At 68.7% G+C, this 109,418-nt stretch carries 112 protein-coding genes and 1 tRNA gene (2 of these 113 cut by a window edge); 49 read left to right on the forward strand and 64 right to left on the reverse strand.

Features of this window, described 5'->3' with window-relative positions; genetic code table 11:
- Positions 1–339, forward strand: the end of a protein-coding gene (locus LHP98_RS11250) for an aldehyde dehydrogenase family protein (RefSeq protein WP_227252634.1). 1,035 nt of this gene lie to the left of the window's left edge; only the last 339 of its 1,374 coding nucleotides appear in the window; its start codon lies off the left edge, out of view; it ends in the stop codon at positions 337–339.
- 92 nt (positions 340–431) lie between these two features.
- On the opposite strand, the gene ilvC is transcribed toward LHP98_RS11250, so the two are convergent.
- Positions 432–1,454, reverse strand: a complete 1,023-nt coding sequence (gene ilvC / locus LHP98_RS11255) for a ketol-acid reductoisomerase (RefSeq protein WP_227252635.1) — start codon at positions 1,452–1,454, stop codon at positions 432–434.
- A gap of 128 nt (positions 1,455–1,582) precedes the next feature.
- Between ilvC and LHP98_RS11260 the strand changes: the two genes are divergently transcribed.
- From LHP98_RS11260 to LHP98_RS11275, 4 genes are all read left to right on the forward strand, one after another.
- Positions 1,583–2,041, forward strand: coding sequence for an Lrp/AsnC family transcriptional regulator (locus LHP98_RS11260; RefSeq protein WP_227252636.1), 459 nt, complete (start codon positions 1,583–1,585; stop codon positions 2,039–2,041).
- An 8-nt stretch (positions 2,042–2,049) separates the two neighbouring features.
- Positions 2,050–2,514: an Lrp/AsnC family transcriptional regulator gene (locus tag LHP98_RS11265; RefSeq protein WP_227252933.1), complete on the forward strand. Its 465-nt coding sequence runs from the start codon at positions 2,050–2,052 to the stop codon at positions 2,512–2,514.
- Between the two features lie 60 nt (positions 2,515–2,574).
- A complete protein-coding gene (locus tag LHP98_RS11270) occupies positions 2,575–3,678 on the forward strand; it encodes a mandelate racemase/muconate lactonizing enzyme family protein (RefSeq protein WP_227252637.1) in 1,104 nt (367 codons plus the stop codon).
- Between the two features lie 81 nt (positions 3,679–3,759).
- Positions 3,760–4,884 carry an aminotransferase class V-fold PLP-dependent enzyme gene (locus LHP98_RS11275; RefSeq protein WP_227252638.1) on the forward strand — a complete coding sequence of 375 codons (1,125 nt, stop codon included), beginning with the start codon at positions 3,760–3,762 and terminating at the stop codon, positions 4,882–4,884.
- An 84-nt stretch (positions 4,885–4,968) separates the two neighbouring features.
- Here LHP98_RS11275 and glmM read toward each other — a convergent pair whose 3' ends face one another.
- The 8 genes from glmM to LHP98_RS11315 all read right to left on the reverse strand — a co-directional run bounded on the left by glmM (position 4,969) and on the right by LHP98_RS11315 (position 15,704).
- Positions 4,969–6,312, reverse strand: coding sequence for a phosphoglucosamine mutase (gene glmM, locus LHP98_RS11280; protein WP_227252639.1), 1,344 nt, complete (start codon positions 6,310–6,312; stop codon positions 4,969–4,971).
- Positions 6,309–7,313, reverse strand: a complete 1,005-nt coding sequence (gene folP / locus LHP98_RS11285; RefSeq protein ID WP_227252640.1) for a dihydropteroate synthase — start codon at positions 7,311–7,313, stop codon at positions 6,309–6,311. Before folP ends, glmM begins: the two co-directional genes overlap by 4 nt.
- Positions 7,314–7,359: 46 nt before the next feature.
- On the reverse strand, positions 7,360–8,253 hold the full coding sequence (locus tag LHP98_RS11290; RefSeq protein WP_227252641.1) for a dihydroneopterin aldolase: 894 nt from the start codon (positions 8,251–8,253) through the stop codon (positions 7,360–7,362).
- Between the two features lie 143 nt (positions 8,254–8,396).
- Positions 8,397–9,134 carry a cell wall hydrolase gene (locus tag LHP98_RS11295; protein WP_227252642.1) on the reverse strand — a complete coding sequence of 246 codons (738 nt, stop codon included), beginning with the start codon at positions 9,132–9,134 and terminating at the stop codon, positions 8,397–8,399.
- A gap of 204 nt (positions 9,135–9,338) precedes the next feature.
- On the reverse strand, positions 9,339–11,888 hold the full coding sequence (locus tag LHP98_RS11300) for a putative PEP-binding protein (RefSeq protein ID WP_227252643.1): 2,550 nt from the start codon (positions 11,886–11,888) through the stop codon (positions 9,339–9,341).
- A 120-nt stretch (positions 11,889–12,008) separates the two neighbouring features.
- Positions 12,009–14,273, reverse strand: a complete 2,265-nt coding sequence (gene glyS / locus LHP98_RS11305; protein WP_227252644.1) for a glycine--tRNA ligase subunit beta — start codon at positions 14,271–14,273, stop codon at positions 12,009–12,011.
- Between the two features lie 4 nt (positions 14,274–14,277).
- Entirely contained in the window at positions 14,278–14,754 is a 477-nt protein-coding gene (locus LHP98_RS11310; protein WP_227252645.1) for a DUF6446 family protein, read from the reverse strand.
- On the reverse strand, positions 14,751–15,704 hold the full coding sequence (locus LHP98_RS11315) for a glycine--tRNA ligase subunit alpha (RefSeq protein ID WP_227252646.1): 954 nt from the start codon (positions 15,702–15,704) through the stop codon (positions 14,751–14,753). The genes LHP98_RS11310 and LHP98_RS11315 overlap by 4 nt, the downstream gene beginning before the upstream one ends.
- 165 nt (positions 15,705–15,869) lie before the next feature.
- Here LHP98_RS11315 and LHP98_RS11320 point away from each other — a divergent pair, with 165 nt between their 5' ends.
- A complete protein-coding gene (locus LHP98_RS11320) occupies positions 15,870–17,630 on the forward strand; it encodes a serine protease (RefSeq protein ID WP_227252647.1) in 1,761 nt (586 codons plus the stop codon).
- 58 nt (positions 17,631–17,688) lie between these two features.
- On the opposite strand, the gene cobT is transcribed toward LHP98_RS11320, so the two are convergent.
- A complete protein-coding gene (cobT, locus tag LHP98_RS11325) occupies positions 17,689–18,696 on the reverse strand; it encodes a nicotinate-nucleotide--dimethylbenzimidazole phosphoribosyltransferase (RefSeq protein WP_227252648.1) in 1,008 nt (335 codons plus the stop codon).
- Positions 18,697–18,778: 82 nt separating this feature from the next.
- On the opposite strand from cobT, the gene cobS reads away from it, so the two are divergent.
- The 5 genes from cobS to LHP98_RS11350 all read left to right on the forward strand — a co-directional run bounded on the left by cobS (position 18,779) and on the right by LHP98_RS11350 (position 22,191).
- Positions 18,779–19,522 carry an adenosylcobinamide-GDP ribazoletransferase gene (gene cobS, locus LHP98_RS11330; RefSeq protein ID WP_227252649.1) on the forward strand — a complete coding sequence of 248 codons (744 nt, stop codon included), beginning with the start codon at positions 18,779–18,781 and terminating at the stop codon, positions 19,520–19,522.
- A gap of 131 nt (positions 19,523–19,653) precedes the next feature.
- Entirely contained in the window at positions 19,654–20,751 is a 1,098-nt protein-coding gene (ribB, locus tag LHP98_RS11335; RefSeq protein WP_227252650.1) for a 3,4-dihydroxy-2-butanone-4-phosphate synthase, read from the forward strand.
- Positions 20,752–20,754: 3 nt separating this feature from the next.
- Positions 20,755–21,255, forward strand: coding sequence for a 6,7-dimethyl-8-ribityllumazine synthase (locus LHP98_RS11340; RefSeq protein ID WP_227252651.1), 501 nt, complete (start codon positions 20,755–20,757; stop codon positions 21,253–21,255).
- The gene (gene nusB, locus LHP98_RS11345) at positions 21,252–21,716 is read left to right on the forward strand and encodes a transcription antitermination factor NusB (protein WP_227252652.1); all 465 of its coding nucleotides are present in this window, start codon (positions 21,252–21,254) and stop codon (positions 21,714–21,716) included. Before LHP98_RS11340 ends, nusB begins: the two co-directional genes overlap by 4 nt.
- A 43-nt stretch (positions 21,717–21,759) precedes the next feature.
- The gene (locus LHP98_RS11350; protein ID WP_227252653.1) at positions 21,760–22,191 is read left to right on the forward strand and encodes an META domain-containing protein; all 432 of its coding nucleotides are present in this window, start codon (positions 21,760–21,762) and stop codon (positions 22,189–22,191) included.
- 73 nt (positions 22,192–22,264) lie between these two features.
- On the opposite strand, the gene LHP98_RS11355 is transcribed toward LHP98_RS11350, so the two are convergent.
- Both LHP98_RS11355 and LHP98_RS11360 read right to left on the reverse strand, forming a co-directional pair.
- Complete coding sequence (locus LHP98_RS11355) at positions 22,265–23,203, reverse strand: alpha/beta hydrolase (RefSeq protein WP_227252654.1); 939 nt, start codon at positions 23,201–23,203, stop codon at positions 22,265–22,267.
- Positions 23,200–23,487 carry an SCP2 sterol-binding domain-containing protein gene (locus LHP98_RS11360; RefSeq protein WP_227252655.1) on the reverse strand — a complete coding sequence of 96 codons (288 nt, stop codon included), beginning with the start codon at positions 23,485–23,487 and terminating at the stop codon, positions 23,200–23,202. The genes LHP98_RS11355 and LHP98_RS11360 overlap by 4 nt, the downstream gene beginning before the upstream one ends.
- Positions 23,488–23,557: 70 nt before the next feature.
- Between LHP98_RS11360 and LHP98_RS11365 the strand changes: the two genes are divergently transcribed.
- The 5 genes from LHP98_RS11365 to LHP98_RS11385 all read left to right on the forward strand — a co-directional run bounded on the left by LHP98_RS11365 (position 23,558) and on the right by LHP98_RS11385 (position 28,672).
- Positions 23,558–24,121 carry a tetratricopeptide repeat protein gene (locus LHP98_RS11365; protein WP_227252656.1) on the forward strand — a complete coding sequence of 188 codons (564 nt, stop codon included), beginning with the start codon at positions 23,558–23,560 and terminating at the stop codon, positions 24,119–24,121.
- 3 nt (positions 24,122–24,124) lie between these two features.
- On the forward strand, positions 24,125–27,106 hold the full coding sequence (locus LHP98_RS11370; protein WP_227252657.1) for a helicase-related protein: 2,982 nt from the start codon (positions 24,125–24,127) through the stop codon (positions 27,104–27,106).
- 3 nt (positions 27,107–27,109) lie between these two features.
- Positions 27,110–27,439, forward strand: a complete 330-nt coding sequence (locus LHP98_RS11375) for an RNA-binding S4 domain-containing protein (protein ID WP_227252658.1) — start codon at positions 27,110–27,112, stop codon at positions 27,437–27,439.
- A gap of 56 nt (positions 27,440–27,495) precedes the next feature.
- Positions 27,496–27,834 (forward strand): ferredoxin FdxA, encoded by a 339-nt coding sequence (gene fdxA / locus LHP98_RS11380; RefSeq protein WP_227252659.1) that lies wholly within the window; start codon positions 27,496–27,498, stop codon positions 27,832–27,834.
- A gap of 328 nt (positions 27,835–28,162) precedes the next feature.
- Positions 28,163–28,672: a CarD family transcriptional regulator gene (locus tag LHP98_RS11385; RefSeq protein ID WP_227252660.1), complete on the forward strand. Its 510-nt coding sequence runs from the start codon at positions 28,163–28,165 to the stop codon at positions 28,670–28,672.
- Positions 28,673–28,762: 90 nt separating this feature from the next.
- Here the strand turns inward: LHP98_RS11385 and LHP98_RS11390 are convergent, their stop codons facing one another.
- Positions 28,763–29,314, reverse strand: coding sequence for a hypothetical protein (locus tag LHP98_RS11390; protein ID WP_227252661.1), 552 nt, complete (start codon positions 29,312–29,314; stop codon positions 28,763–28,765).
- Positions 29,305–29,913, reverse strand: coding sequence for a riboflavin synthase (locus LHP98_RS11395; protein ID WP_227252662.1), 609 nt, complete (start codon positions 29,911–29,913; stop codon positions 29,305–29,307). The genes LHP98_RS11390 and LHP98_RS11395 overlap by 10 nt, the downstream gene beginning before the upstream one ends.
- 140 nt (positions 29,914–30,053) lie before the next feature.
- On the opposite strand from LHP98_RS11395, the gene LHP98_RS11400 reads away from it, so the two are divergent.
- From LHP98_RS11400 to LHP98_RS11410, 3 genes are all read left to right on the forward strand, one after another.
- Positions 30,054–31,343 carry a capsule biosynthesis protein gene (locus LHP98_RS11400; protein WP_227252663.1) on the forward strand — a complete coding sequence of 430 codons (1,290 nt, stop codon included), beginning with the start codon at positions 30,054–30,056 and terminating at the stop codon, positions 31,341–31,343.
- Positions 31,344–31,433: 90 nt separating this feature from the next.
- A complete protein-coding gene (locus LHP98_RS11405) occupies positions 31,434–32,585 on the forward strand; it encodes a polysaccharide biosynthesis/export family protein (RefSeq protein ID WP_413687706.1) in 1,152 nt (383 codons plus the stop codon).
- 13 nt (positions 32,586–32,598) lie between these two features.
- On the forward strand, positions 32,599–34,656 hold the full coding sequence (locus tag LHP98_RS11410) for a capsular polysaccharide biosynthesis protein (protein WP_413687707.1): 2,058 nt from the start codon (positions 32,599–32,601) through the stop codon (positions 34,654–34,656).
- Here LHP98_RS11410 and LHP98_RS11415 read toward each other — a convergent pair.
- The 5 genes from LHP98_RS11415 to LHP98_RS11435 all read right to left on the reverse strand — a co-directional run bounded on the left by LHP98_RS11415 (position 34,612) and on the right by LHP98_RS11435 (position 40,826).
- Positions 34,612–35,976 carry an MATE family efflux transporter gene (locus LHP98_RS11415; RefSeq protein ID WP_227252664.1) on the reverse strand — a complete coding sequence of 455 codons (1,365 nt, stop codon included), beginning with the start codon at positions 35,974–35,976 and terminating at the stop codon, positions 34,612–34,614. The genes LHP98_RS11410 and LHP98_RS11415 overlap by 45 nt on opposite strands.
- Positions 35,977–36,049: 73 nt before the next feature.
- A complete protein-coding gene (locus LHP98_RS11420; protein WP_227252665.1) occupies positions 36,050–36,994 on the reverse strand; it encodes a nickel/cobalt transporter in 945 nt (314 codons plus the stop codon).
- Positions 36,979–37,686: a DUF1007 family protein gene (locus tag LHP98_RS11425; protein WP_227252666.1), complete on the reverse strand. Its 708-nt coding sequence runs from the start codon at positions 37,684–37,686 to the stop codon at positions 36,979–36,981. Before LHP98_RS11425 ends, LHP98_RS11420 begins: the two co-directional genes overlap by 16 nt.
- A gap of 68 nt (positions 37,687–37,754) precedes the next feature.
- Positions 37,755–38,789, reverse strand: a complete 1,035-nt coding sequence (gene ppk2 / locus LHP98_RS11430; RefSeq protein ID WP_227252667.1) for a polyphosphate kinase 2 — start codon at positions 38,787–38,789, stop codon at positions 37,755–37,757.
- Positions 38,790–39,065: 276 nt separating this feature from the next.
- Entirely contained in the window at positions 39,066–40,826 is a 1,761-nt protein-coding gene (locus LHP98_RS11435; protein WP_227252668.1) for a LuxR C-terminal-related transcriptional regulator, read from the reverse strand.
- A gap of 123 nt (positions 40,827–40,949) precedes the next feature.
- On the opposite strand from LHP98_RS11435, the gene LHP98_RS11440 reads away from it, so the two are divergent.
- The 5 genes from LHP98_RS11440 (at position 40,950) to LHP98_RS11455 (ending at position 46,300) form a co-directional block, all read left to right on the forward strand.
- Entirely contained in the window at positions 40,950–41,609 is a 660-nt protein-coding gene (locus LHP98_RS11440; protein WP_227252669.1) for a glutathione S-transferase family protein, read from the forward strand.
- Positions 41,610–41,692: 83 nt separating this feature from the next.
- On the forward strand, positions 41,693–43,648 hold the full coding sequence (gene parE, locus LHP98_RS11445) for a DNA topoisomerase IV subunit B (protein ID WP_227252670.1): 1,956 nt from the start codon (positions 41,693–41,695) through the stop codon (positions 43,646–43,648).
- Between the two features lie 50 nt (positions 43,649–43,698).
- Complete coding sequence (locus tag LHP98_RS11450; RefSeq protein ID WP_227252671.1) at positions 43,699–45,033, forward strand: DUF262 domain-containing protein; 1,335 nt, start codon at positions 43,699–43,701, stop codon at positions 45,031–45,033.
- 364 nt (positions 45,034–45,397) lie between these two features.
- Entirely contained in the window at positions 45,398–45,529 is a 132-nt protein-coding gene (locus tag LHP98_RS19485) for a hypothetical protein (RefSeq protein WP_264473755.1), read from the forward strand.
- 441 nt (positions 45,530–45,970) lie between these two features.
- The gene (locus LHP98_RS11455) at positions 45,971–46,300 is read left to right on the forward strand and encodes a GYD domain-containing protein (protein ID WP_227252672.1); all 330 of its coding nucleotides are present in this window, start codon (positions 45,971–45,973) and stop codon (positions 46,298–46,300) included.
- A gap of 131 nt (positions 46,301–46,431) precedes the next feature.
- Here LHP98_RS11455 and LHP98_RS11460 read toward each other — a convergent pair whose 3' ends face one another.
- From LHP98_RS11460 to LHP98_RS11470, 3 genes are read right to left on the reverse strand one after another with little or no spacing between them, the layout of a single operon-like run.
- The gene (locus tag LHP98_RS11460; protein WP_227252673.1) at positions 46,432–46,824 is read right to left on the reverse strand and encodes a c-type cytochrome; all 393 of its coding nucleotides are present in this window, start codon (positions 46,822–46,824) and stop codon (positions 46,432–46,434) included.
- Positions 46,821–47,507 (reverse strand): ABC transporter ATP-binding protein, encoded by a 687-nt coding sequence (locus LHP98_RS11465; protein ID WP_227252674.1) that lies wholly within the window; start codon positions 47,505–47,507, stop codon positions 46,821–46,823. Before LHP98_RS11465 ends, LHP98_RS11460 begins: the two co-directional genes overlap by 4 nt.
- Positions 47,500–48,786 (reverse strand): lipoprotein-releasing ABC transporter permease subunit, encoded by a 1,287-nt coding sequence (locus tag LHP98_RS11470; protein ID WP_227252675.1) that lies wholly within the window; start codon positions 48,784–48,786, stop codon positions 47,500–47,502. The genes LHP98_RS11465 and LHP98_RS11470 overlap by 8 nt, the downstream gene beginning before the upstream one ends.
- A 191-nt stretch (positions 48,787–48,977) precedes the next feature.
- Here LHP98_RS11470 and LHP98_RS11475 point away from each other — a divergent pair, with 191 nt between their 5' ends.
- The 4 genes from LHP98_RS11475 to LHP98_RS11490 all read left to right on the forward strand — a co-directional run bounded on the left by LHP98_RS11475 (position 48,978) and on the right by LHP98_RS11490 (position 51,013).
- Positions 48,978–49,247: a hypothetical protein gene (locus tag LHP98_RS11475; protein WP_227252676.1), complete on the forward strand. Its 270-nt coding sequence runs from the start codon at positions 48,978–48,980 to the stop codon at positions 49,245–49,247.
- Between the two features lie 121 nt (positions 49,248–49,368).
- Positions 49,369–49,818 carry a hypothetical protein gene (locus tag LHP98_RS11480; protein ID WP_227252677.1) on the forward strand — a complete coding sequence of 150 codons (450 nt, stop codon included), beginning with the start codon at positions 49,369–49,371 and terminating at the stop codon, positions 49,816–49,818.
- A gap of 3 nt (positions 49,819–49,821) precedes the next feature.
- Positions 49,822–50,031: a helix-turn-helix transcriptional regulator gene (locus LHP98_RS11485; RefSeq protein WP_227252678.1), complete on the forward strand. Its 210-nt coding sequence runs from the start codon at positions 49,822–49,824 to the stop codon at positions 50,029–50,031.
- A 1-nt stretch (position 50,032) separates the two neighbouring features.
- Positions 50,033–51,013, forward strand: a complete 981-nt coding sequence (locus LHP98_RS11490) for an NAD(P)-dependent alcohol dehydrogenase (RefSeq protein WP_227252679.1) — start codon at positions 50,033–50,035, stop codon at positions 51,011–51,013.
- On the opposite strand, the gene trhA is transcribed toward LHP98_RS11490, so the two are convergent.
- From trhA to LHP98_RS11525, 7 genes are all read right to left on the reverse strand, one after another.
- Positions 50,980–51,642 (reverse strand): PAQR family membrane homeostasis protein TrhA, encoded by a 663-nt coding sequence (gene trhA / locus LHP98_RS11495; RefSeq protein ID WP_227252680.1) that lies wholly within the window; start codon positions 51,640–51,642, stop codon positions 50,980–50,982. The genes LHP98_RS11490 and trhA overlap by 34 nt on opposite strands.
- 101 nt (positions 51,643–51,743) lie before the next feature.
- A complete protein-coding gene (gene proS / locus LHP98_RS11500) occupies positions 51,744–53,084 on the reverse strand; it encodes a proline--tRNA ligase (RefSeq protein WP_227252681.1) in 1,341 nt (446 codons plus the stop codon).
- Positions 53,085–53,279: 195 nt separating this feature from the next.
- Positions 53,280–54,065: a DNA methyltransferase gene (locus LHP98_RS11505; protein ID WP_319638937.1), complete on the reverse strand. Its 786-nt coding sequence runs from the start codon at positions 54,063–54,065 to the stop codon at positions 53,280–53,282.
- A gap of 390 nt (positions 54,066–54,455) precedes the next feature.
- Positions 54,456–54,857, reverse strand: a complete 402-nt coding sequence (locus LHP98_RS11510; RefSeq protein WP_227252683.1) for a DNA methyltransferase — start codon at positions 54,855–54,857, stop codon at positions 54,456–54,458.
- A gap of 137 nt (positions 54,858–54,994) precedes the next feature.
- Positions 54,995–55,513: a helix-turn-helix transcriptional regulator gene (locus LHP98_RS11515; protein WP_227252684.1), complete on the reverse strand. Its 519-nt coding sequence runs from the start codon at positions 55,511–55,513 to the stop codon at positions 54,995–54,997.
- Complete coding sequence (locus tag LHP98_RS11520) at positions 55,513–56,181, reverse strand: cytochrome b/b6 domain-containing protein (RefSeq protein ID WP_227252685.1); 669 nt, start codon at positions 56,179–56,181, stop codon at positions 55,513–55,515. Before LHP98_RS11520 ends, LHP98_RS11515 begins: the two co-directional genes overlap by 1 nt.
- Positions 56,182–56,185: 4 nt before the next feature.
- Entirely contained in the window at positions 56,186–56,452 is a 267-nt protein-coding gene (locus LHP98_RS11525) for a PepSY domain-containing protein (protein ID WP_227252686.1), read from the reverse strand.
- A 213-nt stretch (positions 56,453–56,665) separates the two neighbouring features.
- Between LHP98_RS11525 and LHP98_RS11530 the strand changes: the two genes are divergently transcribed.
- From LHP98_RS11530 to LHP98_RS11570, 9 genes are all read left to right on the forward strand, one after another.
- A complete protein-coding gene (locus LHP98_RS11530) occupies positions 56,666–57,859 on the forward strand; it encodes an AI-2E family transporter (protein ID WP_227252687.1) in 1,194 nt (397 codons plus the stop codon).
- A gap of 38 nt (positions 57,860–57,897) precedes the next feature.
- On the forward strand, positions 57,898–58,533 hold the full coding sequence (locus LHP98_RS11535; RefSeq protein WP_264473768.1) for a chromosomal replication initiator DnaA: 636 nt from the start codon (positions 57,898–57,900) through the stop codon (positions 58,531–58,533).
- A 44-nt stretch (positions 58,534–58,577) separates the two neighbouring features.
- A complete protein-coding gene (locus LHP98_RS11540; protein ID WP_227252936.1) occupies positions 58,578–60,782 on the forward strand; it encodes an RNA degradosome polyphosphate kinase in 2,205 nt (734 codons plus the stop codon).
- A 143-nt stretch (positions 60,783–60,925) separates the two neighbouring features.
- Positions 60,926–62,482, forward strand: coding sequence for a Ppx/GppA family phosphatase (locus tag LHP98_RS11545; RefSeq protein WP_227252689.1), 1,557 nt, complete (start codon positions 60,926–60,928; stop codon positions 62,480–62,482).
- On the forward strand, positions 62,479–63,090 hold the full coding sequence (locus LHP98_RS11550; RefSeq protein WP_227252937.1) for a VOC family protein: 612 nt from the start codon (positions 62,479–62,481) through the stop codon (positions 63,088–63,090). The genes LHP98_RS11545 and LHP98_RS11550 overlap by 4 nt, the downstream gene beginning before the upstream one ends.
- Positions 63,087–63,572: a GNAT family N-acetyltransferase gene (locus tag LHP98_RS11555; protein WP_227252690.1), complete on the forward strand. Its 486-nt coding sequence runs from the start codon at positions 63,087–63,089 to the stop codon at positions 63,570–63,572. Before LHP98_RS11550 ends, LHP98_RS11555 begins: the two co-directional genes overlap by 4 nt.
- A gap of 32 nt (positions 63,573–63,604) precedes the next feature.
- Positions 63,605–64,318, forward strand: coding sequence for a molecular chaperone DjiA (locus tag LHP98_RS11560; RefSeq protein WP_227252691.1), 714 nt, complete (start codon positions 63,605–63,607; stop codon positions 64,316–64,318).
- Positions 64,318–65,424: an endonuclease/exonuclease/phosphatase family protein gene (locus tag LHP98_RS11565; RefSeq protein WP_227252692.1), complete on the forward strand. Its 1,107-nt coding sequence runs from the start codon at positions 64,318–64,320 to the stop codon at positions 65,422–65,424. The genes LHP98_RS11560 and LHP98_RS11565 overlap by 1 nt, the downstream gene beginning before the upstream one ends.
- Positions 65,425–65,482: 58 nt before the next feature.
- Positions 65,483–65,875, forward strand: coding sequence for a hypothetical protein (locus LHP98_RS11570; RefSeq protein WP_227252693.1), 393 nt, complete (start codon positions 65,483–65,485; stop codon positions 65,873–65,875).
- Between the two features lie 84 nt (positions 65,876–65,959).
- On the opposite strand, the gene LHP98_RS11575 is transcribed toward LHP98_RS11570, so the two are convergent.
- The 7 genes from LHP98_RS11575 to LHP98_RS11605 all read right to left on the reverse strand — a co-directional run bounded on the left by LHP98_RS11575 (position 65,960) and on the right by LHP98_RS11605 (position 73,847).
- Positions 65,960–66,412 (reverse strand): PaaI family thioesterase, encoded by a 453-nt coding sequence (locus tag LHP98_RS11575; protein ID WP_227252694.1) that lies wholly within the window; start codon positions 66,410–66,412, stop codon positions 65,960–65,962.
- Between the two features lie 222 nt (positions 66,413–66,634).
- A complete protein-coding gene (locus LHP98_RS11580; protein WP_227252695.1) occupies positions 66,635–67,159 on the reverse strand; it encodes a DUF2478 domain-containing protein in 525 nt (174 codons plus the stop codon).
- A 58-nt stretch (positions 67,160–67,217) separates the two neighbouring features.
- The gene (locus LHP98_RS11585; protein WP_227252696.1) at positions 67,218–69,677 is read right to left on the reverse strand and encodes an arsenate reductase (azurin) large subunit; all 2,460 of its coding nucleotides are present in this window, start codon (positions 69,675–69,677) and stop codon (positions 67,218–67,220) included.
- Positions 69,678–69,689: 12 nt separating this feature from the next.
- Entirely contained in the window at positions 69,690–70,217 is a 528-nt protein-coding gene (locus LHP98_RS11590) for an arsenate reductase (azurin) small subunit (protein WP_227252697.1), read from the reverse strand.
- 149 nt (positions 70,218–70,366) lie between these two features.
- Positions 70,367–71,587 carry a sigma-54-dependent transcriptional regulator gene (locus LHP98_RS11595; protein ID WP_227252698.1) on the reverse strand — a complete coding sequence of 407 codons (1,221 nt, stop codon included), beginning with the start codon at positions 71,585–71,587 and terminating at the stop codon, positions 70,367–70,369.
- The gene (locus LHP98_RS11600) at positions 71,581–72,999 is read right to left on the reverse strand and encodes an ATP-binding protein (protein WP_227252699.1); all 1,419 of its coding nucleotides are present in this window, start codon (positions 72,997–72,999) and stop codon (positions 71,581–71,583) included. The genes LHP98_RS11595 and LHP98_RS11600 overlap by 7 nt, the downstream gene beginning before the upstream one ends.
- Entirely contained in the window at positions 72,996–73,847 is an 852-nt protein-coding gene (locus tag LHP98_RS11605) for a PhnD/SsuA/transferrin family substrate-binding protein (RefSeq protein ID WP_227252700.1), read from the reverse strand. The genes LHP98_RS11600 and LHP98_RS11605 overlap by 4 nt, the downstream gene beginning before the upstream one ends.
- A 117-nt stretch (positions 73,848–73,964) precedes the next feature.
- Here LHP98_RS11605 and LHP98_RS11610 point away from each other — a divergent pair, with 117 nt between their 5' ends.
- Both LHP98_RS11610 and arsB read left to right on the forward strand, forming a co-directional pair.
- Positions 73,965–74,297: an ArsR/SmtB family transcription factor gene (locus LHP98_RS11610; RefSeq protein WP_227252701.1), complete on the forward strand. Its 333-nt coding sequence runs from the start codon at positions 73,965–73,967 to the stop codon at positions 74,295–74,297.
- Positions 74,294–75,313, forward strand: a complete 1,020-nt coding sequence (gene arsB, locus LHP98_RS11615) for an ACR3 family arsenite efflux transporter (RefSeq protein WP_227252702.1) — start codon at positions 74,294–74,296, stop codon at positions 75,311–75,313. Before LHP98_RS11610 ends, arsB begins: the two co-directional genes overlap by 4 nt.
- Here arsB and LHP98_RS11620 read toward each other — a convergent pair.
- The 4 genes from LHP98_RS11620 to LHP98_RS11635 are packed head-to-tail and all read right to left on the reverse strand — an operon-like array spanning position 75,310 to position 77,220.
- The gene (locus LHP98_RS11620) at positions 75,310–75,711 is read right to left on the reverse strand and encodes an OsmC family protein (protein ID WP_227252703.1); all 402 of its coding nucleotides are present in this window, start codon (positions 75,709–75,711) and stop codon (positions 75,310–75,312) included. The two genes, arsB and LHP98_RS11620, sit on opposite strands and share 4 nt — an antisense overlap.
- Entirely contained in the window at positions 75,711–75,938 is a 228-nt protein-coding gene (locus LHP98_RS11625; RefSeq protein ID WP_227252704.1) for a thioredoxin family protein, read from the reverse strand. The genes LHP98_RS11620 and LHP98_RS11625 overlap by 1 nt, the downstream gene beginning before the upstream one ends.
- Positions 75,939–75,949: 11 nt before the next feature.
- Entirely contained in the window at positions 75,950–76,948 is a 999-nt protein-coding gene (locus LHP98_RS11630; RefSeq protein WP_227252705.1) for a permease, read from the reverse strand.
- Positions 76,945–77,220 (reverse strand): ArsR/SmtB family transcription factor, encoded by a 276-nt coding sequence (locus LHP98_RS11635; protein ID WP_227252706.1) that lies wholly within the window; start codon positions 77,218–77,220, stop codon positions 76,945–76,947. Before LHP98_RS11635 ends, LHP98_RS11630 begins: the two co-directional genes overlap by 4 nt.
- A gap of 119 nt (positions 77,221–77,339) precedes the next feature.
- Here LHP98_RS11635 and LHP98_RS11640 point away from each other — a divergent pair, with 119 nt between their 5' ends.
- From LHP98_RS11640 to arsJ, 3 genes are read left to right on the forward strand one after another with little or no spacing between them, the layout of a single operon-like run.
- Positions 77,340–78,188 carry a metalloregulator ArsR/SmtB family transcription factor gene (locus tag LHP98_RS11640; RefSeq protein ID WP_227252707.1) on the forward strand — a complete coding sequence of 283 codons (849 nt, stop codon included), beginning with the start codon at positions 77,340–77,342 and terminating at the stop codon, positions 78,186–78,188.
- Between the two features lie 3 nt (positions 78,189–78,191).
- On the forward strand, positions 78,192–79,199 hold the full coding sequence (locus tag LHP98_RS11645) for an ArsJ-associated glyceraldehyde-3-phosphate dehydrogenase (protein WP_227252708.1): 1,008 nt from the start codon (positions 78,192–78,194) through the stop codon (positions 79,197–79,199).
- On the forward strand, positions 79,196–80,443 hold the full coding sequence (arsJ, locus tag LHP98_RS11650) for an organoarsenical effux MFS transporter ArsJ (protein ID WP_227252709.1): 1,248 nt from the start codon (positions 79,196–79,198) through the stop codon (positions 80,441–80,443). The genes LHP98_RS11645 and arsJ overlap by 4 nt, the downstream gene beginning before the upstream one ends.
- Positions 80,444–80,465: 22 nt before the next feature.
- On the opposite strand, the gene LHP98_RS11655 is transcribed toward arsJ, so the two are convergent.
- Genes LHP98_RS11655 through coxB form a run of 12 tightly spaced genes read right to left on the reverse strand, consistent with a single transcriptional unit; the run spans position 80,466 to position 90,817 of the window.
- Positions 80,466–81,887 carry an FAD-binding oxidoreductase gene (locus LHP98_RS11655; protein ID WP_227252710.1) on the reverse strand — a complete coding sequence of 474 codons (1,422 nt, stop codon included), beginning with the start codon at positions 81,885–81,887 and terminating at the stop codon, positions 80,466–80,468.
- Positions 81,888–81,935: 48 nt separating this feature from the next.
- Positions 81,936–82,742, reverse strand: coding sequence for an MBL fold metallo-hydrolase (locus LHP98_RS11660; protein ID WP_227252711.1), 807 nt, complete (start codon positions 82,740–82,742; stop codon positions 81,936–81,938).
- A 40-nt stretch (positions 82,743–82,782) separates the two neighbouring features.
- A complete protein-coding gene (locus tag LHP98_RS11665) occupies positions 82,783–83,337 on the reverse strand; it encodes a DUF1697 domain-containing protein (protein WP_227252712.1) in 555 nt (184 codons plus the stop codon).
- On the reverse strand, positions 83,334–83,924 hold the full coding sequence (locus LHP98_RS11670) for a GNAT family N-acetyltransferase (RefSeq protein ID WP_227252938.1): 591 nt from the start codon (positions 83,922–83,924) through the stop codon (positions 83,334–83,336). The genes LHP98_RS11665 and LHP98_RS11670 overlap by 4 nt, the downstream gene beginning before the upstream one ends.
- On the reverse strand, positions 83,924–85,183 hold the full coding sequence (locus LHP98_RS11675) for a M16 family metallopeptidase (RefSeq protein WP_227252713.1): 1,260 nt from the start codon (positions 85,181–85,183) through the stop codon (positions 83,924–83,926). The genes LHP98_RS11670 and LHP98_RS11675 overlap by 1 nt, the downstream gene beginning before the upstream one ends.
- Positions 85,180–86,568, reverse strand: a complete 1,389-nt coding sequence (gene thrC / locus LHP98_RS11680) for a threonine synthase (protein ID WP_227252714.1) — start codon at positions 86,566–86,568, stop codon at positions 85,180–85,182. Before thrC ends, LHP98_RS11675 begins: the two co-directional genes overlap by 4 nt.
- Positions 86,569–86,579: 11 nt before the next feature.
- Positions 86,580–87,245, reverse strand: coding sequence for an SURF1 family protein (locus tag LHP98_RS11685; RefSeq protein ID WP_227252715.1), 666 nt, complete (start codon positions 87,243–87,245; stop codon positions 86,580–86,582).
- 37 nt (positions 87,246–87,282) lie between these two features.
- Positions 87,283–88,122, reverse strand: coding sequence for a cytochrome c oxidase subunit 3 (locus tag LHP98_RS11690; RefSeq protein WP_227252716.1), 840 nt, complete (start codon positions 88,120–88,122; stop codon positions 87,283–87,285).
- A gap of 24 nt (positions 88,123–88,146) precedes the next feature.
- Positions 88,147–88,707, reverse strand: a complete 561-nt coding sequence (locus LHP98_RS11695) for a cytochrome c oxidase assembly protein (protein WP_413687708.1) — start codon at positions 88,705–88,707, stop codon at positions 88,147–88,149.
- On the reverse strand, positions 88,707–88,907 hold the full coding sequence (locus tag LHP98_RS11700; protein ID WP_227252717.1) for a hypothetical protein: 201 nt from the start codon (positions 88,905–88,907) through the stop codon (positions 88,707–88,709). The genes LHP98_RS11695 and LHP98_RS11700 overlap by 1 nt, the downstream gene beginning before the upstream one ends.
- A gap of 1 nt (position 88,908) precedes the next feature.
- Positions 88,909–89,850, reverse strand: a complete 942-nt coding sequence (gene cyoE, locus LHP98_RS11705) for a heme o synthase (protein ID WP_227252718.1) — start codon at positions 89,848–89,850, stop codon at positions 88,909–88,911.
- A gap of 52 nt (positions 89,851–89,902) precedes the next feature.
- Positions 89,903–90,817: a cytochrome c oxidase subunit II gene (gene coxB, locus LHP98_RS11710; protein ID WP_227252719.1), complete on the reverse strand. Its 915-nt coding sequence runs from the start codon at positions 90,815–90,817 to the stop codon at positions 89,903–89,905.
- A 359-nt stretch (positions 90,818–91,176) separates the two neighbouring features.
- Between coxB and tldD the strand changes: the two genes are divergently transcribed.
- Positions 91,177–92,601 (forward strand): metalloprotease TldD, encoded by a 1,425-nt coding sequence (gene tldD / locus LHP98_RS11715; RefSeq protein ID WP_227252720.1) that lies wholly within the window; start codon positions 91,177–91,179, stop codon positions 92,599–92,601.
- Complete coding sequence (locus tag LHP98_RS11720; RefSeq protein ID WP_227252721.1) at positions 92,598–93,014, forward strand: hypothetical protein; 417 nt, start codon at positions 92,598–92,600, stop codon at positions 93,012–93,014. The genes tldD and LHP98_RS11720 overlap by 4 nt, the downstream gene beginning before the upstream one ends.
- 112 nt (positions 93,015–93,126) lie before the next feature.
- On the opposite strand, the gene LHP98_RS11725 is transcribed toward LHP98_RS11720, so the two are convergent.
- The 4 genes from LHP98_RS11725 to LHP98_RS19600 all read right to left on the reverse strand — a co-directional run bounded on the left by LHP98_RS11725 (position 93,127) and on the right by LHP98_RS19600 (position 98,199).
- Positions 93,127–95,421 carry a Tex family protein gene (locus tag LHP98_RS11725; protein ID WP_319638944.1) on the reverse strand — a complete coding sequence of 765 codons (2,295 nt, stop codon included), beginning with the start codon at positions 95,419–95,421 and terminating at the stop codon, positions 93,127–93,129.
- Between the two features lie 43 nt (positions 95,422–95,464).
- Entirely contained in the window at positions 95,465–97,060 is a 1,596-nt protein-coding gene (locus tag LHP98_RS11730; RefSeq protein WP_227252722.1) for a T6SS phospholipase effector Tle1-like catalytic domain-containing protein, read from the reverse strand.
- 123 nt (positions 97,061–97,183) lie between these two features.
- A tRNA-His gene (locus tag LHP98_RS11735) sits at positions 97,184–97,260 on the reverse strand.
- A gap of 42 nt (positions 97,261–97,302) precedes the next feature.
- Positions 97,303–98,199 carry a helix-turn-helix domain-containing GNAT family N-acetyltransferase gene (locus tag LHP98_RS19600; RefSeq protein ID WP_319638945.1) on the reverse strand — a complete coding sequence of 299 codons (897 nt, stop codon included), beginning with the start codon at positions 98,197–98,199 and terminating at the stop codon, positions 97,303–97,305.
- An 80-nt stretch (positions 98,200–98,279) separates the two neighbouring features.
- Here LHP98_RS19600 and LHP98_RS11750 point away from each other — a divergent pair, with 80 nt between their 5' ends.
- Entirely contained in the window at positions 98,280–98,489 is a 210-nt protein-coding gene (locus LHP98_RS11750; RefSeq protein ID WP_227252723.1) for a DUF6324 family protein, read from the forward strand.
- A gap of 33 nt (positions 98,490–98,522) precedes the next feature.
- Here LHP98_RS11750 and LHP98_RS11755 read toward each other — a convergent pair whose 3' ends face one another.
- The 3 genes from LHP98_RS11755 to LHP98_RS11765 all read right to left on the reverse strand — a co-directional run bounded on the left by LHP98_RS11755 (position 98,523) and on the right by LHP98_RS11765 (position 100,030).
- Entirely contained in the window at positions 98,523–98,978 is a 456-nt protein-coding gene (locus LHP98_RS11755; protein WP_227252724.1) for an MmcB family DNA repair protein, read from the reverse strand.
- Positions 98,979–99,251: 273 nt separating this feature from the next.
- A complete protein-coding gene (locus LHP98_RS11760; protein WP_227252725.1) occupies positions 99,252–99,569 on the reverse strand; it encodes a hypothetical protein in 318 nt (105 codons plus the stop codon).
- Entirely contained in the window at positions 99,557–100,030 is a 474-nt protein-coding gene (locus tag LHP98_RS11765; protein WP_227252726.1) for a hypothetical protein, read from the reverse strand. The genes LHP98_RS11760 and LHP98_RS11765 overlap by 13 nt, the downstream gene beginning before the upstream one ends.
- A gap of 405 nt (positions 100,031–100,435) precedes the next feature.
- Between LHP98_RS11765 and LHP98_RS11770 the strand changes: the two genes are divergently transcribed.
- The 3 genes from LHP98_RS11770 (at position 100,436) to LHP98_RS11780 (ending at position 104,978) form a co-directional block, all read left to right on the forward strand.
- Positions 100,436–101,440, forward strand: a complete 1,005-nt coding sequence (locus LHP98_RS11770; RefSeq protein ID WP_227252727.1) for a ligase-associated DNA damage response exonuclease — start codon at positions 100,436–100,438, stop codon at positions 101,438–101,440.
- Entirely contained in the window at positions 101,437–103,068 is a 1,632-nt protein-coding gene (locus LHP98_RS11775) for an ATP-dependent DNA ligase (protein ID WP_227252728.1), read from the forward strand. Before LHP98_RS11770 ends, LHP98_RS11775 begins: the two co-directional genes overlap by 4 nt.
- A gap of 83 nt (positions 103,069–103,151) precedes the next feature.
- The gene (locus LHP98_RS11780; protein WP_227252729.1) at positions 103,152–104,978 is read left to right on the forward strand and encodes a M3 family oligoendopeptidase; all 1,827 of its coding nucleotides are present in this window, start codon (positions 103,152–103,154) and stop codon (positions 104,976–104,978) included.
- Positions 104,979–105,010: 32 nt separating this feature from the next.
- On the opposite strand, the gene LHP98_RS11785 is transcribed toward LHP98_RS11780, so the two are convergent.
- From LHP98_RS11785 to LHP98_RS11805, 5 genes are all read right to left on the reverse strand, one after another.
- A complete protein-coding gene (locus LHP98_RS11785; RefSeq protein WP_227252730.1) occupies positions 105,011–105,841 on the reverse strand; it encodes a B12-binding domain-containing protein in 831 nt (276 codons plus the stop codon).
- 98 nt (positions 105,842–105,939) lie between these two features.
- Positions 105,940–106,929: a Gfo/Idh/MocA family protein gene (locus tag LHP98_RS11790; protein WP_227252731.1), complete on the reverse strand. Its 990-nt coding sequence runs from the start codon at positions 106,927–106,929 to the stop codon at positions 105,940–105,942.
- A 49-nt stretch (positions 106,930–106,978) separates the two neighbouring features.
- The gene (locus LHP98_RS11795) at positions 106,979–107,596 is read right to left on the reverse strand and encodes a class I SAM-dependent methyltransferase (RefSeq protein ID WP_227252732.1); all 618 of its coding nucleotides are present in this window, start codon (positions 107,594–107,596) and stop codon (positions 106,979–106,981) included.
- A gap of 80 nt (positions 107,597–107,676) precedes the next feature.
- The gene (pssA, locus tag LHP98_RS11800) at positions 107,677–108,417 is read right to left on the reverse strand and encodes a CDP-diacylglycerol--serine O-phosphatidyltransferase (RefSeq protein WP_227252733.1); all 741 of its coding nucleotides are present in this window, start codon (positions 108,415–108,417) and stop codon (positions 107,677–107,679) included.
- A 4-nt stretch (positions 108,418–108,421) separates the two neighbouring features.
- Complete coding sequence (locus LHP98_RS11805) at positions 108,422–109,114, reverse strand: phosphatidylserine decarboxylase (protein WP_227252734.1); 693 nt, start codon at positions 109,112–109,114, stop codon at positions 108,422–108,424.
- Positions 109,115–109,281: 167 nt separating this feature from the next.
- Between LHP98_RS11805 and LHP98_RS11810 the strand changes: the two genes are divergently transcribed.
- On the forward strand, positions 109,282–109,418 hold the 5' end (the start) of the coding sequence (locus LHP98_RS11810) for an alpha/beta fold hydrolase (protein WP_227252735.1). It continues 829 nt past the right edge of the window; only the first 137 of its 966 coding nucleotides appear in the window; its start codon is at positions 109,282–109,284; its stop codon lies off the right edge, out of view.

A 109,418-nucleotide genomic window follows, 5' to 3' on the forward strand; every position in this document is an offset into this window, starting at 1 on the left:
AACCCGGTCATCGCCACCCTCAACGCCGGGCCGAAACCGCTGACACTCTATGTCTTCGACCGCGATCCGGCCTTCATCGACCGCATCCGCAGGGAAACCCGCTCCGGCTCGGTCGCGGTCAATCTGACCATGGCGCATTTTGCCCATCCGAACCTGCCCTTCGGCGGCATCGGCGCCAGCGGCCAGGGCGCCGCGCACGGCCATGCGGGCTTTCTCGCCTTCAGTCACGACAAGCCGGTGGTGGTGAACCGCTTCTCGGCGCTGCCGCTGCTGATGCCCCCGGTCACCGGACGGGTGCGCTGGATGGCGGGCGCGCTGCTGGCCTGGATACGGCGCTGAGGCGAAGACCCCGCGCAGTTTCGGCAAGCCAAAGGGCCGGACGGTTTTCCCCCCGGCCCCGATTTTTCGTCGAAAAATCGGTCGCTTCGCGATCAGTTGCGCGACTTGTCGACCATCTTGCCCTTGGAAATCCAGGGCATCATGGCGCGCAGCTTCTCGCCCACCTTCTCGATCTGGTGTTCGTCGTTGATGCGGCGGGTGGCCTTGAAGAACGGCTGGCCGACGGCGTTTTCGGTCATGAAGTCGCGCACGAACTTGCCGGTCTGGATGTCGCGCAGCACCGCCTTCATGCGGGCCTTGGTTTCATCGTAGGGCAGGATGCGCGGGCCGCTGACGTATTCGCCGTACTCGGCGGTGTTCGAGATCGAGTAGTTCATGTTGGCGATGCCGCCTTCGTAGATCAGGTCGACGATCAGCTTCACTTCGTGCAGGCACTCGAAATAGGCCATTTCCGGCTCGTATCCGGCCTCGACCAGCGTCTCGAACCCCATGCGGATCAGTTCCACGAGGCCGCCGCACAGCACCGCCTGTTCGCCGAACAGGTCGGTTTCGCATTCCTGGCGGAAGTTGGTCTCGATGATGCCGGAGCGGCCGCCACCGATGCCCGAGCAGTAGGACAGCGCCAGTTCCATCGCCTTGCCGCTGGCGTCCTGGTGCACGGCCACCAGACAGGGCACGCCGCCGCCCTTGACGTATTCGCCGCGGACGGTGTGGCCGGGGCCCTTCGGCGCCATCATGATCACGTCGACGCCTTTCTTCGGCTCGATCAGGCCGAAGTGCACGTTCAGGCCGTGGGCGAAGGCGATGGCGGCGCCTTCACGCAGGTTGTCGTGCACGTATTTGCGATAGGTCTCGGCCTGCAATTCGTCGGGCATGGTGAACATGATCAGGTCGGCCCACTTGGCCGCCTCGGCGATGCCCATGACCTTGAGGCCTTCGGCTTCGGCCTTCTTGGCGGAAGGCGAGCCTTCGCGCAGGGCGATGACCAGGTTCTTGGCGCCGCTGTCGCGTAGGTTCAGCGCGTGGGCGTGGCCCTGGCTGCCGTAGCCCAGGATGGCCACCCGTCTGTCCTTGACCAGGTTCACGTCGCAGTCGCGGTCATAGTAAACGCGCATTTCGCGTCTCCTTTGCTGATGGATGGCGGGACCCTAAGCCCTTTCCGCAGGCGAACCGTGCAATATTTGACGGGATGCGAGTTTTCGACGAAAATTCGTTCTCTCTTGCAGCCGAAAGTGAAAAATTCATGCAGATGGACGAGACGGACCGCCGCATCCTGCGATACTGGCTGGCCGAGCCCGCGATGGACCGTGCGGCACTTGCGCTGCGCGCAGGCGTCACGCCGGCAACGCTCTGGCGCCGGATCGAACGCCTGCGCGAGAGCGGGGTCCTGCGCGCCGAGACCGCCGCAATCGACTGGCGCGCGCTGGGCTATGCGGTCGAGGTTTCGCTCCGCTTCACGCTGGACAAGACCGACCCGCGCGCCTTTGACCAGTTCATCGCCGCCGCGCGGGAGGTGCCCGAGGTGATCGGCATCGAGACCTTCCTGGGGCGTGTCGATGTGCGGCTGAATGTGATCGCCCGCGACATGGGCCACTGGGCGCAGGTCTACCGCGAGCGCATCCTGGCGCTGCCGCACATCGCCGAGGTCGAGGCGCTGATGCTGGTCTCGACCATCAAGGACAGCGGGGGGCTGCCGCTGTGACCGCCGGCGTGATCGACCTCGACGACATCGACCGCGGCCTCCTCAGGGCGCTGGCGCAGGATGGCACCCTGTCGGCGGGAGAGTTGGGCCGGCGGCTGGGCCTGTCGCAGCCCGCCGCCTGGCGCAGGGTGCGGCGGCTGGAGGAGGCCGGCATCCTGGCCGGGCGCCGGCTGGAGGTGGACCGCGAAAAGCTGGGCTTCGGCGTCACCGTGTTTCTGGGGGTGAAGCTGGCCACCAAGGGCCGGGTCAGCCTTGAGGATTTCGAGCGCGCCGCCACCGCCATCCCCGAGGTGCAGGTGGTGCAGCATGTGCTGGGTCTGTTCGACTATCGCCTGCGGGTCGTGGCCCGCGACCTGGTCGATTTCGAGCGTGTGTTGCGCCGGCGGATCATGACCCTGCCCGGGGTGGGGAACGTCGAGGCCAACGTGCTCTTGACCGAAGAGCGGCGACCGGGTCCCTTGGGGCAGCCGTAAGGGCGGGGGCCAGCCCCCGCACCCCCGGGATATTTGTGGACAGATGAAAGCAGGCGCGGAATGAAGATCGCAAAGCTGGAAACCTTCGGCACCGAGTTCGTGTGTTTCGTGAAGGCCACCGCCGATACCGGTGATACCGGCTGGGGGCAGCTTTCCACCTACAATGCCGACATTACGGCGCAGGTCTTCCACCGCCAGATCGCGCCACATGCCCTGGGCACCGATGCGCTGGACTTCGACGATACCCTGCGCCTGATCCAGGAGCGCGAGCACAAGTTCCCCGGCAGCTATCTGCGCCGGGCCATGACCGGGCTGGACACCGCGTTGTGGGACCTGCGCGGTCGGCTGGAAGGCAAGCCGGTTGTCGAGCTTTTGGGCGGCAGACCTGGACCGTTGCGCGCCTATGCGTCCTCGATGAAGCGCGACATCACGCCCGAAGACGAGGCGGCGCGGTTCTGCCGGCTGCGCGACGAGCAGGGCTTCACCGCCTTCAAGTGGCGCGTGGGCGCCGAATGCGGCCGCGACCGCGATGAATGGCCAGGGCGGACCGAGGCGGTGGTGCCGGTGGTCTCACGCGCGCTGGGCGAGGGCATCGACAAGCTGGTCGACGGCAATTCCTGCTATTCCCCCGCCCGCGCCATCGAAGTGGGGCGGATGCTGCAAGACCACGGCATCGGCCATTTCGAGGAGCCCTGCCCCTATTGGGAGGTCGAGCAGACCGCCGAGGTGCGCCGGGCGCTGTCGCTGGACGTGGCGGGGGGCGAGCAGGATTGCGAGCTGTCCAGCTGGCAGCTGATGATTCAGCACAAGGCGGTGGACATCCTGCAGCCCGACGTCATGTACATGGGCGGCCTCCACCGCACGCTGCAGGTGGCGCGGATGGGCCATGCCGCCGGGTTGCCGGTCACGCCGCATGCCGCCAACCTGTCGCTGGTGACCATGTGCACCATGCACCTGCTGAAGGCCCTGCCGAACGCCGGCAAATACCTCGAGCTGTCGATCGAGGGGCCGGACTACTACCCTTGGCAGGACGGGCTGTTCCTGGGCGATCCCTACCGGGTGGAGGGCGGCCACGTCACCGTGCCCGACGCGCCCGGCTGGGGGGTGGAGATCAACCCCGGCTGGCTGGAGCGCAGCACGCATCAGGTCAGCGAACGGGCCTGAGCCGCAGCGATCTTCGCGGCATCGCGGCCCTTGCGCATCCGCCGCAAGGGCCTAGGTTCACCGGCAACGAAGGAGATGCCCATGCCCGGACTGCACGCCCACATCGACCCCGACGGCCTTGAGGAATTCTCGGTCGTCTTCACCGACCGCTCGCTGAACCACATGTCGGCGCGGTTCCAAGGGGTGATGCGCGACGTGTCGGGGATGCTGCGCGAGGTCTACAAGGGCAGCGCCGTGGCGCTGGTGCCGGGCGGCGGCACCTATGCGATGGAGGCGGTAGCGCGGCAGTTCGGCCAGGGGCGCGCGCTGATCGTGCGCAATGGCTGGTTCTCCTACCGCTGGACGCAGATCTTCGAGGCCGGCGGGTTTGCCACCGAAACCCATGTCGCCATGGCTCGGCAGACCGGCAACGAGCCCCGCGCGCCCTTTGCCCCTGCCCCCATCGAGGAAGTGGTGGCGAAGATTCGCGAGACCCGTCCCGATGCCGTCTTTGCCCCGCATGTGGAAACCAGCGCCGGGATCATCCTGCCCGACGATTATATCGCCCAGCTTGCCGCCGCCGCGCATGAGGTGGGCGCCCTGATGGTGCTGGACTGCATCGCCTCGGGCTGCATCTGGGTCGACATGCAGACGACCGGCGTCGACGTGCTGATCAGCGCGCCGCAGAAGGGCTGGAGCGCCTCGCCCTCGGCCGGGGTGGTGGTCTTCAGCCCGCGTGCCGAGGCGCGGCTGGCCGAGACCACCTCGAACAGCTTTGCGCTGGACCTGAAGAAATGGCGCGCGATCATGGAGGCCTATGAAAAGGGCGGCCATGCCTATCACGCCACCATGCCGACCGATGCCATCGTCGGCTTCCGCGATGCCATGCTGGAAACGCAGGCGATGGGCTTCCAGGCCGCAAAGGAGGCGCAATGGGCGCTGGGGCGGGCGGTGCGGGCGATGCTGGCCGACAAGGGGGTGCAATCCGTTGCGGCCCCGGGCTTCCAGGCGCCGGGCGTGGTGGTCAGCTACACCGACGACACGGACGTGCAGTCGGGGGCGAAGTTCCGCGCCGAAGGCATGCAGATCGCCGCCGGGGTGCCCTTGCAGGTGGGCGAAGGCCCGGCGTTCAAGACCTTCCGGCTGGGGCTGTTCGGGCTGGACAAGATCGCCGATGTCGAGGCTACCGTGGCACGGCTGCGCCGCGCTGTCGACGCGGTGCTTTAGGATTTCGATCGGGCAACGATTTCCGACTGCGGAAATCGTGGACGGAATTCGACTTCGAATTCCGGTTCCCCCGGCCGCCGCCTGTCACACCGCGGCCAGAACCGCGCTGACGATCTCGTCGACGACTTCCTCCAGAAGCCCCGCGTCCTCGCATTCGGCCATGACCCGGATCAGCGGTTCGGTGCCCGACTTGCGGATCAGGATGCGGCCCTTGCCCTGCATCCGCGCCGCGTTGGCCTCGATCACCGCCTTGACCGCGGCCGCGTCCAGTGGCCTGGCCCCTTCGGCGAAGCGGACGTTCTTGAGCATCTGCGGCACCGTCTCGAACTGCCGCACCAGTTGCGACGCCGGCTGGCCCGTGCGCACCATCTCGGCCAGGAACTGCAACCCGGCCAGCAATCCGTCGCCGGTGGTGGCGTAGTCGGTCATCACGATGTGCCCCGACTGCTCGCCGCCCAGGTTCCAGCCGCCACGGCGCATGGCTTCCACCACATAGCGGTCGCCCACCGCCGTTCGTTCCAGCCGCAGTCCGCGGCCCTGAAGGAATCGCTCAAGGCCAAGGTTCGACATCACCGTCGCGACAAGTGTGCCGCCTTTCAGTCGCCCCTCCTCGGCCCAGCGCGCGGCCAGCATCGCCATGATCTGGTCGCCGTCGGCCACCTTGCCGTTCTCGTCCAGGATCATCACCCGGTCGGCGTCGCCGTCCAGCGCGATGCCGACATGGGCGCCGTGGGCCACCACGGCCTCGGCCGCGGTCCGGGTATGGGTGCTGCCGCAGGCGTCGTTGATGTTGGTGCCGTTCGGAGCGACGCCGATGGCAATCACTTCGGCGCCGAGTTCCCACAGCACCTCGGGCGCGGCCTTGTAGGCGGCGCCATTGGCGCAGTCGATCACCACCTTCAGCCCGTCCAGCCGCAAGCCGGTGGGGAAGCTGGTCTTGACGAATTCCTGATAGCGCCCGCGGCCATCCTCGATCCGCTTGGCGCGGCCGATGTTCTCGGCCTGCGCCAGCTTGATCTCGCCGGCCAGGGCCGCCTCGATCTCGGCCTCGGCCTCATCCGACAGCTTGAACCCGTCAGGCCCGAAGAACTTGATGCCGTTGTCCTGGTGCGGGTTGTGGGAGGCCGAGATCATCACGCCCACATCCGCGCGCATGCTGCGGGTCAGGAACCCCACCGCCGGGGTGGGCACCGGGCCGACCAAGAGCACGTTCATGCCGGTCGAGGTGAACCCCGCCGTCAGCGCGTTTTCCAGCATGTAGCCCGAAAGCCGGGTGTCCTTGCCGATCACCACCCGGTGCGCGGCACTGCCGTCGCGGCGGAAGTAGCGTCCCGCCGCCGCCCCCAGTTTCAGCGCCACCTCGGCGGTCATCGGGTAGCTGTTCGCCCGCCCCCGCACGCCATCGGTTCCAAACAGCTTCCGGCTCATGCCTCGCCTCCGTTTACCGCCTGCCACAACCGCAGCGCCTGCCGCGTTTCGGTCCCGTCATGCACCCGCACAATCTGCACGCCTTGCGCCACCCCGGCCAGCGCCACCGCGACCGAGCCGGGCATCCGCGCATCCGCCGCCTCGGCCCCGCCGATCACGCCGATGAAGCGCTTGCGGCTGGCGCCCAGCAGCACCGGGCAACCGAGGCCATGGAACAGCGACAGCCCGCGGATCAGCGCCAGATTATGCGCCACCGTCTTGCCAAAGCCGATGCCCGGATCAACCGCGATGCGGCTGCGGGGAATTCCCAAGGCCTCGGCCGCCGCCACCCGATCGGCCAACCCGTCAAAGACGTCCAGCAGCACATCGTCATAGCGCGGATCGGCCTGCATGGTTTCCGGCGTGCCCTGATGATGCATCAGCACCACCGGCACGCCCTGCGCCGCCGCCAGCGGCCCCAGGGCCGGATCATAGCTCAGCGCCGCCACGTCGTTGATGATGTCCGCGCCCGCCGCCAAAGCCGCCTTGGCCACCGCGGCCTTGCGGGTGTCGATGGAAATCGGCACCGCAACCCCCGCCGCGCGCAGGGCGGCGATCACCGGGGCGGTGCGGGCGATTTCCTCGTCCACCGGCACCGGCAAGGCCCCCGGCCGGGTGCTTTCGCCGCCGATGTCCAGAATGTCGGCCGCTTCGGCCATCGCCCGGGCCTGCGCCAGCGCGGCCTGCGGCGCCAGGAACCGGCCGCCGTCGGAAAAACTGTCGGGTGTCACGTTCAGGATGCCCATGATCCGCGGCCGGTCCATCGCCAGCCCGGCGAAATCGGCCCGCGGCGCGGCCAGCACGTCCAGCGCCGACCCGGCCTCGGCCGCCGGCACCACCTGCGGGGCGCGGCCACGCTCCAGCCGTTCCACCTGCGAAAACCACAAGGCCCCGCCCGCCAGCGGCACGGCCCCCCGGGGGCGGGACAGGTCGGATTGAACCAGCGGGCGCCAATAGATCATGCGGCGGGGTTACGCCCAACGCCCGCCTTCTGGCAAGGGGCAGCGGTCAGGCCCGCTCGACCGGAACGCGGCTTCCTGCCGGCAATGCAACAGGCCCGTGAACGACCAGCCCCGCCGCCGCCATCTGTTCGGCCAGCCACAGTGCCAGGGCCACCGGGTCGGTCGCCTTGGGCCCGTCCACCGCATCCAGCACGATCTTCGACGGCGCCCAGACCACGCTGCGGCCCCGCTTCACCGCCCAGTCGATCTCGGTCCGGCTTGACACCACCACGCAGCGCGGATCGCGCGCGGCCAGCGCCCAGGCGTTCTGCTCGATCGCCAGCAGATCGATCCGGCGCTGGGTCGGCTTGTGGCCAGTCACCGGGCGCGGCAGGTCGGGAAGGCCGACGCAAAAGATCATCGGCATCCCGCGCACGGCCAGGGCGTCGATCCGGGCCGACAGATCGGTCGCGGCGATCACGGCGTTGTCCAGAAAGACCACCAGCGGATGCACCGCCCCGCCTTCCACCCGCACCGGCACCTCGGCACGTGAACGGACGATTTCCACCCCCAGCGCATAGGGACCGATGTCCAGCTTTTCGATCCGCACGAAGGCGCGCATCGCCTGCGGCTCGGCCAGGATACGCTCGGCCACCCGCTCGGCCAGGGTTTCCAGCAGGTTCAGCCGCTGCGCCGCCAGTTCGTCGGCAATCGCCTCGGTGATCCGGTCGTAGGACAGGATGCGGTCGACGTCATCCTCCAGCGGCTGCGGCGCCGGGCAGACCTCGACCACCACGTTGAAGCGCAGCCGCTGCTTGGTGCCGCGTTCCTTCTGGAAGGCGCCGATTTCGGCCTCGACCACATGGTCGCGCAACGAGATCCGGTCGCGCGGGTCGGCCGGGGCGGTCGCCTCGGCCCGCTCTTCGGGGTGGGCAAAGGCAAGGCGCGTGTCGGTGGTCATCGGGCCCCCCAAGGCCGCAGCGGGTGCCCCCAGAACCTAGGGCCGCAGGGCGCCTTCGCCTTGCCTCAAGACGGCACCCGGCGCAAGGGCCGCGACATCAGCCCCCAGATCAACCCCGGATCAACCCCGGATCAGCCCCCAAATCAGCCGCGACGGGCGCCCGGCTGGCGATAGAACAGGTGGGCCCCGATCGAGGCGGTGTGGGCAAAGCGCTTGGACCAGCTCGGGCGCACGCCGCGGGTGTGAAAATGCGTCGCGCCCTCGGTCAGCGCGCGCGGCGCACCGTCCAGCATCACGCGGGCGATCCGGGCGGCGATTTCGCGCGCGCCGCGTTCGCGCATCTTGTCGGGCGACCCGTCGCAGACATAGCTGAACTGGCAGGCCCCGCCGCCGCGCTGGCGCACCACGCCGCAGACCGACGCCGGATACAACCCGCTGTCCACCCGGTTCAGGATGACCTCGGCGACCGCGAACTGGCCCTTCAGGGTCTCGCCGCGGGCCTCGAAGTAGATCGCCTCGGTCAGGCATTGCCAGCTTTCGTCGCCCTTCGGAGCGGGCAGCGACATCAGCCAGGCGGCCGAGTAATGCACCTCGGGCTGCAGCACGGGCTTCATCGCCTTCAGCCGCACCTTCGGCATCTTCGAAGCCGTCTCGGCCTTGGCCGGGATGGCCGCCTTCGGGCCGGTCGCGATGGCTGCCAGCGTGGCGCCCGACAGGCCCCTGAGCTGGCTTTTCTCGGTGCCGAGAAGCTGCCCGATCTCGCTGGCGATCACCGCCGTCGGGTTGTTCTTGTCGCTTCTCGAAACTTCCGCATGGGTGGCCCCGGCAAGGGCACAGGCCACCACGAGGGCGAGGCCCAGCTTCTTCCGCAAGCAGGTCATGTTGATATCCAGGTCCGTTTCCCCAGTGCCGGCGCGCCAATCAGGCCCGCCGTTCAGCAGCGACTGCCGGTTAGGCGAGAAGGCGCCCCCGGGTCCAGTGCTGTGGCAGAAAGGTCACGGAATTCCGGCCCGGATCGGCGGCTTATTGCCGAAAAACCTAATGTCTTTTCTTAGGAAGTGTCCGCAAAGACATGATCTTGTTTCTTAATTCTTGTTAAGCACAAGATCCTTCAGCGCCAGGTGGGCAGCGGCAAGCCGCGCCATCGGCACGCGGTAGGGGCTGCAAGACACGTAGTCGAAGCCGGCCTTGCGGCAGAAGGCAATCGATTCGGGGTTGCCGCCATGCTCGCCGCAGATCGACAACGTCAGGTCCTTTCGCGTCGCCCGCCCACGTTCGGCGCCCATCAGCAGCAACTCGCCCACCCCGTCGACGTCCAGAATGTGGAACGGGTCCTCGGGAAAGACGCCCTGCTGGACATAGGTGTTCATGAACCGTCCGGCGTCGTCGCGCGACAGGCCATAGGTCATCTGGGTCAGGTCGTTGGTGCCGAACGAAAGGAAGGCCGCGTGCTGGGCGATCTCGCCCGCCCGCAGCGCCGCGCGCGGGGTTTCCACCATCACCCCCAGCTTGTAGTCGAAATCCGCCTTGGCGCGAGTCCGCACCATCGCCGCCACCGCGTCGATCCGGGTCTTCACCAACTCGACCTCGCGCCGCGCGCTGACCAGCGGGATCATCACCTCGGGCACCACCGGCGCGCCGCGCCGGGCGCTTTCCAGCGTCGCCTCGAAAATCGCCTGGGCCTGCATGTCATAGATTTCCGGCAGCACGATGCCCAGCCGCACCCCGCGCATGCCCAGCATCGGGTTCACTTCCGACAGCGCCTCGGCGCGGCGGGTGACCTCGCTCAGCGGCCGGTCCAGCGCTTCGGCCAGATCGCGCAACCCCTCGCGGTCCGAGGGCAGGAATTCGTGCAGCGGCGGGTCGAACAGGCGGATGCAGACCGGCTTGCCTTCCATGATCTCGAACAGCTGCACGAAGTCGGCCCGCTGCATCGGCAACAGCCGCGCCAGCGCGGAAGCGCGGTCGCCCGGCGTGTCGGCGAAGATCATCTCGCGCATCACCACCAGGCGGTCTTCCTCGAAGAACATGTGCTCGGTCCGGCACAGGCCGATGCCCTCGGCCTCGAACTTGCGGGCGGTTTCGGCATCGGCCGGGGTATCCGCGTTGGCGCGGACGCCGATGTCGCGGACCTGGTCGGCCCAGCTGAGCAACAGCCGGAAGCTTTCGTCCAGCGCCGGCGGCAGCATTTCCGCAACGCCCGCCAGCGCCTCGCCCTTGGTGCCGTCGATGGTGACGATGTCGCCCTCGCGGAACACCCGCCCATCCGGCGCGGTCAGCTTCTTCTCGCGCGCGTCCAGCCGCATGTCGCTGGCGCCCACCACGCAGGGCAGGCCGAAGCCGCGGGCGATCACCGCGGCGTGGCTGGTCATGCCGCCGCGTTCGGTCAGCACGGCGGCAGCCGAGTGCATGCCGCGGATGTCTTCCGGCGCGGTTTCCCTGCGGACCAGGATGCAGGCCTCGCTCCGCGCCGCACTGGCCTGCGCCGCGTCCGAGGTGAACACCAGCTTGCCCGTCGCCGCGCCGGGGCTGGCGGCGATGCCGCGGGCGATCACGTCGCGCGGCCCGCGCGGATCAACCTGGTGGTGCAAGAGTTCCGACAGCGCGCGGGGTTCCACCCGCAGCACCGCCTCTTCCTTCGGGATCACGCCGTCTTCCGCCAGCGCCACCGCGATGCGCAGGCCGGCGCGCGCGCTGCGGGCGACCTTGACCGCGTCCAGCACCGAAAGCCGGCCGTCCTCGACGGTGAACTCGATCTGCATCTCCTCGCGCAGCCGCTCGCGGCAGACCGCGCCGTGTCGCACGAGGTCGGCGAAGATTTCCGGGGCGACGTCTTCCAGCGAGGGGCCGCGCGGGTCCTTGGTCAGGAACAAGGCCTCGCGGGCGGCCAGCGCGGCACGGCCCTGGCTTTGACCAAGATAGCGGCCGGTGATCCGGCGCTTGCCGGTGACGCTGTCGACGAACTGCATCACCCCCGAGCCGGACAGGCCCTGGCCGAAGCCCTGTGCCATGTCCTGCACGACCAGGCCAAGGGCCGCGTCGGCGGGCGCGCCCTTGGCGGCCCGCAGCAGCCGCGCCGAGGTGCCTTCCCAGGCGCGGGCCATGCTGCGCAACACTTCCGACAGCTGGCGGGCCGGCGCCTGCGGAAAGGGATCGTCGGTCTCGATTTCATACAGGCGCAGGACTTCGCGCAGGGCGCCGGGTCCGGGCTTGACGTCTTCGAACACATCGGGGTCAAGGCGCGCGACATGTATGGCGTAGCTTTGCACAAACCGAACATAAAGCGCATCCGCGGCCGTTTCGCCGTGGGTTTCCCGCAGGCGGGCGTGGCGGGCGTCGTTCAGGCCGATGTTCAGGATGGCATGGGGTCCGCCCCAGTCAGGGCTGGCCGGCGAGCAGCGGACCGAGACCAGCGGCCCGTCGCCGAAATGGTCCAGGATGCCTTCGGCATCGACGCCATGGCCGGCAGCGATGGCGCGCACGGTAAAGGCGGGCAACGAAACGGATTTCGGCACCGGCAGGCCCAGCCGCACCAGCCGCTGCAGGCACTTCGCCTGCCAGCCGTGCACCTCCGGCGACATGCTGGCGCCGGGCGTGATCTCGATGAACGCAGGAATCGGGTCGTGTTTCTGCACTGCAGCAACCTTTCGCACTGCAGCATACGCCGATTGCCCTGTCAGGCAAGCGTTACAAAAGCGCAGCGCCTGCCGCAGGTGCCGCGCCGCCGGGTGAGCGGCAAGAAAAGCGCGGGCGGATCAGCCTTCCAGCCGGGTCAGGTCGGCCACGCCGGAACAGACGGCGCGGATGCGGTGCAGCAGGTTCAGCCGGTTGCGCCGGATCACAGGGTTGTCGGTATTGATCTGCACCGCTTCGAAGAAGGCGTCGATCGGCGCGCGCAGGGCGGCCATCGCGGCCATGGCGGCGGGGAAATCCTCTGCGGCCATGGCCGGGCCGATCTTCGCCTCGGCCGCGTCGAGGGCCTTGAACAGCGCGGCCTCTTCGGGGCCTTCGGCGAACTTCGGGTCGGGGCCGAAGGAATATTCCACCCCGTCCTTGGCTTCGGCCTGGGTCAGGATGTTGTTCGCCCGCTTGAACCCCTGGATCAGATTCGCCCCGTCCTCGGTCTTGAGGGTTTCGGCCAGGGCGGTGGCCCGCTTGACCAGCAGGGTCAGGTCATCGTTGCCGGGCATGGAGAGGCAGGCGTCGATGACATCGTGCCGGATGCCCTGGTCTTTCAGGAACACCTTGAGGCGGTCGTGGAAGAAGGCGAGAAGGTCGGTCTTCTTGGTGTTGGCCTCCATCAGCTGTTCAAGTGAGAGCATGCCAGCTATGGCTCGCGCGCGCTGAATGCGCGTCTCCATTTCTCCAGGTGCCATTACGGTCACTCCACCGAGGTCGGCACGCAGGAGGCGCCGATACAACTCAAGTGTCTCCTTCATATCCGAGATACGGGCGTCAAGTTTAGGAAGGTGCTTGCGGTTCTCTGCGATGAAGAAACTCTCAATCGCATTAGTGACCATGAGAAGGAGCGGAATGCGAAGCCCGTTTTCAAGTATGATGCGAATAATGCCAAGAGCTGCGCGTCGCAGCGCAAACGGATCCTTGCTCCCGGTCGGCTTCTCGTCGATTCTCCAGAATCCAGCCAGTAGATCAATCTTTTCGGCCAGAGCGACTACAACTGAAATTTCATCCGAGGGTACTGCGTCGTCGGGACCCTTCGGCGACCAATGGTCTCTTGCTGCGTACGCAACGCTCCTGTCGAACCCAGCAGCTTGAAGGTAATATGCGCCCATTGTGCCTTGGAGTTCTGGAAACTCTCCAACCATTGCCGATTGCAGGTCCACTTTAGCTAGAATGGCAGCGGCTTCGGCGAGCGTAGCATTTGTGCCAAGCATGCCCGAGATTTCGCTCGCCCTTGCGGAAATGCGCTCGATTCGCTCCACTTGACTGCCAAGCCTGTTGTGGAAAGTCACTGACGCGAGTCCGTCCAACCACTCCGCCATCCCGGCCTTGGCCACCCGCAGGTCATTTTCCCAGAAGAACCGCGCGTCGGACAGGCGGGCGGCCAGCACCTTCTGGTTGCCTTTCAGGATGGTCTCGCCGGCGTCCGGGGTCTCGATGTTGGCGACGGTGACGAAGCCCTCGATGCGGGCGGTCTTGGGGTTGCGGACCGAAAAGAACTTCTGGTGTTCCTTCATGCTGGTCTGCAGCACCTCGGGCGGCAGGTGCAGGAAGCCCTCGGCGATGCGGCCCATCAGGGGGACGGGCCATTCGACCAGACCGGCGATCTCGGTCAGCAGGGCGGGGTCGGGGACGACCTCCATCCCCGCCGCAAAGGCAAGGTTCTGGGCGCCGGACCAGATCGCGGCTTCGCGTTCGGCGGGGTCGAGCATGACCTTGGCGCGGCGCAGCTTGGCGGCGTAGTCGTCTAAGCCGGTGACGGTGAAGCGGCCGATGCCCATGAAGCGGTGGCCCTCGGTGGTGTCACCGGAATGGATGCCCTCGACGGTCAGCGGCACCACCTCATGCCCGGCCTCGGTGGTCAGCAGACACAGGATGGACTGCAGCGGGCGGACCCAGCGCAGGGTGCCGTTGCCCCAGCGCATCGACTTGGGCCAGGGGAAAGCGCGGATCGCGGCGTCCAGCACCTCGGCCACAATCTCGGGCGCCTTGCGGCCGGGCTTTTCGATGACGGCGAAGAACACCTCGCCCTTCTTGTCGGCGCGGCGTTCCAGTTGCTCCAGCACCAGGCCGGTCGAGCGCAGGAAGCCCTCGATGGCGGCCGGGGGGGCGCTGGTGTTGGGGCCCTTGCGTTCCTCGCGCACGGGGCGGCTTTCGGCGGTCAGCCCTTCCACCGCCAGCACCAGGCGGCGGGGCGTCGAGAAGGCGCCGGCGGAGGCGTAGGTGAGGCCCGCCTCGACCAGCCCGTCGGTGACCAGCTTCTTCAGCGCCTCGCGGGCCATGCCCTGCATGCGGGCCGGGATTTCCTCGGAGAACAGTTCGATCAGGAGGTCCGGCATGGGGTCAGTCCTTCAGGGAGTCGTTCAGCTGGTGCCAGGCATAGGCGTGCCCGTCGGGAAAGACCGCGACCACCCGGTCGATGCCGGGGTGGATGTCGGGCTGCGACAGAAAGGCCAGCGCCTCGCCGCGTTCCAGCGCGGCACCGATGGCGGCGGCATCGAAGCAGTCGAACCAGCCGGGGGCGACGGTGGGGGTGGGCTTGTCGTAGAGCCGGTAGGTCTCGGACAGCATGGCCTGCGACAGGGGCGTGGTGAAACAGGCACGGAACTTCAGCGGGCTGGACTGGCCGTCGATGCCGGTGACGTTGTCGGCCAGGATGGCTTCGGGCGCGTCGCCGGCGACCGGGGTCAGCAGGATTTCGGCGCCGGGGGTGAAGGCGACGGGGCTGTAGAAGGCATAGACCTGCAGATACCAGATCGCCACACCGGCCAGAACTGCACCCATCACCAGCCCCCCTGCCGCAACCTTGCCCGAGTTCACGCGCCCAACCTTGCGGAATCGGCCTCGGCATCGCGCCCGGCTTCGGTCAGGCGGAAGGCATCGGCGCATTTCTTCGCCAGGGCGCGAACGCGGCCGATGTAGGCTTGCCGTTCGGTGACCGAGATCACTCCGCGGGCGTCCAGGAGGTTGAACAGGTGGCTGGCCTTGATGCACTGGTCATAGGCAGGGTGGGCCATGATGATGCGCTTGCCCGATTTGGGGTCGTCGGGGGCGAAGGCCAGCAGCCGGTCGCATTCCTGTTCGGCATTGGCGAAGTGATCGAACAGCATCTGCGTGTCGGCGCCGTCGAAGTTGTGGCGGCTGTATTCCTCTTCGGTCTGGCGGAAGATGTCGCCGTAGGTCAGCGGGATGGCGGCGTCGGGGGCGTTGAACGGCATGTCCATGACGTGGTCGATGCCCATGACATACATCGCCAGCCGTTCCAGCCCGTAGGTCAGCTCGCCCGAGACGGGGCGACAGTCGTGCCCGCCGACCTGCTGGAAATAGGTGAACTGGCTGACCTCCATGCCGTCGCACCAGACCTCCCAGCCCAGGCCCCAGGCGCCCAGGGTGGGGCTTTCCCAGTCGTCCTCGACGAAGCGGATGTCGTGCAGGCCGAGGTCGATGCCGATGGCGGCGAGGGAACCGAGGTAGAGGTCCTGCAGGTTCGGCGGGCTGGGCTTGATGATGACCTGGTACTGGTAATAGTGCTGCAGCCGGTTGGGGTTCTCGCCATAGCGGCCGTCGGTGGGGCGGCGCGAGGGCTGCACGTAGGCCGCGGCCCAGGGCTTCGTGCCCAGGGACCGCAGGGTGGTGGCCGGGTGGAAGGTGCCGGCGCCGACCTCCATGTCGTAGGGTTGCAGCACGGCGCAGCCCTGCGCGGCCCAATAGGCCTGCAGCCGCAGGATGATTTCCTGAAAGCTTTTCGGCGTGTCGGTTCCCGCGGCCATGGCGCACCCTATCGTCAGACGCTGACCCTCTAGTCGCTGGGCCTTGCGCGGTCAATTCCCCGACAGCCGGGGCGGCGCCCCTTGCCCTTGCGCGGGCCATGGCTAATGTGCCGCTTCGTGACCCTGCCGGGCCTGCGTTGCCCGATGGCAAAGGATTGTGCCTTGATGAGCTTGCGCCTGCGTCCCGTCCTTGCCGTGCTGGCGTTGGTCTTCCTGGCCCTGACGGCCGCCGTTCCGGCCCGTGCGCAAGACAAGGTCTGGATCCAGATTGAGGCGCTGCCGAACCAGGCCAAGGCGACCGAGCGGGCCGAGGCCTATGCCGGCGCCTTCCCCGAGACCGAGGGCTACAAGCTGCGGTCGGGCTGGTTCGGCATCGTCCTCGGCCCCTATGGTGTGGCCGAGGGGGCGGCGCAGTTGAACGGGCTGAAGCGCGAGAATCTGATCCCCGCCGACAGCTACATCACCGACGGCGCCGAATTCCGCGAGAGATTCTGGCCGGTGGCCGGGGCCGCCCCTTCGCCCGCGCCCGAGCCGGCGGCACAGCCCGAGGCGGTCGCGCCGGCCGTGCCTGCGGCGCCCGCCGTGGTGGAAGAGCCGGAAGAGACGGTGCGCGAGGCCCGCGCCTCGGAAGCCGCCCTGACCGAAGACGACCGCAAGCTGTTGCAGACCGCGCTGCAATGGTTCGGCTTCTATGCCGGCGGTATCGACGGGGCCATCGGGCCGGGCAGCCGCAAGTCGATGGCGGCCTGGCAGGAAAGCCTGGGGCTTGAGCCGACCGGCGTGCTGACCACCCGCCAGCGCGCGACACTGGTGGCGAACTACCAGGCCGAGGTGGCCGAGTTCGGCTTTGCCCCGGTGACCGAAGCGGAGGCCGGGATCGAGGTCACCCTGCCGCTGGCCCTGGTCGAGTTCGACCACTACGAGCCGCCCTTCGTGCATTTCCGCGAGAAGAGCGGCTCGGGGCTGAGCATCGTGCTGATCTCGCAACCGGGCGACCTGGGCGCCTTCTACGGGCTTTACGACATTCTCCAGACCCTGGACGCCATGCCGCTGACGGGCGAGCGCAGCCGGACCGAAAAGGAGTTCCGCCTGCGCGGCACCTCGGCAACCCGGGACAGCCATGCCGCGGCGCGCTTCGAGCGCGGCTTCATAAAGGGCTGGATGCTGCTGTCCACCCCCGCCTCCGCCGACCGCGACGCCCGCATCCTGACGGTGTTGGAGCAAAGCTTCCGCGGCGTCGGCGACATCGCGCTGGACCCGGGGCTGGTGCCACTGGACCAGGCGGCGCGACGCGGCCTGCTGGCGGGCCTCGATGTGCGCAAGCCGAAGTTCAGCCGCTCGGGGTTCTACATCGGGCCAGAAGGGGCGGTGCTGACCACGGTTTCGGCGGTGGAAGGCTGCGGACGGATAACCATCGAGCGCGACCAGGAAGCGGTGGTGACCCTGACCGATGCCACCAGCGGCCTGGCCGTGCTGACGCCGTCGCGGCCGCTGTCCCCGCGGGCGGTGGCGGCCTTCCAACTGGCGCCCGACCGGGTGGGAACCGAGGTCGCAGTGGCCGGCTATTCCTATGAGGACCGGTTGCCGGCACCGGTGCTGACCTACGGCACGCTGGAAGACGTGACCGGACTGGACGGCGAGCCGGGGGTGAAGCGGCTGGCGCTGTCGGCCCTGCCGGGCGATGCCGGCGGGCCGGTGCTGGACCCGACCGGCGCGGTGCTGGGGATGCTGCTGCCCGCGCCAGAAGGCGGCGACCGCGTGCTGCCCGAAGGGGTGTCCTTTGCCGCCGCCTCGGCCCGCATCGCCGGAGTGCTGTCGGCCGGCGGCATCGCGCTGACCCAGGCCTCCGGCGGCGGCGCCCTGCCGCCCGAGGACCTGTCGAAGCGCGCCACCGACATGACGGTGCTGGTGTCCTGCTGGGACTGACCGGGAAACCGGAATTCGAAGTCGAATTCCGTGCACGATTTCCGGCTTCGGAAATCGGTTACCCCGTGCTGACACCGGCCTCGGCAAAGCTCGCCATGCCGCCGTGACAGGCGACCGCCCCCCGGATCACCCCCAGTGCCAGCGCAGCACCCGAGCCTTCGCCCAGCCGCAGCCCCAGTGACAGCAAGGGCGGCTTGTCCAGCGCCGCCAGTAGCCGCGCATGGCCGCCTTCGGCGCTTTGATGCCCCGCCACGCAATGGTCCAGCGCGCCCGCCCGCGCCCGGTGCAGCACCGCCGCCGCCGCGCAGGAGATGAAGCCGTCCAGCACCACCGGCACCCGATGCGCACGGGCGGCCAGATAGGCCCCCGTCATCGCCGCGATCTCGCGCCCGCCCAGGCGCCGCAGCACCTCGAACGGGTCGTCCAGATGGCCCGCGTGCCGCTCCAGCCCGGCCGCGACCGTGGCGTCCTTGCGTGACAGCCCGGCGTCATCGACCCCGGTCCCGCGGCCGGCCCATCCGGTGCCGCCGAACAGCGCCGCCGCCATCGCCGCCGCCGCGGTGGTGTTGGCGATGCCCATCTCGCCGGCGATGAAGAGGTCGGACTTCGGATCGACCGCCTGCCAGCCGGTCGCAAGCGCCTCGACCAGTTCGGCCTCGGTCATTGCCGCCGTTTCGGTGAAATCCGCCGTGGGCCGGTCCAGCGCCAGCGCATGCACCGCCATTTCGGCGCCGAAGGCCTGCGAAAGCTGGTTGATCGCCGCCCCGCCGGCGCGGAAATTCGCCACCATCTGCGCCGTCACCTGCGGAGGAAAGGCGGAAACTCCGCGCGTCGCGATGCCATGGTTGCCGGCGAAGACCGCGACCTGCAGCCGATCGGCCCGCGGCACCGCGCGGCCCTGCCAGCCGGCCAGCCAGACCACCAGCGATTCGAGCCGCCCCAGCGCCCCCGGCGGCTTGGTCAGCACCGCATCGCGCGCCTGCGCCGCCGCCGCTGCCGCGGCATCCGGGGCAGGCAGGCGGTCAAGCAGGCTGCGGAACTCGGCCAGGCTGGCGGGGGTGGACATCGGCGTCTCCGTGATTGATCCCGTGGGCCGAAGGGGCTACCCCATGCCCGGCCGAAGGGCCAGCCAGGAAAGGACCCGCCGCATGACACGCGACACCCGGTCGCCGCTGGTGGACCAGGCGTTGTCGGCGCTGGCGCTGCTGACCCGCCTGCCGCTGCCCGACCACCGCCCGCAAGGCGCCGCCGCCGCCTGGGCCTGGCCGCTGGCCGGGCTGGTGATCGGCCTGCTCGCTGCGGCGGCGCTGTGGCTGTGCCAGGCGCTTGGCCTGGCTGCCGGCGCCTCGGCCACTGCCGCGCTGGCGGTGCAGGCCCTGCTGACCGGCGCGCTGCACGAAGACGGGCTGGCCGACACCGCCGACGGGCTGATCGGCGGGCGCGACCGCGACCGGCGGCTGGCCATCATGAAGGACAGCCGGATCGGCAGCTTCGGGGCGCTGGCGCTGGTGCTGGTCACGCTGGCGCAATGGTCGGCGCTGACCGCGCTTGTCGCGACGGGCCAGGCCGCAGCCGCGCTGATCGCCGCCGCCGCGCTGTCGCGCGCGCCCATGGCCGTGCTGATGGCCGCCCTGCCCGCCGCCCGGCCCGACGGCCTTTCGGCCAGCTCCGGCCGACCCTCGGCCACCACCGCCGCCACCGCCGTGGCGCTTGGCCTGGTCTTCGCCCTTGCACTGGCTGGATTTGCCGCGCTCAAGGCGGCACTGCTGGCCGCCGTTCTTTGCACCCTGCTTGCCCGAGCCGCGCAGCGCCGCATCGGCGGCCAGACCGGAGACATCCTGGGCGCCGCCCAGCAGTTGTCCTTCGCCGCCGCCCTGGCAGCCTTTGCCTGAGCCGTCCCGCAGACGATTTCCGCGCGGAAATCGTGACCGGAATTCGCGCGAATTCCGATCTCTCCCGGCGCCCTCTGGCGTTTCGCGCCCCCCCGCGCTATTTGCGGCTTCGATCTCTTCGGACGAGGCCCATGTCTGACACCCGCACCGACTTTTCCGATGCCATCTCCTCGGTCGAGGAGATCATCGAAGACGCCCGCAACGGCCGCATGTTCATCCTGGTCGACCATGAGGACCGCGAGAACGAGGGCGACCTCGTGATCCCGGCGCAGATGTGCACGCCGACGGCGATCAACTTCATGGCCACCCATGGCCGCGGCCTGATCTGCCTGGCGCTCACCGCCGACCGGGTCGACCAATTGGGCCTGAAGCTGATGGACCGCAAGAATTCCTCGCGCCATTCCTCGGCCTTCACGCTCTCGATCGAGGCGGTCGAGGGCATCGCCACCGGCATCTCGGCCGCCGACCGGGCGCTGACCGTGGCCGTCGCCACCGACCCCACCAAGGGTGCCGCCGACATCGCCAGCCCCGGCCACATCTTCCCGCTGCGCGCCCGCGACGGCGGCGTGCTGGTCCGCGCCGGCCATACCGAGGCCGCGGTGGACGTGGCCCGGCTGGCCGGCCTGAACCCCTCGGGCGTCATCTGCGAGGTGATGAACGACGACGGCACCATGGCCCGCCTGCCCGACCTGATCGCCTTCGCGCAGAAGCACGGGCTGAAGATCGGCACGATCTCGGACCTGATCGCCTACCGCCGCCGCCACGACAACCTGATCAAGGAAACCGCCGTCCGCTCCGTCACCTCGGTGCATGGCGGCGACTGGCTGATGCGCGTCTTCACCGATGAGACGCAGGGCGCCGACCATGTGGTGCTGACCCGGGGCGATCTGACCACCCCCGACCCGGTGCTGGTTCGCGTCCACGCGCTGAACCCGCTGGAAGACGTCCTCGGCATCGGCGCCTCCTCGGGCACGCTGGCCGCCGCCATGCGGCTGATCGCGGCCGAGGGGCGCGGCGTGGTGGTGCTGCTGCGCGACACCACGATGAAGATGGTCGCAGCGGGTGAACACTCGCCCCAGACCCTGCGCCAGTATGGCCTGGGGGCCGAGATCCTGTCGGCGCTGGGGCTGAAGCAGATCACCCTGGTGACGAATTCCCAGGCGCCCCGTCTGGTGGCGCTGGAAGGCTATGGCCTGTCGATCTCGGGCACCCGCCCGATCACGGAGTAAGCCATGGCCACCGCCGAAAACCACCACATCCTGCCGCTTCCTTCCTTCGACCGGCCGGTGAAGCTGCTGGTCGTCGTCGCCCCCTACTACCGCGACATCGCCGACAACCTGATTGCCGGCGCCCGCGCGACGGCGCAGCAGGCCGGGGCCGCGGTGGACCTGATCGAGGTGCCGGGCGCGCTGGAAATCCCCTCGGCCATCGCTCTGGCCGAGCGGCTGGCCGAGTATGACGGCTACGTCGCCCTGGGCTGCGTGATCCGGGGCGAGACCACGCATTACGACACCGTCTGCAACGACAGCAGCCGCGGGATCACCCTTCTGGGCCTGCAGGGGGCCTGCATCGGCAACGGCATCCTGACGGTGGAAAACCGCGCCCAGGCCGAGGTGCGGGCCGACCCCACGGGTCAGGACAAGGGCGGCGGCGCGGCGGCGGCAGCGCTGCACCTGATCGCCCTGTCGCGCAAGTGGGCCACCGCGAAGAAGGGCATCGGGTTCCGCCCATGACCAAGGTCAGCGACAAACGCCTGAAGAAATCTGCCGCCCGGCTGTATGCCGTGCAGGCGCTGTTCCAGATGGAGGCCTCGGGCCAGACGGTCGCCTCGATCTGCACCGAGTTCGAGACCCACCGCTTCGGCGCGACCTATGACGAGGGCGAATTCGCAGAAGGCGACGTCGACCACTTCCGCAGGCTGGTGGAAGCGGCGGTGAACTGGCAGGCGGCGATCGACCAGCTGACCGACCGGGCGCTGGTGGCGAAATGGCCGATCGACCGCATCGACCCCGTGCTGCGGGCGCTGTTCCGCGCGGCGGGGGCCGAGATCACCCGGATGGACACGCCGCCCAAGGTGGCGATCACCGAATATGTCGATGTCGCCAAGGCCTTCTTTCCAGAGGGCAAGGAGGCGAAGTTCGTCAACGCCGTTCTGGACCACATGGCGCACGAGGCCAAGCCTTCCGCCTTCTGACACGTCAGACCGGGGACTGACCAAAACCGGAGGAGACCCCGACATGACCCGCATCCTGCCCCTGGTCGTTGCCCTGGCGCTGACGACAGCCCCGGCCCTGGCCAACGGCGACCCGCAGATCGCCGGCACCGAATGGATCCTTCTTGCCATCGACGGAACAAGCGTCACGTCGCCCGCGACACTGACACTTGGCGACGACGGCCAGGTCAGTGGCCAGGCGCCCTGCAACCGCTATTTCGGCACCAATACCGCGACGCTGCCGGCGCTGGCGCTGGAAGCCATCGGCGCGACCAGGATGGCCTGCCCCGAGCTGGACGCCGAGGCCGACTACCTGACGGCGCTGCAAGGGGTGACCGCGGCCGAGGTGCAGGAGGGCCACCTGATCCTGACCGGGGCTGATGGCCGGAAGATCGAGTTCTACCGGGCCGACACCGAGGACGCCCCGCTCTGCCTGTCCTGCCCGAAGGCGGAGTGATCTGCCGCCGGGGCACGATTTCCGAAGTCGGAAATCGTGGCCGGAATTCGACTTCGAATTCCGGCGCCCGGCCTCAGCCGCGCTGCGCGTCGAACAATGCGCAAGCCCGGTCGAAGAACCGCTTGCGCGCGGCCGGGGTTTCCATCAGCACCTCGTGCTCGGCCCCGGGATACAGGTCCAGCGCGCCCTTGGCCCAACTGGCCATCCGCAGATGGACCGGCGCGGTGTCCACCACCTTTTCCTGAGTCCCCAGCGCCGCGATCGCCGGAACATCCGGCGCCGGCATCCGCATCAGCGCCGCGCATTCGTTCAGGGCGGCGCGCAACCAGCCCAGACTGGGGCCGCCCAAGGACATCTCCGGGTGCGCCAGCACCTGCGCGCGCATGTAGTCCCACATCTCCGGATCGGTGGTCAGCACGTTGCCCTGGAACGGCGCTTCGGCGACGTAGGTCTTTGCCCCCGTCCCCGGCGCATAGCGGTGCGCCTGCCCGAAGGGCCCGGCCAGGGACGACACCACCTGCGCCAGCGGGCGCATCCAGACGGCGATGGAAATCCCCCACATCGGCGCCGAGAAGGCCGCCGCGCGGAAGCCAAGGCCCCGGTGAAGCGCCCGCAGGCCGATGCAGCCCCCCATCGAATGCGCAAGCATCACCCGCGGCCCCGGCAACCCTTCGGCTGCAACCCAGGCCAGCACCGCGTCGAGGTCGCACTGGTATTCGTCGAAATGCCCGACATGCCCGACCATCGGATCGGCCAGCGCCCGGTCGGCCAGCCCCTGGCCGCGCCAGTCCACCGTCACCGTGTTCCAACCCCGCGCCAGCAGGTCCGCCGCTGCCCGGCCGTACTTCTCGACATACTCGGTCCGCCCCGGCAACAGCAGCACCGTGCCCTTGCCCCCCCCAGCCCAGACCGCCACCCTGATCCGCACGCCATCCCGGGTGCGCAGCCAGACCGCCCGCCCCCCGGGCGGCCCGTCGGCCAGGTCGGCGTAGAAGGGGGCGACCTCGGTCACGACAGGACCGCGCCCAGCTTGATCGCCAGGTTCATCGGGCCGTCGATCTTCAGCTTGCCCGACATGAAGGCCGTCGTCGGGTTCACATCGCCCTCAAGGATGCCCCGGAACGTGTCGGCGCTGGCGGTCAGGGTCACCTCGGCCTCGTCATCCCCCGCCCGCACGCCGCGCCGATCCATCATGATCGCCCCCTCGCCCTCGATGACGAACTTCGCCACCCCTTCAAAGCCGCCGCCCAGCTTTTCCGCCAACGCCCGTACGGCGGAATCAATCAGCTTGCTCATTGCATCCTATCTCCCTTTCGTGACCCCGGCGCCTCTGGATTTCCGCCAAGGATCGGCTACGCTTTATCTTATGAAAGCCGCACCCCGGTTTCTCAATCGTGTCGTAGCGGCACTCCTGTCGCTGCTGCTGGTCCTTTCGCCCGCCTGGGCCGAGGATCAGTCGAAACTGGACGACCTGTTCCGCCGCCTGCAGACCGCCGACGCCGAAGAAGCGGGCCGAATCGAATCGGAAATCTGGATCGAATGGTCGAAGTCCGGCTCGCCCACGCTTGACCTTCTGCTGCAGCGGGGCAGCGATGCCATGGCAAATGGCGAACCGCAGGTCGCCATCGAGCATTTCACCGCCATCATCGACCACGACCCCCAGTTCACCGAGGCCTGGAACGCCCGCGCCACGGCCTATTACTCGGCCGGCGAGATCGGCCCTTCGATGGCCGACATCGCCCATGTGCTGAACGCCAACCCGCGGCATTTCGGCGCCCTGACCGGCCTGGGCATGATCCTGGAAGAGACCGGCGACGAGACCCGCGCCCTCAAGGCCTACCGGGCGGCCAAGGCTATACATCCCCACCTCGAGGCCGTAAACGAAGCCATCGACCGGCTGGAAAAGAAGCTCGAGGGTCAGGACCTTTAACGCATGGACGCGACCCGTCGGGTAACGGCGGTCCTTGGGCCGACGAACACCGGCAAGACCCATCACGCCATCGAGCGGATGCTGATGCACCGCACCGGCGTGATCGGCCTGCCGCTGCGCCTGCTTGCGCGCGAGGTCTATGACCGCGTCGTCGCCCGCGTCGGCCCCTCGGTCGTGGCGCTGGTGACCGGCGAGGAACGCATCGTCCCCGAGCGCACGCAATACTGGGTCGCCACCACCGAGGCGATGCCCCTGGACATCGGCGCCGATTTCGTCTGCGTCGACGAGATCCAGCTTTGCGCCGACCCCGAGCGCGGCCATGTCTTCACCGACCGCCTGTTGCGGGCGCGCGGCCTGGTGGAAACCCTGTTCCTGGGGTCCGACAGCATGCGCGGCGCCATCGCCGGCCTTGTGCAGCAGCACACCTACGTCAAGCGCGACCGCTTCTCGACCCTCACCTATTCCGGGTCGAAGAAGATTTCCCGCATGCCGCCGCGATCAGCCATCGTCGGCTTTTCCGTGGAAAACGTCTATGCCATCGCCGAGTTGATCCGCCGGCAAAAGGGCGGCTGCGCGGTGGTGATGGGGGCACTTTCCCCGCGCACCCGCAACGCGCAGGTGGCGCTGTATCAGAACGGCGATGTCGATTACCTGGTGGCCACCGATGCCATCGGCATGGGCCTGAACCTTGACATCAAGCACGTCGCCTTTTCGTCCACGTCGAAATTCGACGGCCGCCGGATGCGCCCGCTGACCCCGCAGGAGATCGGCCAGATCGCCGGCCGCGCCGGGCGGCACACCGAAGACGGCACCTTTGGCGTGACCGGCGAGGCGCGGCCTTTCGACGAAGACCTGGTCGAAGCCATCGAGTCGCACCGCTTCGCCCCGGTCAAGAAACTGATGTGGCGCAACGCCGACCTTGACTTCGGCACCTCGGAACGCCTGCTCCGCAGTCTTGAGGCGCCCACCTCGAACGAATGGCTTTCCCGCGCCCGCGATGCCGACGACGTGCTGGCGCTCAAGGCCCTCACCGCCATGCCCGAGGTGATGGACAAGCTGACCGGCCCGAAACGGGTGCAACTGCTCTGGGATGTCTGCCGCATCCCCGATTTCCGCAACGGCAGCGACAGCGACCACGCCGCGCTGCTGGCCCGCCTGTTCGACTATCTCTGCGGCCGGGGCCTGGGCGGCGGGCGCATCCCGTCGGACTGGCTGAAAAAGGCCATCGACCACATCGACCAGACCGGTGGCGACATCGACACCCTGTCGCGCCGGCTGGCCCATATCCGGACCTGGACCTACGTCACCCAAAGAAAAGGCTGGGTTGACGACGAGACGCATTGGCGCGAAGAGACGCGCGCGGTAGAAGACCGGCTGTCGGACGCCCTCCACGCGGCGCTGACTCAACGCTTTGTCGACCGGCGCACCAGCGTGTTGCTGCGGCGGTTGAAACAGAAGGAGGACCTCGTGGCCGAGGTGAACGACAAGGGCGAAGTCACCGTCGAGGGGCAGTTCGTCGGGAAACTGGAAGGATTCCGCTTCCAGCAGGATGCCACGGGGTCGGCCGATGAGGCCAGGACGCTGCGCCAGGCTGCCATCGCCGCGCTGCGCCCCGAGTTCAGCCTGCGCGCAGACCGGTTCTACAACGCGCCCGATACCGAGATGGATTTCACCGAACAGGGTGGCCTGATGTGGGGCAACTCGGCGGTGGGCAAGCTGGTCAAGGGCGCCGATCCGCTGAAACCCGGCGTCGAGGCCTTCGTCGATGACGAGGCCGGGCCGGAGGTGGCCGAAAAGGTGCGCCGCCGGTTGCAGCACTTCATCGACCGCAAGGTTGCGGCCCTGTATGAGCCGCTTCTGGCCATGGGCCGGGACGAGGCGCTGTCGGGCCTGGCCCGCGGCTTTGCCTTCCGCATGACCGAGGCGCTGGGCGTGCTGCCGCGCGACAGCGTGGCGGCCGAGGTCAAGGAACTGGACCAGGACACCCGCGGCGTCCTGCGCAAGCACGGCATCCGGTTCGGCCAGTACACCGTCTTCCTGCCGGCGCTGCTGAAACCCGCGGCCACCCGGCTGCGGCTGGTGCTGTGGTCGCTGTGGAACGGGTTGTCGGAATTTCCCGAAAGCCCACCGCCCGGCCTGGTGACCATCCCCAACATCGCCGAGGTGCCCAAGCAGCACTATACGCTGTCGGGCTACCACCCGGCCGGCACCCGCGCGATCCGCATCGACATGCTGGAGCGCCTGGCCGACATCCTGCGCACCAGGGATTCGAAGGCCGGCTTCGAGGCCACACCGGACATGCTGTCGATCACCGGCATGACGCTGGACCAGTTCGCCGACCTGATGACGGGTCTGGGCTACAAGGCCGACAAGGCCGAGCGTCCCAAGGCCAAGCCCGCCGTATCCGTCGAGGCCCCGGCGCCGGACGTGGAGGCCGCCATCGAGGCCGCCGCCGCCGCCGGCCAGCCGATCCCGGAAGAGGTGTCGCTGCTGGCCCCCGTGCCGGAAGCGGCGCCGGAAGAACCCGCCCCCGCCGCGCTTGCCGAAGGCGAAGCCGCCGAGACCGCTGCGCCCGAGATGGAGGCCTATTACACCTTCGCCTGGGCGCCGAAGCCCCGCTTCCAGCGCCCCGAACGCGCGCCCCGGCCGGAAGGCGCGCCGCGCCGCGACCGCCCGCAGGGCGAGCGTCGTGACCGGCCGCAGGGTGACAAACCCCAGGGCGACAAGCCCCAGGGTGACCGTCCGCAGGGCGAGCGTCCGCAAGGCGAGCGTCCCCAGGGTGAGCGTCCTCAGGGCGAAAAGCGCGACCGCAAGGAGTACCACGGCAAGCCCAAGGGCAAGCGCGACGACCGCCGCGATGCCGAAAAAGGCGACCGTGGCGACCGCGGGGCCAAGTCCTTCGAGGCCCGCCCGCCGCGCAAGGAACGCCCCATCGACCCCGACAACCCCTTCGCCGCGCTCCTGGCGCTCAAGGGCAAGGTCTGAGGCTTGGCCGGGCCGGGCGGCGCCTCGCCTCGCCCGGCTGACCGGCTGCGGCTGGACAAATGGCTGTGGCAGGCGCGGTTCTTCAAGACCCGCAGCCTAGCCGCCGCCGCCGTCGAAACCGGCCATATCCGGGTGAACGGAACCCCGGTCAGCCGGCCCGGCCGCGACATCGCCCCCGGCGACACGCTGACCCTGCCGCAAGGCAACCGGGTCCGGCTGATCCGCATCCTGGCGCTGGGTGCCCGCCGCGGCCCCGCCCCCGAGGCGCAGGCGCTGTATCGCGACCTTGACGCCCCCGCGGCGGCACCCCCGGACGCGCCTATTGATGCTTGAATGATCCGCCGACCTGCACTAGCTAGCAGCCAAATGTTTCGCTTCGGGGCCTGCCCATGACCTACGTCGTCATCGACAACTGCATCGCCTGCAAATACACCGACTGCGTCGAGGTCTGCCCGGTCGACTGTTTCTACGAAGGCGAGAACATGCTCGTCATCCACCCCGACGAATGCATCGACTGCGGCGTCTGCGAACCGGAATGCCCGGCCGACGCGATCCGCCCGGACACCGAGCCGAACCTCGAGGAATGGGTCGCCTTCAACCGCAAGTATGCCCAGACCTGGCCGGTCCTGACCACCAAGAAGGACCCGCTGCCCGGCTATGACAAACGCGACGGCGAAACCGGCAAGCGCCAGAAGTATTTCTCGGAAAAGCCCGGCAAGGGCGGCTGAGACGGCCAAGACTGCGGCCGGACCGGCGCCGGGTCACCGCCGCCGGTCACGAAGGGACGGGAGTCCGTCACAGTCTTGGACCGATCCGCGAAGCTTTTGCGCAGTCTGTGGGCAAGAGTGGAATCATTCCGTTGCGCGGCAGTTGGAATCGGCGCGATTCTGTGTTATAGAACGTTTACAAACAATCATTGGACGCCTGTCTATCTGCCCCAAGGTCTAGCAGCTTGGGACAGTCATCCTTGTGACGTGATTGCCCTTCGGCCGAATCCTGCGGGTTTCGGGCCCGGGCCGGTGTCGCAAGCGGGGGCCCGGCTGAGGAAGGCACTGAATGACCAAGTCGAAAAAGCCCGAGTTCCGTCCGAACGAATTCGTCGTCTATCCGGCCCATGGCGTGGGCAAGATCATGTCCATCGAGGATCAGGAGATCGCGGGGTTCAAGCTGGAACTTTTCGTCATCCACTTCGAAAAGGACAAGATGACGCTGCGCGTCCCCACCCACAAGGCGGTGGACGTCGGCATGCGTGCGCTGTCGGCGCCCGATGTGGTGTCGAAGGCGCTGGAAACGCTGAAAGGCAAGGCCAAGGTCAAGCGCGCCATGTGGTCGCGCCGGGCGCAGGAATATGAGCAGAAGATCAACTCGGGCGACCTGATGGCGATTGCCGAAGTGGTCCGCGACCTGCACCGCAGCGACGACCAGCGCGAGCAAAGCTATTCCGAGCGCCAGCTCTACGAAGCCGCGCTGGAGCGCCTGACCCGCGAAGTCGCGGCCGTCTCGGGCGTCGACGAGGCTGGCGCCGCCAAGAAGGTGGACGAAGTCCTGCTGACCCGCGCCGCCTGATCCGGCCCTGAACTTCCTGCAACGGCGGTCCGCGGGCCGCCGTTTCGCATTCCGGAACCGGCCCCGAATTTTCGTCGAAAATTCGCTCCTCTACCGGCCGAAATACCGCTCTGCCGGCAGATAGCCCGCCAGCTTGCCAGCCGCGCACCACTCGGCCTCCAGCGCATGCGCGCCGACCAGGACGACCGCGTCACCCGGCAGCTTGCCCAGCGCCGCCCGCAGCGCCGCCCGCATCTCGCCCCAGCGCGCCAGCGCAAAGGGCGCGGGGTGGCAGTCCTCCAGGCTCGGATTCGCCAGTGCCAGCGCCTGCGCTGTCAGCGGCGCCACGGCCAGCCCCTTGCGGCCCGCCTGCACCAAGGCCAGCTTGGCCGCCACTTCCGCTGGCGCTGCTGGCCGCAAGGCATTCACCCGCAAGGAATTCGAGGAAAACAGAAAGGCCACCACGTCATGCCCGCTGGCCGCCCGGACCGAGGCATAGGTGCGGTAGTCGAGGCCCAGCTCGGCCGCGCGCTTCACCCGCCCCCGCAGCACCTCGATCGGCAGCACCGGCAGCAGCGCCTCGCGCGCGGCGCGCCAGCAATGCCGGCGCCACGACACCCCGCCCTCCATCGAGGGCCCGCCATTGTGCCCGATCAGCCCCATTCCTGCAGCCGCGCCACGTAGCGCGCCATGGTGTCCACCTCGAGGTTCACCGCATCGCCAACGGCAATCGCAGCCAGGGTCGTCACCGCCCGCGTGTGCGGGATCAGGTTCACCCCGAACTCGGCCCCCTTCACCTCGTTCACCGTCAGCGAGACGCCGTTCAGCGCCACGCTGCCCTTTTCGGCAATGAACTTTGCCAGCGCCTGCGGCGCGCGAAGGGTCACCCGCAGGCTTTCCCCCTCGGGCCGCATCCCCACCACTTCGGCCACCCCGTCCACATGCCCCGAAACGATGTGCCCGCCCAACTCGTCGCCCACCCGCAGCGCGCGTTCCAGGTTCACCCGCTGGCCGACCGCCCAATGCCCGAGGTTCGTCTTCGACAGCGTCTCGGCACTGATCTGCACCTCGAACCAGCCCTGCGGCGAAGCCGCTCCGTCCACGCCCCTGGCCACCACCGTCAGGCAGACCCCGTCGCAGGCGATCGAGGCGCCGATGTCGATGCGGCCTGCGTCATAGCCGGTGCCGACCCGCGCCTTCAGATCGCCGCTGCGTTCCAGCGCCAGCACCTCGCCCAGGTCTGTCACAATTCCGGTGAACATCGCTCGCTCCCGCCTTGCCGTCGCTTCCGACCTAGCCGCGGCCCGCCCGCAGCGCAACCCCGAGCGGCCCGTCCACCGCTTGCCCCCTTTCCAAGCGCCGAAAAAACCGGCTTAACAAGGTCTGGACACAAGGACACACGATGCGGCTTTCCGGTCAGGGCAAGAGCTTCCTTCTGCTGCAAGGTCCGCATGGGCCGTTCTTCCACCGCCTTGGCCGGCAGTTGCGCGCGACCGGGGCGCAGGTCTGGCGCGTCGGCTTCAACCGCGGCGACCGCGCCTTCTGGCCCGACAGCGCCAGCTACATTCCCTTCCGCGGCCGCCCGGAGGACTGGCCAAGGACATTTGCCGCCCTGATCGCCGACAAGGCCATCACCGACCTGGTCATCTATGGCGATACCCGCCCGATCCACGCTCAGGCAGTGCAGATCGCCCAGGCCCGCGGCCTGACCGTGCATGTCTTCGAAGAGGGCTACCTGCGGCCCTACTGGGTGACCTACGAACGCGACGGCGCCAACGGCCATTCCAGGCTGATGGACCTCAGCGTCCCGACCCTGCGCGCCGCCCTTGCCCGCACCGACACCGACCAGCCCGACGCGCCCGCCACCTGGGGCGACATGCGCCAGCACATCTTCTGGGGCGCGCTTTACCACTGGTTCGTGCTGACCGGCTTCTGGGACTATCGCGGCTACCGGCCGCACCGCACCCTTTCGGTCGGGCAAGAGTTCCTGCTGTACCTGCGCCGCCTGCTGATGCTGCCGCTGCACGCGCTGGAGCGCCGGTGGGCCACCCGGCGCATCCGCAACGGCGGCTTTCCCTTTCACCTGGTCATCCTGCAACTTGACCATGACGCCAGCTTCCGCGACCATTCTCCCTTTGCCGCGATGGAAGACTTTCTCGCCCTCGTCACCGAAGGCTTCGCCCGTGGCGCGCCGCCTCATCACCACCTGGTCTTCAAGGCCCACCCGCTGGAAGACGGGCGCATTGCGCTGAAGCGCGCCATCCAGCGCCAGGCCCGCGCGCATGGCCTGTCCGGTCGGGTGCATTTCGTCCGTGGCGGCAAGCTGGCGGCGCTGCTGGATCATGCCCGCAGCGCGGTGACGGTGAATTCCACTGCCGGCCAGCAGGTGCTGTGGCGCGGCCTGCCGCTGCGCGCCTTTGGTCGCGCGGTCTATTCGAAGCCGGAATTCGTCTCGACCCAGCCGGTCGAGCAGTTCTTCGCCGATCCCGTCCGCCCCGATACCCGCGCCTATCGCGACTTCCGTCGCTTTCTTCTGGAGACCAGCCAGATCGCCGGCGGCTTCTACAGTTCGCGTGGAAGAAGAGCTTTGCTACGACAGGTTGTGGATCTGATGCTTGTTCCGCAAGATCCCTACCAGGCGCTGATCCTGGGCGAAGCGGCACCTCGGCAACAGTTGCGCGTGGTGACCTGACAGCGACCGCACGCGGCGCTTTCATTTTCCTCCGCCTTTCCCTATCCTTGCCGGCAAAACTTGAGGCAAATCCGAAAAGGAGCCCGAGCAGTGATCCGGACCTATCCGAAAGGCGCGCGCGCCCTTGCCTTGCTTGCGGCCGTGGCCCTGGTGGCCAGTTGCGGTCTGCCGCGTCCCGGCCCGACCAAGCGCGAAATCTACGCCGGCTCGGTGCTGAAGGAAGGCGACGCCTTCATCGTCACCGTCAACCCTCGGGTGACGCGGGCCACCGCCGTGCTGCCGTCGTTCGGCTTTTCGGACGCCTTCGAGAACGCCGGCCTTGTCGGCTCGGACACGCTGTCGCCAGGCGACACGTTGGGCATCACCATCTTCGAGAACGTCAAGGACGACCCGCTTCTGGGCAACAGCGGCCAGCGCGTGTCGCAACTGCAAGAGGTGCAGGTCGACGGGCAGGGCTATATCTTCATCCCCTATGCCGGCCGCATCAAGGCCGCCGGGCAAACCCCGGAAGGCCTGCGCCTGGCGATCACCCGCAAGCTGGACGCCCAGACCCCAGACCCGCAGGTCAGCGTCAGCCGGCTGGCCGGCGACGGCTCGTCGGTGTCCATCGCCGGCTCGGTCGCAGCCCCCGGCGTCTATCCGATCGAACGCCCCACCCGCACGCTGGCGACGATGCTGGCCAAGGCCGGCGGGGTTTCCGTCGATCCGGCCACCGCGCTGGTCCGCGTCACCCGCGCCGGACGCACCGGCAAGGTCTGGCTCAAGGACCTCTGGGAAAGCCCGGCGCTGGACATCGCGCTGCGCCCCGGCGACCAGATCGTGATCGAGGAAGACCAGCGCAAGTTCACCGCGCTGGGCGCCACCGGCTCGCAGCAACTGGTGCCGTTCGAAAGCGAAACGCTCTCGGCCATCGAGGCCATCGCCACCGTGGGCGGCCTGCAGACCAGCGCCGCCGACCCGACCGGCGTCTTCGTCTTCCGCAACGAGCCGGCCGAGATCGCCAACGTCGTGCTCAGCCGCAACGACCTGGTTGGCGATCAGCGCATGGTCTATGTGCTGGACCTGACCCAGCCCACCGGCATGTTCGAAGCGCGCGACTTCCTGGTTCGCGACGGCGACACGCTTTACGTCACCGAAGCGCCCTATGTGCAATGGAACAAGACGCTTTCGGCCCTGACCGGCGCCGCCGGCGCCTCTGCGAACCTCGCCAACACTGCCGACGCCTTCAGCGGCTCGAACTAGGGCCGTCCGGCCGGTGGCGATCGAACGCGATCCCAGACCGTCTGCCGCCGTGGCCGCGCCGCGGCGGCTGGCGCATCTGAACCTGTCTTTCCTGACCGACCGCCGCCTCAGGCACATGCTGGCGCTGATCGGCCACCGGCTTTCGCTGGGCCTGCCGCGGCCGGGCGATGGCGTGGCGGTCTGGGGCGCCAGCCCGGTGGCCTGGCGCGGGCAGGCCCTGGCCGCCCGCAGCGGCGCCCCGCTGGTGCGGCTGGAAGACGCCTTCCTGCGGTCCATCCGCCCCGGCCGGCTGGGCGACGCGCCCCTTGGCCTGATCGTCGATCCGCTTGGCGTGCACTTCGACCCCGCCGCACCGTCGCTGGTCGAGCATTTCCTGACCCATGACCCCTTGGACAATTCGCACCTTCTGGCCCGTTCGCGGGTGGGAATTGACCGTCTCAAGACCCTGAACTTGTCGAAATACAATATTCATGACCCCGACCTGCCGCCACCGCCGCCAGGCTATGTTCTGGTGATCGACCAGGTCGCCGGCGATGCCTCGGTGCGGGCCAGCGCGGCCACGCAGGCCACCTTCGACGAGATGCTGGCCGTCGCGCAAGAGGACCACCCCCGCGCGCCGATCCTGATCAAGACCCACCCCGAGACCGCCCGCGGTCTGCGCCCCGGCCACTATGGCCCGCGGCACGCGCAGGGCCGCGTGCAACTGGTCACCGCCCCGCACAGCCCCTGGGCGCTGCTCGACGGCGCCATCGCGGTCTACACCGTCTCGTCGCAGCTGGGGTTCGAGGCGATCCTGGCCGGCCACCGCCCGCAGGTCTGGGGCCATCCGTTCTATGCCGGCTGGGGCCTGACCGCCGACCGCACACCGCCGCCCCGCCGCGGCCGCAAACTGACACCGGCGCAGCTTTTCGCCGCCGCGATGATTCTGGCCCCCAGCTGGATCGACCCCTGCCGCGACCGCCTGTGCAGTTTTGAAGAGGCCGTGGACCAGTTGGAAGCCGAGGTCTGCGCCTTCCGCCAGGACCGCCGCGGCCACGTCGCCGCCGGAGTGCGGGCCTGGAAGCGCAGCCATTTGCGGGCCTTCTTCGGCACCGTCAAACCCTTGATCTTCAAGTCAGACCCCACTGAGGCCGCCGCCCTTGCCGCCGCCAGGGGCCGCAGCCTTCTGCTTTGGGCGGGCAAGGAACCCCCCGGCTTCCCCGCCCCTGCCCTGCGCATCGAGGACGGCTTTCTCCGCTCGCGCGGGCTGGGCGCCGACCTGATCCCGCCGCTCTCACTGGTGACCGACGACCTTGGCATCTACTACGACCCCAGCCGCCCCTCACGCCTGGAATCCCTGCTGCTGACGCCGCCGCCGCCAGGCGGCCGGGCGCGCGCCGAGGCCCTGCTGGACCGCCTGATCGCCGCCGCCCTGACCAAATACAACCTTGGCGGCGTCCCCCCCGCCCTGCCCGAAGGCCGCCGCATCCTGGTTCCCGGCCAGGTCGAGGATGACGCCTCGATCCGCCTCGGCTGCGTCGACATCGCCACCAACCTGGCCCTCCTGCAGGCCGCCCGCGCCGCCAACCCCGACGCGGTGATCCTTTACAAGCCGCACCCCGACGTGGAAGCGGGCTTGCGCCCCGGCGCCCTGCCGCAGGCCGAAACGCTGGCCGACGCGGTGCTCATCCGCGCCGACATGGCCACCCTCTTGCCGCAGATCGACGAGGTCTGGACCCTGACCTCGCTGACCGGCTTCGAGGCGCTGATCCGTGGCAAGCAAGTCACCACCCTGGGCGTGCCGTTCTACGCCGGCTGGGGCCTGACGCGCGACCTTGGCGCCGTCCCGCAGCGCCGCCTGCGGCGACCCGACGGCAGCCTGCAGCCGCGCCCCGACCTGATTCGCCTGGTCCATGCCGCGCTGATCGGCTACCCGCGCTACCACGACCCGGTCTCGGGCCGCCCCTGCCCGCCCGAGGTCATCCTCGACCGGCTGGCCGGCGGCGCGATTCCCGGCCCCGGCCCCGGCAACCGCCTGCTGGCGCGGCTACAGGGACGGCTCAGGCGCCACGCCCGGCTTTGGCGCGAGTAGCCAGAACCGCAGCATCAGGCTGCCGCCGGCCGCGACCAACCCCAGCGTCAGCCCGAACCACAGCCCGACCCCGCCATATCCCAGCGGAAACGCCAGCACATAGCTGGCCGGGATGCCGATGCCCCAATAGCTGACCGCCGCCAGTGCCATCGGCACGCGGGTATCCTGCACCCCGCGCAAAAGGCCCAGCGCCATGACCTGCATCGCATCGGCCAGCTGGAATAGCGCCGCCACCGCCAGCAACACCACGCCAAAGGCCAGGATGCCGCTGCTTCCCGGCTTGGCCTGGTCCACGAACAGCCCGATGATCGCCTCGGGCCAGATCACAAAGGCCGCCGTCACCGCCAGCGCCACCACCAGCGACAGGGCCAGCGCCACCCCCGCCGCGTCTCGCAAGGCCCGCGCATCGCGCGCGCCGGCGAACCCCGCCACCCGGATCGTCGCCGCACTGGACAGCCCGACGTGAACCATGAAGGCCACCGCCGCCGCTTCCAGCGCGATGCCATGCGCGGCCAGTTCCACCGTGCCGACCCAGCCCATCATGATCGCGCTGGCCTCGAACATGCCGCCTTCGGCGATGCCGGTCAGCCCGATCGGCCAGCCCAGCCGGAACACGCCGCGCAGCGCCGGCCCGTCCATCCGCCAGAACCGCCGGAACAGCCGATAGGGTCGAAGCGCCGGCAGCCAGGTGGCATAGGCGGCCAGAATGACCATCGCGGCGATCTGCACCAGCACCGTGGCGATGGCTGCCCCGCGCACCCCCAGTTCGGGCGCGCCCCAGTTGCCGAAGATCAGCGCCCAGTTCAGAGCGACGTTCAACCCCAGCGCCACCAGCGTCACCCACAAGACCGCCTGGGTGCGCCCCAGCGCCGCCAGCCAGCTTTGCAGGACGGCGATCCACAGCGCCGGGACCATCCCCAGGCCGGCGATGCGCAGATAGGCCTCGGCCAGTGCGGCCACCTCTTCGGTCTGGTGCAGCGTGCGCAGGATCGGCCCGGAATACCAGAACACCGGATAGATCAGCGCCCCGAAGCCCGCCGACAGCCACAGCCCCATGCGGGCGTCGCGCCGGACCTGCGCCTCGTCGCCGGTCGCGCGGGCCTGCGCCACCAGCGGCAGCACCGCCTTGGCGAAGCCAGAGCCAAAGACATAGAGGATGAAGAACGACGACGACCCCAGCACCAGCGCGGCCAGCGGCGCCACGCCATACCAGCCCATCATCACCGTGTCGGCCACATGCAGGGCCATCTGCGCAAGGCTTGACCCGACAAGCGGCAGGCCCAGCACCAGCGTCGCGCTGGCGTGGGCGGACAGGGGCATCCGAGGTGTCATTTTCCGCCCCTACGCCGGCTTCGCGCGAAGGGCAAGACCGGACCCTTGCCGCGGCGCGGCATCAGATCTGATGCGACAGCAGCGCCAAGGCCGCCGCCAGGATCACCCCGCCGGCCACCGCCTCGAGCATTGGCATCGCCCAGCGCGCCGGGCCTTCGGGCAGGGCCACCAGCCCGCCCTCGCGCGCCCAGACCGCCAGCGCCGCCACCGCCACGGTGACGGAAGCCACGCCCAGCCCCATCGCGAAGGCCCCGGCAATGCCCGCTGCCGCAACGCCAAGCTGCCAGGTCAGAACCAGCAGCAGAAGCGCCCCCGAGCAAGGCCGCAGCGCAATGCCGGCAACCAGCAGCGCCGCCTCGCGCACCGAGCCTGCCGCCTCGACCTCGGACAGGGTCGGGCCATGGGTGTGGCCGCAGCCACAGTCGGGCGGATGGTCGGGCCCGTGGTCGTGGTCCTGCGCCGGGTCATGCGTGCGACCATGCCCGGACTCGTGCCGCGGCGCCGGGCTGCGGCGCAGCCGGGCCAGCCCGCGCAGGCCCCGGATCACCAGCCACAGGCCAAGGCCCGCCACCATCAGGTTGCCCGCCGCCGTCACCCAGCCTTCGCCGGCCGCGGTGACCGCATCGCGCGTCAACCCAAGCACCGCCACCGCCGACTGCACCAGCAGCACCGCCACCGCCGCCTGCGCCAGCGCGGCTGCCAGCGCCAGCGCGGAAAGCCGGACCAGCGGCACCCGTCGCGCCAGACCGTAGCCGCCGATCAGCGCCTTGCCGTGCCCCGGCCCGGCGGCGTGCAGCACGCCATAGCCGAAGCACACCGCCAGCAGGCCGGCCACCGCACCCGGCTGGCCGGCGCGCAGCGCCCGCACGGCCGCCGCCAGGCGATCCTGTGTCGTCCGCTGCGCCGCACCGATCCAGTCCGCCAGGGTCTCGAACCCGCCGAGCAGCCACAGCGCCGCCAGCGCCAGGCCCACCGCCAACCCCGCCAGCGTCAGCGCGCGGCGCATGTGACCCGCACTTCTTCGGCATAGCTGTGGCCGATCGCCGGGAAATCCGCCTCGACATCCTGGTCCGCCGCGTATTCCGCCAGCGCCGCCTTCAGCACGTCATCCGCGGCATCAAGGTCCGGCCCCCAGGCCTGGGCGGCGCAGGCCCCGCTGCCGCCGGTCAGCACCACGACGGCATCCAGCTCATAGGCGGTGTAGAACCCCGGATCATAGACCTGCACCAGCAGCGTCTGCGCCCCGATCTCGACCGGGGCCGGCAGCCGGCGCAGGTGCGTGGTGGCGATGCGCCCCTCGGCGTAGGTGGCGGTCCAGGCCTCTGGGCCGCCCAGCGCCAGGTCCTGTTCGCCCAGCAGTGCATAGGTGTCGCCCGGATGGCCCGGTTCCCAGTGCATGTCGAAGCCGACCAGCGCCGCCGCCTCTTGCGCCGTCAGGCGGCCGTCGGCATCGGTGTCGATGCCCCGGTCCGCGATCACCGAAAGCGAGAACAGATCGTCGTAGACCCAGCCGATGCGCACCGCCACGGCCCGGTCCTGATCGTCCAGGATCACCTCGACCGTGGTATCGATCCAGACATGCGGATGCGCGGCGGCCCCGTCGGGCACAAGCGCAACGGCAAGTGACAGGAGAAGCGCCGGGATTGGCGCAGGAACCAGGGACGGCATATGCGACGGGGCGGCGGCACGCGGCATCATGCCCGGCAGTCTAGCCGCCGTCAGCCGCCGAGGCCAAGCCTCCCGTGGCCCCCATCACACGGCCGTGCTCAGCCCTTGCGGATCGCCGGATGCTGAGCCGCGTCCAGGATGTGGCCGGCACTTCCGATCACGTGCGCCGCGCGGCCCACGATCAGCGGGTCAACCTCGCCGATCACCGACCAGTCCTTGCCCGGATACTCGACCGTGGACAGAAAATGCCGCATGCAGTTCAGCCGCGCGCGCTTCTTGTCGTTCGACTTGACGATGTTCCAGGGCGCATCGGCGGTATCGGTGTAGAAGAACATCGCCTCCTTCGCCTCGGTGTAGTCGTCCCAACGGTCGAGGCTGGCCTTGTCGATCGGCGACAGCTTCCACATCTTCAAGGGATCGGTCTCGCGCGCCTTGAACCGGCGCAGTTGTTCGTCGCGGGTGACCGAGAACCAGTATTTGTAAAGCCGGATGCCCGAGCGCACGAGCATCCGCTCAAGCTCTGGCACCTCGCGCATGAATTCCAGGTATTCCGAGGGGCTGCAAAAGCCCATCACCCGTTCCACGCCGGCGCGGTTGTACCAGCTGCGGTCGAAGAACACGATCTCGCCGGTGGTCGGCAGGTGCTGGATATAACGCTGGAAGAACCACTCGCCCTTTTCCTTGTCGCTGGGCTTGGTCAGCGCCACGACGCGGGCGTAGCGGGGGTTCAGATGCTCCATGAACCGCTTGATCGTGCCGCCCTTGCCGGCGGCATCGCGACCTTCCATCAGGATCACGAACTTCTGCCCGGTCTCCTGCGCCCAGATCTGCACCTTCAGCAATTCGGCCTGCAACCGGGCCTTCTCGGCCTCATACGGCCTGCGGCCCATCAGGCGGGCATAAGGATAGCGACCCGACTCGAAGGCCTCGCGAATCGCGTCCGAGGTGATCGAGGGATAGTGCTGCGGGCCGGTCAGCCCCTCTCCACGGCCATCTTCGCCATCGACCTCGGCCACGGCCTCGACCGCGGCGGCAGGCAGCTCCGGGGCTGGATCAACCTTGTCGGGCACCGCCGCGGCGGCGGGACGGACCCCTTTCCTGCGGACAACCCCCTGCGGCGCCTGGTCTTCCATGCGGCATCTCCCTTCGATCCACGACCCGGCAATTCTACATCCAGGCCGTTGAGAAAGCCTTGATGCAGGTCAGACTCGCGTGCGTCGCGGACGGCCGGGGCCGCCAGAAATGTCAAGGCGGCGGACTTGAAGGTCCACCGCCCTGCCCGAAGGGTACGTTTGGTCATTCAAAACGGCTTGTCGTCAATGCCACCACAACTGAATTCAAGCCTACGCTCCGGCCGACGCCAGCCGCATACCCCATTTGCGGTAGGGCAGGAAAAAACGAACCGCAGGTTAGGAATTCCCGACCATCGCCTCGACGGCGTCCAGCACCTGCGGCCATTCCGCAAAGAACAGCAACTGCCCGGTGCGCGGCAGGAAGCGCACCTCAAGCTGCGGAAAGTCGGCCATCAGCTCGCGGATCGTCAGCATCGGGGTCTGCGGGTCCTGATCGCCCTGCAACAGCACGACCGGCACCGGGCAGGCCCGCACGATTCCCGACCAGTCGCGTTCCGAACTGATGCATTCGCGGGTAAAGGCCTCGTGCGCCGACCATTTCTTTGTCAGGCAGGTGTCCGACCCCTCCAGCACCGCCGCCCGCACTTCGGGCCGGGCAAAGGTCTCCATGTCGGCCGGACTGCCGCCATTGACCTGGGAAAAGAAGCTTTCCTTGCCCAGCCGGCGGGCCAGGCTGAAGCCGGCCTGCACCAGGAACGGCAGCACCTTGGGGGCATAGCGGGCATTGGCCAGGATGAAGCGCTGCCACTTGTCCATCCGCTCGTACTGCGCGGCGGTGCGCAGCGGCAACTGGCAGGCACAGCCGACGATGCCGCGCACCAAGTCGGGCCGCGCGGTCGCCAGACTCATGGCAAAGCGCAGGTCGGCGCCCAGCGGCAGGGCGATGGTGCCGGAGACACCCAGGTGGTCCAGCACCGCCGCGTAATCCGCGGTCACCGCCGGAATGTGATCGCTGCCCCTGGGGTGCAGGTCGCTGCGGCCATAGCCCGCCCGCACCGGCACGATCACCCGCAAGCCGCGCGCCCGGGCCGCCCGTTCGGCCGGCGCGGGCCAGCGGATCAGGCCATAGTCCAGATGCAGATACAGCACCGGCCGGCCACCCGGATCACCGAACTCGATCCAGGTCAGACGGCGCCCCTCGGGCGTGCGAATCTCGCGCGGCACCCGCGGCTCCAGGCCGCCCGCCGCCACCTCAGGCCGCAGCGGCGCCAGCCCTTCGGTCGGGATCAGCGCCAGGTCCATCAGCCCCAGCACCACCCGCACCAGTTCGCTCTGGCTGTGCGTCTCGGTCTTGGCCAGGATCGAGCGCAACTGCGTCCGCACCGTTTCGGCGCTGCGCCGCCGCGCCTCGGCGATCTCTTTCACCGGATGGCCCAGGGCGATGCCGCGGACGATCTCGACCTCGGCCGCGGTCAGCCCGAAGGCCTCTTGCACCGTCTTCTCGAACCCTTCCGGCCAGACCAGTTCGGTTGACAAGACCAGCGCCAGCGGCACATCGGCCTCGATCCGGCTCAGCCGCAGGATCACCGGGCTGCCGGTCCGGGTGGACCGGATGCGCAGCGTCACCACCTTCTCGGCCCGCCCACCCGCGACCCGGCGGATTTCCCGTCGCAGCAGCGCGCGGTCCTCTGGCTCGAAGGGAAGCAGGTCGAAGGGGCAGCCGTCGGCCAGGCCCAAGGCCACCCGGGCGGGCCGGTTGCAGGCCGTCACCTGAGGCCCGCCATCCGCCACGAAGGCTGCCGAACGCGGGATATCCTCAAGCACGCTGCGATAGCCGCCGTCCGGGCGTGTCGCTTCGAAGCGGTCCAGGAACACCGTCGCCCGCTTCACGTGCGCTTCGATTTCGGCGTCATCCAGCGCGATCATGCCGTCCATTGGCCCCGCCCGCAGCGGCGCCACCCGGCCCTCCCAGACTTGCAGCAGGTCCGGCAGCCGGATCGGGTCCAGCGCGACGTCGTAAAGCCGGTCCACGATCTCGGCTCTGGGGTCGCGCGGGACGACGTCGGCCAGGCTGGGGGGCGGGTCGCGGTCCGTCATTCGAAAACCTAGGCGCAAGGTTTACCTTAGGGCAAGCAGAATGCAGTGCGGCCCCCATGGACGTTGCGTCGCGCTTGCGCAAGAAATGGGCACACCCAGCCCGTGCCCTGCCAGGAGTCCCCCATGCTTACCCTTTACGGCGTCTATCGCAGTCGCGCCTCGCGCCCGCTCTGGCTGCTTGGCGAAACCGGCACGGCGTTTGCCCATGTGCCGGTGATCCAGGCCTACCGCCTGCCCGACGCCACCGCGGCCGACGCCCCGCTCAACACCGCCTCGGCCGGCTTTCTTGCGGTGAACCCGATGGGCCAGATTCCGGCGATGACCGACGGCGACCTTCTCCTGACCGAGTCGCTGGCGATCACCCTGCATATCGCCCGCACCCGCGGCGGCGCGCTTGGCCCCGCGTCGGAGGCCGAGTTGTCGCAGACCGAGAACTGGTCGCTGTTCGTCGCCACCGCGATCGAGACGCCGGCGCTTGAAATCACCTACACCCTTGCCAACGGCACCGCCGACACGCCCGAGGGCCGCTCGGTCATCGCCATCGCCGCCGAAAAGCTGCGCCGCCCGCTGAAGCGCCTGCAGACCCATCTGGAGACGGCGCCCTGCATGGTTGGCGGGCGCTTCACCGTGGCCGACATCAATGTGGCGGAATGCGTCCGCTACGCCCAGGGCCACCCCAGCCTGCTGGCCGAGTTCCCGGCCGTGAAGGCCTGGATCGAGCGCTGCCAGTCCCGCCCGGCCTTTCAGGCGATGTGGGCCGCGCGGATGGCCGAGCCGGCCTGACCGCAGGCCCGCCGGCCCTACATCTTGCGCCCGCCCCCCCTTGGGTGGTCTAATGCCTGCGCCCAACGACAAGAGCAGAGCCAATGGCGAACGACCTTCTTTCCCAGGCCGTGGGAACCTATGACGCCTCGTCGATCGAGGTGCTGGAACCGCTTGAGGCCGTCCGCCTGCGCCCCGGGATGTACATTGGCGGCATCGACGAACGCGCCTATCACCACCTGGCGGCCGAGATCCTTGACAACTCGATGGACGAGGCGGTGGCCGGCCACGCCAACCGCATCGAGGTGGAACTGCTGGCCGACGGGTCGCTGACCATCCGCGACAACGGCCGCGGCATCCCGGTCGACCCGCACCCGAAATTCCCCGACAAATCCGCGCTTGAGGTCATCCTCTGCACCCTGCATTCCGGCGGCAAGTTCAACGGCAAGGCCTATGAAACCAGCGGCGGGTTGCACGGCGTCGGCTCTTCGGTGGTCAACGCCCTGTCGGACCAGCTTCGCGTCGAGGTGGCCCGCAACAAGGAACTCCACGTCCAGGAATTCTCGCGCGGCAAACCGCTTGCCCCCATCCGCCTGGTCGGCCCGGCGCCCAACCGCCGCGGCACATCCGTCACCTTCCACCCCGACCCGCAGATCTTCGGCTCGCAATCCTTCCGGCCCGCCCGGCTGATGAAGATGGCCCGCTCCAAGGCCTACCTCTTCTCCGGCGTCGAAATCCGCTGGAAATCCGCTGTCCCCGACGGCGACATGCCGCTCGAGGCCACCTTCCACTTCCCCGGCGGCCTGGCCGACTATCTGTCCGACCAGCTTGACCGGGTGACGACCTATGCCGAGCGCCCCTTCGCCGGCAAAGTGTCGTTCCAGGACCGCTTCAACGTGCCCGGCAGCGTGGAATGGGCCATCAACTGGACCCCCGCCCGCGACGGTTTCCTGTCCAGCTACTGCAACACCGTCCCCACCCCCGAAGGCGGCACGCATGAGGCCGGCTTCTGGGCCGCCATCCTCAAGGGCATCAAGGCCTATGGCGAGCGGATCAAGAACCGCAAGGCGGAAGCCATCACCCGCGACGACATGCTGACGGGCGGCTGCGCGATGATCTCGGTCTTCATCCGCGAACCCCAGTTCGTCGGCCAGACGAAAGACCGCCTGGCCACCGAGGAAGCCGCAAGATGGGTGGAAACCGCAGTCCGCGACCGCTTTGACACCTGGCTGGCCGCCGACCCCAAATCCGCCGGCGCCATCCTTGATTTCCTGGTGCTGCGCGCCGAGGAACGCCTCAAGCGCCGGCAGGAAAAGGAAACCCAGCGCAAGACCGCCACGAAAAAGCTGCGCCTCCCCGGCAAGCTGGTCGACTGTTCCGCCACCGACCGCACCGGCACCGAGCTTTTCATCGTCGAGGGCGACAGCGCCGGCGGCAGCGCCAAGGGCGCCCGCGACCGCACCTTCCAGGCCCTCCTGCCGCTGAAAGGCAAGATCCTCAACGTCCTCGGCGCGGCTTCGGCCAAGCTGAACGACAACTCCGAAATCCGCGACATCTGTGAGGCCTTGGGCGTCGGCATGGGCACCCGCTTCCGCCTGGACGACCTGCGCTACGACAAGATCATCATCATGACCGACGCCGACGTCGACGGCGCCCACATCGCGTCATTGCTGATGACCTTCTTCTTCACCCAGATGCGCCCCTTGATCGACAAGGGCCACCTCTACCTCGCCTGCCCCCCCCTTTACCGCCTGACCCAAGGCGCAAAACGCCTTTACGTGTCAGACGACGCCGGGAAAGAGGAATGGCTGCTGAAGGGCCTGGGCGGCAAAGGCAAGATCGACGTGCAACGCTTCAAGGGCCTTGGGGAAATGGACGCCAAGGACCTGAAAGACACCACGATGAACCCCGAAACCCGCAAGCTGATCCGGGTGAGCATCGACGAGGAGGAACCCGGCGACACCAGCGACCTGGTCGAGCGCCTGATGGGCAAGAAGCCGGAACTGCGGTTCCAGTATATTCAGGAAAACGCGCGGTTCGTGGAGGAGCTTGATGTTTGAGAACTGGCAACTATGCTCACTTGAAAAGGTTGATTCAGGGTCGTGTTCATATGTCTGAAGAGCTCGAGTTCGACGATGGCGACGATGAGTACATCGACAACAGCAACGTCAACGCGTTTTCACCTATGCGCTTCAACACAATGCAACGCAAAGTCAGGGACTTGCTTTCTGACTACGTCAACAAAGAGCTTGATCCGCGCCCTTCCTTTCAGAGAGGGTTTGTGTGGGACAAGGGCAGGGCTTCTCGATTAATTGAGTCCATCCTACTAAACGTTCCATTGCCTCTAATCTATACGGCAGAGGAGCCTGATAAAACGGAAGTTGTTATTGATGGGCAGCAGCGACTTCTATCCGTTTTCGGATTCGTGCAGGGAAAGTTTCCGAGAGAGCAACAAATCTTCAGGCTAACCGGCCTCAAACTTCTTAAGGAACTGAACGGGCTTTCATTTGACAAGCTGGAAGAAGGGCAGAAGAAGGCCATCCAAGACTATATCTTTCAAATAATCAAGATATCAAATGAGTCACACGCTGACGTGAAGTTTGAAATCTTCGAGCGACTGAACTCCGGATCTGTTACCCTCAATGCTCAAGAATTGCGGAATTGCGTCTATCGCGGAAATTTTAATGATGTATTGCGCAAGTTGGCGCAGAACCCTGACTTTAGGACCATTCTTGGTGGCTCGAGTACAACCAGTAGAATGCAGGATGCTGAGCTTGTTCTTAGGTTCTTGGCATTCTATGAGAGAACCTACCTGAACTATCCCGGGGCCATGAAGTCTTTTCTTAACGACTTCATGAATGACTTCAGGAACATTTCCGCTGAGAAGGCCGATCAGTTTGATCAGGTATTTAGGCAAGCAGCAAGCTTGTCGCTGTCCGTTTTTGGCAGCAATGCATTTCGAAAATTCACCCTCGGAAGACCGGGCCAGACAAGCGGAAGCTGGGAAAACCAACTCAACCGACCGCTTTTCGACATCGTTATGTGGGGCTTTACTCGCTTTGACAAGAACCAAGTTATCAACCATATTGACGAGATAAGAAACTCTCTAATCGAACTTATGACGACGAGCACCACATTCGTTGACTCGATCACTGCAGCCGTTGGCGATAAAGCCAAGACACAGTTTAGATTTGAGCTTTGGCACGATACGCTGAAGGAAATAATTCTTTCGCCAAAGCAGGGACGAACATTCAACTCCAAGATTCGTCGATCATTGTTCGAAATGAATCCAGTTTGTGCGATCTGTCAACAAGCGATCCATACTCTGGATGATGCACACGTTGACCATATCAAACCTTACGTCGCTGGTGGGGCAACAGATTCTTCCAATGCTCAGTTGACCCATCGTTACTGCAATCTTCAGAAGGCCTCAAAGCAAGGTTAGCGGACAGAGTGTCCGCTTCAGTGCACAATCTTATCGACGTATCTGATCCCCGGCAGCTTTGCACCCCGGCGGGGTGACGGACGGAAACCTTGCAAGGCGCCCCTTGCCCCCCCGGCCCTCGCAGGCGTGCTCGGGCGTTCGGGGCTGAAAAAGGTTCACCGGACCTTTTTCGCGGCGCAGGCGCCGCCGCCCCTCACCCCCTTGCCTTCCCCGCCGCAAACCCCCACCTTTCCCCCACAGGCTCCGCCCCCCGCGCCCCGCGCGGCCCGCCCCTGATGCCCCTGCGCCGGCCCCGTGCCAGCCCCGGCGGCAGCGATCCTCCCGGCAGCCGCCGGGCTGGACCCCCGGCACAAAGGAACCCCAGATGTCCAAGGAAAAAAGCAAGGGCAACAAAGAGGCCAAGAAGCCCAAGCGGGAAACCCCCAAGGTTCTGGCCACCGCGAATTCCGGCCTTAGCAAGGACGGCACCACCATCGCGGGCAAGAAGGTCAGGTAGAGTTGCGGAGGGTGCTCCCAGGCGCACCTTCCGGGGTCTGCCCCGCACCCCCACCCTGTCGGATTTGCCGGAACCAGGCCTGATCGCGCCCGACCCGCCCCGCAACGTCGGGCGCGGCACGGGGAAAGGGGTCCGCCGGCGGGAAAGACCGCCAGATGTCGCGCGGGGTTCACCGCGGGCAGCGGAATGCGCGCGACGCCCGTCCCCGGTTTCCGCGCGTAAATCGGCCGTCTCAGCGGCGCCCGTGTGGCCCCCCGTATCGCCCCCCCCCTTCACGCACCATCACGCCATCGCCGTCCCGCCCTTCCACCGCAATCCCCACCCACGACAGGCACCTGTCAAAAACCCATCTCCCATGTTAACCTTTTCGCCGTGCCGCAGGCCCGATCTGCCCGGCGTTCCGCCCCGGACGAGGTTTGCAGCCGCAGGGGAGGTTCCACAATGGCTCGCTACATCATCACCGGCAGCTACACCGCCGCGGCCGTTCATGGCATGATCGCCCGGCCCAGCGACCGCGCCGCCGCCACCGGCGCACTCGTCAAGGCGGGGGCCGGCACGATGGAAACCTACTACCTGACCACCGGCGACCATGATTTCCTGATGGTCGTCCAGGCCGACGACATGCAGAGGATGCTGGCCTCGCTCTTGGTGGCAAGCGCCTCTGGCGCGGTGACGGGCCTGAAGACCGTGCAGGCCTTCACCTCGGACGAATTCCTGGCGGCGCAAAAGGCCGCAGGGGCGATCGCCGCGGCCTACAAGGCGCCGAACTGACCAACCCCGAGGGGCGCCTTGCGTGCGCCCCTCCGCTCCACGCGCCAAGGGTTTGCTTTTCCGGAAATACCCTGCGGGGGTGTGGGGGTGCAAGACCCCCACGCGGCGCGGGCGGCGGGATGTGCCCCGTCCTACTCCTGCAGACGCTCGATATGCTCGGCCAGTTGCACCAGGCGCAGCGGCGTGGGCGTCTCGCGCCCGTCACCGGAATCATAGGGCACCAGCGGGCTGTCCAGCAAAGGGCCGAAGTTCGGCATGATCGCCGCCCCGTCGCGGCCCCCAGTGTAGCCCCAGATCTTCGCCATCACCCGCAGCTTCGGAAACTCGCCCCCGTTGCGCCGCGACAGCCGGGTCAGGTCGGCCGGTTTCGCCGTCAGCCCCGAGACCATGGTCCCGTCGCCCTTGGCCGCCGGGCCGTGGCAGGCGGAACAGTAGGCCGCGAAGTCCTCGGCGCCGGTCGGTTCCTCCGGCGGCACGCAGGCCGCCAGAACCAACAGCGCCACGCCCAGAACGATCCGTCTCATGGCTTGCCCTCCACCACGCGGCACTGATCCAGCCGCACCACCCGGTCCATCCGCGCCGCCAGCTCCAGGTTGTGGGTCGCGATCAGCGCGGCCATGCCCGTCGCCCGCACCAGGTCCATCAGCGCGCCGAATACCTGCTCGGATGTGCCCGGGTCCAGATTGCCCGTCGGCTCGTCCGCAAGCAACAGCCTTGGCGCGTTGGCCAGCGCGCGGCAGAACGCCACCCGCTGCTGCTCGCCCCCCGACAGCGCCGCCGGCCGGTGCCCCGCCCGCGCCGCCACGCCGACCCGGCCCAGAAGGTCCATCCCGCGCGCCTGCGCCGCCGCCGCCGCCACCCCGTTCGCCAGCTGCGGGATCACCACGTTCTCCAAGGCACTGAACTCGGGCAAAAGGTGGTGGAACTGGTAGATGAAGCCCACCTCGCTGCGCCGCGCCTCGGTGCGGGCGCGGTCGCCAAGGCCGCCCATCTCGCGCCCCCCCAGGCTCACGCGCCCCGCATCCGGCGTGTCCAGCAGCCCCGCGATGTGCAGCAGCGTCGATTTCCCCGCGCCCGAGGGGGCCACCAGCGCCACCACCTCGCCCACGGCCACCCGCAGGCTGGCCCCGCGCAGCACCAGCACTTCCGAAGGCTTGCCGCGGTTGTAGCCCTTTTCCAGCCCCTCCAGCACCAGCGCGTCACTCATAGCGCAGCGCCTCGACCGGGTTCATCCGGGCCGCGCGGCGGGCCGGGAAGATGGTCACCACGAACGAAAGCCCCAAGGACAGCGCCACCGCCGACAGCACGTCCGCGCCCTGCAGCCGGGCCGGCAGCGCATAGATGCCGCGGATCGAGGGATCCCAGACCTCCTGCCCGGTCAGGCTGTTCAGCGCCGCCATGATGCTGTCGATGTTCAGCGCGAAGAGGCACCCCAGCACAACGCCCAGCGCGGTGCCGATCACCCCGGTGAAGGCGCCGCAGATGAAGAACACCCGCAGGATGCTGCCTTCGGTCAACCCCATCGTGCGCAGGATGCCGATGTCGCGGCCCTTGTTCTTGACCAGCATGATCAGGCCCGAGACGATGTTCATCGCCGCGATCAGCACCAGGATCGACAGGATCACGAACATCACGTTGTCTTCAATGTCCAGCGCCCGCAGAAAGGCCCCCGCGCTGTCCTTCCAGGTCCAGATCAGCGCCTCGGGCCCGGCGGCGTTCAGCACCGGCAGGGCCATGTCGTCGATCCGGTCGGGGTTCTCGACCATCACCTCGATCTCGTCGGCGAACCCCTCGCGGTTGAAGAAGGCCTGCGCCTCGGCAAAGGGCATGTAGATGCGGGCCTTGTCGATGTCATACCGCCCGGCGGTGAAGATGTAGACCACCTCGTAGGCGTTGACCCGCGGGCTGGACCCGAAGGCCGTCTTCACCCCGGAAGGCGAGATCACCCGCACCCGGTCGCCCACCGTGACCCCGACCTCGCGCGCCAGCACCGAACCCAGCGCAATGCCCTCGGGGAACCGCGCCAGATCGCCGATCGCCTCGGCCCCCTCGCCGACGCGGGGGATCGACGCCAGATCCTCGGGTGCTATGCCATAGACCTCGGCGCCATTGGTGCGCTCGCCGTCCGTCACCATCACCTGGCCACGGATCAGCGGCGCCGCCCGCGTCACCCCGGGCACCGCCGCGATCCCCTGCGACAGCGCGGCATAGTCGCCGAAGCCCTTGAGCTGCACCCCGTCCTCGTCGATCCGGTCGGTGGTATAGACGGTGACATGGGCGTTGGCGCCCAGGATGGTGTCGACGAATTCGGCCCGGAACCCGGCCCGCACCGCCAGCGTCACGATCAGCGCAAAGACCGCAAGCGTGATGCCGATGAGCGAAATCCAGGTCATCACGCTGACCCCGCCCTCGGCCCGCCTTGCGCGCAGATAGCGCCAGGCGATCATCCATTCGAACCCGCTGAAAGGTGCCGTCCTGCCCGCCATGCCGCCTGCTTTCTGATTGGTCGCGAACCTGACCGGTTCGCGCCGAAAGGTCAAGGAAGCCGGCGGCGCCTTGCCGACCTGCCGGCCCGTGAAACCCCGTCATGGCGGGCCGCCGCGCTTCGCGGCATGCTCGCCTTGCGCCCGCGGGATTGGCGGGCGCCGGTCAAGACCTTTCCGGACAGGAGACACCGATGCGCATTCTTCCCCTGATCGCCGCCCTTGCCGCCGCGGGCTTCCTTGCCGCCTGCGATGACAAGGACGACTGCACCCCCGAGGCCGCCCAGAAAAAGGCCGCCGACCTGTCGGCGAAGATCACCGAGGTTGGCACCACCGATCCGGCGAAGCTGGCCGAACTGGGGCCGAAGATCCAGGAACTGGCCGCCAAGGCGCAGGCCGGCGGCGATGATCTGAGCGAGGCCTGCAAGGCCATGGACGAGATGCTGGCCGAACTGTCGAAGTAGGCCCCCCGGGGCGGCCGGGTGGCCGGCCGCCCTGTCTTTGCCACCGCCATGTAAAGAATCTTTGACTCGGTGTCGACTTTTGCTTACCAAATGTCGCCAAACCCAGACACGGAGCCTTCCCATGTCCTTTGGCGAGCGTGAGGCGCTGACCGGCCTTCTGACCACCCTGATCGTGATCGCGCTGTTCCTCTGGCGCCTCTCGGGCCAGCATGACGCCGGCCTGTTCGACGGCCCGCAGGCGTTGCAGGCCTGGGCGCGGTCGGTGCTGGTGCTGGTCGCGGTCTCGATCCCGGTCGCCATTGCGGTGACCGTCGCCGTCCATGCCGGCTATGCCGCGCTGAGCGGCGAGAAAGACCTGGACGACCGCCGCGACGAACGCGACGCCCAGATCGAACGGCGGGCGCTGGCCTGGGCCTGGTATGTGCTGTCCTTTGCCCTGCTGGGCGTGATCGTCGACCTTGCGCTGGGGGCCAGCGCGTTGCGCGCGATGACGCTGGTGCTGGCGGCCACGGCGGCGGCCGAGGTGTTCAAGGACATCTTCAAGCTGGCCCTCTACCGGCGCGGGGCCTGAACCGTGGCCCGGATTGAAAACCGCATCCGCCGCCTGCGCTTTGACGCCGGCGAGATGACGCAGAAAGACCTGGCCGACCGGGTTGGCGTGACGCGCCAGACCATCCTGGCCATCGAGGGGGCGAAGTATTTCCCGACGCTCGACCTTGCCTTCCGTATCGCCCGCGCCTTCGGGTTGGGCCTGGATGAGGTGTTCACCTTCCATGACGACTGACATGAAAGCCGCCCTTTGCCGCCACTACGGCCCGCCCGAGGGGGTCAAGATCGCCAACCATCCCCGGCCCATCCCGCGCGGCGATCAGGCCTTGGTCCGCGTCACCGCTGCCGCCGTGACGCTGGGCGATGCCCGCCTGCGGGCCGCGCGGGTGCCGGCCGGGATGGGGCCGCTGGTCCGGCTGGCCTTTGGCCTGCGCGCGCCGCGCCATCCGGTGCTGGGGATGAACTTCGCGGGCATCCTGGCCCAGGACGGGCCGTTTCCGCAAGGCACCCGCGTCATGGGCGTCACCGGCCTGCGCGGCGGCGCCCATGCCGAATACGTTGCGGCCGCCGCCGACCGCCTGTTCCCCATTCCCCAAGGCCTGACCGACGCCGAAGCCGCCGGCTTCTTCTTCGGCGGCCTCACCGCGGCAAGCTACCTGCTGGACAAGGCCCGCCTCGCCCCCGGCACCCGCCTTCTGGTGAACGGCGCGACCGGAGAGGTCGGCTGTGCCGCGATCCAGATCGCCGCCCACGCCGGCGCGCAGCTCACCGCCACGGCGCGGGCGGAAAACCACGGCTTCGCCCGCAGCCTGGGCGCCATCGAGACGCACGACTATCGCCAGGGCCTGCCGCAAGGCCCCTTCGACGTGATCCTTGACGTGGCCGGCACCCTGCCCTGGGCGCGGGCGAAGCCCCTTCTCGCCCCCGGCGGCACGCTGCTGCTGGTCACCGCCTCGCTGTGGCAGACGCTGGGCGCCCTTCTGCGCCCAAGGCGCGGGTCGCACCGCGTGGCGGCCGGCGTCGCGCTGGACACCCCGGCCGCCATGGCCCGCCTTCTGCGGCTACATGCCGAGGGCGCCTTCCGCCCCGTCATCGGCGCCAGCTTTCCGTTTGCGGATATCGCCAAGGCCCATGCGCTTGCCGACTCTGGCCACAAGCGCGGCAGCGGGGTGGTGCTGATGGATCAGGCCACCGCCACCGCAATGGCGGCAAAGTGAAGCCCGGCGGCCACCGCCACGAACAGGTGCCACAGCGCCGCCTGAAACCGCAGGGACGACCAGGCGTAGAAGAAGATGCCGGCGACATAGGTCATCCCGCCGGCCAGCAGCAGCCACAGCGACGCCCCCGGCAGTGCCGCGCCCAGCGGGCCGATGGCGATGACGCCGATCCAGCCCAGCCCGACATAGGCCACCACCGCCGCTCGGTCGAACCGGCCCGGCAAGACCAGCTTGATCACCACCCCCACCAGCGCCAGCACCCAGACCGAGCTGCCCAGGCCGATGGCCCAGCCCATCTGGTCAAGCTGCGCGATCACCGCCGTATAGGTGCCCGCGATCATCAGGTAGATCGCCGAATGGTCGAACCGCCGCAGCAGCCACTTCAGTGCGCTTGGCGGCGTCATGTTGTAGGCCAGCGAAAAGCCCCACATCAGGAAGAACCCGGCCGCATAGACCGCCAGTGCCGCGACCGTGCCCACCCCCGCTTCGCGCAGGGCATGGCCCAAGAGCAGCGGGAACGCGATCAGCCCGGCCAGGATCGCCAGACCATGCACGATGCCATCGGCCAGTTGCTCGCCCGTCGAGGGCGGCCGCGAGGTCAACACCGGGTGGTTTTCGGGCAGTCCCATCTGGCAGGTCCGTCTTTCCGCGCCCCCCCAGAATGCCTGGGCGTTGTAACAGGTCAACGGTTCTGCAGCCAGTGTGACGCAAGGTCAGGGACCGCGCGGCCTCAGGGATGCGCGGCGTAGATCTGTGCCAGGCGGTCCACCGCGGCCTCGGGCGTCAGCTCTTCGCTTTCCCCGGTGCGGCGGCTGGTCAGCTCCACCTTGCCCGCCGCCAGGCCGCGCGGGCCGACGGTGATGCGCCAGGGCAGGCCGATCAGGTCCATGGTGGCGAACTTGGCGCCGGCGCGTTCGTCGCGGTCGTCGTAAAGCGGTTCCAGCCCGCGGGCCAGCAGCGCCTTTTCCAGCCCCGCGCAGGCCGCGTCGGCCGCCGCGTCGCCCTGTTTCAGGTTGACGATGCCGACCGGGAAGGGCGTAACACCCTCGGGCCAGATGATGCCCTTGTCGTCATGGCTGGCCTCGATGATGGCGCCCAAGAGGCGGCTGACGCCGATGCCGTGCGACCCCATCTCGACCGGCACGCGATGGCCCTCGGCGGTGGTCACGCTGGCGCCCATCGCCTCGGAGTACTTGGTGCCGAAATAGAAGATCTGCCCCACCTCGATGCCGCGGCCGACCTTGCGGTGCGCCTCGGGGATGGCGTCGAAGACCGCCGGATCGTGGGTCTCGTCGGTGCGGGCGTACAGCGTGGTGAACTCCTCGCAGACCTTCGCCACGGCGGCGCGGTCGTCATAGTCGATCTCGCGCGCGCCCAGTTTCAGCCCGGTCACGCGGTCGTCGTAGAACACCTCTGACTCGCCGGTGTGGGCCAGCACCAGGAATTCATGCGTGTTGTCGCCGCCGATGGGGCCAGAGGCGGCGCGCATCGGGATGGCGGTCAGGCCCATGCGTTCGTAGGTCCGCAGGTAGCTGACCATGTGGCGGTTGTAGGCGTGCAGCGCCGCGTCGCGGTCGACGTCGAAGTTGTAGCCGTCCTTCATCAGGAACTCGCGCCCCCGCATGACGCCGAAGCGGGGGCGCATCTCGTCGCGGAACTTCCACTGGATGTGATACAGCGTCAGCGGCAGGTCCTTGTAGCTGCTGACATGGGCGCGGAAGATGTCGGTGATCATCTCCTCGTTGGTCGGGCCGTAAAGCATGTCGCGGTCCTGCCGGTCCTTGATCCGCAGCATCTCCTGCCCGTAGTCGTCGTAGCGGCCGCTTTCGCGCCAGAGGTCGGCGGGCTGCAGGGTGGGCATCAGCAGGGGGATGTGGCCGGCACGCTGCTGTTCCTGGTGGACGATCTCCTCGATCCGGCGCAGCACGCGGTAGCCCAGCGGCAGCCAGGAATAGATGCCGGCCGCCTGCTGCTTGATCATGCCGGCCCGCAGCATGTAGCGGTGCGAGACGATCTGGGCCTCGGCGGGGTTTTCCTTGAGGACGGGCAGGAAGTAGCGGGTCAGACGCATGGGGCGCGGCCTTCTTGGCTGAGGACGCCCGCTTCCTAGCGGGAACCGGGGCGGCGGGCAAGGCGGCAGGGGTGTCCCACGATGGGACACGTCACGCCGCAAAGGATTCCAAGGGGTTACGAATCCATTTTAGGGATTTGTTAAGGAATGGCCCGCGAACGAGGGGGGGAAATCGACGGCAGAGCGAACCCCGCCCTACAGATCCAGCGCCCCCTGGCGGGTGGCGTCCTCTTCCCGGGCGGCGCGCTTGAAGGTGTCTTCGCGGCGGGCGGGCAGGTGGACTGCGCGTTCGCGCAGCGCCGTGGCTTGCTCGACGGTCACGATCTGCACCCTTGGAACGGGCGCGAAGCCGGCTTCTTCGTGCAGGCCGGCCGAAGCCGCCTCGGCCACCATCGGCTTGGTCGGTTCGGTCAGGGTCAGGAACACGCCGATCCCGGCCTTCTCCCGCTCGATCACGCCCTTGAGGTCGCGGATCATGCTGACGCCGACATTGTCACCCGCCTTGACCGAGACGATGCCATGCCCGGTCTTGCCATAGTACAGCCGCCCGTCCAGGCCCCGGTCGGCCCCCTTCTTCCCCAGGTTGCCCGGCTGCGCGTCGATCAGCGACAGCGCCCATTTCTCGAACTCGTGATACTTGCCCCGCGCCGCCAGATCGCGCGCACCGGCGAGGTCTTGCGGCACGCCGTGGGTGAGGAACTGCACGCCGGGGAAGGCAGCCCGCAGGCGCTTTTCGATCAGGCCGATGGCCAGATGGGTGACGTCGATGCCGATCCACTGCCGCCCGAGTTTCTCGGCCGCATGGACGGATGTGCCGCAACCGCAGAACGGATCAAGCACCACATCGCCGGGGTTGGACGAGGCGTTGAGGATGCGTTCGAGGAGAGCGACGGGTCTGGGTGAGTCAACCGATCTCCGCCCTATGAGGGTTGGCCTTTGAAACCGCGTCCTCAATGCAACGGGCGCGGCGCGCCAGAACAAGACAAGAACGCCACTCTAGACAACTGGACTTCGCAGAATATCATTATGTTGTGAGCGAATCGCCCCCTGACCCAAAGCCTAGCCTGAACGGCGCGGGCAACGGCCCGGGAAAGGAGGTGATGGAATATGGCGAAAGCTACTCGCAAGATCGGGCGGAACGCCGGAAACGGTCAGTTCACTACGGTCAAGAAGGCCCAACAGGCGCCCAAAACGCATGTTGTGGAGACGATCAAAAAAAACCTAAGAAGTAACTAGGTTTCAGCGCGTCCATTTCTCTGCCAAGGGGGTGGGCGCGCTGTTTACTTTGTGAATCATCCCAGAATCCCTGTCCAGAGAAAAAAGAATGCCGAAATCGCCTTTCGCGTCGTTTTAGCAGCTTTGCCGCACAGATCAGGCAGCGTGGCTCGCCGTCGGGTCACAGTGCAGATACAGGCTGCCGGTGGGTTTCAGCACCCGGTGCAACTCCAGCAGACGCGCGGCCATCATGGCCAGGTAGGCCATCATGTCGTTCTCGCCGAGGAATCCGCGCATGGCCCGCAGCATCTCGGCGGCGGCGCCGTTGCCCGACCGCAGCGCATCGGTGAAGGCGGACTCGGCGCTGTCGTTCCAGTGCCAGGTGTCGTCGAACGCCTCGATCTGCGCCGCCGAGGAGGCGCCGTCGGGGGCCTTGAACAGCACGTTGTAGCCGGCATTAGAGTTGAAGGGCGGGTCCAAGTAGACCAGATCGACCGACTCCGACGCGATGCTGTCACGCAGCACGGTCAGGTTGTCGCCGTAGTGAAGGTGGTTCATCGCCCGGTGCCCCGCGAATGCCTGCGGGGAATCCTATCCGCCAAAGGCGGTTAACGGCAAGTGAAGGCGCATCGGCCGGGGCGGGGCACGGAATTCGACGTCGAATTCCGGTTGCGATTTCCGGCTTCGGAAATCGCCTACTCGGCGGGCTTGGCGTGCAGGCCGGCGCCCATCAGGTCTTCGACGAAAAAGGCGGCGAACTGGGCGCGGCCCGAGACGCCGGCCTTGGAGTAGATGCGGGTCAGTTGCGCCCGCACGGTGCCTTGCGCCGCGCCGCGGACCTCGGCGATCTCGGCCACGTCCAGGCCTTTCAGCGCCAGCATCCCGACATCGCGCTCGGCCGGGGTCAGGCCCCAGGCGCCGAACTGGCCGTCGATCACCTCGCCCAGCGCGCCGCGCGCCACCTCCAGCGCCGCTTCCTGGGCGCGCAGCACATCCAGCGTCCGGCGCAGCCGGATCGCCCCGAAGCCGATGGCCAGCACCAGCGCCAGCGTCACCAGCGCCTCGACCACCAGATGCGCCGAGACCCCGTGGCCGGCAAGATCGCCGAACACGTCGCCGATGTAGAACACCGCCGCCAGGGTCTGGATCACCAGGAACGCCACCAAGATGATGCCCTGGCGGCGTTCGGCCGTGATGGGCGCGCGCACCGGCATCACGCGCCGCGGTTGTCGGACCGGCCGGTCAGCATGGCCGCGGTCAGGTTCTTTCGCATCACGCGGCTTTCCACGAAGACGCCGGCAACATGCAGGAACGCCAGGAAAAGGATAAGGTTTGCGGCCACTTCGTGCAACTCCTCGGCAAGATGGGCCAGTCCGCCCTGCTTGCCGCCTGCATCGGTTTCGCTGTCATCATCGCCGGATTCGTCGTCGATTGCCAGTGTCGTCCAGTCGCCCGATTCAATCACAGATTGTGTCTGCGAGACCTGGACCGGCGTCTTGCCGCCGGTCATCACCAGGCCGGTCGCCATGACCACGGCCATCGCGCCCCAAAGCGCATAGACCATCATCGCCCCCGCCGGGTTGTGCGAGCCATACTGGCGCGGCGTGCCGCGGGCCAGTTCGCCCAGGTGGCGCAGCGCCGCAAGGGGTTGCGGCGGGAACGACGAGAAGCGGGCCTCGCGGGTGCCCACCAGGCCCCAGATCAGGCGCAGCGCCAGCACGCCCAGGCCGATCCAGCCGACCCAGACATGAAGCGCGCTGCCCCCCCGCGTCAGGACCGCATTGACCAGCACGACGATCGCCAGCGCCCAGTGCGACAGCCGGATGATCGGGTCCCACAGCGCGGGCGGGCCGCCGGCGGGTGACATCAGGGGAGCAGGCATGGTGTCAGTCCTCTTCGCCGGCCTTGATCTCGGTGATCAAGCCGGTCTTGGGGTCGATGTAGACTTCGCTTTTCTTGCCGGCCTCGTCGATGCACTTGGCCTCGATCTTGCCGGCCTCGGCCTCGAACGACTGCACCAGGCAGCCGATTTCCTTCAGCGCGGCGGTGGCGTCTTCCTTGGTCGTGCCGACGTTGTCGCCCACGGCGGGTGCGGCCAGGGCCGTCAGCGGTGCGCCGGCCAGAAACACGGTCAGAAGCAGGATGCGGGTCATGGGGTGTCCTTTCACCAAAGTCTCGCAGGGCGACCATCGCCCCGATGCCCCCCAAGTGCCGGCAAGCCCCGCCCCGGTCCATTTGCCCGCCGTTTATTCCGCCCCGATAAGCGCAGGCTGACAGCCGGTTTCCGCCGAACGCCCGGCGGACTTGCGCGGGCGGGTCGGCTCTGCCATCTCATGCAGGCAGGCGGGCAGAGAAAAGGGCCGAAGATGGCGCTTCCGATCCGGGATCAGCTGAAATACTGGGGCGCCGCCGCGGCGGCTTTCCTGGCCGTGTTGTGGTTTCTGGGCGACGTGATCCTGCCCTTCCTGGTGGGCGGGGCCATCGCCTATTTCCTGGACCCGCTGGCTGATCGGCTGGAGCGGGCGGGCCTTGGCCGCACCGCGGCGACGGCGCTGATCTCGATCCTGGCGCTGCTGGCGGTGACCCTGCTGGTGCTGGCGATCATCCCGACGCTGGTGAACCAGTTGACCGCGCTGGTGAACGCCGCGCCGGAAATCGCCACCCGGCTGCAGGGCTTCCTGCTGGAGCGGTTCCCCGACCTGGCCGATTCGACATCGACCATGCGGCAGACGCTGGCCAGCATCGCCGCGGCGATCCAGGAGCGCGGGCTGGCGCTGGCCAACGGGCTGATCAACTCGGCGCTTGGCGTGTTCTCGGTGGTGATCTTCATCGTCGTCGTGCCGGTGGTGGCGTTCTACCTGCTGCTGGACTGGGACCACATGGTCACCCGGATCGACGCGATGCTGCCACGCGACCATGCCCCCACCATCCGTCAGCTGGGGCGCGAGATCGACGCCGTCCTTGCCGGATTCGTGCGCGGGCAAGTCTCGGTCTGCCTGACGCTGGGGGCCTATTACGCCGGTGCGCTGATGCTGGCGGGGTTGCAGTTCGGCGTTATCGTCGGCGCCATCGCCGGGACGATCACCTTCATCCCCTATGTCGGCGCGCTGGTCGGCGGGGCGCTGGCGATCGGCCTGGCCTTGTTCCAGTTCTGGGGCGACTGGCTGCAGATCGGCATCGTTGCCGCGATCTTCGCCGCCGGCCAGTTCATCGAAGGCAACATCCTGACGCCCAAGCTGGTGGGCAAGTCGGTCGGCCTGCACCCGGTCTGGCTGCTGTTCGCGCTGTCGGCCTTCGGCACGCTGTTCGGCTTTGCCGGCATGCTGGTCGCCGTCCCGGTCGCCGCCTCGATCGGCGTGCTCACCCGCTTTGGGGTTGAGCAATACCAGTCCAGCCTGCTGTACCAGGGCCGCAGCCGGGCCGACGCGCTGGCCGCGGCGCAAAGCGCCCTTGCCACCGCCGCCGAGGCGACCCGCACCGCGGCCGAAGCGACCCGCACCGCCGCCGACAAGGCACAGGACGCTGCAGTGACGCCAAGGAAAGAGGCGAAGAAGGGGTGATCCGGCAACTCGCCTTCGACCTGCCGTCGCGCCTGAACATGCGGCGCGAGGATTTCGTGGTCACGCCGGCCAACGCGCTGGCGCTGGCGCAGATCGACGGCTGGCGCGCCTGGCCGGACGGGCGCATGTTGCTGGCAGGCCCGCCCGGCGCGGGCAAGAGCCACCTGGCCGCGATCTGGGCCGCCGAGACCGGTGCGGCACGGATTGCCGCCGCCGACCTTGCCGCGGCCGACCTGCCCGTCCTGGCGGCCCGGCCCGCCGTGGCGGTCGAGGACGCCGAGGTCCTGGCTCAGGATCCGGCGGGCGAAGCGGCACTGCTTCATCTGCACAATCTTCTGGCAGGCCAGGGTCACCTTCTGGTGACCGCCGCCATGCCGCCGCGCGACTGGGGCATAGCCCTGCCGGACCTGTTGTCGCGGCTGCAGGCAATGCCGCTGGTGCGGCTTGACCCGCCCGACGACGCGCTGCTTTCGGCGGTGCTGGTCAAGCTGTTCGCCGACCGGCAACTGGCGGTGTCTGCGACCCTGATCCCCTGGCTGATCGCCCGCATGCCGCGGTCGATCGGCGCCGCACGGGCGCTGGTCGCTGCGCTGGACGCCCGGGCGCTGGCCGCAGGCCGCGCAATAAACCCCCGCCTTGCCGCCGAAATTCTGGACAGCACCGCGGACCAGTGAAACAGTGTCATCATGCTGACATGCTTGCATTCGACAACGCGCCAATGACCAACGCCGATTTCCTGAAAGCCCCGTTTCCCGCCCCGGTCGACGTCGCAGCGGACGAGATCGCCAGCCAACGGCGCTTTTTCAACCGCGAGCTGTCCTGGCTGGCCTTCAACTGGCGCGTGCTGGACGAGGCCGCGAATCCGGCCGTGCCGCTTCTGGAGCGACTGCGCTTCCTGTCGATCTCGGCCACCAACCTGGACGAATTCTATACCGTCCGCGTCGCCGGCCTGCGCGCGCTGGTGCGCAACGGCAATGTCATGCATTCCGAGGACGGCCGCAGCCCGGCCGAGCAGCTGACGCTGATCCACGCCGATGCACGGCAGTTGCTGCAGACCCAGCAGACCACCTACAACGCGCTGAAGCGGGAAATGGACGCGGCCGGGATCGCCATTCTGTCGCGCAGCAAGCTGGCCGCGCGCGATCTGAAGTTCCTGGAGCAGCACTTTCTGACCAATGTCTTCCCGGTGCTGTCGCCCTTGGCCATCGACCCCGCGCACCCCTTTCCCTTCATCCCCAACACCGGGTTTTCGCTGGCGCTGGAGCTTGAGCGCAAGAGCGACCGCCGCCCGCTGAAGGCGCTGTTGCCGATCCCGCAGCAGATCGCGCGGTTCGTCCGGCTTCCCGGCAAGGATGCCGAAACCCGCTTCCTGCCGCTGGAAGAACTGCTTCTGTTGCATCTGGACATGCTGTTCCCCGGCTATACCGACCGCGGGCACTGCCTGTTCCGCGTGCTGCGCGACAGCGACCTGGAAGTCGAGGAAGAGGCCGAGGATCTGGTCCGCGAATTCGAGGTGGCGCTGAAGCGGCGGCGGCGCGGCGAGGTGATCCGGCTGAAGATGTCCGCCGGCGCACCGGAAAGCCTGCGCGACCTGATCATGGAAGAGCTGAACGTCGCCCATGACGAGGCGGTCGAGGTCAAGGGCCTTCTGGGCATCGCCGACCTGAAGGAACTGGTGCTGTCCAGCCGGCCAGACCTGCTGTGGCCGCCCTTCACCCCGCGGGTGCCCGAGCGGGTGCAGGACCACGACGGCGACATGTTCGCCGCGATCCGGCAGAAGGACATCCTGCTGCACCACCCCTATGAGACCTTTGATCTGGTGATCCGCTTCCTGGAACAGGCGGCGCGCGACCCCAACGTGCTGGCGATCAAGCAGACGCTGTATCGCACCTCGTGGGACAGTCCGGTGGTTTCCGCGCTGTGCGAGGCGGCCGAGGCCGGCAAGTCGATCACCGCGCTGGTCGAGTTGAAGGCCCGCTTCGACGAGGCCGCCAACATCCGGCAGAGCCGCCGGCTGGAGCGCTCGGGCGCGCATGTCGTCTATGGCTTCATGCACCTGAAGACCCATGCGAAGATCTCCACCGTGGTCCGGCGCGAAGGTGACAGTCTGGTGACCTATACCCACTACGGCACCGGCAACTATCACCCGATCACCGCCCGCATCTACACCGACCTCAGCTTTTTCACCTGCGATGCCGCGCTGGGGCGCGATGCGACCAAGGTTTTCAACTATCTGTCCGGCTATGTGCAGCCGCAGGGGCTGGAGAACCTGGCGATCTCGCCGATCTCGCTCAAGCCGCGGCTGCTGGAACTGATCGCCGCCGAGGCCGAGCATGCCCGCGCCGGCCGGCCGGCCGAGATCTGGGCCAAGATGAACAGCATGATCGACCCCGAGGTGATCGACGCGCTTTACGCTGCAAGCGCCGCCGGGGTGAAGATCAGCCTGATCGTGCGCGGCATCTGCGGCGTGCGGCCGGGCATCCGGGGCCTCAGCGAGAACATCCGGGTCAAGTCCATCGTCGGGCGCTTTCTCGAGCATTCGCGCATCGTCTGCTTCGGCAACGGCCACGGGCTGCCGGCCAAGAAGGCGCGGGTGTTCTTCAGTTCGGCCGACTGGATGGGCCGCAACCTGAGCCGGCGGGTCGAGACGCTGATCGAGGCCCTGAACCCGACGGTGAAAAGCCAGATCCTGAGCCAGATCATGGCCGCGAACCTGGCCGACGAGGCGCAGAGCTGGGTGCTGTCGCCCGACGGCAGCTATGCGCGCGACCTCGGAACCGACGGCGAACGGCTGTTCTCCTGCCACAAGTTCTTTATGGAGAATCCCTCGCTGTCCGGCCGTGGCACCGCCGGCGCCAAGGACGCGCCGCGCCTGGTGCCGGCGAAGGACGACGAGCCGCCCGCCGCCACCGCCGCCCGCTGACCGCGGCAAGGCGGAATTCGAAGTCGAATTCCGTCCCCGATTTCCGGCTTCGGAAATCGGCCTTCCTGAACCGCTGCGCCTTCGGGTTGACCCTCCCGCGCCGCAGCGCCAAGCTTTCGCCACGACGCTGGGGGAATCGCGCCATGACCGCTGACGGACACACGCCCGCGCAGGACGACGACTGGGAACCCTTTGGCCGGCCGCTGTTCGAAGATCCCTCGACCCGCGCCCTGTCGCGGGTGGGCGTGGTCGACGTCGGCTCGAACTCGGTCCGCATGGTGGTGTTCGACGGCGCCGCCCGCAGCCCGGCCTATTTCTACAACGAAAAGATCATGTGCGGCCTGGGCAAGGGCCTGGCCGAGACCGGCCGGCTGAACCCCGAAGGCCGCCGGCGCGCCCTGGTGGCACTGAAGCGCTTTGCCCTGCTGGCCCGCGGCATGGGCATCGACCCTCTCACCGTCATCGCCACCGCGGCCACCCGCGAGGCCAGCGACGGCCCCGGGTTCCAGGACGAGGTCTTCGGCGAGACCGGCCTGCGCCTGCATGTCATCGACGGCGACGAAGAGGCCCGGCTTTCGGCCCAGGGCGTGCTGCTGGGCTGGCCCGACGCGCGCGGCATCGTCTGCGACATGGGCGGCAACTCGATGGAACTGGCGCGGATCAGCGGCGGCAAGGTGGGCCGCCGGGTCACCACCCCGCTTGGCCCGTTCCGGATGCAGCAGGTCGAAGGCGGGCCGCGCAGACGTCTTGCCCACATCGACCGCATCCTGCGTGCCGCGCAAGGCCAGATCGCCTCGCACGGCGAGCGCATCTACCTGGTCGGCGGCAGTTGGCGCGTCATCGCGCGGCTGGACATGGAGCGGCGCAACTACCCGCTGACGGTGCTGCACGAATACCGCATGACGCCGCAGGGCCTGCTGGACACGCTGGACTGGATCGCCGCCTCGGACCTGGCCATGCTGCGTGTCCGCACCGGAACCTCGGCCGAACGCATGGAGCTTGTCCCGCTGGCCGGAGAAGTGCTGCGCGAGGTCATCAAGGTGCTGAAACCGACCGAGATCGACGTCTCGGCCTATGGCATCCGCGAGGGCCTGCTGTACGAACAGATGCCGGAAAAGCTGCGCGCCCGCGACCCGCTGCTGGAAGCGGCCCGGATGAGCGAGATCACCCAGGCCCGGATGCCGGGATTCGGCAAGAAGCTGTATTACTTCCTGGAACCCCTGTTCAAGGACTGGCCCAAGGACCGCCTGCGCCTGGCGCGCGCCGCCTGCCTGTTGCACGACACCACCTGGCGCGCCCACCCCGACTACCGCGCCGAGGCCTGTTTCGACAATGCCACCCGCGCCAACCTTGGCGGGCTGGACCACCCCGGCCGGGTGTTTCTGGGCCTGTCGCTGTTGCACCGCTACAAGAACAGCCGCACCGGCAGCCGGATGGAACCGCTGTTCCGCCTGCTGTCGGATGAGGAAATCGCCAAGGCCGAGGTGTTGGGCAAGGCGATGCGCTTCGGCGCGATGTTCTCGGTCGGCGACCCTGCCAATGCCGGACAACTGGTCTGGCGGCCGAGGAAGCGCGTTCTGGAGCTGTCGCTGACCGAGGAAGGCGCCGGACTGTTCGGCGAGGTGGCGCAGGCCCGCTTTGCCTCGCTGGCGCTGGCGATGAAGGCGCAGACCGAAGTGATCCTGTTGCCGTGTCCCTGATCCTTGACCACCTGGCCATTTCGGCCACCAGCCTTGCCGAAGGCGTCGCCGCGGTGGAAGCCTGCCTTGGCGTTGCCATGGCCGGCGGGGGCGAGCACCCGCTGATGGCCACCCACAACCGCCTGCTGGGGCTGGGCGATCTGTACCTTGAGGTGATCGCGGCCAATCCGGACGCCCCGCCCCCCGGCCGCCCGCGCTGGTTCGATCTTGACCGCTTTTCCGGCCCGCCACGGCTGACCAACTGGATCTGTCGCTGTGACGACATCGCCGCCGAACTGGCGCTGTCTCCGCCCGGCACCGGCCGCCCCATCGCCCTGCAACGCGGCGATTTCCGCTGGCAGATGGCGGTACCCGACGATGGCCGCCTGCCGTTCGACGATGCCTTTCCGGCGCTGATCCAGTGGCATGGCGCGCTGCACCCCGCCCCGCTGCTGCCCGAAAGCGGCATCCGTCTGGCCCGGCTGGAGATCGCCCATCCCCAGGCCGAAGCCCTGCGCGCGGCGCTGGCGGACCGCCTGGACGATCCGCGCGTGCATCTCTTGCCCGGCCCGGAAAAGGCATTGCGGGCGACTTTCGACACCCCCCGGGGCGCGCGGACCTTCGCATGATCCGCCCCGCCACCGCCATGGACGCCCCGGCCCTGGCCGCGCTGTGGAACCCCTGGATCATCGACACCGCGGCCACCTTCAACCCGACCCCGAAGGCGCCGCAAGAGATTGCCCGGCTGATCGAAGCCCGCCGCACCGAGGGGCACGCCTTCCTGGTGGCCGAACCCGGCGGCGAGGTTCTTGGCTTTGCCACCTATGCCCAGTTCCGCGGCGGCGCCGGCTATGCCCGGACGATGGAGCACACCGTGATCCTGGCCGAGGCGTCCCGTGGCCGGGGCATCGGCCGGGCACTGATGCAGGCGCTGGAAGCCCATGCCCGCGCCGCCGGGGCGCACCAGATGATCGCCGGGGTCTCGGGCGAGAACCCCGAGGGCCGCGCCTTTCACGACCGCCTGGGTTACCGGCTGATCGCCACCGTCCCGCAGGCCGGCTACAAGTTCGGTCGATTCATGGACCTGTGGCTGATGCAGAAATTCCTCTGACATTCCCTGCGGCTGCCGCTAATCTCGCGCCCATGTCGATCTGGACCCGCATCGCCGATGCCCTTGCGGCCCTGACCGGAGGGGAACCCCTGTCGGTGGTCTTCGACCACCTGCGCGCCGCCCCCGCGCCCGAGAAATCGGTCGGCTTCACCATCGCCGTCATCGCCCTGGGCGCCAAGATGGCCAAGGCAGATGGCGTGGTCACCCGCGACGAGGTGACCGCCTTTCGCCGCATCTTCACGCTGCCGCGCGCCGAAGAGAAGCACGCCGCGCGCGTCTTCGACCTGGCCCGGCAGGACGTGGCCGGCTTCGATGCCTATGCCGCCAAGACCGCCCGCCTGTTCAACCCTGCGGGCGCGCGGCTTTGCGCGAACGACCACCACATCCTGCTGGACGTTCTTGAGGCGCTGTTCACCATCGCGCTGGCCGACGGCAGCTACCACGCCGGCGAGGACGCCTTTCTGAGCCATGTCGCCGATGTCTTCGGGCTGGACGAGGCCTGTTTCCGCGCCGTCCGTGCCCGGCTAGTCGAGGGCGCCCCGCGCGACCCCCATGAGGTGCTGGGCCTGCCCCCCGGCGCGACCCTGGCCGAGGCCCGCGCCGCCTGGAAGGATCTGGTGCGCGACTGCCACCCCGACGTGATGCAGGCCCGCGGCTTGCCGCCCGAAGCGGTGCGTCTGGCCGAACGCCGGCTGATCGCGATCAACGCCGCCTGGGCGCAGCTTTCCGGCAAGGTTGCCGCCTGATGCCGCCGGCCGGCAGCCTGCGCCTGGCAACCTACAACGTCGAATGGTTCAACGCGCTGTTCACCGACAACGGCCGCCTGCGCGAAGACCGCGGCCCCTCGGCCCGCCACAAGATCAGCCGCGCCGAGCAGCTGGGGGCGCTGGGCATCGTCTTCACCGCGCTGGACGCCGACGGGATCATGGTGATCGAAGCCCCGGATACCGGCACTCGCCGATCCACCGTGCGGGCGCTGGAAAACTTCGGCCGCGCCTTCGGCCTGCGCACCAGCCGCTGCGTGCATGGCTACAACTCGGAAACCGAGCAGGAGATCGCCTTTCTGTATGACCCTGCCCGGCTGACGCCCCGGCACGACCCGCGCGGCAACCAGCTGACGCTGGGCGCCGTGGACGGCACCCCCTCGCCGCGCTTTGACGGCGCCTTCCGCTATGATCTGGACACCGATCTGTCGCCGGAGCTGATCCGCTTCTCGAAGCCGCCGCTTGAACTGGAGATAGAGCTTGCCGGCGGCGGCGTGCTGCGGGTGATCGGGGTGCATGCGAAATCCAAGGCCCCGCACGGCGCGAACGGCGCCGCCGAGCTGATGCGGCTCTCGATCGACAACCGGCGCAAGCAGCTGGCGCAGTGCATCTGGATTCGCCGCCGGGTCGAAGAGCATCTTGCCCGGGGCGAAAGCCTGATCGTCATGGGCGATTTCAACGACGGCCCCGGGCTGGACGAGTTCGAGCGCCTGTTCGGCCATTCCGGGGTGGAAATCGTGCTGGGCAGCGACGCGCCACGGCCGCTGCGCCTGACCGAACCGCATGCTGCCATGGCGCTGCAAAGCCGGGTGGCGATGGCGCCGACCTCGGCGCGGTTCTGGCACGGGCCGACGAAGCACTATTTCGAGGCGCTGCTTGATTTCGTCATGGTCTCGCCCGATCTGGCCGCGCGCAATCCCGACTGGCGCATCTGGCATCCGTTCAACGATCCCGGCGTTTCGGCCGTGCCCGAGTTGCGCGAGGCGCTGCTGCAGGCCTCGGACCACTTTCCGGTCACGATCGACCTGCCGCTGGCCCCGCCCCGCAAGGGCAGTGGTGAGGGGGCTAAAGTGAACGGGCAATCGTGATTTGCGAAACCGCCGCGCGCTTCCCATATTGGAGGCGTGCCGCTGCAAGGGAAAGCCGATGAAACCCGCTGCCGCCAGTCTGGCCTTGGGCCTTGCAATGGGCCTTGTGCTGGCCCCGCCCCTGTGTGCCGAAGACCTTGCGCCCAAGCCCGCGCCCGATGACGACGGGTTTTCGCTGATGGAGGAGGGCGCCAAGCTGATCCTCCGGGGCATGATGGACGAGATGGAACCCGCCTTCCAGGAAATGGACAAGGCGCTGACCGAGATCAAGCCGATGATGCAGGAGTTGGCGCCCCGGCTGAAAGAGCTGGTCGTGCTGCTGGGCGACCTCGAGAACTTCCACCCGCCCGAGGTCTTGCCCAACGGCGACGTGCTGATCCGGCGCAAGGTGCCGCTGGTGCCGAAGATCGGCCCGCAGCTTCCCGGGCCGCACGGCGAGATCGAACTCTAGCCGCCCGCCGCAACCCGGCCGCAGGTCGGCGCATTGCCTGGCGAGACGTCCGCGCGGGGATGGATTTCGGCCGCCGCCCGGCGATCAGGCCGGACCCTCATCGACCCGGATCAGGGTCTGCTGGCCGGTGGCGACATGGACCCGGCGGTCGTCGTCCAGGGCATGCACCTCAAGCTGACAGACGGTCAGCCGCCGCCCGGCCTTGATCACCCGACCCTCGGCCTCGACCGCCGCTCCCCGGGCCGGCCGCAACAGGTTCAGCTTGAACTCCACCGTCAGCACCTCGCTGCCGGCCGGAAACAGCGTGAGGCCGGCATAGCCGCCCGCGCTGTCGGCGACGGTCGCCAGGCCGCCGGCATGGAAATAGCCGTGCTGCTGCGTCAGTTCGGGCCGGAACGGCAGGCGGATGGTCACCACGCCCTGCGCAACCCGGCCCATCTGGGCCCCCAGAAGCGCCATCAGGCCCTGACGGGCGAAACTCTCGCGCACCCGCTGTTCGTCCGCCGCCTTGGCCGGTGCCCCGATCTGCAGCGCCATCTCCCGGCCCTCCGTTTGCCCCGCCCCTCTCCTGCATAGGACGATTGCCGGTCGCACACAAACCCGGCCCGCCGACCACACCGACTCGGCCGTCCGCCCGGCGGGGTTGATGCGGTCGATCCTGACCGTGACACGGCCCATCGCCGGACGCTCTTGAAGCTGATCCAACGGTCCGCGACCCGCGCACCCCGCCCCGGCCGATCGGTGGGATGGCGGGAACGGTCAGCCTGGATGGGTCACCCCTTTGGCCGTCCGCGCCAGCGCACACCAGGTGACGATCGACCCGATGTCGGAGGGCAGAGCGCGCGTCGCCTCGCCTGCGAAGGCCAGGAAGGCCGCCAGGTTCAGGCCGTTGACGCCGATCAGGACGGGCAGCCCCATGTCCAGCGCCTGCACGATCACGGGCACCATGCCCCTGCCTTCGGCTTCGCGCTTGCCGAACTTGTTGACGATCAGAAGATCGGCCCCGTCCAGCCGGCGCAAGACCTGCACCACCGTCTGCTCGAGCGCGCTGGAATCCAGCATGCAGCCGCGGGCCAGATCGCCGCGGTCTTCGCTGATGCGGACCACCGGGCCGTCGGGCAGCACCCGCAGGTCCATGTCGCATTTGCGCCGGTCCGGCCGGTCGGTGTTCGACTGCACGGTGCCGGCCAGCCGCAGACCCTGCGCCAGCAGCCGGGCGGCCACTTCGGCGATCAGGTCGTCGGTGCGGCCCCGGCCCTGCAGGGTGACATAGGCAAGCTGCATGGATGGCTCCGGGAGAAAGGGCGGCCCGCCCGAGGGTGACCCCGGGCGGGCAGGTCGGTCAAAGCTCCACTTCCCAGGACTTGAACGAGATCCGGGCCGAGGCGGGCGTGGCATCCGAGATCTTCCGGATGTTGGCCCAGGTGTGCTTGTAGTTCGGCAGGATCAACTCATTCGTGCCGGCGTTGACGATGTTGCCCTGTGCCCCGTTCGGCGCGCCGAAGATCATGAAGGTCTCGCCGCGGCGGGCGGTGGGCTCGGGGTAGGCCAGCGCCTGGGTGGCGCCGACGTCGTTGTAGACTTCGACCATGTCGCCGGCCTTGATGCCGAGGCCGGCCATGTCGTCCGGGTTGATCTGGATGAAGGGCACCGGGAAGCGGTCCATGACGAAGTCGTTCTTCTGGTCCAGGAACCAGTTCTGCCAGTTCATGTTGGCGCGGCCGTTGTTGATCAGGAAGGCATGGCTGGCCTTCTGCTGTTCCTTGCCGGGCGCCTGAAGCCCGCGCCAGCCGCCCAGGCAGAACAGCGCCTTGCCGTCTTCGCGCCCGTGCCGGGTAAACACGCCGTCCTCATACAGCCGCGGCGTGCCCACCAGCTTGTCGCCCTCATAGCCCTTGACCGGTTCCTGCACGCCATCGTTGCCGGCGGCGCGAAGGCGGTCATAGGACACCTCGGGGTTGGCCGAGTTGTAGCCGTCCATGAAGGCGTCTTCCTCGGTCTGCCAGTCAAAGCCCTTGAACTGGTCGGCATAGGCGTCGCGGCCCTCTTCGCGCAAGACCCGCTCAAGATGGTTGGCCATGCGGGCGGCGATCAGGCAGTCCGGCAGCGCGCTGCCGGGGCCGTCCATGTATTTCTCGACCAGCCGCAACCGCCGCTCGCCGTTCATCGAGGTCAGGTTCATCTCGCCCGATTCCACCGCCGGCAGGATGACATGCGCCGCCTGTCCGATCTGGCTGTGGATCACGTCGACGCAGACCGAGAACAGCCCCCCCGCCGCGATGGCCCCGGCGATGGCGTCCACCAGTTCCTCGCGCGTGGCGCCGGCGCGGGCGTCCATCGCCTCTTTCACCATGTTGGTGCGGGCGTTGTAGACCCGCTTGAAGGCGTTGGCGTTCAGCGTGGTCTTGTAGTGGTCGTTGGCCCAGATGTGATGGACCTTGCCGCCCCCCGCGATCAGAAGCTGGTCCAGATAGGGGGCCGGCCGGCCGACATGGGCGTCGGAGGGGCGGAAATAGCCCTCCTGATGGCCGCCCAGGCGGCAGGTGCCGCCACCTTCGCGGCCGATGTTGCCGGTGATCAGGCCGATGTTCACCAGCGCGCCGATGGTGCGATAGTTGTCGTTGCCCCAGATGATGCCCTTTTCATAGCCGGTCACCGTCTTGCGGCGGCTGCCGTCGTCTTTCGGCCGGGCGATCCATTCGGCGGCCTGGATGATCTGCGCCTCGGTCAGGCCGGTGATGGCCGCGCCTTCGGCCAGGCTCATCTTGCAGGCGGCGCGGGCGGCCTCATAGCTGCCCAGGGCGGCGGGGTGGGCGGCGTCCTCGGGCACCGCCACCTCGCCCTGGAAGGTGGACTTGGCGATGAAGTCGGCATCCACCCAGCCCTGGTCGGCGATGTAGGTGAACAGCGTGTTGAACAGTGCCAGGTCGCTGCCGGTGGTGATGGCCAGATGCAGCACGTTCTCGGCGCCGGCGACCTGCTCGCAGCTGTCGACCGTCACCGTCCGGCGGGGATCGACGATCACCACCTTGGCGCCGTTCTGCATGCCCTTGACCATGTGGTTCAGGAACAGGTTGGTCTGGCATTCCATCGGGTTGGTGCCGGCCAGCACGATGGTGTCGGCGACCTGATAGTCGCTGTAGCTGTAGTTCAGCTCGTCCACGCCCATGTCGCGGGTGCTGTGCACCTCGGAGTTGTACGCCGGGCGGTTGTGGATGCGGCAGTTCTTCACCTTCATCGCGCCGAAATAGAGCTTGCCGGTACCCCAGGTGTTCTCATAGCCGCCGGCGCTGCCGCCGTGGTCGAACATCGACACGTAAAGGTCGTTCTCGTTGTCCTGCTCGATGACGCGGGCGGTGACGCGGGCCACCAGGTCCAGCGCGTCATCCCAGCTGGTGGGCTGCCAGGTGCCATAGCGCCAGACCAGCGGGTCGGTCAGCCGCTGCTGCTGGCTGCCGGTGATGTCGGACCGGCGGTTCTCGGCCATCCGCGCGCCGCGGATCGAGCCGAGGCCGCCGTTCACCGTGCAGTCCATGTCGGGCTTGATGACCAGATGCACATCCTGGCCGTCCTGCTTGACGACGTTGTACATCGAGGGCGCGTACCAGGCCTCGGTCAGCGCGTCCTGCTGCTTCGACAGGTCGGTGCCGATCCAGTTCGCATCGGTGGTGCCCTGCTTCTTCAGCGGCCAGGTGTAGGCCTTGTAGCCGCAACCGACGATGCAATAGTGGCAGGTCACGTTGTGCACCCGTGCATCGGCGGGAATGATCGGCAGGCGGTCGACGTTGCGTTTGTAAGCCATTTCCTGCCTCCCTTATGCCAGAACGTTGCTGAGACGGCCGTAGATCAGGTCGTCCACGCCCTCGGCATGGATGTCGCCCTTGTCATCCACCCGCAGCGCGAATTGCGGCAGGTTCTGCGTGGCATGGCCCCAGACCTGCTGGCCGCCCTTTTCCACGTCGAACCGGCTGAAGTGGCCGGGGCAGTTCAGCGTCTTGTCGCCGGCGTTGTAGGACATGGTGAATCCCTTGTGCGGGCACAGCACCGAGAAGGCGACGATGTCGCCCTCCGGGCCGACGCCGCCGTCAACCTTGGTGCCCAGCTTCAGCAGCACGCCGGGGCTGTCGGCATCGGGGTAGGCCACGTCCATCGGCTCATCGACCTTGAGGTCGGCGATGTTGGCCAGACGGTTAGATGGATAGCTTAGCATCGCAAGCCCGACGCCCCGCGCTTCTGCGGGGGCCGAGGGCAGCACGGTCGCCGCCGCCGCCCCCGCCGCGCCCACAAGACTGCCGCGCAGAAACTGGCGGCGGCCGGCATCGACCAACCGGTTGCATTTCATGGGGTGATCCTCCCTAGACTCCCTGGCCTCAGGGTAGCGGTCCGCACAGGCCGCAGGCGACTGCGCCGGAACGCCCGCCGCGCCGCGGCAAGCTGCTCATCCGCAACGGGAATTTCCGGCGTTCGGATTTCCGAACGTGGGCGGGCCGGTCACAGGCCCAGCTTCTGCATCTTTTCCCACAGCGTGGTGCGCGACACTTTCAGCAGCCGCGCCGCCTCGGTCACCTGTCCGGCCGTGCGCTCCAGCGCGGCCAGGATATGGGCGCGCTCGGCGGCATCGCGGGCCTCGGCCAGACTGGGCAGGTCGTCGGCCGGGGCGGTCTGGCGTTCGGGGAACAGGTCGCCCGGATAGAGCATCTCGCCCTGCGCCGTGGCCAGCGCCTGCACCAGCCGGGCCCGCACCTCGCGGCCGTTGCCAGGCCAGTCGTGGGCGCGCACCGCCTCTTGCGCCAGCGCCGACAGGCCACGCAGGGGGGTCTGGCGGCGCGGGTTCAGGGTCTCGAACAGGCGGGTCAACAGCCAGACCGCGTCTTCGGGGCGGTCCTTCAGGGGCGGGATGGGAATCTCGTGCGGACCCAGCCGGGACGCCAGGTCGGCGCGGAACCTGGCGCGGCGCATGGCCTCGTCCAGGTCGGCGCCGCAGGCCGAAATCACCCGGGCCGGCGGGGCACTGTCCAACCAGTGCATCAGCCAGTCCTGCGCCGGCGCTGTCAACCGCGAGATGCTGTTGAGAAACAGGATGCCTTCGCCCACCTCCCTTGCGGCCTGCCCAAGCTCTGCCACCGGGTCGGCGGCGCGGGCGAGGTTGACGTGCAGGAAGGGCGCTGCGCTGCGGTCCGACAGGCGGTGGATCTGCCGCGCGACCAGCGCCTTGCCGGTGCCCGGGGCGCCCCGCACCAGCACCGGCCGGTCGCTGGCCGCCGCCTGGGCCGCCAGCGCCGCGACCCGCCGCGCGGCGGGCGAGATACCCAGCAGATCGTCAGATCCTTCATGCAGCGCCGGGCGGATCAGGTGGCCAAGGCGATCCAGGAAGGCGGCCATCTCGAAGGGTTTGGTGATGTAGTCGGCAGCGCCGGCGTGCAACAGCCGCACCGCCTGGTCGATGCCACCCTGGCCGGTGATGAACAGGAACGGCGGCGGCGTCATGGTGCGGCACAGGGTGTGGAACAGGTCTTCGCCGCTGCCATCCGGCAGGCGGATGTCGCAGACCACCGCGTCGATCGGCGCGCGGGGCGTGCGCAGGGCGCCGATGGCACGTTGCATCAGCTTCAGCCGCAGCACCTCGGCGCCCTCCAGCCGCAGCCGCTGCTCCAGCGAGGCGCCCATGATCTCGTCGTCCTCGACCAGGGCGATGCGGCGGCCCTTCAGCATGGCGCGGCCCCCGCGGGCAGCAAGACATGGATCCCGGATCGCTCGGCGTCGCGGGCATAGTCGATGCGCCCGCCGATCCCGGCCACCAGATCGCGCACCAGCCGAAGGCCGACGCCGCCGCCGGGCGGCACCGGGCCATCGGTCAAGAGCCGCGCCTGCGCCTGCGGCGACAGGCCCGGCCCGCTGTCGGCGATGGTGAGGTGCAGCCCGTCATCGGCCGCGCGAGCGGCAAAGGCCAGCGCACCGCCCGGACCGGCCGCGGTCGCGGCATTCAAGAGCAGGTTCAGCGCGATCTGGCGCACCGGCGCCGAGGGCCAGGCCGCCAGCACATCCGGCGCCGCCTGCACCTGCCAGTCCAGCGTCTGGCCCAGCCGCAACGCCTCGGGCGCGAACAACAGGCGCAGGTCGTCGAAATCCTCGGGCGCCAGCGCAATGCCGTGCCGGTCCAGCCGGTTCTGCTCCAGCGTCACCCGGGCCACGTCGCGCAGATGCCGCAGCCCGCGGTCCACCAGCGCCGCCGCATCGCGCACCACCTCGGGGCGGTCGGCGTAGGCGCGGATGGTGTCGGTGGCGTTCAGCAGGCCGCCCAGCGGATTGTTGATCTCATGCGCCAGCGACGAGGACAGCCGCCCCAGGCTGACAAAACGCTCGCGCTCGGCCAGCCGACGCTCGGCCTCGGCCGCGGCGCCGGCGGCGCCGGTCATCGCGTTGTAGGTCAGGAACAGCCGCGCCAGTTCGGTGTCGCCGGTAGGAATGCTGGCGGGCGAGATCGCCTGCGGCGTACCCTCGGTCGCGGCCATGTGCGACGACAGCACCGAAACCGGCCGCAGCATCCGCCGCATCGCCAGATAGCCGCCGGTCGCCAGCGCCAGCGTCGCCAGCGCATTGCCCGCCAGCAGCAGCGCCAGCGCGCGGCGGCGTTCGGCCACCAGATCGGCCACGTCCAGTTCCGACAGGATCTGCCCGACCCGCCGGCCCTGATAGGCAAGATCGGCCAGCACCCGAACGTGCCGCGCATCGCCCGCCAGTTGCAGGTCATCCACCGCCTGCGCCGTGGGCAGCAAGGGATCAAGCGCGCTGTCCACCGGCGCGCGCTGCGGGTCTGACGCGGCAATCACCCGGCCCGTCTCGTCGGCCACCACGGTCAGGATCATGCGCTGCCCCGCCATGGCCGCGGTGGCGCGGTCCAGCGTATCGTAGACCTCCCACACGTCGCGGCGCAGAACGGACGGCCCCAGCGCCACCGCGAGCCCATCGACATGCAGTCGCGCCAGTTCGCGCAGCCGTTCCTGCTGCACCTTGCCCAGCGCCGCCATCACCTGCTGCGAGGCGACCACGCCAACCAGCACCATCAGCCCTGCCGCAATCAGCGGCACCCGCAGCGAAAGCGGCAGGCCGCGGAACCCCATCATACGCCCTGCACGTCGCGCATCCGGGCGCGGATGCCGTCGAACAGCGCCCCCTCGCCCGCGATCACGCCGTCCAGTTGCAGCAGGTCCAGCGCAGCGCGGCCCTCGGCGGTGTCGGCCAGCGTCAGCAGCGCCTGCCGCAACAGGCTGGCCGCCTCGGAATCGGCCGAGGCGCGGCGGGTGACAAAGGGCGGAAACCCCAAGGGTTCCGACCGCGCGATCACCCTGGTCCGCGCCGTCAGGCCCGGCTCGACCGCCGCCAGCGCCTCCCAGACATAGCCGTCGACACTGCCCGACCGCATCAGCCCGCCCGCCACCGCCCGCACCACGTTGCGGTGGCCATAGGTGAACAGCGTGCGGGTGAAAAAGGTTTCCGGCCGCTCGCCCATCCGGGCCAGGTCCGAGGCCGTGACCAGCCAGCCCGAGTTGCTGTCGGGGTCGGAAAACGCATGGCTGCCGCCGCGCAGATCGGCCAGCGCGGCGGCTGGGTCGTCCGTTCCGGTGATCAGGTACGAGCGGTACAGCGGCTGCCCGCGCCAGACCGGCACGCCCAACAGCGCCAGCGCCTGTTCGTGCTGCAGATAAGGATAGCCGCACAGCCAGGCCGCATCGGCCCCGCCTTCCAGCAGCAGACCCGTCACTTCCTGGTAGGTGCGGCGCTGCACCAGCTCGATCGGCCGCCCGGTGCCCTGACCCAAGGCCGCCTTCAGCCGCGCAATCACCTCGGCATCGTTGTCCAGGAACACTGGCGTGAGGCCCAGCCGGATCGGCTCGGCCGCGCGCAGCACGACGGGCGCCACCAGCATGGCAGCGCACAGCCCGACAAAGCTGCGCCGATTGCATCCAGGCATGCTCACTCCCTGCCCGCAGGATAGGGACCGCACAGCCCCCAAGGCAACGTTTCGTTGATTGACCCTGCCCATCGGCCAGTCTATATCGCCCATCGACGATAGACAAGGATCAGGCCCATGGCCGAACAGCCCGCCGATTCCGATGCCCGCATCGCCGGTCTGGCCAAGGCGCTGGCCCACCCGGCCCGCCTGCGCATCCTGCGGCTGTTGCAGGCCACGCCGGGCTGCATCGGCGGCGACATCGTCGGCGCCGTCGGACTGGCGCAATCCACCGTGTCCGAGCATCTGCGCATCCTCAAGGCCGCCGGGATCATCACCGGAGAAATCGCCGGCCCGCGCATCTGCTATGCCCTGTCGCCCGACGTGCTGGCCGACCTTGCCGGCTTCATCGTCACCCTGACCCCGCCGCAGGGCGAGGCCTGCTGCACCCCTGAAATGGCCCCGCGATGAGCCTGTTCGAACGCTGGCTCACCCTTTGGGTAGGCCTTTGCATCCTGGCGGGCCTGGCGCTGGGCAACCTGCTGCCCGGTCTGTTCGCAGCGCTGGCGCGGCTGGAATATGCCTCGGTCAACCTGGTGGTGGCGGTGCTGATCTGGGCGATGGTCTGGCCGATGATGATCGCCATCGACTTCGCCGCGCTGAAATCGGTCGGGCAAAGGCCGAAGGGGCTGATCATCACCCTGGCAGTGAACTGGCTGATCAAGCCCTTCACCATGGCGGCCCTGGGCGTGCTGTTCCTCAACCACGTCTTCGCCGGCCTGATCGCGCCGGAAAAGGCGCCGGAATACATCGCCGGCCTGATCCTGCTGGGCGCCGCCCCCTGCACCGCCATGGTCTTCGTCTGGTCGCAGATGACGGACGGAGACCCCAATTACACCCTGGTCCAGGTCTCGGTGAACGATCTGGTGATGGTCTTCGCCTTCGCCCCCATCGTGGCCTTCCTTCTGGGCGTGACCAGCATCGCCGTGCCTTGGCAGACGCTGATCCTGTCCACCGTGCTGTATGTGGTGATCCCGCTGATCGCCGGCTGGCTGACCCGCCGCGCGCTGGTCGCCCGGGGCGGCCCGGCGGCGGTTGCCGCCTTCACCGCCCGGGTCAAGCCGGCCTCGGTGCTGGGCCTGCTGCTGACCGTGGTGCTGCTCTTCGGCTTTCAGGGCCCGACCATCCTGGCCCAGCCGGTGCTGATCGGCCTGCTGGCGGTGCCGATCGTGATCCAGTCCTACGGCATCTTCGCGCTGGGCTATGCCTGGGCCTGGGCCTGGCGCCTGCCGCACCGGATTGCCGCCCCCTGCGCGCTGATCGGCACCTCGAACTTCTTCGAATTGGCGGTGGCCGTGGCCATCGGCCTGTTCGGGCTGAACTCGGGCGCGGCGCTGGCCACCGTCGTCGGCGTGCTGGTCGAGGTGCCGGTGATGCTGTCGCTGGTGGCCTTCGCCAACCGCACCCGGGCGCAGTTCCCCGGCTAGCCTTTGCGGCGCAAGCTGCCCTCCAGCGGCACCGCGGCGGAAAGCGTGTTCGAGATCGTGCCGTATTTCAACACGTTGCGGTGCAGCAGCGCCAGCCGGGCCTGGGTCTCGGGGCTGTCGACGATGATCTCGTAGCGGATCAGCGTCAGCTTCGGCGGGGCGTCCTGGCGCAAGGCCTCAAGCCGCACCTCGGCGCCGTCGATGCGGAAGTCCAACAGCGGCGTCACCCGCTCGATCCCCTTCAGCATGCAGGCCGCCAAGGCCGCCAGCAGCAACTCGACCGGGTTCATCGCATCGCGCCGCCCGGCCAGATCGGTGTCCAGCACCACCTCGGCGTCCTTTGCGGAGGCCAGACTGCCATGCGCATCAATCCGCCGGGCCTGGACGCGATACTCCATCACAGCAGCCGCGCGATCTCGTCCGCGCTCAGCACCTTGCCGGTCGAGACGACCTTGCCGTCCACCACCAGCCCGGGGGTCGACATCACCCCATGCGCGGCGATCTCGGCCAGATCGGTGACCTTGACGATCTGCGCTTGCTTCCCCGCCGCCTGCGCCGCCGCCGCCGCATTCTCGGCCAGCGTCACGCATTTGCGGCAGCCCGACCCAAGGATCTTGATGATCATGATCTTCCCTTTCAGATGAACCAGCCCGAGATCGCGTTGAAGGTTAAGCCGATGGTCAGGATGCCCAGCGTCACCACCCCGGTAAAGGTGGCCAAGAGTGGCAACCGCACCACCCGCTTGAGCAGGATCAGCGACGGCAGCGACAGCGCCGTCACCGCCATCATGAACGAAAGCACCGTGCCCAGCCCCACGCCCTTGGCCACCAGCGCCTCGGCGATGGGCAGGGTGCCGAAGATGTCGGCGTACATCGGAATGCCCACCAGCGTGGCCAGCGGCACCGCCCACCATTTGTCCTGCCCCAGCATCGCGGTGATCGCCTCTTGCGGCACCCAGTTGTGGATCGCGGCACCGATGCCGACCCCCACCAGCACATAGGGCCAGACCCGGGCGACGATCTCGACCACCTGGTCGCGGGCATAGGCCAGCCGCTCGGCCCGCGTCATCGTCGCCACCTCGCCCGACACCGGCACCTTGCGGACGAAATCGGCCACCTGATCCTCCATCCCCAGCCGCCCGATCACCGTGCCGCCGACGATGGCCACCACCAGCCCCACCGCCACATAGGCCAGCGCGATGGGCCAGCTGAAGATCGACGCCAGCAGGATCACCGAGGCCAGATCGACCAGCGGCGACGAAATCAGGAAGGCGAAGGTCACCGCCAGCGGCAGCCCGGCGGCGGTGAAGCCGATGAACAGCGGAATCGACGAACAGGAACAGAACGGCGTCAGAGTGCCCAGCAGCGCGGCCAGAACGGTGGCCCCCAGACCCGACCGACCGCCCAGCAGGGCGCGGGTGCGCTCGGGCGGGAAATGGCTTTGCACATACGAGATGGCAAAGATCAGCACCGCCAGCAGCAGGAAGATCTTGATCACGTCATAGACGAAGAACTGCACCGACCCGCCCAGCCGCGAGGCCGGGTCCAGCCCCGCCGCCGTGACCCCGGCGCCGACCAGATCGTTCAGCCAGGTCATCCGCAGCAGCGCGTCGTTCAGGCCGCCGAACAGGCTCATGCCGCCACCGCTTCGGTCAAGGCCGCCCGCACCAGCTGCCGCAGGCCCGGCCGCAGGTCGGGGTTCAGCCGGTAGCGCACCCATTGCGCATCGCGCCGGTCCACCACCAGCCCGGCCTGCTTCAGCACCTGCATGTGGCGCGACATCCGGCTTTGCGTGGCCCCCAGCCGCCGCATCAACTCGCACACGCAATGCTCGCCGCCATCGGCCAGACAGCGCATCGCTTCCAGACGGGTCGGCTCGGCCAGGGCGGAAAGGACGGTAACGATCATGGCGGGGCGCTCCTGCTTATGCGCATCTGCGCATGCAATTCCGCGCCCCGCCCTGACCTGCATCAAGCGTCACAAAACCTTCACTGGACTCCCTGCAATTTTTCCAGCATTCGGGAAATATGGAAAAATCAGACGCCAGCGCTGCCTTTGCCACCCTGGGCCACCCCGGCCGTCTGGCCGTGTTCCGCCTGCTGATGCGCTTTGCGCCGCGGGGCGTGCGGCCGACCGAGATCGCCACGGCGCTGGGGCTGAAGCAGAACACGCTGTCGCATCACCTGGCCGATCTGGCCGCATCGGGGCTGGTGCGGGCCGAACGGCAGGGCCGGTCGCTGTTCTACACCGCCGATCTTGACACGACCGAGGGGCTGATCGGCTACCTCGCGCTCGATGTCGGCCGGGCCAGGCCTGACTTGCTTGCCCCCCTCATCTCTGCCCGGAAGGAAACCGATCCCATGCGCGACACCGATTTCGACGTACTCTTCATCTGCTCGGGCAACTCGGCCCGGTCGATCTTTGCCGAGGCGCTGTTGCGCGATCTGGGCCGCGGCAAGTTCCAGGCCTTCTCGGCCGGCACCCGGCCCAACACCGACATGAACCCCTTCGCGCTGGAGGTGCTGCGCCGGAACGGCCATGACCTGACCGGCCTGCGGTCGAAACATGTCTCAGAGTTCCAGAAGCCGGGCGCGATCGTGATGGATTTCGTCTTCACCGTCTGCGACACCGCCGCGGCCGAGGAATGCCCGCCCTGGCCGGGCCAGCCGATCACCGGCCACTGGGGGCTGCCCGACCCGGTCAAGGCGACCGGCACCGATGCCGAAAAGGCGCTGGTCTTCGCCCAGACCTATGCCGCGCTGCGCCGCCGCATCGCCGCCTTCGTGGCGCTGCCGTTCGACTCGCTGAGCCGCATGTCCCTGCAGGCCCGGGTCGATGCCATCGGCGCGGATGCGACGTCGCAGGAAAAGGCCTGAGCCATGCCGCGCATCGCGATCAACGGTCTGGGCCGGATCGGAAAACTGGCGCTGCGCGACCTGGTCGACAGCGGCATCGGCGGCGAGATCGTGCTCTTGAACGACGCGGCCGGAGACCCCGCGCAGCACGCCCTGCTGATGGAGTTCGACAGCGTGCACGGCCGCTGGAAGACCCCTGTCGCGGCGGCCGAGGGTGCGCTGGTGCTGAACGGGCAACGCATCCGCCTGTGCCATGAAAAGGCCATCGAGGCCCTGCCGCTGGCCGAGATGGGCGTCGATCTGGTGATCGACTGCACCGGCGTGTTCAAGACCGCCGCCAAGGTCGCGCCCTATTATGCGGCCGGGGTAAGGAAGGTCGTCGTCAGCGCTCCGGTCAAGGACGGCGGCGCGCTGAACCTGGTCTACGGGGTGAACCACGGGCTTTATGACGGCAGTCAGGCGCTGGTCACCGCGGCCAGTTGCACCACCAATTGCCTCGCGCCGGTGGTGAAGGTCATCCACGAAGGCATCGGCATCCGCCACGGGTCGATCACCACCATCCATGACGTGACCAATACCCAGATCCTCGTGGACCGCCCGGCCAAGGACATGCGCCGTGCCCGGTCGGCGCTGTTGAACCTGATCCCCACCACCACCGGCAGCGCCACCGCGATCACCCTGATCTACCCCGAACTCAAGGGCCGGCTGAACGGCCACGCCGTCCGGGTGCCGCTGTTGAACGCCTCGCTGACCGATTGCGTGTTCGAGGTGGAACGCCCGACGACAGCCGAGGAGGTGAACGCCCTGTTCCAGGCCGCCGCCGATGGCCCGCTGTCCGGAATCCTGGGCTATGAGACGCGCGAACTGGTGTCGTCCGACTTCACCAACGACCCCCGCTCGGCCATCATCGACGCCGCCTCGACCATGGTGGTGAACGGGACGCAGGTGAAGATCTACGCCTGGTACGACAACGAATGGGGCTATGCCTGCCGCCTGGCCGACATCGCCCGCATGGTGGCGGGGACGATGTGACGGCGCCGAACCCCCTGCGCGCCTATGCGGCCGTGACGGCGGCCTACTGGGCCTTCATGGCCACCGACGGCGCGCTGCGCATGCTGGTGCTGCTGCACTTCAACGCGCTCGGCTTTTCGCCGGTGCTACTGGCCTGGCTGTTCCTGTTGTACGAGCTGGCCGGCATCGCCACCAATCTTGCCGCCGGCTGGCTGGCCGCCCGCTTCGGCCTTGCGGCCACGCTGTACGGCGGGCTGGCCCTGCAGGTCGCCGCGCTGGTCGCGCTGGCACAGCTTGACCCGGCCTGGGCCATTCCGACGTCGGTCGCCTTCGTGATGGCGGTCCAGGGCGTCTCGGGCGTGGCCAAGGACCTGGCCAAGATGTCGTCGAAGTCGGCCGTCAAGCTGCTGGCGTCGACCGAGACCGGCGGCCTGTTCCGCTGGGTCGCCCTGCTGACCGGGTCGAAGAACGCGGTCAAGGGCCTGGGCTTCTTTCTGGGCGCGGCGCTGCTGGCGCTGGCCGGCTTCAAGGCCGCCGTCTGGGGCATGGCCGGGGTGCTGGCGCTGGTCCTGATCGGGGTGGTGCTGTTCCTGCCCGCGGGCCTGCCGGGGCGGATCAAGGCCGAAGAGGCCTGGGGGGGCTGGCGGTCGCGCGACCCGCGCGTGAATCGGCTGAGCCTGGCCCGGATGTTCCTGTTCGGCGCCCGCGACGTGTGGTTCGTCGTGGGCATTCCGGTGTATTTCCAGGCGGTGCTGTCGGACGGCACGCCCGAGGGCCGGCGCGCGGCCTTCTTCCTGATCGGCGGCTTCCTGGCCTTGTGGATCATCGCCTATGGCGCCGTGCAGGCCGCCGCGCCGCGGCTGCTGGGCGCCAGGGGCCAGCCCGAGGCCGCGACGGTCCGCAAGGCGATCCGCTGGGCGGGCCTGCTGGTCCCGATTCCCTTCGCGCTGGCCCTGGCGGCCTGGCTGGCCGAAGGCCCCGCCCCCTGGCTGACGGCGACGCTGGTCGCGGGCCTGCTGCTTTTCGGCTTTGTCTTCGCGGTGAATTCCTCGGTGCATTCCTATCTGATCCTGGCCTTTGGCGATGCCGGACGGATCACCCGCGACGTCGGCTTCTACTACATGGCCAACGCCGCCGGGCGGCTGATCGGAACGCTGCTGTCCGGCCTCAGCTATCAGGCCGGTGGCCTGCCGCTGTGCCTGGTCACCGCCGGCGTCATGGCCGCGCTGTCCTGGGTCGCGGCCCGAAGGCTGCAGGCCGGCTGACGACCCGGCCGGGGCTGCCGGTTCAGGCGGGCCGGCCGGACAGCACCGCGCCCGGGTTCAGGATGCCGGCGGGATCCAGCGCCCGTTTCAGCCCGCGCATCGCGGCCAGCCGGGCCGGGTCGCCGTAGCGGTCCAGATCGGCCGTCTTCAGCCGCCCGACGCCATGTTCGGCCGAAACGCTGCCACCTGCCGCATGCACAAGGTCGTGAATCAGGCGCTTCACCGGCTCTCGCAGGGGGTCATCATCGGCGCGGCTGCGGCCCGCGGCGCGGAAGACATTGTAGTGCAGGTTGCCGTCGCCGAGGTGGCCAAAGCAGTTGATCCGCAGATCGCCCAGCGCGGCGATCCGCTCGCCCGCCTCGGCGATGAAGCCGGGGATCGCGCCCAGGGGCAGCGAGATGTCGTGCGACGACACCGCTCCGATGCGGCGGTTGGCTTCGGGGATCGCCTCGCGCAGCGCCCAGAGCATTTCCGCCTGGGCCGCGCTGGCGGCGATGACGCCGTCGGTCACCAGGCCCGCCTCGGCGGCTTCTTCGTAGACCGAGGCCATGGTCGCCTCGGGGTCCATCGCCGAGGGCAGGCCGAATTCGACCAGCACGCACCAGTCGGGGGCCTGGGGGAAGGGCATCCGCACCTCGGGGCCGACTTCGGCCAGGAAGCTGAATCCCATCCTGGCGATCAGTTCGAAGGCCGTCACCAGGCCGCCCAGCCGCATCTCGCACAGCCGCAGAAAGCGCTGCGCGGCCGCCGGCGAGGGCACCACCAGCAGCGCCACGACCCGGGCGGCGGGGCACGGGAAAAGGCGCAGGCTGGCCGCGGTCAGCACGCCCAGAGTGCCCTCGGACCCGATCAGCAGGTGGCGCAGGTCATAGCCGGTATTGTCTTTGCGCAGCCGGCTGAGGCCCTGCAGCACCGAGCCGTCGGCCAGCACCGCCTCGACCCCCAGGCAGAGGTCGCGCGCGTTGCCGTAGCGCAAGACGGCGGTGCCGCCGGCGTTGGTGGCCAGATTGCCGCCGATCGTCGCGGTGCCCTCGCTGGCCAGCGACAAGGGGAACAGCCGGCCCGCGGCTTCGGCTGCCGCCTGCACCGAGGCCAGCGTCATGCCGGCTTCGACCGCGATCACGTTCTCGTCCGGCCAGAGGCCGCGCAGGGCCGTCATGCGTTCCAGCGACAGCACCAGAGGCAGCGGGCCCGAGGGCATCACCTGGCCGCCGACCAGCCCGGTGCCGCCGCCCCAGGGCACGATGCCGACCCGCGCCGCGGCACAGGCGCGGACGATCTCGGCCACCTCTTCGGTGCGGCGCGGGCAGGCCACAGCCCCGGCCCTGCCCGGCCAGCGGCCGCGCGGTTCGGTCAGGTGGCGCGGCTCGGGCGGGCGGAGGGTGCCTTCGGGCAGGCGCTGGCCCAGGGCCGCAAGGAAGGCGTCGTCGCAGGGATTCAGCATCGGGGGACTCCGGGTTCGCCCGCCCCCGTGCTAGCGCGGCCCGCCCGGTCAGTCCAGCCAGCGCGGGGTCAGGACCAGGATCGTCGGTTCCGCCGGCAGATCGGCGCGGGCGAAGGTCATCTCGTTCAGCCCGGTCTCGACCACCTCGAATTCGCTCTCCATCTCGGTCAGGAACTGCGCCAGCGAGGCGCCGGAGAACCAGTGCATCGGGATCACCACCCGCGCCTTGAGCCGCCGCACGACGCCGGCCATATCCTCAAGCCGCAGGGTATAGCCGCCGTCCACCGGCACCATCACGATGTCCATCCGGCCAAGTGCGGCATACTGCGCGTCGGACGGAATCTGATGCAGGTGGCCGAGGTGGCCGATGCACAGCCCTGCCGCCTCGAACACGAAGATCGAGTTGCCGTTGGCCCGCGCGCCTTCGCCGAACGGGCCGCGGGTGTCGGTGGTGACGTTGCGCACCAGCATGCCGCCCAGGTCCAGCCGGTGTTCGACCGGTTGGCCAGCCGAGGGCCAGCCGGTCAGCACATGCGGGATGCGCGGGTCGGGGTCGGCGGTCCAGTGGGTGGAATGGGCGTTGTTCATCGTCACCACGTCGGGCACCACGTCCGCCGTGCCCAGGTATCCGGTGTAATCCGTTACCGCCACCGTGCCGTCGTCGGCCAGAATCGCGAAGCTGGCATGGTTCAGGTAGCGGATCAGAACCTGGTCCTTCTCCACCGCCGCGAAATCGGCCCGCATCACCGTCTCTGGCCCCTGCGCCAGCGCGATGCAATGCGACGGCAGGCGGTCCTGTGCCCAGGCGGGCGCGGCGAGCACCAGCAGCAGCAGCGGCAGGAGGGGTCGGGACATGGCAGCCTCCGGGGTTCGCCTCCGGAAAGGATAGCCCGCCTCAGCCGCCCGTCCCTTCACGCCTGCGCGAGCGCAGCAGCAGCGCCAGCGCCGCCACCGTCTTCAGGTTGCGTGCCGTCTGCGGCCCCTTCAGCGCCCGCGGCAAGGCTTCGGCCACTTTCGACGTGCCCATCCCGCCGGGCGTGTGCAGCAGCAGCAGCCTCGGCCGCAGCACCCAGGCCTCGTCCTTGCGGACGGCCTGAAGCCGGGCCTCGTCGAAGGCTGGCGCCGTTTCGGCCAGGAAGACCGCGTGGATCCGGGCCGGGTCCGCCGCCGGCCCGAAGGGGTGGTCCAGCGCGGCCTCCAGGTCGGGCAGGCGGCGCAGGAACACCTCGGGCGCGAAGCCGAAGCCCGCCTCGATCGCCCCCCGGATCGCCGGCCCCAGTGCCGAATCCTGGGGCCCGCCCTCGAAGACGGCATTGCCCGACTGGATGAAGGTTTCCACGCGGCGCAGCCCCAGCCCCTCCAGCAGCGCGCGGAACGGCGCCATCGGCAGCCGGTTGCGGCCCGAGACGTTGACGCCCCGCAGCAGCACGGCCCGCGGCGCGCCGGTCATGCCGGCCCCACCTCGGTGCGGCCGCGGCGGTCGGCGCGCAGGCAGGCGTACAGCACGTGGTTGCGCCAGCGGCCCGAGATCTGCAGGTAGCTTTGCGCGACGCCTTCATACTTGAAGCCGGTCTTTTCCAGCACCCCGCGCGAGGCGGCGTTTTCCGGCAGGCAGGCGGCCTCGATCCGGCTGAGGTCCAGCCGGGTGAAGGCGTGGTGAACCACCGCCAGAATCGCCTCGCGCATGTAGCCCTGGCGGGCGTGGCGCTGGCCCACCCAATAGCCCAGCGTGCCGGCCTGCGAGGGGCCACGGCGGACGTTGTCCAGCGTGATCGCGCCCAACAGCGCCTGATCGTCGCGCCGGATCATCATCAAGGGCAAGGCAGTGCCCTGGGTTTCGGCCCGCTGCGCCCAGTAGACCCGGTTGGTGAAGGCCTTGCGCGACAGGTGGTCGTGGCTCCAGACCGGCTCCCACGGCATCAGGAAGGCCGAACTCTCCTGGCGCAGGCTGCTCCAGGCGGGCCAGTCGGCATGCGCGGGCAGCCGCAGGGTCATGCGCTCGGTCTCGATCCTGACCCGTCGCCGCAGCCCCAGCATCACGCCGACAGCGCCTCCCGGATTGCCTCCACGCCCGGAGCCTGTTCGACCGGGCCATAGACGGCCAGTGCGGCACCGGCGCCCAGCACATGGCCACCCCAGTCGCGCACGCCTTGCAGGCTGACCGCGTCGATCCGCGCCACCGCCTCGTCCAGGTCGGGCACCCGGCCCCAGATCGACAAGAGCCGCGCGTTGCGTTCGGCCCGCGACGAGGGGCTTTCCAGCCCCATCAGCATGCCGGCCTTGATCTGCGCCTTGGCCCGGTTCACCTCGGCCTCGCTCATGTCGTCGGCCGAGCGTTTCACCTCGGCCACCGTCAGGTCGGTCAGATCGCCGATCTCTTCGCCGCTGGTGCCGGCGTAGATGGTGATATGGCCGGTGTCGTCATAGGCGGCACTCTGGGCATAGATCGTGTAGCACAGGCCGCGGTCCTCGCGGATCTTCTGGAACAGCCGGCTGGACATGCCGCCGCCCATCGCCATCGACCAGACCTGCGCGGTATAGACCAGCGGGTCGCGGTAATTCGGCGCCTCAAGGTTCAGCGCGAAGTGGGCCTGCTCCAGGTCCTTCACCTCGCGCCGTTCGCCGGTCAGGAAGCGGGCGGGCTCGGTACTGACCTGGCCCACCGGAGGCAGGTGGCCGAAGATCGCCTCGGCCTGCGCCACCACCGCGTCATGGTCGATGCCGCCGGCGGCCGACAGGATCATCCGGTCCGGCCCGTAGTGCCGCCCCACGAAGGCGCGGAAATCCCTGGCGCCGAACGACGACACCCGCTCTTCCGGCCCCAGGATGGTGCGGCCGAAGGCCTGGCCGGGGTAGGTGGTTTCGTGCAGCCAGTCGAAGATGATGTCGTCCGGCGTATCGGCCGCCTGGCCGATTTCCTGCAGGATGACGTGGCGCTCGGTCTCGATGTCCGAGGGCGTGAACAGCGGGTTCAGCACGATGTCGCTGATCACGTCCAGCGCCCGGGCCACGTCGGCCGACAGGCAGCGGGCGTAGTAGGCGGTCATCTCGCGGCTGGTATAGGCGTTGATGTAGCCGCCGACATCCTCGATCTCTTCGGCGATCTGCAGCGCGCTGCGCCGTTCGGTGCCCTTGAAGGCCATGTGTTCCAGGAAATGCGCGATGCCGTTCTCGGTGGGGCTTTCGTGCCGCCCGCCGGCGCCGACCCACAGCCCGATCGAGGCCGATTTCAGCCGCGGCATGTCTTCGGTGACGATGCGAAGGCCGTTGGAAAGCGTGTGCAGTTGCAGGGTCACAGCCCGGTCCTTTCAAGGATCAGGGTTTCAAGCGCGGTCAGGTCGTTCGGGACCAGGGTCATCCGTTCCGGCCGGTCGAACAGGCCGGCCATGTGCGGCGGCAGCGCGGGGCGAAGGCCGCTGGCGGCCTGCACCGCATCGGGGAACTTAGCGGGGTGCGCGGTGGCAAGGGTGACCATCGGGCTGGCGCCGAGGTGTTCCTCGGCCACCTTCACCGCCACGGCCGAATGCGGGCAGAGGAGTTCGCCGGTCGCCGCCAAGGTGCGGGCGATGGTGGCGCGGGTCTCATCCTCCGAACAGCGGCCCGAGTCCAGCACCGCCCGCAAGGCGGCCAGCGCCGGGGCGGGAAGGGTGAAACCGCCGGACTGCTTCAGCCCCGCCATCAGCGCCGTCACCGCCGCGCCGTCGCCGCCCAGGGCCAGGAACAGCGCGCGTTCGAAGTTCGAGCTGACCTGGATGTCCATCGACGGGCTGATCGAGGGCTTGACGCCGTCGGTCCGGTATTCGCCGGTGGTCATCGCCCGGTGCAAGATGTCGTTCTGGTTGGTGGCGATCACCAGACGGTCGATGGGCAGGCCCATCAGCCGCGCGATGTAGCCTGCAAAGACGTCGCCGAAGTTCCCCGTGGGCACGGTGAAGCTGACGCTGCGGTGCGGCGCGCCCAGGGCGGTGGCGGCGGTGAAGTAATACACCACCTGCGCCAGCACGCGGGCCCAGTTGATGCTGTTCACCCCGGCCAGCCGCACCCGATCACGGAAGGCGAAGTCGTTGAACATGTCCTTCAGCCGCGCCTGCGCGTCGTCGAAATCGCCGTCGATGGCCAGGGCATGCACATTGGCCTCGACCGGAGTGGTCATCTGCCGGCGCTGCACGTCGCTGACCCGGCCCTGCGGGAACAGGATGAACACATCCACGTTGGCAAGGCCGCGGAACGCCTCGATCGCCGCGCTGCCGGTGTCGCCGCTGGTGGCGCCCACGATGGTGATCCGCTCGCCCGACTTCGCCAGCGCCGCCTGCATCATCTGGCCGATGATCTGCATGGCGAAATCCTTGAACGCCAGCGTCGGGCCGTGGAACAGCTCCAGAAGGAAATGGTTAGCCGAAAGCTGAACCATCGGCGCCCGGGCGGCGTGGTCAAAGCCGCGATAGGCCGCCGCGATCAGGCCGCGGAATTCGTCATCGGCGAAGAACCCGCCCAGGAACGGCCGCATCACCCGGAAGGCCACCTCTTCATAGGGCAGTCCCGCCAGCGCGGCGATCTCATCCGCTGTCATCACCGGCACGGTTTCGGGGACATACAACCCCCCGTCCCGCGCCAGCCCCGTCATCATTGCCGCACCGAAGCCCAGGGCAGGCGCCTGCCCCCGGGTCGAGATGTAATTCATGCTCTCCGCCCTCAAGCCTTTGGGCGTCTGATACGCCACAGAAACGCCAGTGTCATCAGGGACCAGACAGCCGCAAGCCCGAACCAGGTCAGGGCGTATTGCAGGTGGTCGTTGCGGAAGGCGGCGGTGGCGGGCTGGGGGGTGATGCCGTCGCCCGTGTCAGACCGCGCGACCAGTTGCACCGGTTCGGTCTTCAGCGCCGCCGAGATGCCGGGCAGGTCGCGGCTGAACCAGATCGCCCGTGCCGCATCGTAGGGCGGGGTCGAGGCGGTCATGTCGTCGGGCCAGACCAGGTTGCCGGTCACCTCGGCCGGATGGCCGGGCCGGTCGGTGGTCCGCGCGGTTTCGGGGACATAGCCGCGATCCACCAGGATGCGGCGGCCTTCGGCCGTCTCGAACGCCGCGATCACCCGGAACCCCGGCCCCATCGACAGGGTCGAAGCCAGCACATGCGCCTCTTGCCCGGTGAAGCGCCCGGCCACCTGAACCGGGCGGTAGTTGTCGGCCTTGGGGTCCGGCGATGCGGGCAGCGCGACCGGCGCGGCCTGCATCATCGCCGAGGCCTCGGCGATGATCGCCTCTTTCCAGTCAAGCCGGCGCAATTGCCAAAAGCCCAGCGCCAACAGGACCGAGACCCCCAGCACCCCGACGATCAGGAAGAACAGCACCTGGCGCATTGCGAGCGGCCCCCAACCCCGCAGGGCCGCAGCAGAGTCAGCCCTGGCCCCAGACGTAGACGGCGCAGAACAGGAACAGCCAGACCACATCGACGAAGTGCCAGTACCACGCCGCCGTCTCGAAGCCCACATGGTGTTCGGGGGTGAAATGGCCGCGCATCGCGCGGACCAGGCAGACGGTCAGGAAGATCGTGCCGATGATGACATGCGCGCCGTGGAAGCCGGTGGCCATGAAGAACGAGGCGCCATAGATGTTGTCGCGGAAGCCGAAGGCGGCGTGGCTGTATTCGTAGGCCTGCAGAAGGGTGAAGCAGACGCCCAGCACGATGCCGACCGCCAGCCCGGTGATCAGGTCGCGGCGGTTGTTTTCATGCACCAGCGCGTGGTGCGCCCAGGTCACCGCACAGCCCGACAGCAACAGCACCAGGGTGTTGATCAAGGGCAGGTGCCAGGGGTCGAAGGTCTGCACCGCCAGCCCGTCCACCACGGGTGGCCAGACGCCATCGACCCAGGGGCTTTCCGGCCCCATCGGATACATCCGGTGCTTGAAGAAGGTCCAGAACCAGGCCAGGAAGAACATCACTTCCGACATGATGAACAGGATGAAGCCGTAGCGCAGGCCCAGCCGCACCACCGGCGTGTGGTCGCTGCCCTGGCCTTCGTGCACCACCTCGGACCACCAGGCGAACATCACATAGGCCACCAGCACCAGCCCGATCAGAAAGATGAAGGGCTGGCTCAGCGGGCTGTCCGCGCCGACGTTGGGCGAAATCATCAGCACCAGGCCGAACAGCATGACGAAGGCCCCGACCGCGCCCGCGAAGGGCAGGATCGACGGCGGCAACACGTGGTAGTCGTGGTTCTTGGCGTGGGCCATGGCGGGCTCCGGTTCCCTTTGGTCTCAGTTCGTTGCGGCCTGCACGGCGGGCAGGTCGGCCAGATGGAAGGTGTAGCCCAAGGTGATCGCCTCGACGCCCTGCGCGTCGGGGTCATCGGCCAGGCCGGGGTCGATGTAGAAGCTGACCGGCATCTGCACCCGCTCGCCGGGTTGCAGCACCTGCAGTTCGAAGCAGAAACAGGCGACCTTGGTGAAGTATCCCCCCACCATGTCGGGCGCGACATTGTAGGTCGCCTGCCCCGCCACCGGCTTGTCGGTCGGGTTCCAGGCCTCGAAGAAGGCCAACCCGGTTTCGCCGATGCGGATTTCCATCTCGGGCACCACCGGGCGGAATTCCCAGGGCATCCCCTCGCCGCGCGAGGCGTCGAAGCGCACGGTCATCACCCGGTCCAGCACCGGGCCGGGCGCTGCCGCCGCAACCGAGGTGGTGCCGCCGTAGCCGGTGACCTTGCAGAACCAGTCGTAGAAGGGCGGGATCGCCACCACCGTGACAAAGGCCAGAACCGAGGCCCCTGCGGCCATCGCCGCCGCCTGCCGACCCGGGGTGGAGAGCGGCCCGCGCATCAACCGCCCGACCCCTGTTCCGCGGCCGGCAGCATCTCTGGGCGGAGGCTGTGGTCGAAGCCCTGCATCGGGTCGCCGCGCTGCACCTTGACCAGGGTCAGCGCGAAGACCAGCACGACGAAGGCCGCCAGCGACAGCGCCACGCCCAGGTTGCGGCCAAAGCGGCGGGCGTGCAGTTCGTGCGTGGGCGTCAGCGCCATGTCACCAGCCTCCCAGGCCATAGGGTTTCAGCGCCGCCTCGGCCAGGAAGGCGCCGAAGTGCAGGAACAGATACAACAGCGAGAACCGGAAGAAGGCCTTTTCCACCGCATACTTGTCGGCCTCGGCCGCGGCCTCGTCGCGGCGCCGGATGCGCCAGGCGCCCAGCACGAACCACAGGTTCAGCCCCGCCGCCACCGCCAGCGTCAGCGGCCCGCCGATCGGCGTCAGCGCCGCCCAGACCGAGACCGGAACCAGCAGCAGCGTATAGGCCAGCACATGCGCCCGCGTCGCCTTGCGGCCGTGCGTCACCGTCAGCATGGGCACGCCGGCGGCGTGGTAGTCTTCCTTCATGAACAGCGCCAGCGCCCAGAAATGCGGTGGCGTCCACATGAAGATCAGCGCGAACATCAGGCCGGCCTCGACCGAGACGCTGCCGGTCGCCGCCACCCAGCCGATCATCGGCGGAAACGCCCCGGCCGCGCCGCCGATCACGATGTTCTGCGGTGTGCTGCGCTTGAGCCAGATCGAATAGACCACGGCGTAGAAGAAGATGGTAAAGGCCAGCAGACCCGCCGCCGCCAGGTTCGTCGCCAGCCCCAGCATGACCACGCTGATCCCCGACAGCGCCAGGCCGATACCCAGCGCCTCGCCCGGCTGGACCCGGCCCGCGGGCACCGGCCGGTTGCGGGTGCGCCGCATTCTGGCGTCGATGTCGGCATCCCACCACATGTTCAAGGCACCGCTGGCGCCCGCGCCCAGCGCGATGAACAGGATCGCCGCGACCACCTCGACCGGGTGCAGGCTGACCGGAGCCACCAGCAGCCCCACCAGGGCGGTGAACACCACCAGCGACATCACCCGCGGCTTCAACAGCTGCACATAGTCGCCGAAACCCGCTTCCGGCGCGGCGGCCCTGGCCTCGAATGCCCCGATGTCGCTCATCCTGCTCCTCCCCGCCACGACCCTGCGCCCGGGTCCGGGCGCGCGGTCTGCGTCACTCGTTCGCCGCGACTTCGACCGGCGCTTCTGCGCGCGGCGCCGCTGCCAGCACCACGTCGCCGGTCTTGGCCTGCGCGACCCAGGCGGCATAGGCGGCCTCGGAGACCACCTTGACGGTGATCGGCATGTAGGCGTGGTCCTTGCCGCACAATTCGCTGCACTGGCCGAAGTAGACGCCTTCCGCATCGGCCTTGAACCAGACCAGCGCAATCCGGCCCGGCACCGCGTCCTGCATCACCCCGAAGGCCGGGATCTTCCAGGAATGGATCACGTCCACCGCAGTCACCTGCAGCACCACCGTCTTGCCCACCGGCACCACCATCGCCGTGTCGGTCGCCAGCAGGAAATGCTGCGGCCCGTAGCCGGCCGCCTCAAGTTCGGCCTTGACCGCCGGGGTCATCCGGGCATCGCCGCCCAGGTTCAGCCCGCCGATCATGTAGCTGTCAAAGCTTTCGATGCCCTCGTTCGGGTATTCGTAGCTCCAGTACCACTGGCTGCCGGTGACCTTGATCACCACGTCGCCCTTGGGAAATTCCTGCTGGTTGAACAGTGCCGGCAGCGAGAAGAAGCCGATGAAGATCAGGATGATGACCGGGATCACCGTCCAGGCGACTTCCAGCGGCGCGTTGTGGGTGAACGCCTTCGGAGTGGGGTTCGCCCGGCTGTTGTAGCGCAGGATCACATACAAGAGCAGCGCGGTGACGAAGACCACGGTGGCGCCGATGATCCACAGGATCATCGCATCCAGCCACTGCTGCTCGACCGCGATCGAAGACGAGGCCGGCTGAAAGCCCAGCTTGCCCGCCACCGGCTGGCCGATCACCTCAAGCGTCTGCGCAAAGGCCGTTCCCGACCAGAGCGCGGCCGTCGCGGCCAGCGCTGCTTGCTTCAATGTCGTCAACGCGCGCATGTGTTCTTCCCGATCTGAAACGCGGATTGCTGCCGCTTGTTCCGGACGCTTCGGCCAAGGCAGGGACGAGGGGTCCGGTCGTTTCAGCTTCGTTCAAACCACATCGCCGCTGGGCCGACAAGAAAAACCTGCTTCTACGACTTACGATTTGATCTGGGTCAACGACTTTTCCATGCGCCCGAAACGGCGCATCCGTCCCGACTGCGATTCCTGAATCGGCGGGGCTTTCGCCATGGCAAGGGCTTCGCCTTCCTTACCGCAAGAACCCTGTATCTGCACCAAATCTTTTAGCGCCGCTTGCGGCCTTCCGGAGGTCGCCCTAGGTTTCCCGGATGCCGCAGCCGCGAAAGGCCCCGCCGATGACCGACGCCCCCTTCCGCCCGTTCGAGACCCGCCTCGACGAAGCCGCGGCACTGGCCACGCTGCGGGCCGCCACCGCGGGGGCCGAGGATGGCGAGCTGTTCCTCGAGCGCAACCGCGGCGAAAGCCTGGTGCTGGACGACGGTCGCATCCGCAATGCCTCATACGATGCCTCGGAAGGCTTCGGCCTGCGCGCGGTCAAGGGCGAGGTGGCGGGCTACGCCCATTCCACCGAGATCAGCGAAACCGCGCTGCGCCGGGCGGCCGAGACCACCCGGCTGGCAGTGGGCGACGGCGGCGGCGTGCTGGCGCCCCCGCCGCCCGGCACCAACCGGCGCCTCTACGGCAGCGCCGATCCGATGGACGATGCCCCCTTCGCGGGCAAGCTGGACGTGCTGAAGGACATCGACGCCTATGCCCGGGCCGCAGACCGCCGCGTGGTGCAGGTCAGCGCCTCGCTTGCCGCCTCGCTGCAAGAGGTCGAGATCCTTCGCCCCGAAGGCACAAGGCTTTCCGACACCCGCCCGATGGCCCGGCTGAACGTCTCGGTGATCGTCGAGGAAAACGGCCGGCGCGAGAGCGGCACCTGTGGCGGCGGCGGGCGGCACGGTCTGGCGGGGCTGCTGGACCCCGCCCGCTGGAAGCCGATGGTGGACGAGGCGCTGCGCATCGCCCGGGTGAACCTGGGCGCCGAACCCGCCCCGGCCGGGGTTCTGGACGTGGTGCTTGGTCCCGGCTGGCCCGGCATCCTGCTGCACGAGGCCATTGGCCACGGGTTGGAAGGCGACTTCAACCGCAAGGGCACCTCGGCCTTTGCCGGGCTGATGGGGCAGCGCATTGCCGCGCCGGGGGTGACGGTGCTGGACGACGGCACCCTTCCCGACCGCCGCGGCAGCCTGACCATCGACGACGAAGGCACGCCCTCGGGCCGCAATGTGCTGATCGAGGACGGCATCCTTGTGGGCTTCATGCAGGACCGCCAGAATGCCCGGCTGATGGGCGTGGCGCCCACCGGCAACGGCCGCCGCGAAAGCTATGCCCATATCCCGATGCCGCGGATGACCAACACCTACATGCTGGCCGGCCCGGACGACCCTGCCGGCATTGTGGCCGACCTGAAGGACGGCATCTGGGCCACGGGCTTCGGTGGCGGGCAGGTGGACATCACCAACGGCAAGTTCGTGTTCTCCTGCACCGAGGCCTACCGGGTGCGCAATGGCGTGGTGGGCGAGGCGCTGAAAGGCGCCACGCTGATCGGCGACGGTGCCACCGCGCTGCGCCAGATCCGCGCCATCGGCAACGACATGCAGCTGGACCCGGGGCTTGGCAACTGCGGCAAGGCCGGCCAATGGGTGCCGGTCGGGGTGGGCCAGCCGACGCTCTTGATCGGCGGCCTGACGGTCGGCGGGCAGCGGGCGGCATGAGCCTTCTCGCGTCCGCCCCCGGTGGCCTCGCCGTGACCGGCTGGAGGACCCTTGCCGCCGTCAGCGCCGGCTTCTGCCTGGCCCCGGCGGTGCTGGGCGCGCTTGGCCTTGGTGCCGTGCTGCTGGCCGGCCCCGAGCGTCTGGGCGAGGCCTTCCTGCCGTGGCACTCGACCACTACCCTGGCTGCGCTTTCGCCGTTGGTCACCTGGCCGGTCTGGGCGGTGATCGGCGGCGGCGCCGGCTGGCTGATGCGCCGCGGGCGATACGGAGCCCTTCCGGCCCTCCTCCTCGGCGCCGCGGCCGGAGGCGCCGCAGGCGCCCTGATCGACCAGCCCCTCGGCGCCCCCCTGGGCGCGGTCCTGGCCACCTTTCACCGCTTCACCCTGGCGCTGCTGCGCCCGCTGGCCTTCTGACCCAGAGGCCGCCCCGCTTCGCCAGGGCCTTGACGGCCCCGTGGCCTTCATCTTGGCGGAAATACCCCGGGGGGAGGCGAAGCCGGGGGGCAGCGCCCCCCTCTTGCGGAAGCTACCGCCCGAACTTGCCCTTCAGCGCATCGGCAAAGGCGCCGCCGCCGCCCGAGGCCGGCCCAGCCTCCATCCGCGCCTTCGGCGGCGGCGGCTTGGCGCGGTCGTCGCGCGGCGCCGCCGAGGCGCCGCCGTCCTTGCGCAGGGTCAGGCCGATGCGCTTGCGCGCGGCGTCCACCTCGACCACCCGCACCTGCACCACATCGCCGGCCTTGACCACCTCATGCGGGTCCTTCACGAAACGGTCGGCCAGCTGGCTGACATGCACCAGCCCGTCCTGATGCACGCCGACATCGACAAAGGCGCCGAAGGCCGCGACGTTGGTCACCGTGCCTTCCAGCAGCATCCCCGGCCGCAGGTCCGAGAGGTCGTTGATGCCATCGGTGAAGGTCGCCGTCCGGAAGCTGGGGCGCGGGTCGCGGCCCGGTTTTTCCAGTTCGGCAAGGATGTCCTTGACGGTGGGCAGCCCGAAGCGGTCATCGACAAAGCGGCGCGGGTCCAGCACCTTGAGCGCCGCGCCGTCACCCATCAGCGCCCGGATGTCGCGCCCGCAGGCCGCGACGATCTTGCGCGCCAGGTCATAGGCCTCGGGGTGCACGGACGACGCATCCAGCGGTTCCTTGCCGCCCGAGATGCGCAGGAACCCCGCCGCCTGTTCGAACGCCTTCGGCCCCAGCCGCGAGACCTTGAGCAAGTCGCGCCGGGTGGCGAAGGGACCGTTGGCATCGCGATGCGCCACGATGGCCTCGGCCAGCCCCGGCCCCACCCCCGAGACCCGCGCCAGCAAGGGCGCGGAGGCGGTGTTGAGGTCCACGCCCACGGCGTTCACCGCATCCTCAACCACCGCATCCAGCGATTTCGCCAGGCGGTGCTGATCGACATCGTGCTGATACTGGCCGACGCCGATGCTTTTCGGCTCGATCTTCACCAGTTCGGCGAGGGGATCCTGCAGGCGCCGCGCGATGCTGACCGCGCCGCGCAAGCTGACGTCCAGATCGGGGAACTCGCGCGCCGCCAGTTCGCTGGCAGAGTAGACCGAGGCCCCGGCCTCGCTGACCACCACCTTGACCGGCTTTTCCGCGCCCGCGGGCAGAACCGCCAGCAGGTCGGCCACCATCTTCTCGGTCTCGCGGCTGGCGGTGCCGTTGCCGATGGCGATCAGCTTCACGCCGTGCTGCCCGATCAGCCGGGCGATGGCCACCTGCGCGCCCCGCAGGTCGTTCTTGGGCTGGAACGGATAGACCGTGTCGGTCGCCAGCACCTTGCCGGTGGCATCCACCACCGCCACCTTGACCCCCGTCCGGATGCCGGGATCAAGGCCCATCGTGGCCTTGCCCCCGGCCGGCGCCGCCAGCAGCAAGTCCTTGAGGTTGCGCGCGAAAACCCGGATCGCCTCGGCCTCGGCGGCCTCGCGCAGCTCGGCCATCAGGTCCAGCGTGAGGCTGGTCTTCAGCTTCACCCGCCAGGCCCAGGCCGCCGCGTCGCGCAGCCAGCGGTCCCCCGCACCGCCGCCGCCCGCCGCCAGCACCGCGCCACAAGCCCGCTCGGCCGGGCTTTCGCCGCGCGGGGCGTCGGGGTCGACCTCAAGGTCGAGCGACAGGATTTCCTCGTTGCGGCCGCGCAGCATGGCCAGCACCCGGTGCGACGGCGCCCCGGCGAAGGGTTCGGAATGCGCGAAGTAGTCCGAGAACTTGGCCCCCGCCTGTTCCTTTCCTTCGACCACCTTGGCCGACAGCCGGCCCACCTTGCGCATGTGGTCGCGCAGGCGGCCCAGCAGGGCCGCATCCTCGGCCAGCCCCTCGGCCAGGATGTCGCGCGCGCCTTCGAGGGCGGCCTTGGGGTCGGGGAAGCCTTCGGACAGGAAGCCTGCCGCCAACGAAGCCGGGTCGGCCGCCCGGTCGGCCAGGATGGCGTCGACCAGTGCCTGCAACCCCGCCTCGCGGGCGATCATCGCCTTGGTTCGGCGCTTGGGCTTGTAGGGCAGGTAGATGTCTTCCAGTTCGGCCTTGGTCTCGGCCTTGGCGATGGACAGCGCCAGCGCGTCGGTCATCTTGCCTTGCCCGCTGACCGATTCGGCAATCGCCGCGCGGCGCGCCTCAAGCTCTCGCAGGTAGCCCAGACGTTCCTCGAGCTTGCGCAACTGGGTGTCGTCCAGGCCCCCGGTCGCCTCCTTCCGGTAGCGCGCGATGAAGGGCACCGTGGCGCCGCCGTCCAGCAGCGCGACCGCCGCCGTCACCTGCGACGGATTGGCACCAATCTCGGCGGCGATGATCTGGGGGATGCGGGCCAGCGACATGGCGAATCTCCTGCAGGCTTGGGACCGCCGACCATAGCCGCGATCACGGCCGGCGCCAGACCCTCAAGGCCGTGTCGCGGATGCGCCCGCGCGTCGCCTCGCCATCGACCCACAGCACCGCCGCCACCACGCCCAGGGCAAGGAGAGGCTTCCAGAACGGCAGGTAGGCCTGCAGCAGCGCCCAGACGTCCAGCGTCAGCGCCTGCCCCGCCAGCCACAGCAGCCGACTGGCCGCCGCCCCCGGCCCGGCCTCGACCAGCGCCGCCGCCACCGGCCACAACGCCGCCACCAGCGCCAGCAGCATCAGCGCCCGGTTGCCCAGCCGCCGCCGCTGCACCAGCTGCGCCACCGCCGCCTCCTCGGCCGGATCACGGACCAGGTCGGTCGGCGCCGCCGCGTCCCAGCCGCCCGGATGGCTGCAGACCCGGAACCCCTCGGGCAGGAACAGCGGCGCATAGCCCTCGGCGCCGATCCGCATCTTCTCCAGCACCGAGGCATCCAGCACCGGCGTGCCGCCGTGCTGCGGCCCGCCTGCCTTGGGGCGCGGGTCGTAGCGGTAGCCGACCTTGAAGCCGCCCCGCGAATCGTTGATCAGCGCCTGCGGATAGCCGCTGGCCACCAGCCGCTGCAACTCGGGCTCGTCCCATTCCAGGCCCTCGTCGCGCGCGGCGCTGGCGATCCAGTCCAGCGCATCCATCGCCACCGCGTCGTCGGGATAGCCGCCGCCCACGTCGGAATGCGCCCCCGCGAACCACGGCTCGCGGATCACCGTCGGCGCCTCGGGGGTGCCGGCGTGCGACTGGTCAAAGCGCAGCGGGTGGAAGGTCAGCCGCTCGTCGTCCAGCGACAGCGGATGGTCGGCGCGGTCGACGATGCCGGCGCATTGCGTGTTGCGGAAGGTGATCGGCCAGATCGCCCAGCTCCAGACCACGCGCAGGAACTCGAACGGAAAGCCGTAGGCCTCGACGGTGTCGAAGACCCCCATGTAGCGCACCCGCACCGCGCCCGCCTGCCGCTCCTCTGGCATCGCGGCCACCACCTCGTCATGCGTCCGCTGCCCCAGGGACCGCCGCTTCGCCGCGATCAGCCGGTCGCGCAGCCACCGCCCCGCCGCGATATGCGGCAGCATCGCCAGCCTTCCGTCCTGCATCAGCGGCGCCGTCGCCGCGCGATAGGCATACCAGGCGCCCATGCTGTTGCGCGCCATCTCGGCCTCGCTGACCGTACGGCCGTCAATCTCTCGGGGCATCAGACCCTGAAAGCGCAGCATTCCCGCCAGCGTCCGCACCGTGAACGAGCCGCGGGAAAACCCGAACAGGAAGATCTCGTCGCCCGGCCGCCAGTTCCAGCACAGGAACCGGTACAGCTTGCGCACGTTGGCCGGCACGCCGAAGCCCGTTGCCCCGTCCAACATGCGGATCAGCGCCACCGACGAGGTGCCTACCCCCGGGATGTAGCGCGCGATCTGCGGCCAGTCCGAATCGCCGGGGTGCTTCAGCAGCAGGCTGTACAGCCGCCAGACGTTGGATTCCTGCTGCCGGAAGGCGCTGCCGGTGCCATCGGCAAAGACGACGATCCGCCGGCCCGCCACCGGCCCCATCTGTGTGCCCGAAGTCTCTGGTCCGTGATCCCGTTCCATCGCACTCTCCCGTTGTGGTTGCAGTGTGCCACCGGGCCGGCCGCAAAGGCAGGTAAAAATCCGCGAAATCCGCGTACGGCGGGCAAAAACGCGCTGTTGGGGGCTGTCTGGGGCTGTCGGGGATGGTACCGCCTCCCCGGCTCGAACGGGGGACCCCCAGATCCACAATCTGGTGCTCTAACCAACTGAGCTAAGGCGGCACTTCGCGGGCACATAGCGCCAAGGCCGGCACGATGCAAGCCTCAGAGCATGATTTCCCAATCCTGATCCACGACCTTCTGGCCATAGGCCTCGGCCGGGCGCGAGCGGACAAGCCGCCAGCCGTTCCTGGCGTAAAGAGCGCAAGCCGCGCGGTGGCTTTCGTGGGTCCAAAGGACCATGCGGCGGTAGCCCGCCCCCCGCGCGAAGGCAAGGCAGGTGTCGTGCAGCCGCTGGCCCAGGCCCAGGCCGCGGGCTTCCGGCAGCAGGATGAACAGCCGCAATCTTGCCACCGCGTCCGCTTCTTGCATGCAGGATATCGTGCCCAGCCGCTGGCCCGCGCTTTCCGCGATCCAGGCACATTCGCGCGCCCTGTCGTCGCGGTCCAGAAACCCGGCCAGGAGGCGCGCGACCAGGGCCTCGAAGCGCTGGTCATAGCCTTCGTCGCGCGCATAGAGCGCGCCGTGCGTGCCGATGATCCAGCCGGCATCGCCCGGCCCCAGCGGGCGGATCACCGCCGCCGCACCCGACGGCTCCAGCACCCGCCGCGCCGCATCCAGCGCCCCGGCCAGCGCCGCTTGCCGTGCGGGCTGGGGGATCAGCGCCGCAATCGCCGCCCGCGACTGCGCGTCGAGCCCGTCCAGCAGCGCCCGGCCCGCCGGGCTGAGGCTGAGCAAATGCCGCCGGCCGTCGGCCGCGTCCGCGTGCCGCACCACCACGCCTTCACGCATCAGCCGCGCCAGCATGCGCGACAGTTGCGCCTCGTCGAGTCCCAGGCCCAGCGCCAGCGCCCGCGCCGTCAGCGGCGCCGCCGCCCCGATCTCGTGGATCAGCCGCACCTCGGCCAGACTGCGCCCCGACGGCAGACAGGTCCGCCCGACCAGGCCAAGAGCCCGGGTGTAGAAGCGGTTGAACTCGCGAATCCGGTCGATGGCATCCATGGCCGCATCCTGCGCCGGCGCTTGACCAAGTCAAGCATCGCCCTCTGGACAGCGCCGCCCCCCTGCGCTAGCCAAGGCGCATGGGCATCAACTCGACCAGCGACATCGCCGCGAACCTGCAGATCGGGCCGACCGACGCGGGCATGGTGCGGATCTATGTCGAGGCCGAGGGCGGCATCGAACTGCCGCTGGACTTTGATCCCGAGGAAGCCGAGGACATCGCCGAGGAACTGCGCGCCGCCGCCGAAGCCGCGCGCGCCGTCGCCGAGGGCAAGGCGCACCGGCGCTAGGACGAAAAGATTTCCGCGCGGAATTCGCCCGGCTCAGACGCCGGCGGCCATCGGATCGCGCAGCGCCTGCAACCGCAGCGCCGCCTGGCGGGCAAAGGCCTGGGTCATTGCCTTCCGCCTTGCCGCCGCCAGCGGCGTCTCTGGTGCCATCCGCAGGATTTCGGCATCATAGGCATCGGCAAGGATCAGACCCGTCGCCTCGGGCAACAGGTCCGAGGGGAAATCGGCATCCACCGCCCAGAAGAAGCGGTCGCAGAACTCCAGGTAGCCCTGCCACTTGCGGTCGGCGCGGAAATCCTCGCGGCAGGACTTGCATTCGACGACCCACAATTCGCCCTTCGGACCCAGCGCCAGCAGGTCCGCCCGCAGGCCCGTCGCCAGAGCCATCTCTTCCACGCAGGCAAATCCCAGAGCGCGCAAGCCCCGCGCCACGCCGCGCTGGAGTCGCTGCCCGGGCAGCGCAGGAAGGATGTCGGTTGCCTGATCCATTGCCAATTCATGAACCAAACGTGAACATCTGTCCAGTCCCGCTGTCAGGCGCCTTGCGGCAGGCGGAGCGACCCCCTACATCTGCAGGTGGCGGGTGCTGCTCTTCGCGTGCAGGGGTCAATTTTCCAGTGGCCGATAAGCAAGCGAACGGGGGCTGGCTCTGCCGGGGTTCTGGCCCCGGTATCTGGCGCCCACCTGAGACCTCTGGCTCTCGGGAAAACCAAGACGTCCCACGGCTGCTGCGGGCCCGCCACCCTTTCCGGACAGGACGGATCAGCGGCGGCGCTGCCCGGCCTTCGGCGCCGGGGCGGCCACGCGCACCGGAGCGGGAATGGCGTGCTGGCGCAGCCCGCCTTTCGGGCCGCTGTCGTCCTCGGCCATCAGCATCACCCGAAGGCCGAACTGCACCCCGGCGAAGATGATCCCGTTGAACACCACCAGCATGGCCAGTGCCACCAGCCCCATGTCAGACCCCAGGATCAGCCGCCCGACCCCCATGACATCCTGCCAGACCATCACCCCGGCGAAGACCGCCGCAAGCGCAAAGCCGATGGCGACAGACTGGATATACAGGCGGATCAGCTGGGGCACGACGAAAACCTCCAATGGACTGCTTCCAAGCTAGGGCGCAAGACGCAGGCTGTGAAGCCCCAATCTGGAAGAATTCCAGGCTGCGGGCCGGGACGGATCAGAAGCTGATCACCGTGGTGTCGGCATCGATCCGTTCCCCGGCCATGGCCGCGGGCGAGGCCGGGGGCAACCGCGTCGGTCAGCAGCTCGAAGCCGGCGCCCCTGTCGGGCAGGCAGATGGCGCAGTCCCGGGCCTTGATGCCGTTCTTCGCGATCATCGTCTGCAGCAGGCCCTGCGGGCTGCCGTCCTTGGGCGGCTGGCCTGTGGTGGTGGTGGCGCTGGCCGGAGCCTCCTTCAGCGCGATGTCGGCAGCCGGGCCGCGCAGCAGGATATGCGCTTCGGCCCCCTTGCCGATGGCATTCATGGTCAGGATCATCGCCACCTGCCGGGTCTGCGGTTCTGCCGCCGTCAGGATCGCCACCCGCTTGCGCGGCCCCTTCGCCGCGGCGGAACGGGCGGCCAGGCACAGGGCCAGGGTCGGCTGGGCTTGCTTCCTGGCTTTCCCACGGGGAACGGGCACAAGCCGGAGGGCTTTGCGCTTGCCAGCCGGTGACGCCGCCCATGCCGGCCTGGCCGCCGGCAATCCTTCAGGACGCGAACACCGCCGGCTTGCGATTGCGACAGCCGGCAGCCCGCCCTGCCGCCAGGGCCGGCAGGAATGGCATCCGGGCGGTTGCCCAGCCGGCCGGGCCATTTCAGATCCGGGCGGCTGACCGTTCCGCGGGCAGGGCCGCAACCCGTTGATTCCCTGTGACCTGCCTGGTGTCTTGGGATGGCCCCCGCGCAATCCCTTGCGCGACCCCCGCCCCATGCTAGCTTCCCAGCCATGGCGCCGGACCTGCTTACCCTTACGCCCCAAGGCCTGTTCTGCCCCGCCGGGGGGTTCCACATCGACCCCTGGCGCCCGGTCGCCCGTGCCCTGGTGACACATGGCCACAGCGACCATGCCCGCCCCGGCCATGCGGCCTACCTCACCACCCCGCAGGCCCTGCCGGTGATCCGCCACCGCCTTGGGCCGATCACCGCCGAGTCGCTGCCCTACGGCCAGCCGCTTGCCATCGGCCCGGTCACCGTCTCGTTCCACCCGGCCGGCCACGTCCCCGGTTCGGCCCAGGTCCGGGTGGAACACCGCGGCGAGGTCTGGGTCGTCTCGGGCGACTACAAGACCGAGGCCGACGGCCTGGCCGAACCCTTCGCCCCCGTCCCCTGCCACGCCTTCATCACCGAATGCACCTTTGGCCTGCCGGTGTTTCGCTGGCGCCCGCAGCCGATGGTGATCGCCGACGTCGCCGCATGGTGGGCCGCGAATGCCAGGGCCGGGAAAACCTCGCTGCTGGCCGCCTACAGCTTTGGCAAGGCCCAGCGGTTGCTGGCGGCGCTGCCTCCGCTGGGGCCCATCCTGACCCACGGCGCGGTCGAGGAGATCAACCAGATCCTCCGCGCCCAGGGCTACCCGCTGCCCGCCACCACCCGCGTCACCCCCGAGATCACGGCAAAGACCCACCCCGGCGCGCTGGTCCTGGCGCCGCCCTCGGCGCTGGCCACCCCCTGGGCGCGCCGCTTCGAGCCGGCCGAGGAGGCCATGGCCTCGGGCTGGATGGCCGTCCGCGGCATCCGCCGCCGCCGCGGCCTGGGCACCGGCTTTGCCCTGTCGGACCACGCCGACTGGGACGGCCTGCTGACCGCGGTCAAGGCCACTGGCGCGCCTCGCATCCGCGCCACCCACGGATACACCGTTCCCTTCGCCCGCCACCTTTGCGACCTGGGCCTGCAGGCCGATACCCTGCAGACCGAGTTCACCGGCGACGACACGCCGGGAGACGGAGCATGAAGGCCTTTGCCACCCTGTTCGCCGTGCTGGACGCAACCACCTCGACGGCCGGCAAGACCGCTGCGCTGGCCGACTACTTCCGCACCGCCCCTGACGCAGACAAGGTCTGGACCATCGCGCTGCTGTCCGGCCGCCGCCCGCGCCGCGCCGCCACCGCAACCGAGCTGCGGACCTGGGCCGCCGAGGCGGCGGGGCTGTCCCCGTGGCTGTTCGAGGAAAGCCATGCCGTCGTCGGCGACCTGGCCGAGACCATCGCGCTGATCCTTCCGTCCTCTGCGGACATCGCCGGCCTGACCGGGCTGGATGCCGTCATCCGCCGCCTGATCGCCCTGACCGGACAGCCGGCCGAGGCGCGGCGGGCGGCAATCCTGGCGCTTTGGGCAAGCCTGCCGCCGGCCGAGCGGTTCCTGGCGACCAAGCTGCTGACCGGCGGCTTTCGCATGGGCGTTTCGCAGGGCCTGATGACCCGGGCACTGGCGCAGGCGACCGGGCGGGCCGAGGCCGACCTTGCCCACGCGCTGATGGGCGACTGGAACCCGGCGCAGACGGCCTTCGGGGCGCTGGTCTCGGCCCTGGAAACCGGGGCGGGCAGCCGACCCTATCCCTTTGCGCTGGCCTCGCCGCTGGAGGCGGCGGCCGCAACGCTGGGCGACCCCGTCGACTGGCGGGCGGAATGGAAATGGGATGGCATTCGCGGGCAGATCGTCGCCCGGCCCGGCGCCTTTGCCCTATGGAGCCGGGGCGAGGAACTGATCACCGACCGCTTCCCGGAATTCGCGCCGCTGCGGGACCATCTGCCCGAAGGCACCGTCATGGACGGCGAGGTTCTGGCCTGGGACAGGGCGTCCGGCCGCCCGCTGCCCTTTGCGGCCCTGCAAAGACGGATCGGCCGCAAGACCGTGCCGAAGGCGCTGCTGCGCGAGGCCCCGGCGCAGTTCCTGGCCTATGATCTGCTGGAAGCGGGCGGCGAAGACCTGCGCGCACAGCCCTTTGCAGCCCGCCGGGAGGCGCTGGACACACTGCTGGCCGGGCTGCCGCCGGGCCTGCCGCTGGCCGCCTCGCCTCTGGTTACTTTTTATGACTGGGATGCACTTGCCGTCCGCCGCCAGACGGCGCGGGAGGGCGGCACCGAGGGGCTGATGCTGAAGCGAGCGGCCAGTCCTTACCTGGGCGGGCGCAAGCGGGGGGACTGGTGGAAGTGGAAGCTGGACCCCTACAGCATCGACGCGGTCATGCTTTATGCCCAGGCCGGGCACGGGCGGCGGGCCGGCCTTTTCACCGATTTCACCTTTGCGGTGCGCGACGGCGAGGCGCTGGTGCCGGTGGCCAAGGCCTATTCCGGCCTGACCGACGCCGAATTCGCCGAGATCACCGCCTGGGTCCAGCGCCACACGCTGGAGCGTTTCGGCCCGGTGCGCCGGGTGCCGCCGGACCTGGTGTTCGAGATCGCCTTCGAGGGCATCCAGGCCAGCCCGCGCCACAAGAGCGGCATTGCCCTGCGGTTTCCGCGCATGCTGCGGTGGCGGCGCGACAAGCCGGTGGCCGAGATCGACACGCTGGAGGCGCTGCGCGGGCTGCTGGCGGCAGACCGGGGGCTTCGCGCCCCCGGACCCCCGCGGGATATTTGAGGACAGATGAAAGGGGCGAAGGGTTGCGGCCCGCCCCCTGTCGCCCCTAGATGGGGCAAGTGCCGGAACAAAGGATTGCCACGATGACCCTGCCCCTGCCCCGCCCTGTCTTCGATGCGAATGCCACCGGCGGGGGGTTTGGGTCCTTGCCCGAATGGGATCTGACCGATCTTTACAAGGCCCCCGACGCGCCGGAGTTCTCCGCCGACATGGCCTGGCTGGAGAAGGCCTGCGCCGATTTTGCGGCGGCCTACCAAGGCAAGCTGGCCGGGCTGGATGCGGCCGGGCTGCTGAAGGCGGTGCAGGATTATGAGCGGATCGACATCACCGCCGGGCGGATCATGTCCTACGCGGGCCTGCGCTATTACCAGAACACCATGGACAGCGAGCGGGCCAAGTTCATGGCCGATGCCGAGGGCCGGGTGACCGATGCCACCACGGCGCTGGTGTTCTGGAGCCTGGAGTTCAACCGGCTGGACGACGGGCATCTGGCGGGTCTGCTGGCCGCGAATGCCGACCTTGCGCGCTACAAGCCGGTGTTCGACCGGCTGCGGGCGATGCGGCCGCACCAGCTTTCGGACGAGTTGGAGCGCTTTCTGCACGACGAAAGCGTGGTCGGTGCCAGCGCCTGGAACAAGCTGTTCGACGAGACCATGGCAGGGCTGATGTTCGCCGTCGAGGGCGAGGAGGAGGAGCTGAGCCTTGAGGCCACGCTGAACCTGCTGACCGACCCGCTGCGGTCGCGGCGCGAGGCCGCGGCGCGGGCGCTGGCGGCGGTGTTCGAGCGCAACATCAAGCTGTTCGCGCGGGTTCACAACACCTTGGCCAAGGAAAAGGAAATCCACGACCGCTGGCGCAAGATGCCCACCCCGCAATATGGCCGGCACCTGGCGAACCATGTCGAGCCCGAGGTGGTCGAGGCGCTGCGCAATGCCGTGGTGGCGGCCTACCCCAAGCTGTCGCACCGCTATTACCGGCTGAAGGCCAAGTGGATGGGGCTGGACAAGCTGCAGGTCTGGGACCGCAATGCGCCCTTGCCGATCGAGACGCCGAAGACAGTGGACTGGGCCACGGCCGAGCGGACGGTGACCGAGGCCTATGCTGCCTTCGCGCCGGAAATGGCCGATCTGGCGGCGCCGTTCTTCAAGAAGGGCTGGATTGATGCGGGGGTCAAGCCCGGCAAGGCTCCGGGTGCGTTCGCGCATCCGACGGTGACCACGGTGCATCCCTATGTAATGCTGAACTACCTGGGCAAGCCGCGCGATGTGATGACGCTGGCGCATGAACTGGGCCATGGCGTGCATCAAGTGCTGGCAGCGGGGCAAGGCGAGTTGCTGTCGGCCACGCCCTTGACCCTGGCCGAGACGGCAAGCGTCTTTGGCGAGATGCTGACCTTCCGCAAGCTGCTGGAGGCCGCCAGGACCCCGGCCGAGAAAAAGACCCTGCTGGCCGGCAAGGTCGAGGACATGATCAACACGGTCGTCCGCCAGATCGCCTTCTACGACTTCGAATGCAAGCTGCACGCGGCGCGGGCCGAAGGAGAACTGACCCCCGACGACATCAACGCGCTGTGGATGAGCATCCAGGCGCAAAGCCTTGGCGACGCGTTCGAATTCATGGACGGGTATGAAACCTTCTGGGCCTATATCCCGCATTTCGTGCATTCGCCGTTCTACGTCTATGCCTATGCCTTCGGCGACGGGCTGGTGAACGCGCTGTATGCCGCCTACGAGGGCGGGCTACCGGATTTCCAGGCGAAGTATTTCGAGATGCTGAAAGCCGGCGGGTCCAAGCACCACAAGGACCTGCTGGCGCCCTTCGGGCTGGACCTCAGCGACCCGGCGTTCTGGGACAAGGGCCTGTCGATGATTGCCGGCTTCATCGACGAGCTTGAGGCGCTGGAGGCGTAGAGGGACCAGAGCCACTGGGGAGACTGGAGCGGTCAGGCCCGGTTCGTCCGGCGTTCGGCCATCTCGGCGAAATGCGCCAGCATCAGGTCTTCGGCCTGGTCGGCGGTGTTGGCCACGGCATCGGCGCCGGTCGCGGTCAGGATGTCCGGCACCTTCTGGGTGATGCCACCCGCGACCATGACCCAGATGCCGGGCAGGTGCGCCTTCAGCGCCACCACGGTGCGGGCCAGGGGAAGGGTCAGGTCGCTCATCGTGGCGGCCAGCGCGACCGTCATCGGCGCGATGGACTCCAGTCGCTCGACCAATGCCTCGTGGTCGTAGCCGATCAGCAGTTCGATGTCCCAGCCGCGGCGGCGCAGGTCGTCGGCGGTCATCGTCATGCCGATGGTGTGGCATTCGTCGGGGCACAGCGCGAACACCGCGCGCTGGCCGGGAACCTGGTCGGTGACGCGCACGAAGACCTCGCGCAGGTCGCGCAGGATGCGCCAGACCCGGCCCGAAGCGCGCACCACCTCGGGCAGGACGATCTCGTCGCGCGCCCAGGCGGTGCCGATGAGCTTGACCGCGCCGGCCACAAGGCCGTGATAGAGGTCGTCCGCCTTGACCCCTTGCAGACGCGCATCGCGCACCAGCTCTGCGGCCGCGCCGTCGTCCGGCCCCAGCAGGGCGCGGGCCAGCCCGGTCACCCGCTCGGGCGTCACCTGCGTGGTGGCCGACTTCATCTCGCGCGCCTGGGCGGCGACGCGGCGGATCACTTCATGCGCCAGCGCGGTGGTGTTCTCGCCCCCGGCAAGGAACGCTGGCGCGAAGGCCCCGACCTGGCCCCGGTCGGCGCTGGCCGCAGAAGAAGACCTGTCCACCATGTCCGACCTCATTCCCCAGAACGACACCCGAAGCGACCCGAAACAGGAATCGCAAAATCACCGATTCACGCGGCAGAATACCGCCCGTAACTCAGGCACTACAATGAGATATCCGTTGCGACAGCCATCACCCGGTCGATCATTCCCTGCGTCCCGCGCGAGAATTCCAGCGGGCAGGCATAGGCCGCGCCGTCCCGGATCGACCGTCCGAAGGCCTCGACCTGCAGCTTGTAGTGGTTCACCCCGGGGAAGCGATCGGTGACCACGCGGTTGCCCTGGATGTGCAGCTCGGCCTTGGCCAGATCGTTGATGTTGGCGTTGAACGGGCCGCCGTCCACCCGCACCATGCCCGTCGTGCCCTGAATCGTGACGACCTGGCGGTTGTAGGCCCGCATCGAGGTGGTCGAGGCATAGGTGAAGGCCCCGCCCGGACCCTTCATGGTGCCGAAGACATGGGCAAAGCTGTCGATGCCGTTGTCGCGGATCAGCCGGGCCTCGATCCGGTCAGGCTCGGCCCCGGTGACGAAACGGACCGAGCCGAAGGTATAGACGCCGATGTCGCGCAAGCTGCCGCCGCCGGTGTCGGGGCGGTTGCGGATGTTGCCCATGTCGGTCAGACGAAAACTGAACTGGGCGTCGGCATGGACGATCTCGCCGATCTCGCCCGACTGCACCCATTCCTTCGCCCGCTGCCACTGCGGATGATGGACGATCATGTAGGCCTCGGCCACCACCAGGCCCGAGCGGTCGCGGGCCGCGATCAGCCGGTCAACCTCGTCCGCCCGCATCGCGACGGGTTTTTCGGTCAGCACATGCTTGCCGGCGGCGATGGCCTTCAGCGTCCATTCGACGTGCAGGTGGTTCGGCAGCGGGATGTAGACGGCCTCGATGGCAGGGTCGGCCAAGAGCGCGTCATAGCTGGCATGCAGACGCAGGCCGGGGCAGAAGGCCTGAAAGCCCGCCGCCTTGGCCGGGTCGGACGTCGCCAGCGCGGCCAGTTCGGCCCCCTCGGCGGCGTGGATCGCAGGCCCCATGTGCTGCTGCGCGAACCGCGCCGCCCCGAGAATTCCCCAGCGAACCGGCTTCATGCGTCCCCTCCCCCTGATCGACCGAGGCAGCAAAGCCGAAACCGGCCGGTCAATCAACCCGGCGGAAGCGCAGATAGGTCATCAGGCCGAACGGCGGCAGCGCGGTTTCCTCGACCAGCGCCAGCCGCGGTTCGGACAACACCTCGGCGCGGTCGAAGTCGGAATGCCAGCCCAGCGCGTCGGCCAGTGGTGCCGCCAGCCTCTCGATGGCCGCCCAGCCGCCGGTGGTGCGCGCGAAGTGGTTGGCGATCAGCACCGAGCCGCCGCGGCGGCATACCCGCGCCATCTCGGCCATCACCCGGCGCGGTTCGGGCACCACCGACATGATGTGCATGGCGGTGACGTGGTCGAAGCTTTCGTCGGCGAAGCCCAGGCTGCGGGCGTCCATCAGGTGCAGTCCGGCAACGTGGCGCAGCCCGTCGCGGTCTGCCCGCGCCTGCGCCTGCGCCAGCATCTCGGGCGACAGGTCGATGCCGGTGACGGTGACATGCGGCGCATAGCGGCCCAGCGCCAGGCCGGTGCCGACCCCGACTTCCAGAACCGCCCCCCCGGCCGCGTTCACCTGTTGCGCCGCGCGGCGCCGCCCGGCCTCGGTGATCCGGCCGAAGGTGACGTCATAGACCGGGGCCCAGCGACGGTAGCTGCGGGCGATCGCATCTGCTTGCATGCCAATGATTCTCTTGGGATTTCGGGACGCGCAGATAAGCCTGGGCCAGCCCGTCGCGCAACCCCCGGTAGAGGCTTGCGTCAGCGCGCCCGCGCAAGTCCGCGCAGCGCAAGGCCCAGGATCGCCGACAGATAGACCAGCGACAGCGACAGCATGGTGACCCAGGGGTAGGTGATCAGTGCCGCGATCACCGCCACCGCCCCCACCAGCACGAAGGGCGCCAGCGAGGCGGCGACGGTCATGCCCTTCAGGCTGGGCGTGCGGACCCGGCTGATCATCAGCGCGCCGATCCCCACCATCCAGGCCGCCACCACCAGCGCCGGCAGGCGGTAGTCGATCACATGCGACAGGTAGATCGGCAACAGCGCCAGCATCGCCCCGGCCGGCGACGGCACGCCGATGAAGACGGTGCGCTCTGCCGGCTCGGCCTTGCGGCTGCCGACGTTGAACCGCGCCAGCCGCAGCATGCAGCAGACCGCATAGATCAGCACGGCGATCCAGCCCATGTTGATCTCGGCCCGCAGACCCCACAGATACAGGACCAACCCCGGCACCACGCCGAAATTCACGAAATCGCAGAGCGAATCGAGTTCCGCGCCGATCGCGCTTTCGCTTTTCAGCATCCGCGCCAGGCGGCCGTCCAGCCCGTCCAGCGCGGCGGCGAGGGCGACCAGGAAGACCGCGATGGGGATATTCCCGGCCACGCCGAAGCGGATCGCGGTCAGGCCGGCACAAAGCGCCAGGATCGATACCAGGTTCGGCAACAGCTTGAGGATCAGAAGCTGCTGCTCGTCCCGGTCCTCGGCCAGCGGGTCGCTCACCGTCCTACTCCATCCGCGCCGCGCGGGCCGGTGTCGGCTGGCCGACCTCGGCAAGCACCGTCTCGCCGGCGATCATGGTCTGGCCCAGGGCGACCTGCGGGGCCACCCCTTCGGGCAAGTAGACATCCAGCCGGCTGCCGAACCGGATCAGGCCGAAGCGTTCGCCGGTGCGCAAGGCGTCGCCGGGCTTGGTCCAGCAGACGATGCGCCGCGCCACCAGACCGGCGATCTGCACCACCGCGATCTTGCGGCCATCGGCCATCTCGATGGCCAGGGCGTTGCGTTCGTTGTCGGCGCTGGCCTTGTCCAGCGAGGCGTTGAGGAACAGCCCCTTGCGATAGGCGACCGAAGTGACCGTGCCGGCGATGGGCGCGCGGTTCACATGGCAGTTGAACACCGACATGAAGACGCTGACCCGCAACATCGGGTCGGGGCCAAGGCCCAGTTCCTCGGGCGGGACGGCGGGGCCGATCAGGCTGACCACGCCGTCGGCCGGGCTGACCAGCAGGCCGGCGTTCAGCGGCACCGCGCGCTTGGGGTCGCGGAAGAAGTAGTAGCACCAGACCGTCAGGCCCAGCCCGATCCAGCCCAGCGGATCCCAGAGCGCGAACAGCACCAGCGTCGCCACCGCGAAGGCGGCAACGAACTTGTAGCCCTCGGGGTGCATGGGTTTGAGGAAGGTGTCGGTCATCTTCATGTCGAGAACTCCCTTGCACCCGGGGTCGTAGCCGCTGCGCGCGCGGCGGGCAATGACAAAAGGCCGCGTGCGTCCCTGCGCCGCGAACGCGAGCCGCGATTGACGGCGATCAACGACAGCCGCCGGCGCGCGTGCCAGTTTCCCGGGCTGCGGGCAGGAGCTTGGGCATGCGCAGACGGGCGATGCTGGGCCTTGGAGGGGCGGCGCTTCTGGCGCTTGGCGCCGGAACAGCGGCCATCGACTACCGGCACAGCCTGCGGGCGGCCCGGCAGGCGATGCGTGCGGCGGGCACGCCGCGGCAGGT

This window comes from Rhodobacter sp. Har01, from assembly GCF_020564565.1.
GTDB lineage: Bacteria > Pseudomonadota > Alphaproteobacteria > Rhodobacterales > Rhodobacteraceae > Pseudogemmobacter.

Bases quoted from the DNA above. Each gene is read 5' to 3' on its own strand.
- ilvC (WP_227252635.1), bottom strand. From the start codon at position 1,454: ATGCGCGTTTACTATGACCGCGACTGCGACGTGAACCTGGTCAAGGAC.
- LHP98_RS11260 (WP_227252636.1), top strand. From the start codon at position 1,583: ATGCAGATGGACGAGACGGACCGCCGCATCCTGCGATACTGGCTGGCC.
- LHP98_RS11270 (WP_227252637.1), top strand. From the start codon at position 2,575: ATGAAGATCGCAAAGCTGGAAACCTTCGGCACCGAGTTCGTGTGTTTC.
- LHP98_RS11275 (WP_227252638.1), top strand. From the start codon at position 3,760: ATGCCCGGACTGCACGCCCACATCGACCCCGACGGCCTTGAGGAATTC.
- glmM (WP_227252639.1), bottom strand. From the start codon at position 6,312: ATGAGCCGGAAGCTGTTTGGAACCGATGGCGTGCGGGGGCGGGCGAAC.
- folP (WP_227252640.1), bottom strand. From the start codon at position 7,313: ATGATCTATTGGCGCCCGCTGGTTCAATCCGACCTGTCCCGCCCCCGG.
- LHP98_RS11290 (WP_227252641.1), bottom strand. From the start codon at position 8,253: ATGACCACCGACACGCGCCTTGCCTTTGCCCACCCCGAAGAGCGGGCC.
- LHP98_RS11295 (WP_227252642.1), bottom strand. From the start codon at position 9,134: ATGACCTGCTTGCGGAAGAAGCTGGGCCTCGCCCTCGTGGTGGCCTGT.
- glyS (WP_227252644.1), bottom strand. From the start codon at position 14,273: ATGCCGGACCTCCTGATCGAACTGTTCTCCGAGGAAATCCCGGCCCGC.
- LHP98_RS11315 (WP_227252646.1), bottom strand. From the start codon at position 15,704: ATGGCCGCGGGAACCGACACGCCGAAAAGCTTTCAGGAAATCATCCTG.
- LHP98_RS11320 (WP_227252647.1), top strand. From the start codon at position 15,870: ATGAGCTTGCGCCTGCGTCCCGTCCTTGCCGTGCTGGCGTTGGTCTTC.
- cobT (WP_227252648.1), bottom strand. From the start codon at position 18,696: ATGTCCACCCCCGCCAGCCTGGCCGAGTTCCGCAGCCTGCTTGACCGC.
- cobS (WP_227252649.1), top strand. From the start codon at position 18,779: ATGACACGCGACACCCGGTCGCCGCTGGTGGACCAGGCGTTGTCGGCG.
- ribB (WP_227252650.1), top strand. From the start codon at position 19,654: ATGTCTGACACCCGCACCGACTTTTCCGATGCCATCTCCTCGGTCGAG.
- LHP98_RS11340 (WP_227252651.1), top strand. From the start codon at position 20,755: ATGGCCACCGCCGAAAACCACCACATCCTGCCGCTTCCTTCCTTCGAC.
- nusB (WP_227252652.1), top strand. From the start codon at position 21,252: ATGACCAAGGTCAGCGACAAACGCCTGAAGAAATCTGCCGCCCGGCTG.
- LHP98_RS11350 (WP_227252653.1), top strand. From the start codon at position 21,760: ATGACCCGCATCCTGCCCCTGGTCGTTGCCCTGGCGCTGACGACAGCC.
- LHP98_RS11360 (WP_227252655.1), bottom strand. From the start codon at position 23,487: ATGAGCAAGCTGATTGATTCCGCCGTACGGGCGTTGGCGGAAAAGCTG.
- LHP98_RS11365 (WP_227252656.1), top strand. From the start codon at position 23,558: ATGAAAGCCGCACCCCGGTTTCTCAATCGTGTCGTAGCGGCACTCCTG.
- LHP98_RS11370 (WP_227252657.1), top strand. From the start codon at position 24,125: ATGGACGCGACCCGTCGGGTAACGGCGGTCCTTGGGCCGACGAACACC.
- fdxA (WP_227252659.1), top strand. From the start codon at position 27,496: ATGACCTACGTCGTCATCGACAACTGCATCGCCTGCAAATACACCGAC.
- LHP98_RS11385 (WP_227252660.1), top strand. From the start codon at position 28,163: ATGACCAAGTCGAAAAAGCCCGAGTTCCGTCCGAACGAATTCGTCGTC.
- LHP98_RS11390 (WP_227252661.1), bottom strand. From the start codon at position 29,314: ATGGGGCTGATCGGGCACAATGGCGGGCCCTCGATGGAGGGCGGGGTG.
- LHP98_RS11395 (WP_227252662.1), bottom strand. From the start codon at position 29,913: ATGTTCACCGGAATTGTGACAGACCTGGGCGAGGTGCTGGCGCTGGAA.
- LHP98_RS11400 (WP_227252663.1), top strand. From the start codon at position 30,054: ATGCGGCTTTCCGGTCAGGGCAAGAGCTTCCTTCTGCTGCAAGGTCCG.
- LHP98_RS11415 (WP_227252664.1), bottom strand. From the start codon at position 35,976: ATGCCCCTGTCCGCCCACGCCAGCGCGACGCTGGTGCTGGGCCTGCCG.
- LHP98_RS11420 (WP_227252665.1), bottom strand. From the start codon at position 36,994: ATGCGCCGCGCGCTGACGCTGGCGGGGTTGGCGGTGGGCCTGGCGCTG.
- LHP98_RS11425 (WP_227252666.1), bottom strand. From the start codon at position 37,686: ATGATGCCGCGTGCCGCCGCCCCGTCGCATATGCCGTCCCTGGTTCCT.
- ppk2 (WP_227252667.1), bottom strand. From the start codon at position 38,789: ATGGAAGACCAGGCGCCGCAGGGGGTTGTCCGCAGGAAAGGGGTCCGT.
- LHP98_RS11435 (WP_227252668.1), bottom strand. From the start codon at position 40,826: ATGACGGACCGCGACCCGCCCCCCAGCCTGGCCGACGTCGTCCCGCGC.
- LHP98_RS11440 (WP_227252669.1), top strand. From the start codon at position 40,950: ATGCTTACCCTTTACGGCGTCTATCGCAGTCGCGCCTCGCGCCCGCTC.
- parE (WP_227252670.1), top strand. From the start codon at position 41,693: ATGGCGAACGACCTTCTTTCCCAGGCCGTGGGAACCTATGACGCCTCG.
- LHP98_RS11450 (WP_227252671.1), top strand. From the start codon at position 43,699: ATGTCTGAAGAGCTCGAGTTCGACGATGGCGACGATGAGTACATCGAC.
- LHP98_RS19485 (WP_264473755.1), top strand. From the start codon at position 45,398: ATGTCCAAGGAAAAAAGCAAGGGCAACAAAGAGGCCAAGAAGCCCAAG.
- LHP98_RS11455 (WP_227252672.1), top strand. From the start codon at position 45,971: ATGGCTCGCTACATCATCACCGGCAGCTACACCGCCGCGGCCGTTCAT.
- LHP98_RS11460 (WP_227252673.1), bottom strand. From the start codon at position 46,824: ATGAGACGGATCGTTCTGGGCGTGGCGCTGTTGGTTCTGGCGGCCTGC.
- LHP98_RS11465 (WP_227252674.1), bottom strand. From the start codon at position 47,507: ATGAGTGACGCGCTGGTGCTGGAGGGGCTGGAAAAGGGCTACAACCGC.
- LHP98_RS11470 (WP_227252675.1), bottom strand. From the start codon at position 48,786: ATGGCGGGCAGGACGGCACCTTTCAGCGGGTTCGAATGGATGATCGCC.
- LHP98_RS11475 (WP_227252676.1), top strand. From the start codon at position 48,978: ATGCGCATTCTTCCCCTGATCGCCGCCCTTGCCGCCGCGGGCTTCCTT.
- LHP98_RS11480 (WP_227252677.1), top strand. From the start codon at position 49,369: ATGTCCTTTGGCGAGCGTGAGGCGCTGACCGGCCTTCTGACCACCCTG.
- LHP98_RS11490 (WP_227252679.1), top strand. From the start codon at position 50,033: ATGAAAGCCGCCCTTTGCCGCCACTACGGCCCGCCCGAGGGGGTCAAG.
- trhA (WP_227252680.1), bottom strand. From the start codon at position 51,642: ATGGGACTGCCCGAAAACCACCCGGTGTTGACCTCGCGGCCGCCCTCG.
- proS (WP_227252681.1), bottom strand. From the start codon at position 53,084: ATGCGTCTGACCCGCTACTTCCTGCCCGTCCTCAAGGAAAACCCCGCC.
- LHP98_RS11510 (WP_227252683.1), bottom strand. From the start codon at position 54,857: ATGAACCACCTTCACTACGGCGACAACCTGACCGTGCTGCGTGACAGC.
- LHP98_RS11515 (WP_227252684.1), bottom strand. From the start codon at position 55,513: ATGCCGGTGCGCGCGCCCATCACGGCCGAACGCCGCCAGGGCATCATC.
- LHP98_RS11520 (WP_227252685.1), bottom strand. From the start codon at position 56,181: ATGCCTGCTCCCCTGATGTCACCCGCCGGCGGCCCGCCCGCGCTGTGG.
- LHP98_RS11525 (WP_227252686.1), bottom strand. From the start codon at position 56,452: ATGACCCGCATCCTGCTTCTGACCGTGTTTCTGGCCGGCGCACCGCTG.
- LHP98_RS11530 (WP_227252687.1), top strand. From the start codon at position 56,666: ATGGCGCTTCCGATCCGGGATCAGCTGAAATACTGGGGCGCCGCCGCG.
- LHP98_RS11535 (WP_264473768.1), top strand. From the start codon at position 57,898: ATGCGGCGCGAGGATTTCGTGGTCACGCCGGCCAACGCGCTGGCGCTG.
- LHP98_RS11540 (WP_227252936.1), top strand. From the start codon at position 58,578: ATGACCAACGCCGATTTCCTGAAAGCCCCGTTTCCCGCCCCGGTCGAC.
- LHP98_RS11545 (WP_227252689.1), top strand. From the start codon at position 60,926: ATGACCGCTGACGGACACACGCCCGCGCAGGACGACGACTGGGAACCC.
- LHP98_RS11555 (WP_227252690.1), top strand. From the start codon at position 63,087: ATGATCCGCCCCGCCACCGCCATGGACGCCCCGGCCCTGGCCGCGCTG.
- LHP98_RS11560 (WP_227252691.1), top strand. From the start codon at position 63,605: ATGTCGATCTGGACCCGCATCGCCGATGCCCTTGCGGCCCTGACCGGA.
- LHP98_RS11565 (WP_227252692.1), top strand. From the start codon at position 64,318: ATGCCGCCGGCCGGCAGCCTGCGCCTGGCAACCTACAACGTCGAATGG.
- LHP98_RS11570 (WP_227252693.1), top strand. From the start codon at position 65,483: ATGAAACCCGCTGCCGCCAGTCTGGCCTTGGGCCTTGCAATGGGCCTT.
- LHP98_RS11575 (WP_227252694.1), bottom strand. From the start codon at position 66,412: ATGGCGCTGCAGATCGGGGCACCGGCCAAGGCGGCGGACGAACAGCGG.
- LHP98_RS11580 (WP_227252695.1), bottom strand. From the start codon at position 67,159: ATGCAGCTTGCCTATGTCACCCTGCAGGGCCGGGGCCGCACCGACGAC.
- LHP98_RS11585 (WP_227252696.1), bottom strand. From the start codon at position 69,677: ATGGCTTACAAACGCAACGTCGACCGCCTGCCGATCATTCCCGCCGAT.
- LHP98_RS11590 (WP_227252697.1), bottom strand. From the start codon at position 70,217: ATGAAATGCAACCGGTTGGTCGATGCCGGCCGCCGCCAGTTTCTGCGC.
- LHP98_RS11595 (WP_227252698.1), bottom strand. From the start codon at position 71,587: ATGCTGAAGGGCCGCCGCATCGCCCTGGTCGAGGACGACGAGATCATG.
- LHP98_RS11600 (WP_227252699.1), bottom strand. From the start codon at position 72,999: ATGATGGGGTTCCGCGGCCTGCCGCTTTCGCTGCGGGTGCCGCTGATT.
- LHP98_RS11605 (WP_227252700.1), bottom strand. From the start codon at position 73,847: ATGCCTGGATGCAATCGGCGCAGCTTTGTCGGGCTGTGCGCTGCCATG.
- LHP98_RS11610 (WP_227252701.1), top strand. From the start codon at position 73,965: ATGGCCGAACAGCCCGCCGATTCCGATGCCCGCATCGCCGGTCTGGCC.
- arsB (WP_227252702.1), top strand. From the start codon at position 74,294: ATGAGCCTGTTCGAACGCTGGCTCACCCTTTGGGTAGGCCTTTGCATC.
- LHP98_RS11620 (WP_227252703.1), bottom strand. From the start codon at position 75,711: ATGGAGTATCGCGTCCAGGCCCGGCGGATTGATGCGCATGGCAGTCTG.
- LHP98_RS11625 (WP_227252704.1), bottom strand. From the start codon at position 75,938: ATGATCATCAAGATCCTTGGGTCGGGCTGCCGCAAATGCGTGACGCTG.
- LHP98_RS11630 (WP_227252705.1), bottom strand. From the start codon at position 76,948: ATGAGCCTGTTCGGCGGCCTGAACGACGCGCTGCTGCGGATGACCTGG.
- LHP98_RS11635 (WP_227252706.1), bottom strand. From the start codon at position 77,220: ATGATCGTTACCGTCCTTTCCGCCCTGGCCGAGCCGACCCGTCTGGAA.
- LHP98_RS11640 (WP_227252707.1), top strand. From the start codon at position 77,340: ATGGAAAAATCAGACGCCAGCGCTGCCTTTGCCACCCTGGGCCACCCC.
- LHP98_RS11645 (WP_227252708.1), top strand. From the start codon at position 78,192: ATGCCGCGCATCGCGATCAACGGTCTGGGCCGGATCGGAAAACTGGCG.
- LHP98_RS11655 (WP_227252710.1), bottom strand. From the start codon at position 81,887: ATGCTGAATCCCTGCGACGACGCCTTCCTTGCGGCCCTGGGCCAGCGC.
- LHP98_RS11660 (WP_227252711.1), bottom strand. From the start codon at position 82,742: ATGTCCCGACCCCTCCTGCCGCTGCTGCTGCTGGTGCTCGCCGCGCCC.
- LHP98_RS11665 (WP_227252712.1), bottom strand. From the start codon at position 83,337: ATGACCGGCGCGCCGCGGGCCGTGCTGCTGCGGGGCGTCAACGTCTCG.
- LHP98_RS11670 (WP_227252938.1), bottom strand. From the start codon at position 83,924: ATGCTGGGGCTGCGGCGACGGGTCAGGATCGAGACCGAGCGCATGACC.
- thrC (WP_227252714.1), bottom strand. From the start codon at position 86,568: ATGAATTACATCTCGACCCGGGGGCAGGCGCCTGCCCTGGGCTTCGGT.
- LHP98_RS11685 (WP_227252715.1), bottom strand. From the start codon at position 87,245: ATGCGCCAGGTGCTGTTCTTCCTGATCGTCGGGGTGCTGGGGGTCTCG.
- LHP98_RS11690 (WP_227252716.1), bottom strand. From the start codon at position 88,122: ATGGCCCACGCCAAGAACCACGACTACCACGTGTTGCCGCCGTCGATC.
- LHP98_RS11695 (WP_413687708.1), bottom strand. From the start codon at position 88,707: ATGCGCGGGCCGCTCTCCACCCCGGGTCGGCAGGCGGCGGCGATGGCC.
- LHP98_RS11700 (WP_227252717.1), bottom strand. From the start codon at position 88,907: ATGGCGCTGACGCCCACGCACGAACTGCACGCCCGCCGCTTTGGCCGC.
- cyoE (WP_227252718.1), bottom strand. From the start codon at position 89,850: ATGAGCGACATCGGGGCATTCGAGGCCAGGGCCGCCGCGCCGGAAGCG.
- coxB (WP_227252719.1), bottom strand. From the start codon at position 90,817: ATGCGCGCGTTGACGACATTGAAGCAAGCAGCGCTGGCCGCGACGGCC.
- tldD (WP_227252720.1), top strand. From the start codon at position 91,177: ATGACCGACGCCCCCTTCCGCCCGTTCGAGACCCGCCTCGACGAAGCC.
- LHP98_RS11720 (WP_227252721.1), top strand. From the start codon at position 92,598: ATGAGCCTTCTCGCGTCCGCCCCCGGTGGCCTCGCCGTGACCGGCTGG.
- LHP98_RS11725 (WP_319638944.1), bottom strand. From the start codon at position 95,421: ATGTCGCTGGCCCGCATCCCCCAGATCATCGCCGCCGAGATTGGTGCC.
- LHP98_RS11730 (WP_227252722.1), bottom strand. From the start codon at position 97,060: ATGGAACGGGATCACGGACCAGAGACTTCGGGCACACAGATGGGGCCG.
- LHP98_RS19600 (WP_319638945.1), bottom strand. From the start codon at position 98,199: ATGGATGCCATCGACCGGATTCGCGAGTTCAACCGCTTCTACACCCGG.
- LHP98_RS11750 (WP_227252723.1), top strand. From the start codon at position 98,280: ATGGGCATCAACTCGACCAGCGACATCGCCGCGAACCTGCAGATCGGG.
- LHP98_RS11755 (WP_227252724.1), bottom strand. From the start codon at position 98,978: ATGGATCAGGCAACCGACATCCTTCCTGCGCTGCCCGGGCAGCGACTC.
- LHP98_RS11770 (WP_227252727.1), top strand. From the start codon at position 100,436: ATGGCGCCGGACCTGCTTACCCTTACGCCCCAAGGCCTGTTCTGCCCC.
- LHP98_RS11775 (WP_227252728.1), top strand. From the start codon at position 101,437: ATGAAGGCCTTTGCCACCCTGTTCGCCGTGCTGGACGCAACCACCTCG.
- LHP98_RS11780 (WP_227252729.1), top strand. From the start codon at position 103,152: ATGACCCTGCCCCTGCCCCGCCCTGTCTTCGATGCGAATGCCACCGGC.
- LHP98_RS11785 (WP_227252730.1), bottom strand. From the start codon at position 105,841: ATGGTGGACAGGTCTTCTTCTGCGGCCAGCGCCGACCGGGGCCAGGTC.
- LHP98_RS11790 (WP_227252731.1), bottom strand. From the start codon at position 106,929: ATGAAGCCGGTTCGCTGGGGAATTCTCGGGGCGGCGCGGTTCGCGCAG.
- LHP98_RS11795 (WP_227252732.1), bottom strand. From the start codon at position 107,596: ATGCAAGCAGATGCGATCGCCCGCAGCTACCGTCGCTGGGCCCCGGTC.
- LHP98_RS11805 (WP_227252734.1), bottom strand. From the start codon at position 109,114: ATGAAGATGACCGACACCTTCCTCAAACCCATGCACCCCGAGGGCTAC.